The sequence below is a fragment of the Bradyrhizobium sp. genome (assembly GCF_027451485.1).
Classification (GTDB): Bacteria; Pseudomonadota; Alphaproteobacteria; order Rhizobiales; family Xanthobacteraceae; genus Bradyrhizobium.
This window is the reverse complement of sequence record NZ_DAIDJE010000139.1, coordinates 1-103003: the sequence shown is the minus strand read 5'-3', so window position 1 is coordinate 103003 and position 103003 is coordinate 1. Positions and strand designations below refer to the sequence as shown.

Genomic DNA, 103003 nt, shown 5'->3' with positions numbered 1-103003 from the left:
CGCCAGGCCCGAGGCCAGCATCAGCCCAACGGCAGCGGTGGATAGCATCAAATGTCTACGCATGTCGTCTCCTCCAATGTTCGAAATTGAATGAGCGAACGTGCAGGGGCCGCGGAAGTTCCGCAGGGGAAAACGCTTCATCTGCCGAGGGTGCCTGGAATCCGCTGCGAATGAGCGGCTGGTCGGCTCGCTAGTCTCGCGGGAGTTGCAGGCGCGGGTCTGCTCGCCGAACAACCCCCGCAGGAGGAGCCGAGGCTTCCGTCACCGGTCCGGAGGTTCATTGCGCGTTCATTGAAACTATATGCTTGACGCCCCAGCAGCGACTAGACAACCGCATCCCGCGCCCAACGTCCGTGATACGCCCCTCGTGAAAGGGCGCGAGACGGGCAAAGAGGTGCCAGTGATTTGCCCGAAGGCACAAGGGGATTCTTTCCCTTGAGGAGGGCGTAATCATAAGTGCCGGAGGTCTCGGTGCCGCAGGTGTACGCTTCGCTCGTGATGGCTTTGTACAGAGAAGACAAACGACGCGAAGGGCACAAGAGGCGAAACGGAGGTGCATCTGTTGGGCGCAAACCAGGACGCAGAAGGTGGAATCGCTCGCCGTGCAGTCTCAGATTGCGCAGCAATGATCGCCAAGCATCTTCAGCTAGAGCGTTCCTACTGCCCGTAGACAGTCGGCAAGCTTCTCGGCCGCAGGGGACAATCGGCGACCGACGAGCCAAGCCAGCACGAAAGCTCCAGGCGCGGGCAACTGCTCCACCATCAGGACGTGCAGCGCCCCCAGCTTAGCGAAATACGCCGCCACGTCGGACGACAGGACCCATATCAAGCGCGACGAATTGAGAAGCGCGACATTGGCCTGGATCGAGGATGATTCAACCGACGCCTTGGCCGGACGCCGCTTGGTCTTACGAAAGTGAGACTCGATGGCCGAGCGCATCGCGGTGCCGGCCTCGGGAAAAATCCATGGCTGCTCGTAGAGCTGATCCCAATCGAGCGATCGACGCGAGGCCAAAGGATGTTTGACCCCGCAAACGGCCACGACACTCGGCCGATAGAGATCCTCGGTCTTGACGTCGGATAAGTCCTGCTCGTGGCCAAACCGGCCGACCAGAAGATCGATCTGACCAGTGCGTAAGCGCCCCAGCAACTCGTCCATGGCGCCTTCCCGGATGTTGACAGCGATTTCCGAAGACTGCTCCATCAGAAGCTTGAGCGCGGTCGGGACGACGACATAGCAGGAGCTGACGCCGGCCCCGAGGCGAACCGTTCCGACCAGGCCGTCATGAATCGCCTCGATTTCATCCTGCGTACGGTCGAGCTCCGCCAGGAAGCCGACCGCCCGGCGGATCAGGGCGCGTCCCGCCGCGGTCGGCCGCAAGGTGCGTCCGACGCGTTCGAAGAGCACGACGCGGAGATCGGATGCGAGCTCCCGCAGCAAGCGCGACGCGGCGGGCTGGGTCAGATTGACCTCGCGAGCGGCCGCGCTGAGCGTGCCGGTTCGATCCATTGCCGCCAGCAACGCTAGCTGCGATAGGCGGAGGCGGTTGATCAGCGGCTCCCGCTGCACCGTCGAGAACGGCATCTCAAAACATACCAGTTAAATCATAAGATGTGACGAACACGGCATTTGTTTAATATACCATCCTGGTGATCATGCCAGCGAGTCCGAGGCTGCCCACCCGATCGATCAGAGGTCTCATGTCCAGCAGTTCCGGTTTCATCGACAAGCACGGCCTTTGGACCGAGGACCAGCGCGCACGATCGAAGGAGGTGACCGACCGGATCGCCAAGGACGGCGTCAAGCTGGTGCGCGTGGCCTGGAGCGATCCGCACGGGGTCTCGCGCGCGAAAACCGTTACCTCCGAGGTCTTTCGCGGCGCCATGACGAACGGCTACAACATCAATGTTGCGACGGCGACGCTCGACGCGTCCGGGGCCCGGGTCTTCTCATCATTCACCCGCGGCGGCGGCCTGGGACTAGAGGAGATGACCGGGTCGCCCAACCTGATCATCGTCCCGGACCCCTTCACCTTTCGGGTATTGCCGTGGGAACCGACCGTCGGCTGGGTGCTGTGCGACGATTACTTCACATCGGGACGGCCATTCCATTTCTCACCGCGACACGTGTTGAGGAAGCAGGTCGAGCGTCTCAACGGCCGTGGTCTTCGCAGCGTCGTCGGTCTGGAGGTGGAGTGGTACTTGCTTCGCCTTGCCGACGATCGACTGACCGAGCAAAATCTCGGCGCACCGGGAATCAAGGGGCGTGCGTTACGCGCCTATCCTGTCGAGCCCGGCTACTCGTTCCATTCGGAAACCAGCTTCGATCTCATGCACGAGCCGATCGCGAGATTGGCAAGCGCTTACGAAGCTCTGGATCTACCTGTCCGATCCTTCGAGAACGAATGGGGACCCGGCCAGGTGGAGTGCACCTTCGGGCCGGCAGATGCCCTCCGCGCAGCCGACAACTTGCTGCTCTTCCGTACCGCCACGCGGCAGATCATGCGACGGATGGGCTATCTCGCAAGCTTCATGTGCCGCCCGAAAGTGAAGGGCCTCTATTCGAGCGGATGGCACCTGCACCAATCTCTCGTCGATTCGGCCGGGGCCAACGCGTTCACGCCGAGCGAAAGCGGCATTCCGCTTTCCAGCCTGGGCATGTCTTATTTAGGCGGCTTGCTAGCTCACGGCATTCCCGCCACGGTATTCGCCAATCCCACCGTCAATGCCTACCGTCGTTTCCGCGCCAATTCGCTCGCGCCGGACCGGCTGGCCTGGGGCAATGACCATCGCGGCGTGATGCTGAGGATATTGGGAGAGCCTGGCGATCCTGCCTCCCGGATCGAGAACCGTTTGGGAGAGCCATCGGCCAATCCTTATCTCTACGTTGCCTCGCAGATCATCACTGGCCTCGATGGTATCGACAACTCACTTGATCCGGGTGCGCCGGACACCGATCCCTACAGCACGGATCGCACCAGGTTGCCGAAGAGTTTGCCATTGGCGCTCGACAGCCTCTCGCAATCTGCGCTGTTTCGCCGGGAGATGGGCGACCTGTTCGTAAACTACTATCTCGCGCTGAAGCGCAAGGAGGCGGACCGCTTCGCTGAGTTCGTCGCCGCCAACAGCCTGGATCCGTCGAGCGATGAGATCACGGACTGGGAGCAGAACGAGTATTTTGATTTTTTCTAGCCCACTTCTGCGGGGTGCTGACCCATGACCCACATCGAACGCCGCACGCAAGCCTATGATTGGGATGACCTGGTCCAGGAGGACCGCGTCCATGAGTCGCTTTATACGGATCCCGCCATCTTCGAAGCCGAGATGCGGTCCGTGTTCGGCGGCACCTGGGTCTATCTCGCTCACGAGAGCCAGATTCCGGAACGCAATGATTACATCACGGCGAGGCTCGGTCTGCGTCCGCTCATCGTCACGCGTGACAACGAGGGCGTGATCCGCGCCCTGTTCAATCGATGCACCCACCGGGGGACGACGCTCTGCCGTTTCGAGAAAGGCAACAAGCGCGCGTTCCAGTGTCCCTATCACGGCTGGAATTTCCAGAACGACGGCAAGCTGCGCGGCGTGCCGTGGCCCGACGGTTACGCGGAAAATCCTGCACATGATGCCAAATTCAACCTGGCGCAGGTGCCGCGGGTGGAATCTTATCGCGGGTTCATCTTCGCCACGCTAAACGAAGCGATGCCGTCGCTGAGCGACCATCTCGGGCCAATCAAGCGTCCGCTGGACGAGTGGATCGATCGCAACCCGGGTGGAAAGATCATCGTCTGCGAAGCCAATCGCATCAAGTACAAGGGGAATTGGAAGCTCGCCTACGACAATTCCGGCGACGGTTACCATGTGCTGTATTCGCACCGCTCGCTGCTCGAAACGGAAAACCGCTTTCAGGACGAGGCGACCGAGAAGGGCATGTCCTACTACAAGAACTCGCCCGACGAGCAGCCGATGTATATCCAGTACATGGGCAACGGACATCACTTCAAGGACAAGCGGCCGAACTTGCAGCCGCGGACGGGCGGCCTTTGGGCGATCGAATCGCTGCACCCCGGCATGGAGCACGTCGCCGAGAAGCTGCGAAGCCGGTTTGGCGCAAAGGCCGAGTCGTTTCTGGACTTGGCGGGATCGGAGCCGGTCAACATAAACATCTTTCCCAACCTGTCGCTGCTCGGCAACCACATCCAGGTGTTTCAGCCGATCTCGTACGACGAGACCGACACCATCTGGTACGGCACCAAGATCGAGGATGTTGACGGCACGATGGGCCCTGACGTGCTGAACGATATCAACACCCTTCGGATGCGGACGCAGGAAGGTTTTCCGAACTTCGGCGAAGTCGACGACGTCACCAACTTCGAACAGATTCAGCGTGGTCTGCGCTGCCGGGAAGACGAATGGATCTACATGAACCGGGGCCTCGACATCCCCGGCCGCATCAAGACGCTCGAAGATGGCACGCTGAAGGGGCCGGCGACGGACGAAGTCTTCATGCGCGAATACATCAAAGAATGGAAACGTCTAATGAAAACGCAGCCGAAGCTGACCATTCGTCGGGAGCCCTAGATGAGCACGACTTCCCTCAGCCGTGATCCGGCACGCTATTCCTACTATGTCGATGATGCGGCCTATCGGGAATTGATTGCGGACTTTCACCGCATCAGAACCGAAGAGCCTACGGTCGAGGATCCTGCCGAGCGTGATTTTTTCCGGCGACTGGTTGAACGCGAGGCACGCCTTCTCGACAGGCTTGATTTCACCGGCTGGATGGCGAGCTATGCGGATGAATGCTTCTATTGGGTGCCGAGCACTCCAAATGGAGGCGATCCGCGCAGCGAAATCGCCGTGATGTTCGATGACCGCCGCAGGCTTGGAGACCGCGTCTATCGCCTGTCGACGGGCTTTGCCTGGTCGCAGGCACCCTCATCGAGGACTGTTCGGGTGGTGTCGAATGTCGAGGTATTCGATTGCTTGAATGCGGACCAGAAGCTCGTGCGATCGAACTTCATGATCAATGAGTTCTGGGACGACGAAACCCGGGTACTCGCCGGTTGGGCCGGGCACCGCTTCCGAAGGTACGACGGGAAATGGAAGATTTCTGCCAAGCAGGTGAATCTGCTTCAGTGTGATCAATGTATCCGCAATCCCAGCATCATCTTGTGAATAGTCTTCCTGTTGCGGGTTTCTCTGCTCGTCTCTTGGACGCAAAGCGGAAACGCCGTCGGAAGAGCATGTCTCAGAAGGGTCATCTTCAACCGGTCCGGCCGAAGCTGGCAGCCGATTGATCTCTGCTCGACCCCGAAAGCGCAGAAACGCAGTCCGGTGCGGTGCAATAGGTTCGGGTTCATTGCGGGCCATCGGAAGGAAGTTCTGCCGCCCGCAGCTTTCGCTGGCGAACTTATCTGCGAAGGTGATGGCACCCGACCCCGACAACCGGCGCCGACGGGATCGGGCGCCGATCCAGCGCGCCAGCCCACCAGAATCGCGCATATTGCCACCCAACAGCCGCAAACCGGTGTTTTCCTCACAGGGCATCACGGCGCAAACAGGGAGGCATCTGATGACAATGAGGCCGGATCCCACGTTTCATGCATCGCCGAGGCTGGCGATGGAAGCTCCCGCGGAAAACTTCGCCTATATGCTGCTGCTCTGTCCGGATTTTTCGAAGCCGGACGCGCTCGCGGTCGTTGACGTCAACCCGTCGTCGCAGACCTATAGTCAGATCGTCCACACGGTCGTGATGCCGAACAAGGGCGACGAGTTTCATCACTTCGGCTGGAACGCCTGCTCGTCGGCGCTGTCGCCGCTCGCAGGCCACGCCTTCGTCGAGCGACGCTATCTCGTCATTCCCGGAATCCGCTCCTCGCGGATCTATATCGTGGACACCAAGCCCGATCCCACCAAGGCACGGATTCACAAGATCATCGAGCCCGAAGAGGTGTTCAAGAAGACCGGCTACTCGCGGCCGCATACGATCCATTGCGGGCCTGAAGGCATCTATGTCAGCACGCTCGGCGGCGGCGGAAAGGATGGCACCGAGGGACCTCCCGGTGTGTTCATCATGGATTGCGAGACATTCGAGGTGCTCGGGCGTTGGGAGATCGATCGAGGCCCGCAAAAGCTGCATTATGACTTCTGGTGGAACCTGCCACGCGACTACATGGTGACAAGCGAATGGGCGCTGCCGCCGCAGTTCGAGAACGGCATCGTTGCCGAAGATCTGCTTGCCAACAAATATGGTCACCGGCTCCACTTCTGGGACTTGCGGGAGCGGCGTCACACGCAAACCATCGATCTCGGCGCCAACCATCAGATGGCGCTGGAGGTGCGGCCCGCCCACGATCCGGTTCGTGAATACGGCTTTGTCGGCGTCGTCGTCGACACCACGAACCTCGAGGCCTCGATCTTCACCTGGTGGCGCGAGGACGGAAAATTCCACGCAGAAAAGACCGCGACCATCCCGCCCGAGCCGGCCGCGAAGGAGAAGCTGCCGCCGCTGCTGCAGGGTTTTGGCGCGGTGCCTCCGCTCGTGACCGACATCGACCTGTCGATGGACGACCGCTTTCTGTACGTTTCCTGCTGGGGCACCGGCGAGATGCGGCAATACGACGTCCGCGATCCCAGAAAGCCGAAGCTTGCTGGCTCCGTGCACATCGGCGGCATCGCACGCCGCACGCCGCACCCGAGCGGCAAGGCTTACGCGGGCGGTCCGCAAATGGTCGAAATCAGCCGTGACGGCAAACGCGTCTACTGGACGAACTCGCTCTACTCGACATGGGACAAGCAGTTCTATCCCGACGGAATGCCTGGGGCGGCCGTGATGGCCAACGCGGGCCCCAGCGGTGGGCTCGAACTCGCCAGCGACTATTGGGTGAATTGTCCCGACGGATATCGGCCTCATCAGATCCGGCTCGAGGGCGGGGACTGCTCGACCGACTCTTTCTGTTATCCGTCGGCTTAAATTGAGCCAAGGCGATTGGACAGGCGCCTGGCTTTGGCTGGCCGTCATTGCGAGCGGCCTCTTTCACGGCGCCAACCCGGGAATGGGGTGGCCGCTCGCAGTCTCTGCGGGACTGATGGAAAAAAGTCCGCGCGCGCTGTTTCTGACGCTTTTGCCTTTGTCAGTCGGGCATTTGCTGGCAGTCCTCGTGATACTGTTGCCGTTCGGGCTGCTGCTCGCGCTTGCCGAATGGCGGCACGACATCCAGATTGCTGCGGCCCTTGTCGTTATCGGGTTTGGCATCTTCCGCCTGCTTGATCGCCGCCATCCGAGGTCGCTGGCAAGGATACCGCCAACGCAACTCGGACTCTGGTCATTTGCGATCGCGATCGCGCACGGAGCGGGACTCATGCTCGTGCCGATCTATCTCGGACTTTGCCGCTCCGATGCGTCCGGCCACGCCGCCGCCGCCCCGCTTGTCGAAGGCAATCTCGCCGTCGCGGTTCTCGTCGCCATTGTCCATGTCATCGCAATGATCGGCGCCGGCGGATGCCTGGCCTGGCTCGTCTACCGCTACTTGGGCCTGAGATTCGTCTCGCGGGGCTGGTTCAATCTGGATGCGGTCTGGGCGATCAGCCTCATCCTGGTCGGTACGATCGCGCTGGGGTTTAATCTTGGCGCGGCCTAATCGCTACTTGCGCAAAGGCACGCCCTTGGTGGTGAAGCGTTGCATCCGCGCGCCGCCGCGCACCGGCCGCCGGGTGCCCGCGGCCTTGCCGGTGCCGGGCGGCTGATAGGACGGCACGAGCTGGTCGGGGCGCGAGCCGATCAGGTCGCTGCGCCCCATCTGCCGCAGCGCCTCGCGCAGCACCGGCCAGTTGTCAGGGTCGTGATAGCGCAGGAACGCCTTGTGCAGCCGTCGCTGCTTCAGTCCCTTGATCGCCTCGACCCTGTCGCTGCCGCCGCGCCGCACGCCGCGCAACGGATTGACGCCGGTGTGGTACATCGCCGTCGCCGTCGCCATCGGCGAGGGCAGGAACGTCTGCACCTGGTCGGCGCGGTAGCGGTTCTTCTTGAGCCAGAGCGCGAGGTTCATCATGTCCTCGTCGGTCGTGCCGGGATGCGCGGCGATGAAATAGGGGATCAGATAATATTTCTTGCCGGCCTGTTTCGCCGCGGCATCGAACATCTGCTTGAAACGATGATAGGCGCCGATTCCCGGCTTCATCATCTTGTCGAGCGGCCCGCGCTCGGTGTGCTCGGGCGCAATCTTCAGGTAACCGCCGACGTGATGGCTAACGAGCTCCTTGACGTATTCGGGGCTCTTCACCGCAAGATCATAGCGGACGCCGGACGCGACCATCACCCTCTTGACGCCCTTCACCTCGCGCACCTTGCGATAGAGGCGGATCAGATCGTCGTGCGAGGTGTTGAGGTTCTCGCAAATGTCCGGAAAGACGCAGGACGGCCGCCGGCACAGCGCCTCGACCTTCGGATCCTTGCACGCCATGCGGTACATGTTGGCGGTCGGGCCGCCAATGTCGGAGATGACGCCGGTGAAGCCGGGCGTGCGGTCCCGAATCCGCTCGATCTCGCGCAGGACCGAGGCTTCCGAGCGGTTCTGGATGATGCGGCCCTCGTGCTCGGTGATCGAACAGAACGTGCAGCCGCCGAAGCAGCCGCGCATGATGGTCACCGAGAACTTGATCATTTCCCAGGCGGGAATTTTTGCGTCACCATAGGAGGGATGCGGCGCGCGGGCATAGGGCAAATCGTAGACCGCATCCATCTCGGCGGTCGTGAGCGGGATCGGCGGTGGATTCAGCCAGAGATCGCGATCGCCATGGCGCTGGACGAGCGGCCGCGCATTGCCGGGATTGCTCTCCCGGTGCAGCACGCGCGACGCCCGCGCATAGGCCTCGCGGTCCTGTTCGACCTGCTCGCAGGACGGCAGGCGGATCACGGTGTCGCCGCGCCGGCGGCTCGCGCCTTCATCCGCCGAGTCGAGGTCGAAGGCCGGCAGCTCGGCGTAATTCTCAGGCACGCGGCGGAACAGCGCGATGCCGCGGATGGAGTCGAGATTGCGCGGAGCCTCGCCGGCGGCGAGCCGGTGCGCGACCTCGACGACGGCGCGCTCTGCGTTGCCATAGATCAGCAGGTCCGCCTTGGCGTCAGCCAATATGGAGCGGCGCACCTTGTCGGACCAATAGTCATAATGCGCGATGCGGCGCAGCGACGCTTCAATGCCGCCGAGCACGATCGGCACTTCCCTGAAGGCTTCACGGCAGCGTTGTGCGTAGACGATGGTGCAACGGTCCGGCCGCCGGCCGCCTTCGCCACCCGGCGTGTAGGCGTCATCGTGGCGCAGACGACGATCGGCCGTGTAGCGGTTGACCATCGAATCCATGTTGCCGCCGGTGATGCCGAAGAACAGCCGTGGTTTTCCCAACGCCTTGAACGGCTCGGCGGACTGCCAGTCGGGCTGCGAGATGATGCCGACCCTGAACCCTTGCGATTCGAGAAGCCTGCCGATGATCGCCATGCCGAAACTCGGATGGTCGACATAGGCATCACCCGTCACCAGCACGATGTCGCAGGCGTCCCAGCCGAGCGCGGTCATTTCGGCGCGGCTCATCGGCAGGAACGGCGCCGGCTTATCCGCGTGTCTCCGGTGGTCAGACCAGGACATCAGGGGTTTCTCGGCGACGGCAAGCGTGTTCATGGCGCTGACAGGTAAGCCCCTGCGAGCGCGAATTCAACCCGTTCCACGCGCCGCCCGATCGACAAGGCCGGCGGTAGGCCCAATAGCACCGCAGAATCACAGGAACTTCGGCAGCACCTTGGTCCACAACGCCTCGGTCGACCTCATCAGCTTGGCGTGCGGCACCAGCGCGTTGTAGGTGTAACAGAACAGCCAATCGACCGGCTGTCGTTTCATGTTGGCCTCCAGCGCGCGCGTCACGGTATCGACGGTGCCGACCAGCGCGTAGCCGAGGTCGATCGATTCTTTCGCGGTCGCAAACTGCTTGGTCTGCGGATCCATCAGGCCACGGCGGAAGCCGAACGGCTCGAACCACGCCTTGCCGGAGAAACGGCCGGAGTCCTCCCATAACGCCATCGCTTCCTCGTCGGTATCCGCAATGATGACATCGCGGAGCAGGCCGGTGCCTTGTCCGCGCGGTTTTCCCGACACCTCGGCATAGAGGTCATAGAGCGGCCCTGCGTAGGCGTCATGCATCGGCGGCAGGATCGCGGTGACGCCCTCGCGCGCTGCCCAGCGAATCGAACCCGGTGAGGAGGCGAATGGCAGAAACACGGGCGGATAGGGCTTTTGGAGCGGCTTCGGCACCACCCCGACCGAGGTCAGCATGCCGTTGTCGACGCCCTTGCCGTATCTCACGGTGGTCTCGAGATCCCACGGCGTCGCGCCGGCCGGCACCTTCCAGTACTTGCCCTGGAAGGTCAGCATCTCTTCGGTCCAGCATTTCTTGATGATCTGCCAGTTCTCCTCGAACGCCTCGCGGTTGGCCTGATCGATCGCATCATGCTGATGCGGCAAGGTGCCGGAGACGCCATGCGTCTGCTGCGCCATGATGTCGACCCAGCGACGCTGGTAGCCGCGGGCAAAGCCGGCGCAGGCGCGCCCGCCGGTCATGTGATCGAGCATCGCGATGTCCTCGGCGACACGGATCGGGTTGGCGGCGGGCAGCACGATGCCAAGCTGGCCGACGCGGATGCGCTTGGTCTGCATCGCGAAGTAGAGGTCGAGCAGCACGGGGTTGTTGGAAACCTCGAAACCCTCGATGTGAAAGTGATGCTCGGTGAAGCTCACCGAATCGTAGCCGAGGTCGTCGGCGAGTTTGACGAGCTCGGTCAGCTCTTTCAGCATACGCTGGTAGAGCTCGGGTTTCGTCGCAGCCATTCCCGCTTCGATCTCGGCGCGCGAGCCGACGCTCGGCAGACAAAATATCGATGCCTTCATTTTCCTCTCCCGTCCGTCTTGTTGCTGTTGATCGCCGATCGGATCAGGACATCTTAGGAGAGCCAATGGCGATCACCAAGACGGCACGCAGGAGCATGTGAGCAGCCCACGACTTTCCGAAGCTCGTGAAGGCGGGTGCTGCGGAGGAGCAGGAACTTCCGCAAGCGGGCTCCAGCCCAGTTCTGACGGGACGGCTGGCCGTACCCAGCGATGAAGGCGACTTCAATCACCTGTCGTGGGACGATCGCAGCGGTGCCCGAAGCTGTGCCGAAAGACCGGGCTGCAATTTGGCGTAGGACAACCGGCCGCCCAGCTGCTGGGTGAGCAGCATCACGATACGCGACCCGAGGCCCGACGGGCCTTCGTCGCCGTTGTGGCCGACGCCATTGTCCGCGACTGTCAGCTCGATATCCTTTTTCAGAGACAGCTCGACCGTAACCTGGCCGGGCCTGCTGTCCGGAAAAGCGTACTTCAGCGCGTTTGTAACGAGTTCGTTGGTGATGATGCCGATCGCCAAAGCCTGATTATGAGGCAGATCGACATCGTCGCTAACCACCTCGAACGCGATCGGTCCCTCAGGCGCCAGAGACTGGAAGATTTTCTCCACCACGCCACTCAGGAAGTAACGCATGCCGACGAGCCGCGAATCCTGCTTGTGCGAGAGGTGGTCGTAGACCTGCGCAGTGACATGAAGCCGGCGCGCTGTTGCCTCGAGAGCAGAGGCGACAGCGGGCTCCGAGCTTCTGGCCTGCAGGCGGATCATCGCGCTGAGGACTGCCAGGTTGTTCTTGGTGCGATGCGCCATTTCCTGAAGCAGCACGGACTTGGTCTTGTCTGCCTGCATCACTCGCTTCATCTCGGCGCGCAGGAATTCGGCGACCAGCGCGGTGCCGACGGCTGTCATGATAAAGAGACTGTTTTCGGCAAGAGGCGAGCCTATTTCGCTTCGATAACTGATATAGATGCTGACGCCGGCGCCGAACGCCGCCGCGGCGAGACCGGTGCCCCGGTTGAAAATCAGGCCTGACAGAAAAATGCCCGGCAGCAGCAGGAAATAGTTCGGAAATCCGGTCAGCGTCTGCAGCGCCATCTGCAGGATCGCACAGACCATCATGATTGCGGCGGCGATGCAGTACCGCAGAGGAACAGGCAGTCGATGCTCGAGCAGCAACGGATAAAGCTTGTTCATTCGCAGTCAACCGCGTGCCGCCGCCTGGCGTTCCGGCGGCGAACGCCGCATTTTGTCGTGCCGGCAGGGAACGAAATCGACGGACGGGGATGTGGCCGCTGAGCTCGCGTGCGGTCAACGGCTGTTATCGACGAAGTTCACGGGCGTGCCTTTCTCGACGCTGGCTGCCACGCGTTCGGCGTCCCAATTCGTCAGTCGGACGCAGCCGTGCGATTGCGCTCTCGAGATCTTGGCGGGCGAGGGCGTGCCGTGTATGCCATAGCCGTCGCCCGAAAGATTGATCCAGACTGTGCCGACCGGATTGTTGGGTCCGGGCTTGATGGTGAAGGGCTTTCGGGAATGCACGCCCTTGAAGTGATAACGCGGATTGTAATGATAGGTCGGGTTCTGGTCGACTTCGGTGACCCTCAACGTTCCCGAAGGTGAGGGCTTTTCCTCGCTTCCAACCGTTGCCGGGAAAAATCCGATCAGTGCGTTCGACTTGTCGAACAGCTTCACCGTCTGCCGGCTCTTGTCGACCTCGATGTGGTCCGCTTCGGGAGGGGCGGCCTGATCGTCAATCGTGTTCAGGACGACGATGCTTTCGCCGGCGCGATCGAAATCCTTCCCGGGGTTGAGCATCGCGAGCAGTTGCTCACTCATGTGGAATTTCTCGGCGAGTTCTTCTCTCGCGCTGGTATAGCTGAGGCTGGGAAGGCGCTTCATCGCCTCCATCTTCGCCGGGAGCTTGCGCAGAAACGGGCCCGCGACGTCCTTTTGCGTCACGGTGTAGTTCGCGAGCACCGGCTGGTTATCGCTCCGAAGCTTCTTCCAGATGTCCTCGGTGACCTCGTCTGAAGCCGGCAGGTGCTGAGCCTCCGCGTAGGCGCGAAGCGCCTTTCTGGCGTTTGTTCCGAACCTTCCGTCGATCTCGCCGGGCGAGAAGCGCGCGCGATCGAGCAGAACTTCCAGCCGGACGCCGAACGGCGTCGGCTTGTCGCTCGAAAGCCTCTTTGCCGGAGGCCCGGCATTGTTGATGGCGGCCGGATCCATGGTTGCGCCGAACGCTGCGCCAGTCGTGACGGCGACGACCAGCGCCAGGTAGAAGTGCTTCGCGCTCCCAGCCACCACCTTCGCGAACCCTTCTGCTTGCCTCATCGTGACAACGAAAACGGGGGCTACCGCGATCTGTTCCGCGAGCCCGATGATTGGATACGCCGCAGCGCGACCGCTCGCGCCTTCCGACTAGACGATCGGCGTATTCCAGGAACTTCGCGGATCGTTCGTGAGTTAGTGGCCGAACAGAGGCAAGAGGCTGGGTGTCATGAACGAGACGTCCCAATTGGCCAGCGCGATGCTGACGCTGATCTTTGCGGCAGGAATGCTGATCGCAGGGCAATTGTATATGGAAAGCCGCTCTGCAAGGACATCCATCATTCCTGCGGCCCGGGCATCCTCACTGCGGAATCCGAGCCGTGAAGATCTTGTTTTCTCCGCCAAGCCGCATTCTCTTCACTCTCCCCAATTTCATTATCGTCGCCAGTAATGAGACTGATAAAAAGGTTCGCTCCGCTTGCACCAGAACGGCGGCCGCAGGATCCAGAAATGGACGGCAGCGGTCTGTGCTTTGAAACCTTGGATCATGGCGGCGAATATCCCGACCAGATGCCGCAAGCCATCAGGCTGATCGACGCCGAGGGCCGCTCGTGCGTCTATGTCCCGGTCGTGCAGAACGGCAGGGTGGTGGACTGTCTGGGGCGTATGGAAGATACAGAGGACGACTGAAACGTCCGTCCCGCCCTGATGCCGCGGCCGTGTGGCCGCGGCGCCGCCATCAGGCAGCCTTCACGTCTTCGACGAAGCCGATGACCGCCTGCCAGAGCCGGTCGGCCTGGCCGGTCAATTCGTTGGAGTTGTCCAGCGCAATGCGGGCATGCTGATCGGTTTCCGCCGCGGCCTCGAGCACGCCGGCGATATTGCTGGAAACCTCATCGGTACCCGCCGCTGCCTGCTGGACGTTGCGGGCGATCTCGGCGGTCGCTGCACCCTGTTCTTCGACCGCGCTTGCCGTCGTCGTCGCGATCTGGTTGATCTCCATGATGACGGTTTCGATGCCCTTGATGGCGCTCGCGGCTTCCTTGGTCTCGCCCTGGATGGACGAAATCTGCGCCGCGATGTCTTCCGTCGCCCGCGCGGTCTGGGCTGCGAGGTTTTTGACCTCGGAGGCGACGACGGCAAAGCCTCTGCCGGCCTCGCCCGCGCGTGCCGCCTCGATCGTGGCGTTGAGCGCCAGCAGATTGGTTTGCGAGGCGATGCTGTTGATCAGGTTGATCACCTCGCCGATCCGGTCGGCAGCCTGGGACAACCCCTCCATCGTCACCATGGTCCGGCTCGCCTGCTCGGCGGCGCGGCGCGCGACGTTGGCCGAGCTTTGCGCCTGCTGGCCGATCTCGCGGATCGAGGCCGACAGCTCCTCGGCCGCAGAGGCAACCGTCTGAACATTGGCCGAGGCCTGCCCGGACGCAGTGGCGACGGCGCCCGACTGGGATTTGGTGCGTTCGGCAGCTCCGCTCATGGTCATGGCGCCATCGTGCATCCGCTGCGCCGATTCCTTCACCGCGTCGGCAATGTCCTTGACGGCATGCTCGAGCCGCGCGGCAAGTTCTCTCAAGCCCGCTTTGCGGTCCTGCTCGGTCTGCGCCGCGAGGCGGCTCTTCTCCGACTCGACCTCGGCAATTCGAACGGCGTTGTCTTTGAAGATGCTGACGGCGCGCGCCATGTTGCCGATCTGGTCACCTCGCCCGGCGCCCTCGATTTCGACCGTCAGATCGCCGCCGGCGAGCTGCGACATCGTCCGCGTCATCCGCTTGATCAGCGTCGAGATCGAGATCGTAATGAGGCCGGCCAGGATAATGGCAAGCATGCCGCCGGTTATCGCGGCAATTGAGCCGGCGGTCGAGGCATCCTCGGCGATTCTGGCGGCGGTCGAAACGGCCTCGCTGCGATTGGTTTGATATTCGTTGCGGAGCGCTTCGGCGTCCTGGCCGAGTTTGATGCCGGTCTTGACCTGTGCCGCATGGGTCTGCTCGGTCGACGCCACCGAGGCGACCAGCTGAGCGGAGGAGGTCAGCATCTTCTCGACCTGCGCCGGCAATAGAGCGACGACCTTGGCCAAGGCGGGATCGGCCGGCGGCAAAGCCTTTACCGGAGCCAGCTCCCTGCCGACCCGTTCCCGTTCGGCGGTCATGATGTCCAGATCGCCGGCAGACGAGGTGCCGACATAACGGTAGGCGATGGCGCGAAGCGCCTGGACCGCCTGCTCGAGTCGCTGGGCTGCTGGAAGCGCCGCTTCGCCCGCCGCCCCGAGTTCGAGCGTCACGGTCGTCAACGTATTCGTCAGCCGTATGCTGCTGGCGTTCATGGCCTGCAGCGCAGCCTGACGTTTCCTGATTTCCTCGTCCAGCTTGTTGAATACGGCATGGTATTCGGAAAGGCCGCTGCGCAGCCCATCGCCGCGCGGACCGACGGCTTCGCGCAGGGCATCAATCGATTTGTCGAGCGGCTCGAAGGCGGCGAGCGTTTTGCTGCGGTCCGTGGCCGAGCCGGACCGGAAATAGTCGACGCTGACGCGCCGCAGCAGCAGAAGCTGACGGGCAAAGTTGCTGACCGTGTCGGTCGCCACCGATGCTTGCTCGATGTGAGCAACATTGTCCCGCACATCGCGGATCCGAGCGTTGTAGAAGATCGAGGTGCCGGCACTCAACACCATCAGGAGCCCGAAACCGCCGATCAGGCGACCGTTGAGACTGATCCGGTTGGCGACAGACAGCAATGACATCGATGTTGCCTCATTTGCCGTAAGCACGGATGGCGTCGATCTTGTCTTTGCCAAACTGCTTCTGGAATTGGCTTTCAAGGCCGGCGAGTGAGGCCACGAAAGCCGGGCGGTCGATATCTTCGACCACTTTCATGCCGCGGCGGCGCAGCTCCTCGAGGCCGCTTTTTTCGGCCCGGTCGAGATAGGCACGACTGGCCTTGCTTCCGGCGACACCGGCGGCACGCAGCGCTGATCGATCCTCAGGCGAAATGCGTTCGAAAACCTGCTTGGAGATCAGGAAAGCTGCCGGCGAGTAGACATGCCCGGTCAGACACAGATAGTGCTGAACGCGGTCGAAGTTCGTCGCTACGATGGTCGCGATCGGGTTTTCCTCCGCCTGGAATGATCCCGAAGACAGCGCCGCGTAAAGGTCGGGGAATGGCAGGGAGTGTACGTCGGCGCCGATCGCCTTGAAGCTCGCCACCATCACCTCGGATTGCGGTACGCGCAGCTTGAGATTTTTGAGGTCTTCCGGCCGGCGAACGGCGCGGTCAAAGGTGGTGAGATGGCGCAGGCCGTTTTCGCCCCAGGCGAGGCCGACGATGCCCTTCGGTTCCAGACGCGCCAGGGCCGCCTTGCCGATCTCGCCGTCCATCACGGCGCGGGCGTGACCGAGGTCGCGAAACAGGAACGGGATATCGAAGATGCTGAGTTCGGGCGCGATCGCCGTAAAGACTGCAGAGGAAGTAAAGGTCATGTCGAGCGTGCCGGCAGCGACGTCCTGGCACATCTCCAGCTCACCGCCGGTTTCGCCGGCAGGATAGAGTTCGACCCTCAGCCGGCCGCCGCAATTGTGCTCAACGTAAGTGGCGAACTCCAGCGCACCGGCGCCGAATTGAGAGTCCCTCGGATTGATGAAACCCATCCGCAATACCTGCGGCTGGATCGCCGAATAGGCGCGCCGGCTCGAAAGGCTCGAGGTGATGGCGGCCGCGGCAGCGCCCGCAAGGAAGCGCCGTCTTCCGATCTTGTCACGCATGTCTTTGCCCCGCGGGCAATGAAAATTGCCGCCCAGCGCAATAGACGGCGTTAGGGTAAATAAACCGATAACGCGCCAAAAACGCGAGGCAACAGAACAGGAAGCGAGGCCGGGCAAGGCGAGGGCGGGTATTTCCGATCTGAAATCGTTCAGGGTTCAGATCGATAAGCGGTCCCAAGTTTGCCAGGGCACATGACTTTCAAGGATGGTGGGCGACCGCGTCCCGAAAGGCCAAGCGGGTTACGCCACCATGTCCGCGGGGGACGGGGCTGCGGTCAGGTCGAGCTGCGAAAGCGGCACCGGCCGGCCGAACAGATAGCCTTGCACCAGGTCAACGCCGGCTACGCGCAGGTACTCCAGCTGTTCCTCGGTCTCGACCCCCTCGGCGGTCGTCACCGTTCCAAGGCCTTGCGCGAGCGCGAGCGTCGAGGCGACGACCGCCTTGCAGTCACGGCGATTGAGCACGCCTTGCGTGAAAGACTTGTCGATCTTGATCTTGTCGAACGGAAAATTTGCCAGATAGTTCACCGAAGAATATCCGGTACCGAAGTCGTCGAGTGCCATCGAGATTCCGAGATTCTTGACCTGACGGATAGTGGTCAGATGGGCTTCCTGGTTCTCGAGAAGCGACGTCTCGGTGATCTCAAGCTCCAGCCGCTCGGGCGGAAGGCCGGTCTCCATCAGCGTCCGCAGGATGACCTCGAAGAGATTGCCCTTCTTGAACTGAATGGCGGAGATATTCACGGCGAGCCTGACATGCGCCGGCCATGACGCGGCATCCGCGCAGGCGCGCTGCAGGATCCATTCGCCGAGAGGGCCGATGAGACCGGTCGCTTCCGCGAGCGGAACGAACTTGTCGGGTGAAATCAGACCCTTCGTCGGATGCCGCCACCGCACCAGCGCCTCGACGCCGCACAACGCGCGCGTCTTCGCATCCACCACCGGCTGATAGAACAGTTGGAAATCCTGCCGCTCGATCGCCTCTCGCAGTTCGCTCTCGGCGCTGCGCTGTGTGCGGGCGACCTCGAGAAGCTCGCTGCGGAAGAACCGGTAGTCGTTCCGGCCGTTGGATTTGGCGTCGTACAGCGCAAGATCGGCACGCTTGAGGAGCTCTTCTGGATCGCTCTCGTGTTCCGGAGCCAGCACGATGCCGATGCTGGTGCCGAGGCTCGTCCGGTTGCCGTTCAGATCGAACGGTCTGGAAATGGCGCTGATGATTCGAAGCGCAAGCGCAATCGCGCCCTCATGCTGGTCGGAGCCGCCTTCCTGGATTACGGCAAATTCGTCGCCGCCCAATCGCGCCACCACGTCGGTTTCGCGGACGGTGGATTTCAGCCGTCTTCCCACCTCGATCAGCAGCTGGTCGCCGGCCGGATGCCCGAACGTGTCGTTGACGACCTTGAACCTGTCGAGATCGACCATCATCACCGTGACGGTGCTTCCGCTGCGCTTCAGCCGCTTGCACGCGTGTTCGAGCCTCGCATTGAACTCAGCGCGGTTCGCGAGCCCGGTCAGCACGTCGTGGCGAGCCAGGTGGACGATCTCGGCCTCGGCACGCCGCCGCTCGGTAATGTCTTCGTGCGTCGCCAGCCACCCGCCGTCATCCATCGGCTGCCGGCTGATAAGGATGAAGCGTCCATCGGAAAGTTCATCGACGCGGCTCGATACTGCATCCTTCGGCAACTGATCGAGCGAGGCGATCTTCTGCCTGGCGCTCATCCCTGCCTTGAGAACCCCGCGAGAGATTCGATCGGCAATGATCGCGTCATGGTGCGTTCCGACCTTCAGGAGCTCCGGCGGCAGCTGATAGAGCTTCGCATAGCGTTCGTTCCAGACCACGAGGCGCTTCTCGCCGTCGAACATGCAGAGCCCGTGCGCCATGTTGCTCAACGCCGCATCGAACTGCTTGTTGATCCGCGACAGTTCGCTCGACTGCTCCAGAATTGCCCTCTCCTGGCGCATGCGTTCGGTGATGTCTTCGTGGGTGGCGACCCAGCCGCCGTCGGGCAACGGGCGGTGGGTGATCTGAATTGAACGTCCTTCGACGGATTGCAGCGTGACCTGCTCTCCGCGCGCGACGTGTTCGATGATTCGGGCGCAGTAGTCATCGACCTCGACCTGTATCGATCCGATGTCGTTGCGATGGGTAATCAGGTCCCGAAGCTCGCAGCCCGGTTTCACAACGTCGGCCGACAGCCCGTACATCTCGATATATCGCCGGTTGCAGACGACGAGCCGCTTGTCCTGATCGAACAATGTCAAGCCCTGCGACATGTTCTCGACCGCAGTGTCGAGGCGCTGCTTCTCTAGTCTCACCAGCCGCTGTGCGGATTGATGCTGCCATGTCAGTCGGCGCACGATCAGCATGATCGTGATCGCAACAATGATCGCCGAGAGCATCGCCGCGACCACGAGGAACCTGGTCTGTGCCCGCCAGTCGGCAAGAGATGATGCAACTGTGGTTGTAGCCACGATCGAAAGCGGAAATCGCGACAGGCTCTGAATGGCGACCAGCCGCTCGGCGCCATCAACCGGGCTGAATAACCGCGTCGCCCCGTGATTCAGGCCGAGCAGGGCGGCTGCCTGCGGCGTCGAACCAGCCTTGAAATCCTTGCCCATAATGGCGTCGACGTGCGGGTAGCGCGCCAGCAAGGTCCCGTCATGATGATGCATCGATATCGTGGCTTGCTTTCCGAGCGCGACGGTTGAAAAGAAATCCTCGAATTTTGCGGGCGCAATGGCCCGTGAAACCACACCCAGGAAGGTGCCGTCTGGCGCAGCCACCTTGCGGGTAACGAGAATCTTCCACACGCCCGTAAAGCGGCTGAGCACAAGTTCGATCTGCGGATGCTCGGCGTCCGCGCTGGACTTGAGGGCCTTGAAATAGTCGCGATCGTCGATCCTGACGCCCGGAACAGTCGTGGTTTCCGACGAATTGATCAGCAGGCCGTCCGCATCATAGATATTGAGGCCCGCGACCTTGGAGACGCGGCTGACCTTTTCCGCCAGCTCCCGCTGCATTTCCGGCGTGGACATCCGGCGCCTGAAATCGTCCGGGGAATTGATGCCGGCCTGATGAATCTGTTCAATGAGGTCGACGAGGGGAATCTCGGCGTCGCTCAACTGCTGGTCGAAATGACGGGCGAGCAGAATGACGGTGTTTTCCAGTTCGCGTTTGCTGCTCTCAAGCGCATGATCGCGAAAATTGAAGACCGTCATCGCGGTCCCGACGGCAATGGCTGCAATCAGCAGGATCCCGCAGGCGACGAGCCACAGGATTGGATCGCGGCGGCCGGACGACTCGCCGTCGGCAAAAGCGCCGGCGCCGACTGCGTCCGCTTCATCGGAAGGTTTGCGTCCAATCCGCATTTTTCTTCGCTCCCCGTCGGAAAAGGATACAGTTCGAGCGTGGAGCGGCCGTTAGTAATATAGGTTATCGAAGCGTTAATATCGGACGCCGGCTCAATACGGTCCACGCCGCACACCACTTTCAATCGCCGGCGCAAGGCGTATGAGGTGCACCGCAGCTGGGCGTGCAATCATAAATCCATCACGGTTCGCTCGGTCCATGGCGGACCAAGATTGGTCATGACCGGGATGCTCACTCGTGACCCGGAAGAGACACCCGGTTTCTCTAAGTCTATATGACGGCCGAAGACAACCGGAGGCAGCCTCATGTCTTGTATTCTCAGGCCGCCAAAAGTCGGGGAGCCTCCAGCGCTCTCTGCATTGTGCTTCCGTTCGAAAGCGGTGTGGGGCTATGACGACGACTTCATGGAAGCGTGTCGCCGAGAACTCACCATTGAGCCATCTGAGTTGCAATCAACCTCGATTGCGGTTGCAGAAAACAACGGCGGAGTTGTTGGCGTGGTGCAGATCAAGGTGGTCGGCAACGAAGCGGACTTGCTCAAGCTGTTTGTCGAACCGACGACACTGCGCCGTGGGATTGGAAAAACCTTGTTTGTTTGGGCGGCCGACCGAGCGGCTAGAAGAGGAGCCGATCGCTTTATGATCGAGGCTGACCCGGATGCTGCGTCCTTCTATAGGCGAATGGGTGCGGAGGATTGCGGCTTCGCTCCGTCCGGCTCAATAGCCGGAAGGATGCTGCCAAGGCTGGTCAAAGAGCTGCGATCGATTTGAGCGGAATGTTGCTCAATGGCCCTTTGCTGTCCTCGCTCTCAAAGCGATTTTGCCGCTTCCAGCGGGAGGAGCGGGCATCGTTACACTGAACGCCTGGCGGATTTATGAGCACGCGCCGCTAATAGCCTGACGCCAGCCCGGTGCCGCGCCGCGGATCGTTTGCGCCATAATACCTGTTTCGTGCGACCGGCTTTCCTTCAAGGCTTGGCGCGCCGATGATGATGGCGGCGAGGTGATTGGCCGGCAGCGAGTCGCTGAAGCGATATCCCATGTCCTCCAGGATGTGGCGGGTGTCGGGCGACAGCGCGTAGGGTTCGACGCTGGTCACGTCGGGCAGCCATTGGTGATGGATGCGGGGCGCGTCGACGGCTTCCTGAATGTTCATGCCGAAATCGACGACATTGAGGATGGTTTGCAGCACCGCCGTGATGATGCGCCTTCCGCCAGGTGTGCCGAGAACGAGCACGGGCTTGCCATCTTTGGTGATGATCGTCGGGCTCATCGAACTCAAGGGAATCTTGCCCGGCGCGATGGCATTCGCCTCGCCCGGCACGACCCCGTATGCGTTGAGGCGGCCGGGATCCGGCGTGAAATCGTCCATTTCGTCGTTCATCAGCACGCCGGTGCCGGCGGCGACCACCTTTGCGCCAAACCAGTCGTTCAGCGTGTAGGTCAGCGAGACAGCATTTCCGGCTCGATCGATGATCGAGAAGTGCGTGGTGTTGGAGCCTTCGTGAGAGCCGAGGTCCTTGCCCAGTTCGCTGGAGATCCCGGCCTTGTCGGCCGCAATGGAATCGCGGATCTTCGCCGCATAGTTCTTGTCGATCAGCCGCCCGACCGGATTCTTGACAAAGGCGGGGTCGCCGAGCAGCGTGTTGCGGTCGGCGTAGGCGTGACGCATCGCCTCGATCTCGTCATGGATCGCCTGCGCCGAACCCCAGCCGAGCTGGCGCAGCGGGTATCCCTCCAGGATGTTCAGCATCTCGCATAGTGCCGTGCCGCCGGAGCTCGGCGGCGGCGCCGAGATCACATGATAGCCGCGATAGTCGCACTCGATCGGAGCAAGCTCGCGCGTCCGGTAGGTTGCGAGATCCTCTTCGCTGATGATCCCGCCGCCCGCGCGGCTCGCCCTCACGATGGCCGCAGCAGTCTTGCCGCGATAAAAGCCGTCAGGGCCGTGCGCTCTGATCAGGCGAAGCGTGTTGGCGAGTTCGGGCTGCACCAGTCTTTGGCCGGCCACAAAAGGCCGATCCTTGCTGAGGAAGATCCTGGCAGTCGACGGAAATTTCCTGAAATCGTCAGTCGCCGTCGCCAGCATGTCGACGTCACCCTGGTCGAGCGTGAAGCCGTCGTCGGCCAGTTCGATCGCAGGTCCGATCAACGCCGCCCGCGACATCGTTCCGTATTTCCTGCGCGCGAATTCCAGGCCCGACACGGTGCCGGGAATGCCGACGGCGAGCCAGCCGGTCGTGCTCAGGCCTTTGACTGTCTTTCCGTCGCTGTCGAGATACATGTCGCGCGTCGCGGCGCGCGGCGCCTTTTCGCGAAAATCGAGGAACGTCTTTCGTCCGTCGGCAAAGCGGAGGGTCATGAAGCCGCCGCCGCCCAGATTTCCGGCGGCGGGATAGACGACCGCGAGCGCATATCCGACCGCGACCGCAGCATCGACCGCGTTGCCGCCGCGCTTGAGAACGTTGACCCCGACCTCGGTTGCAAGGTGCTGCGCCGTGACCACCATGCCCCTTTCGGCCGCCACCGGGCGCATCGAGGCGGCATTGATGGCGGGAACCAGCGCCATCAGCCAAAGGCACGTCAGCAGCAGGCAACCCGCCGTCAACCTGCCAAAGGCGAGGTCAAATCGGTCTGATCGGATCTTTAACTTAAGCCTCGAAGCGCGCAATGACTTGTCCTATCTTGTAATCCTGCGACGAGTGCCGCGGATCTGAAGTGCCTGCACCACAGGGACTTCAGATCGATAAAGCGGTACTAGAAACAACAAGATTGCGAGTAGCCCATGACTTTCCGAAGTTCGTGAAGCTGGGTGCTGCGATGGAGCACGAAGTTCGGAAAGTGGCACTAGCAGGGTCGCATGCAGGTTCCAAATCACTTCTCTAGCAGGGTTTCTCTTCGAATGCTCCCAGGGCGCCGCTTTGCCGCTGCCGCGTTGTTCTCGCTGGTCACAGTCGGACTTTTCCAGATTTCGCCGGCGGCCGCAGCCGGCGCCTGCGCGGAAGTGACGGTGCTGCCGGCGCCGTTTTCGCCCTGGAGCGGCGCACCGCTGCGGGTCATGGTGATCGCCGAGAAGCCGCTTACGGGCACCGTGTCGCTGATCGCGCCCGATGGCAGTGTCGCGGCGAAGTCGGCTGACCGGCATGAGGGGCCGCCTTATTCCTGGTTCGCCGAAGTCGCACACCCCGCTGCAGGGACCTGGCGCGCCACGCTGCAATCTGCGTCGGCCGATTGCGCACCCGTGACGCGCGATATCACGGTGGCGGCGCGCAAGCCTGAGCCGTTCCATATTCCGGCTGGCATGATCTGGCCAGCGCGTAACAACTGGAATAGCACGACGGAAGCGCTGTTCTCGGCCTGGATCGAAAAACTGTTCGACGCGCCGGCCGATCAGGATCTGAACTGGAAGGTCTGGTACGAAGTGCTGCGCGATCCCTCGCGCAATTTTCTCTACAACTATCTCGGCCGCAACGAGGACGTCACGCAAACCGGGCTTCGCCCGGACTGTGCCGACTTCGTCTATTTCCTGCGCGCTTATTTCGCGTTCAAGATGGGGCTGCCATTCGGCTATTCGAGTTGCTCGCGCGGTGCCGGCGGAAGGCCTCCCAGGTGCGGCCAGTGGTTCGATGTCGAGCATCCCGAAGTGACGCGTCCGCCTCCGCCGCCGGGCCAGGAAGCTGCGACGGTGGCAGATGCAGCACCACCGCCGCCACCGCCGCAAACGCCGAGCTTCCTGCGGCTGTTCGGCCAATCGGATGCGCCGGCGGAGCAGCCTCTCGCAACTTCGCCCGCGAAGCCGGCCCCGCCAAAGCCGCAGCGCCCGACCAGCTTCGCCGAATACCTGCGGGACGTCGGCGACGTCGTTCACACCGGGGCGGTGCGCGCGGGCGACGACCGGGCCGACTTCTATATCATACCGCTGACGAGGGAGGCGCTGCGTCCCGGCACGGTCTATGCCGATCCCTATGGCCATGTGCTGATGCTGGTGCGCCGCGTGCCGGAAGTGAACGGCACGCCCGGTGTGTTCCTCGCCGTCGACGCCGAACCCGACGGCTCGATCACGCGCAAGCGCTTCTGGCGCGGCAATTTCCTTTTCGTGCACGAGCCTGCGCTCGGCACGCCCGGATTCAAGCATTTCCGCCCGATCGTGCGCGAAAAGAATGGATCGCTGCATCGGTTGACCAACGCCGAAATCAACAGGAATCCGCAGTTTGCCGATTTTTCGATCGAACAATCGCAGATGTCGGCGGAAGATTTCTATGACCGGATGGACGATGTGATGTCGCCCGAACCGCTCGACCCGATGCGTGCGATGGAGGATGCCATCGCAAGCCTCAGCGAGCAGATCAGGACGCGCGTCACGGCAGTGGAAAACGGACGGAAATACCAGATCAAGCAACCTGGCGAGACGTCGATGCCGGATGGCGCCTCGATCTTCCAGGCGAGCGGCGCCTGGGAGGACTTCTCGACGCCGGCGCGCGATCTTCGCCTGTTGATCGCGATCGACGTTGTGCGGAATTTCCCGGCTCGCTTTGCGCGGCGCGCGGATCGTTACGCAATACCGCCAGGCAAGAGCGTCACCGATGTGAAGAACGAATTGCAGGCGGCACTGGCCTCGGAACTCGCCTCGCGCAAGGTGACGTATACGCGCAGCGACGGCTCGCCCTGGACGCTGACGGTCAAGGACGTGGTCGACCGCGCAACCGACCTCGAGATGGCGTATAATCCAAACGATTGCGTCGAGCTTCGCTGGGGCGCGCCCGAGAACAGCGAAGAAGCGTCGACATGCAGGCGCCATGCGCCGCAGGCCCAGCGCGCCAGGATGTCGAACTATCGCGCCTGGTTCCGCGACCGGCACTGGCCGTCGCATACATAGCAATCCGAGCCGCACCAGACGGCAAATCCCCTGCGATCTGCGGATGCGCCTTGCTCGGAAGCCCCGGCGGCGCGGCCGATCATGACGGCACCAGCGCCTTGAAACGCGCGAGAAAGCGCTTCTCGGCCTTCGCCGCGCTCCAGGGTGTCAGATAATCCCCGCGCACAGCCGGTGACAATCCGGGATCGCGGCCGAACAGCCGCCTGGCTTCGTCCGCCGCAAAACCCGCCAGTTCGGTGGCTTCGAGATAGGCCGCTCCCTTGTCGGCCGTCTTGATCGCCTCGGTAATCTTGTCGGCCAGGATCGCCGGCAGGCCGAAGCGGATGTGGATCGCGGACAACAGCCGCTTTTCGACCGACTTATAGCCTTCGCCGAGCACGGCCTTGAACGGCGAGATCATGTCGCCGATGACATATTCGGGGGCATCGTGCAGCAGCGCAGCGAGGCGCCAGCTGCCATCGATACGCGGCAGCTGCTCGCGCATGACAGCTTCAACCAGCAAGGTGTGCTGCGCCACCGAAAAAATATGCGGCCCGCTGGTCTGTCCGTTCCAGCGCGCGACGCGCGCGAGCCCGTGGGCAATGTCGGCGATTTCGATGTCGAGCGGCGAGGGGTCGATCAGGTTGAGTCGCCGGCCCGAAAGCATCCGCTGCCAGACCCTGAGGCCCTCTTTCGGCGGCGTCATCTGGCGGGTAGGCGGGGGCTGCGGCGTTTGCCGGCGCACCCTTCGTGGCAGAAGCAGGTGACGAGATGGTCGTTGACCATGCCGGTCGCCTGCATGAAGGCATAGACGATGGTGGGGCCGACGAATTTGAAGCCGCGCGACGAAAGCTCTTTCGACATCTTGATCGACAGCGGCGTCGATGCGGGAACACTCGCGGTGGTCTTGAACTGGTTGACCTTGGGCTTGCCGTCGAGGAAATCCCACAAGAACTTCGAAAAGCCCGGGCCTTCCTCCATGATCTTCAGGTACGACTTGGCGCTCGAGATCGCTCCTTCGATCTTGGCGCGGTTGCGGACGATGCCGGCATCGTTCATCAGCGCGTGAATCTTCTTGGGGGTGTAGCGGGCGATCTTGTCCGGTTGAAAATCGTCGAAGGCTTTGCGGAAACGATCGCGCTTGCGCAGGATGGTGATCCAGGACAGCCCGGCCTGGAAGCCGTCGAGGATCAGCTTTTCATAGAGCGCGCGGTCGTCGAATTCCGGCACACCCCATTCGGTGTCATGATAAGCGACGTAAAGCGGATCTTCGCCCGGCCACGGGCAGCGCGTCAGGCCATCGGCATGCAGGCGCGCTTTTGTCATGCGACGGTCTGCTTGGGCGGCAGGCGCAGCTCGTCAGGCTCCGCGATCCGGATTGCCAGGCCTCCCGCCGTCAGTGGCGTGCCGGCTTGCAGCGCCTCACCGGCCCGATCAACCCGGATCAGAGCAAGCCCGCGGCCGTCAGCCGCCGATCCCATGGTACCGACCGCTTTGTCGCCGGCCAGGATTGTCGAGCCCGGCTCGGGCGCTGGCCCGTCCAGCAACAGCCGCACCGTGCGTGTGCGCGCGGTGCCGCGATGCTGCATCCGCGACACCACCTCCTGGCCGACATAGCAGCCCTTGTCGAAGTCGACGCCATGAAGGCGGTCCATGTTGGTTTCATGCGGGAAGGCGTCGCCATACGTGAAGTCGAGGCCCCCGCGGGGTGCGCCGACCGCAAGCCTGTGCGCCTCATAGGCGGAAGCATCGACGAGCTCCGCCCCGATCAAACCGGCCGCTTTTGGCGCGAGCTCGGCCGGAACCAGAATCCGCAAGCCCAGCTCAGGGTTGCGCGGATCCGCAAAGGCGAGATCTGGCTTCAACGCCGCGTCGCCGTCCCAGGCGGCGAGCACGCCAAGGCTGTCGGAGAGATTTTCCACCGCGACCTTGGCGCGCAGCCGGTAGAAGGTGAGCTTGTCGGTCAGCGCCTGCGCGAGCGCCTTCGGACAATCGATCAGGAACCCGCCGCCATGCCCTGAGGGTGCCTCGGTGATCAGGAAATCCACCGTAATTTTGCCCTGCGGTGTCAGCAGCGCGCCGAAACGGCCCTGTCCGGGCTCAAGCCGCGCGGTGTCCGTCGTGATGAGGCCGTTGAGGAAGTCGCGGGCGCTGTCGCCCGAGACCTTGACCACGCCGCGGTCGGGCAGAAACGCAGCTTTCATTTCCTTGCGAGTCTCACGTGATATCTCATGTGAGAAAAGTAAGCCGCAGAGCTGCAAACAACAAGGGCGCTTATTGCCTCGCCGTGGCCGTGGAAAACTCGCCATTCCGCACGCGGACGACAAGGCCCTCGACGAATTTGGCTACCGCGTCTTCGCCATAGGTGCGGACGAGTTCGGCAAAGGCCGCAAACAGGCTCGCCTGGGCGAGGCAATCGCCATCGACGCCGTCATGCCTCGCTTCAGCCCAGGCTTCACTGAGATAGCTGAGCGCGGCCTGCTTCTGTTCCTGATCGGGCAAGAGGTCGCGGGCGATGAAAGGCGCAGGATGGCTCATGAACTTGAAAGCAGCTTGGAGGCGAGGCGGGAGCTTGGTGTAGCACGCCATGCGGAACGGGCTAGTGCAGTTCTTTAGGAAAGGTTAACGGAGGTCAAGAAACTTCTCCGCATGTGGAACGACGCGCCCGCGCTGCTCGGGCCGACTGGCTGCGGCGAGGCATCTTCAGTTGAGGGGCTTGAATATCGTGGCGCGGGTGCAAAACCTCGCCGACGGCGACGAGATCTGCATCACCGAAGAAGTTTACGGCGCGCCTGACGTGGCGGAAATCGTCGCGCCATATCCGCTGACAAAGAGCGAGGTGCAGCTCAAGGGCGTCAGCAATGCCATGTCGATCTATCGCCTGACCCAAATGGATATGACTTAATTCGCGTAGCGCGCGGTCAGGTCGCGGGAGATTTTCAAGCCTTCGTCAATGTAGCGGCGGATGGCGAGCGTCGCTGCGGGCGTGCAGGTGCGGTAGGTCTGCTGGAAACCGTTATAGCCTCGGTTGAAGCCGGCGATCATGCGCGCGCGCCGCTCTCCGGTCGGGGTTTCGGCATCGAGCAGCGCTTGCATCTCGTTGCGCCATTTGCCGCCTTCGTTGCTGCCGCAGATGCCCCGCAGATAGTGCAGGGTTCCGAGAATCTCCGCGAACCGCTGCAAATCATTGTCGAATGGCGCGGCTGCCTCTTCGGCGCGCGCGGCGCCCAGGAGGCAGCACAAAGCGAGGAGGGCGATGGAAAGCAGTTTCGGCATCAACGGATCCGGGGAAACCTCATTGATATGCGCTCTCGGAGGGCGCGACGCAAGCTGCCGATTCTCCTGTTGCCGCCGTGGCTTACAGGCCCAGTATGGCCTTCGCCGACTGGATCACGCCCGGCAGACCATCGGTGACCTTGAGGTCATCAAGCGCATCGCTCGCAAGCCACCGGTAGTCGTCGAGTTCCTCGTTCAGACGAGGCTCCCCGCCGCTCCAGCGCGCCGCAAAGGAGAGGATGACGTAATGCCCGCCGCCTTCGGCGGTCGGCACCACCTCGCGCCAGCCGGCCAGGCCCACGATCTCGATTTTCAGCGTGGTTTCCTCCATCACTTCGCGATTCAGCGCAGCATGGAGCGTTTCGCCGAATTCCACTCGGCCACCAGGCAGCGAATAGAAGCCTTTTCCGGGCGAGCGTGCGCGCCGTACCAACAGGACCTTGTTGTCGCGGAAGATCGCTGCGCTCACCGCGAGCTGGGGACGGGAGGGAGGAGAGGATGTCAAGGCAGGTTCCGGGACGAGAAAGTTCGCGCGAAGCCTAGAACAGCATCGCGCCTCATCGCAATCAATGGGTCATGATATATTCGACGTCGGCAGCGCCATCGCCGTTGATGACCCCGCCAGCCTGCATCACCAGCGGCTTGACCCAGCCGGTGGCCTGCTCGGCGAGTTTGGCGCGGGTTGTGTCCTGCTGAGCGTTTCGCATGGCATCGCTCACGGCGATGAGGATCGCGGTGATAGCATTCGTGATGTTGTCGAATTCGGCACGGATGCGCTTGTCGGCGGCATTGTAGGCCTCGATCGCAAGGTCCCTGGCCTTGAAATTGGAGGCTGTAAAATGCTCTGCGTAGGAAAGCGGCCGCCAGGAAAGAAAATCATCGGCGCATTCCGGCATGTCCGGAACCATCTCGAGCAGCATCACGGCTTCGTTGAAGTGATTCAGATAGTCGGTGGCAAGACCAGTGCGGGGATTGATGTTGGCCGCGCGCAATTCTTCCGCCAGCGCCGCAAGGTCGGCGACGGTCTCGGAAGCAACTGGTCGCACCGGATTGGCAGCGGGTGAGGTCATCTGCCGCAGTGTTGGGGTTTGGAGTTAAAAGGTGCTGAATTTCATCTATCCGGGTACCACAAATGTGCGGACGCTTCGTTATCACCTCGCCACCGGAGGCACTTCGGCAATTTTTCGGTTATTTTGAACAGCCGAACTTCCCGCCGCGGTTTAATGTTGCTCCGACGCAACCAATACCTGTCGTTATCAGCCACGAAGGACGGCATTTTCGCCTGATGCGCTGGGGGTTTTGGCCGGCCTGGGTGAAGGACCCCCGTAAATTTACGCTCCTGATCAACGCGCGCGCGGAGACCGTGAAGGAGAAGCCGGCGTTCAAGAATGCAATCCGGCGGCGGCGCTGCCTCATCCCGGCGGACGGCTATTACGAGTGGCAATCGACCGAGAGCGGCAAGCGGCCGTATTTTATCCAACGGCGCGACGGCGCGCCGCTCGGATTTGCCGGCGTGGCCGAGACCTGGATCGGCCCCAATGGCGAGGAAGTGGATACGGTTGCCATCGTCACGGCGCCGGCGAGCGCCGACCTCGCCGCTCTGCATCCGCGCGTGCCGGTTGCGATCAGCCCGCGTGATTTCGAATTCTGGCTGGATTGCCGCTCCGACGAGGCGGACAGCGTGACGCCCTTGATGCGTGGGCCGGAAGTCGGCGAATTCGTCTGGCACGAGATTTCGTCGCGCGTCAATCACGTCGCCAATGATGATGCGCAACTGATCCTGCCGATCACCGATGAGCAGCGTGAGGCCGAACGGCCCAAACCGAAGAAGGCTAGCGCCCGCAAAACCGCATCCGCCGATTTCGACGAGGGGCAGGGAAGTCTGTTTTGAATACGGTCGAGATATAATCCGCCGCCGTCACGCCCGGACGTAGCCGTTCTTCGAACGCTATTGTCGGCACGAGTTTACGGTCTTTCGTCACGAACCTCAGCCTTGAGCAGTTGCTTCAGCTTGGTCACGGCGCTGTCGGGCGTCGTCAGCACGGGCAGCTTGGTCGCCTCGGCCACCATGTCGGCGGCGGGCGCCATGCTGTACTGCGCGAGTGCGATCAGGTCGCAGTCGCGCAGGTCACGCGAGGCCTGCACGACCAGGCGGTCATGCTCGGCGCGGTCGCCGCGATCAAGCGCGGCCAGCGCGCCTTCCGCCAGCTTCGGCACCAGCTGGATGGTGCCGGGGAATTCCGGCGGCATCGACCGCAGGGTCGGCGGAAAGGTCGAGAGCAGGCCAATGCGGTGGCCGCGTTCGACCGCCTGCTCGATCATCGCCTGGTTTGGCTTCAGCACGGGCATCGGCGAAAGGTCGCGCGCCACAGCGTCGATACAGGGACCGAATGCCGAGCAGGTAAAGAGGATCGCGTGGGCGCCGGTCGAGGCAGCATATTGTCCGAGCGCGAGGAAGCGGTCGGTCATCTCAGGCGTCAGCCGGCCATCGCGCGCCACATCCGCCGAAAGGCTGTCGTCGAGCAGGTTCATCAGCGTGGCCTCCGGCCAAAGCCGCGCGAATGAGGCTTCGATGGGAGCAAGCGAGTGCTTCAAGGCGTGAATGAGGGCGATGCGCATCTTTCGATTCTTTCGGCGGAGCCGTGGGGTGTCAATATCGGCTGTGTTCATGTGAAGATGTTCAGCGCCGCATATTGCAGCAGCATGATCGTCTTGGCGTCGACGATGCCCCCGTCATCGATCATGGCGAGCGCTTGGTCGAACGGCAATTCCAGCACCTCGATTTCCTCGCCCTCGTCAGCGAGACCGCCGCCGGGACCGATGCACATCCCGGGGTCGTATTCGGCGACGAAGAAATGGATCTTCTCAGTCACCACTCCCGGACTCATGAAGGCTTCGAATACCTTCTGGACGTGCCGGAGGCGATAACCGATCTCTTCTTCCGCCTCGGCGCGGATCCGATCCTCAGGCGACGCATCGTCGAGCAGGCCCGCGGCGGCCTCGATCAGCAGATCGTCATAACCGTTGACATAGGTCGGCAGACGAAATTGGCGAGCCAGCACCACTGTCCGCCGCGCGCGGTTGTAGGGAAGGATGGCCGCGGCATTGCCGCGATCGAACACGTCGCGCGTCATGCGCTGCCAAGCGCCGTCGTTGCGACGCCACTCGAAGGTCGTGCTTTTCAGCGTGCCGTAATGGTCGGATAGCACGCGTTCGCCCTTGATGCGGATACGGTCGGCGACGGTCATGTCATTCCTTCTGCAGTTCGATCGATCAAGGCGTGGGCGCGCGGCCGTCGAGCCATTTGGCGAAGATGACGCGCTCGGGCTCGGAATAGCCCAGGGCTTGATAGAAGCCTCTTACCTGGCTGTTGTCGGCGCGGACCAGAAGCTGCAATTTCTCGATGCCGCGCCGGCGCAGCCAATCTTCAGCCGCAGCCATCATGACGCCACCATATCCTCTGTGGCGGCGAACCGGATCGACCGCGAGGTAATAGACCCAGCCGCGGTGACCGTCATGCCCGACCAGAACGGTGGCGGCGATCGCGTCCTCATCGCGCCCGATCAGCACCGTAGCGTTGGATTCCTTGCGGGCGAGCGCGATGTCGGCGGCGGGATCGTTCCACGGCCGCGTCAGGCCGCAGGCCTGCCACAGCGCCACGACATCGGCGACGTCAGCGTCATCGATCGGCGCAATCGCAAGTGTCGGCAGCTCGTCGGTCACAGAACCTTGCCGGGGTTCATGATCCCGAGCGGGTCGAGCAGGGTCTTGATCGAGCGCATCAATTCGATCGCGACCTTGTCCTTTACCTCGGGCAGTTCGTCCCGTTTGAGGACGCCGATGCCGTGTTCGGCCGAGATCGATCCGCCCATTCGCAGCACGATCTCGAATACCACCGCATTGACGTCGTGCCAGCGCGCGAGGAAGTCGGCTGGGTCGGCGCCGACCGGCTGGCTGACGTTGTAATGGATATTGCCGTCGCCAAGATGGCCGAACGGTACCGGCCGCGATCCCGGAATGAGCTTCACGACAGCCGCGTTCGCCTCTGCAATGAAGGCGGGGACGGCCGCGACCGGTACCGAGATGTCGTGCTTGATCGAGCCGCCTTCGGGCTTCTGCGCCGCCGACATTTCGTCGCGCAATTTCCAGAACGCCGCGCGCTGGCTCAAATTCGCCGCGATCACCGCGTCGTCGACGATGCCTTGTTCCATACCTTGCGCCAGGATCGATTCCAGCGTGGCGCGGGCATCCTCGCGCGGTGAGGAGAGCTCCATCAGCACGAACCAGGGATGCGTGCTCGCGAGCGGCGCGCGGATGTCGATGCCGTGGCGGACGCTGAAATCGACCGCGATGTCGGCGAGCAGCTCGAAACTGGTGAGACTGCCGGCCGCTTCGGCTTGCGAGATCGACAGCAGCTTGAGCGCATCCGCCGGCGATTTCAGGCCGACAAAGGCGGTCTCGATGCTGCGCGGTTTCGGAAACAGCTTCAATGTCGCCGCGGTGATGATGCCGAGCGTGCCTTCCGCGCCGATAAAAAGGTTCTTCAGGTCGTAACCTGTATTGTCCTTCTTCAATTTCGACAGCGCGTTGAGAATGCGCCCGTCCGCCAGCACGACCTCGAGCCCGAGCGCCATCTCGCGCGCCACGCCGAAGGCAAGCGCGCCGGTGCCGCCGGCATTGGTGGAGAGATTGCCGCCGATGGTGCAGCTTCCTTCGGCACCCAGCGACAGCGGGAAATAGCGGTCGACGTCGGCCGCTTTTTGCTGTGCGACCTGCAGCACCACGCCGGACTCGCAGGTCATGGTGTTGGAGGACGGATCGATATCGCGAATCTTGTCGAGCCGCCGCGTCGACACGACCACCTCGCCCTGAGGCGTCTGGCCGCCGACCAGACCCGTATTGCCGCCCTGCGGCACAAGCGCGATTCTCTCGCTGGTCGCGAGTTTGCAGATGTCGGAGATCTCGGCGGTCGAGCCCGGACGCAACACCAGTGGAGACCGTCCGTGATAGAGCCCGCGTTCTTCCGTCACGTAGGGCGCGACATCGGCCGGCTCCGTCATCGCATATTTGTCGCCGACGATGGCGCGAAACCGCGCGATCAGTTCGGGCGAAAGCGGCGGCATCGGCGTCTGGGCGATGTTCATGGGCGGGCCTTTTCTTGTCTGCTTTTGTTGTCTGTCGTTATCTGCCGATCGCAGCGCGGCGCAGCCGGTCGTTGATCGCTTCACCCAGGCCATGTTGCGGCACCCGCATCACGGCGATGGCGCGCGCACCTCTCGCATCGAGCGTCCGAAGATAGCCAAACAGGTTGGCGGCGGCCTCGGCAAGATCGCCCGTTGCCGACAGGTTCATGACCGCTTTTGCTGCATGGCCGCCATTCACCGCGGCAGGACCAAATGCGAGAAGCGCCTCATCGGGCGCGACGTCGACGGCGTTGAGCCGAACCGGCGTATGCGGCGCGTAATGCGAGGCCAGCATGCCCGGTGCGAGCGGCTTGTCGTCATCGTTCGCCGCGTCTTCCGGCAGCCGCTTGAGGGGACGGCCAAGCACGCGCTCGATGTCTTCGCGCGGCAGCCCGCCCGGTCTCAGCAGCATCGGCTCTTCAAGGCACGCAACAATGGTGGATTCGACGCCGACCTGGACCGCGCCGCCATCGAGAATCAGATCCACGCGTCCGGAAAGGTCGCTTGCCACGTGCGCTGCCGTGGTTGGCGAGACATGGCCCGAAAGGTTGGCGGACGGCGCGACCACCGCCCCGCCGAAGGCGCGCAGCAGCGCTGTCGCGACCGGATGGGCGGGAATGCGGAGCGCGACCGTATCGAGACCGGCAGTGGCGAGTTCCGCGACCGGGCAATGGGCGGTTTTGGGCAGGACCAACGTCAGCGGGCCCGGCCAGAACGCCGCCGTAAGCTTCAAGGCGGTCGCATCGAAGCGGGCGATCGCCTGGGCCGAGGCGAGGTCGGCGACGTGGGCGATCAGGGGATTGAAGGAGGGCCGGCCCTTGGCTTCATAGACCCTGGCCACGGCAGGGCCCTGGGCGGCATCGGCGCCCAGCCCATAGACCGTCTCGGTGGGGAAGGCGACCAAGCCGCCTGACGCAAGGCAGCGAGCGGCCTCCGCCACGGCAGCGGCATCGGCCGGCAAGATCTGTGTTTTCAGGCCCAGCTTCACTAGTGCCCACTTTCCGAAGTTCGTGCTCCATTGCAGCACCCGCCTTCACGAACTTCGGAAAGCCATGGGCACTTGCAGATTTATTAATTCTAGTACCGCTTTGTCGATCTGAAGTCCCGGGTCGAATTCGCCGCTTGCGGGGCAGGGACCTCAGATCGGCGGTTACTGGGCGTCAAAATCCTCAAATCCGGCTCCTTGCAGTGCGCGAAAGCGGACGCTATAAGCCGCCATCTTGTCGGAGCGTGGCTCAGCCCGGTAGAGCACTGCGTTCGGGACGCAGGGGTCGCAGGTTCGAATCCTGCCGCTCCGACCATTCTTCCAACTCCTTTTAGATATTGCTGTTTTCCAGCGCAACGACTGGAGCTCCGATTCCGAAGTTCGCAAGCTATTGGGGCGATCTCCGATGCGAGCTTCGGACTCAAGGCAGCTTCAGCAAAATATGGTTTCCAGTGCGGCTTGGACTTGAAGTTCCTATGACGAACTTGCCGCGAAACTGACAGGAATTTCAAAATCGCAGCCCTGGCTGCCATGATTAATCCGTGGCCCGCCAAAGCTGGTTTTCGCCTCTCTATTTGTTCGCGGCGGCTTGAAGGATCGGAATCAGCCGCGCGGCCTCGCTTTTCACGAGCTCGGCAAGCGGCCTGGGGCCGCGGCGGGCGGGCTCGATGCTGTTGGCGCCGAGCTCGGCGAGCCGCTTCCTGATCGCGTCTTCCTCGAGGCCTGCGTCGAGGGCGGCGGCAAGCTTGTCGATAACAGGTTTTGGCGTGCCGGCCGGCGCGAATACCGCGTACTTCACGGCAATGTCGAATTCCCCGAGCCCCTGTTCGTGGGAGGTCGGCACCTCCGGCAGCATCGGGCTGCGGTGCCTGGCGGCAATCGCCAGGGCCCTGACTGCGCCGGTCTGGACCTGCGACAGCGTCCCGAGCACCGGATCGCATTCATAGTCGATTTCGCCCGCGAGCATGGCGTTCAATACCGGCGCCGTTCCGGTGAACGGGACGAGGGTCGGCTTGATCCCGATCGCCGAATTGAGGAGCAGGCATCCGATATAGGAGATCGAGCCGACCCCGGCATGACCGACGTTGAGCTTGTCGGCATTGGCCTTGGCGTAGGCGACAAATTCGCGCAAATTCTTGGCAGGAAAATCTTTGCGGACAACGAGCAGTTCGGGATATTCGGCCGCCAGTCCAACCGGCTCAAAATCCTTTTGCGGGTCGTACCCCAGTTTCGGATAGAACGCGGGCGCCAGCGCATTGGTCGACATGTGGCCGAACAGGATCGTGTAGCCGTCAGGCGTAGCGCGCGCGACGCGCTGTGCCCCGATGGTGCCGCCGGCGCCGTTGACGTTTTCCACCACGACGCTGCGGCCGAGACGGCGGGAGAAAATATCGGCAACGATCCGCCCCGTGATGTCGGCGGGGCCTCCGACCGCAAAGGGGACGATCATGGTGATCGTTCTGGTGGGATAATCCTCGGCCAACGCCTGCGCGCCGCCCAGTCCACTCACGATCAGAAAGATCGCCGCCCAGTATCTCGTCACGATCGCCCCCAGCTTGCGCTTCAAACCTCGAGCTTGTCGCCGCCCTTCAGATGGAGGATCTCGCGCGCTTCGTCGGAACTCGCGATCTCCAGGCCAAGGCCCTCGATGATCTTGCGTGCGAGCCGCACCTGCTCGGCGTTCGAGGCCGCCATCCGCCCGGGCGCAGCCCACAGCGAGTCCTCCAACCCGACGCGGACGTTGCCGCCCATGGCGGCTGCCATCGCCGCGATCGGCAATTGGTTGCGTCCGGCGCCCAGCACCGACCAGATCATCTTGTCGCCGAACAGCCGGTCGGCGGTGCGCTTCATGTGCAGCACGTCGTCGGGATGCGCGCCGATGCCGCCTTGCAGGCCGAATACGGTCTGGATGAACAAGGGCGGCTTCACCAGACCCTGATCGAGGAAATATTTGAGGTTGTAGAGGTGGGCGGTGTCATAACACTCGAACTCGAAGCGCGAGCCGCTTTCCGCAAGCGTCGTAAGGACATATTCGATATCCTGAAACGTGTTGCGGAACACGATGTCCTTGTTCTCGACGTGCTTGCGCTCCCATTCGAGCTCGAACTTCTTGAAGCGGTTGAGCATGCCGAAGAAGCCGAAGTTCATCGACCCCATGTTCAAGGAAGCGACTTCCGGCTTGTAGGTCGCGGCCGGGCGCACCCGCTCGTCCACCGTCATGGTCGGTGCGCCGCCGGTGGTGAGGTTGATCACGCAGTTGGAGCGCTGCTTGATGACCTTCAGAAACGGCGCGAAGGCTTCCGGACTCTGGTCGGGTTGGCCGGTCCTGGGATTGCGGGCATGCAGATGCACGATCGCTGCGCCCGCTTCCGCCGCCTCGACCGCGGCATCGGCGATTTCCTGCGGCGTCACCGGAAGCGCCTTCGACATCGAGGGCGTGTGGATCGCGCCGGTCACGGCGCAGGTGATGATGACTTTGCGAGGGGCCATTGGTTTTTGCCTTTTTGTTGAGAGAGATAGGGTCAGGACTTGCCGGCTTGCTTGATCTTGTGAGCGGCGAGCGCAGCCAGGCGTTCGTTGCGCCGCGCGGTCAGCGTCCCGATGCGCTCGGCGTCCGGCGGGTAGGACCAGCCTGCGATCACCCGATCGACATTCGGACTCTCATAGACCGCTGGACCGGCCGCGGTGGCGGCGAGTTCCTTGTAGAAACCAGTGTAGCGGGCGCAATAATCTGGAATGCCGCCGGGCGCATTGAGTTCGATGGTCTCGAACGGGCCGAGGAACGACCAGCGCAGGCCGAGCCCGTCCTTCACGGTGTGGTCGAGGTCTTCGGCCGAAATATAGCCTTCGCCCACCAGGCGGAACGCTTCGGCAAGGAGCGCCCCTTGCAGGCGGTTGAGCACGAAGCCGTTGATCTCTTTATTGATCGTGACCGGCACCTGGCCGATTTCGCGATAGATCGCACGCGCCCGGTCGATCGCCTCGGGCGAGGTCCACGGCGCGCCGCACAATTCGACCAGCGGCACCAGATGCGGCGGGTTGACGGGATGGCCGACCAGACAGCGCGTGCGGCCCGGCAGATCCTCGGTGAAGCGCGAGGCTGTGATCGCCGAGGTCGAGGAGACGAGCAGCGCATCCTTTTGCGTCAGCCGATCGAGCTGGGCGAAAATGACCCGCTTGTCATCGAGCTTTTCTGGTCCGTTCTCCTGGACGAACTCGACGTTGCGCACTGCTTCCTCGAAACTGCCCGCCACCGAGACGCGCGCGACGGCGCCATCGGGATCATCCGCGAGCCCATGGCGCGCCAGCATATGCAACTCGTCGCGAATGAGGCGCGGAGCCGCCTTGAGCGTCGCCACATGCGGATCGGTCAGCCGCACGTTCCATCCGGCGCGCGCGAAGATCGCGGCCCAGGCCCGTCCAATCAATCCAGCGCCGACGATGGCGACGTTGCGTTCAGCGTTGGCCATGCCTGCCCTTCTTTATGCCTTATGTGCGCGCTTGCCGTGATCTGTGATCACAGTTAGAGTTGCAGAAGACGGCAGACTTGTCGAGCCCCTCGCAAACACGCCGTCGGCGGAAGCCGGGGCGGTGGGAGATGACGCGTTGAATTTTCCGGCCGCACTCAACCTGGTTGAGCCGCTCGATCGTCAGACCCTGGGCGAGCGCGCCTACGCGCGGTTGGCCGACCTGCTGATGTCCGGCCGGCTGGCGCCCGGTGAAAAATTGTCGCTGCGGGCGGCTGCCGATGTGCTCGGTGTCTCCATCATGCCGGTGCGTGAAGCGGTGTCGCGGCTCGTCGCCGACCGCGCGCTGGAAGTGGCGCCGAACCGCGCGGTGCGCGTGCCGCTGATGACGGCGCCGCAGTTTCGCGACTTGACCAAGGTACGGATTGCAATCGAGGGGCACGCGGCGGCTGAAGCCGCATTGCACCGCAACGATGTGGATCTAGCCGCGATCGCGTCGGCCGAAGCGGCGATGCGGGCGGAGAGCAGGAAAGCGAAGCCCGATCTGCCGCGGGCCGTCGAACTCAACAAGGCCTTTCACTTCGCGGTCTACGAAGCGTCGCATTCTCCGGTTCTCGTCGAAATCATTCGTGCGTTGTGGCTCAAGGCCGGCCCCGTGATCAACCTCGATCTGAGGGCCAACCCGGAGCGGCTCGCCAAGGGCGATGCGATCCGCTTCCATGCCGAGTTGCGCCGCGCAATCGCCGCTCAAGAACCGACCCGGGCGCGCGCCTGCGTTGACGCCGACATCAGCGGCGCGGCGAAGGTCATTTTGTCGCGCGGCGGACTCGCTGACTGACTTTCTCGACAACGTTTCTGGAGTGACCATGAATCTCGACATCAACGGCTTGCGTGTGCTGGTGACGGCAGGCGCCAACGGCATTGGGCTGGCGATCGCGCGCGCATTCGTGCGTGAGGGGGCGAAAGTGCACACCTGCGACGTCGATGACGCGGCGCTCGCGGCCCTTGGGAGGTCCGATCCCGCGATCACCCAGACCAAGTGCGACGTCTCCGACCGCAAGGCCGTGAAGCATTTGTTCGACGAGGCGATCGGCAACCTGCGGGGGCTCGACGTTTTGGTGAACAATGCCGGCGTTGCCGGCCCGACCTCGAAGGTCGAGGAGATGAACCCGGAAGACTGGGACCGCTGCGTCGACATCTGCCTCACCGGGCAATTCAACTGCACGCGGCTGGCCGTGCCGGAACTGCGCAAAAGCAAGAATGCCTCGATCGTGAATATTTCGTCGGCGGCCGGACGCCTCGGCTTTGCGATGCGAACGCCATATGCAGCGGCGAAATGGGGCGTGATCGGCTTCACCAAGTCGCTGTCGATCGAGCTTGGACCGGACAATATCCGCGTCAATGCGATCCTTCCCGGGCTCGTCGCCGGCGACCGGCAGCGCCGCGTGCTGGAAGCAAAAGCGCAGCAGCGCGGCATCTCCTATGCCGAGATGGAGCGCACCGCATTCTCCTATACCTCGATCAAGGAATATGTGACGCCCGACCAGCTTGCCGATCAGATCCTCTTCATGTGCAGCCCGCGCGGGAGAACCATTTCGGGACAGGCGATCTCGATCTGCGGTGACACGCAAATGCTGGGATAGGCCGGTGCCGCCTGTTTGACGTTCCTGCCCCAGACGCAGCAATTCGATCCAGCAACGTCAAATAGAAAAGCGGTCCTTGGCTGAGTCGGAGCGCGAACTTCGGAAAGTCGGCACCAGGCGCCTTCGCGTTTGCGAGAGCTCCGCTTCCGGTTGCTGCAAAAAACGCAGAGGTGGCGTCGCCTTACCGGCCGATGACAGCAGCCCGACGATTTGCTCAATTCGAACATGCCTGAGATTTGCAGCTCCCGGAGCGCCAAATGCCCTTTATCGAACTGGACGGTGTTGCGCTTCGCTACGAGCTGAGCGGCGCGGGCGATCGCATACTGGTGCTCGTGCACGAAATGGGCGGCTCGCTCGAAAGCTGGGACGAGGTCGCGCCGCATCTTGCGACATCGCGCCGTGTTCTGCGCTACGATACTCGCGGGGCCGGAATGTCGCAGAAGGTGCGCGGCGAACTCACCTTTGACACCATGGCCGCCGATATCGCCGCGCTGCTCGACACACTCCAGATAACCGGCAAGGTGGCACTTGCAGGCATAGCCGTCGGCGGCGCGATCGCGCTTCAATTCGCGGCTCAATATCCGGGCCGCGCAAGCGCGGTCATCGCCGGCAGCCCCGCTACCGGCATCGAGGCGGCGCGCCGTCCGGCCGCCCTTGAACGCGTTGCCAGGATCGAGGCCCTCGGCATGGCGTCGGCCGTCGAGGATTCGATGTTGAACGGCTACCCACCGGAGCTGCGCGGGGACGGCAAACGCTTTGCGCAATTCCGCGCGCGCTGGCTCGGCAACGATCCCTTCAGCTACGCGACGATCTGGCGAATGCTGGTGAACGCCGACATGCCGGAGACGTTGAGCAAGATCAGGTGCCCGGCGCTCGTGATCGGCGGGAGCCTCGATCGCGTCCGTCAGCCGGCCATTGCGCAGGATGTGAGCGAGACGATACCGGGCGCGCGTTATGTCGAAGTTCGCACCGGGCACTATATGGCGGTGCAGACCCCTGATCTGATCGCCAGCTGCATCAATGAATTCCTGCGGTCCGTCGATGCCTGACGGGCCTTCGCTTCCTCACTGTCGCAAGGTCGCCCCATGACTTCACAGCCCGCCCAGCAGATCCCCGGCATCTATCACCGCAAGATCGGGGATATCATCGTCACCGCCGTCAGCGACGGTTATCTTGACGGCAATCTCGAGGTGATGCGCAATGTCGACCTCGACAAGGCGCATGCGATCCTGCGTGATGCATTCCGCCCCGCGCGGCGCACGAGCGTCAACACGTTTCTGATCCATTCGAAAGGCCGCACGGCGATCGTCGACACCGGATCTGGCAACTATCTGATGCCGACCGCGGGCTTCGTGCAAACCCATCTCGCGGCGGGCGGCATCGATCCGAAATCGATCGACACCGTGCTGCTGACCCATATGCACCCGGACCATTCCGCCGGCCTGACCGACATGTCGAACGGCGCATTGCTGTTTCCGAATGCGGAACTCGTCATGCACGAAAACGAACTGCCGCATTGGTTCGACGATGGCGCCATGGCGAAGGCCGACGAGCGATCGAAAAAACTGTTTTTCCTTGCCGGCCGCGAGCAGGTCGCGCCCTACAAGAACCGCACACGCCTGTTCAGGCAGGGCGAAGTGTTTCCAGGCGTGACCGCGGTTCCGAGCCAAGGGCATACGCCGGGTCACACGGCCTATCTCATTTCATCGGGCGATCATCAACTGATGATCTGGGGCGACACGGTTCACGTGCCGGAGGTGCAGACCGCGTTTCCGGAAGCCGGCATGGGCTTCGATACCGATCTTGCCATGGCTGCTGCGTCGCGAAAGCGCATGTTCGATCGGGTCAGTGCCGACCGCATTCTTGTTGCGGGGATGCATACGCATTTCCCGGGCTTCGGTCGGTTGGCGCGGCGCGGCGACGCTTACGCGCTGTATCCTGAGGCATGGGTTCACAGCTTCGAGCAGACCTGACAATCGCCATCCCTGTGGTCGTGGTGTGGAAAAATGCGGCGGTGTGACGCTTCGTCAGGCGTGACACTCGATCCCGTATTTGCTCAATTATTCCGCGCGACAAACATCCTCCGTCGCGTTCTTTGACCTTCACCTGGAGATCATGATGCCTTTCGACCTGGTCTTGCGCGGCGGCCGCGTGGTTGATCCCTCCCAAAAGCTCGATGCCGTCATCGACGTCGCCTTTGCCGGAGGCAAGGTTGCCGCGGTTGGAAGCGCGCTCAAGACCGATCCCGGCACGGAGGTGCGCGACGTGTCGGGTACGATCGTCACGCCCGGCCTGATTGACCTGCATACCCATGTCTATTGGGGAGGCACTTCGCTCGGTATCGACGCCGAGGAGTTCTGCCGGACGTCAGGCGTCACCACCGCGATCGACACCGGCAGCGCTGGTCCCGGCAATTTCGCGGGCTTCCGCAAGCACGTGATTGAACCGAGCCAGGTCCGCATCCTGGCCTATTTGCATATTTCTCATGCCGGCATTTTCGGTTTCTCCAACCGCGTCATGGTCGGCGAAAGCGAGGAGATGCGGCTGATGAATCCGATCGATGCCGTTCAGGTCGCGGACGCCAACCGCGACCTTATCGTCGGCATCAAGGTCCGGGTCGGACTGCACGCCTCCGGCACGTCCGGCATCGTGCCGCTTCGGATGGCCCTGGAAGTCGCCAATGAAGTCGGCATGCCGCTGATGGCGCATATCGACCACCCACCACCCAGCTATGAAGAGGTGGTCAGCCTGTTGCGCCCCGGCGACGTTCTGACGCATGCCTTCCGGCCGTTCCCCAATTCGGCGGTCTCTGCGCAGGGCACGGTGAAACAGGTCGTGCTGGAAGCGCGCGAGCGCGGTGTGCTGTTCGATATCGGTCACGGCAAAGGTTCCTTCGCCTTCAAGGTCGCGCGCGCGATGCTCGCCAACGGCTTCTATCCTGATACGATTTCCTCCGACGTTCATCTGCTCTGCATCAATGGTCCGGCCTACGACCAGGTGACGACGATGTCGAAATTCCTGTGCATGGGCATGCCCTTTGCGGACGTGATCGCGGCATCGACCGTCAATGCAGCGATGGCGCTGCGGCGTCCCGAACTCGGCAGTCTCAAGGTCGGAAGCGTCGGCGACGCGACCCTGCTTACGATAAGGGAAGGCAAGTTCGACTACGAAGACGTCATCGGCGAGCATCTGATGGGCGACCGCAAGATCGTATCCGAAGGCGTCGTCATCGGCGGGCGCTGGTGGCATCCGCAGGAGTCACCGAAATTCAAAAGGCTAGCTGGCTAACTCCCGCCGAAAATGCTCTGATCTCTCTAAAGCCGCCCATCCAGACCGGGCTAACCGGCAGGGCGTTGGCATACCGTTTGCAAGCAAACGAACCGCATTGCGCGTCGGGCTTCTTTAGAGCCTAATCGCGGTGGCCATTCGGAACTGGGAGGTCGGAAAATGGATCGCAGAACGGTATTGAAGGGCTTGGCGGGAGCGGGCACGCTTGCAGCGACGGGCGGAATGCCGATGCCGGCGATTTCCCAGGGCGCCGCGGCGCGCACGCTACGCCTCGTGCCGCAAGCGGATCTTGCGAATTTCGACCCGGTCTGGACCACGCAATATGTCGTGCGCAACGCGGCCGTGCTGGTGTGGGAGACGCTCTACGGCGTCGACGAAAAGTTGCAGCCACAGCGCCAGATGGTGGAGTCCGAGGAGGTTTCCAGTGATGGATTGACCTGGACCTTCAAGCTGCGGCCCGGACTGAAATTCCATGACGGCGAGCCGGTGCGTGCCAAGGACGTGGTGGCGAGCCTGACCCGCTGGTCGAACCGCGATTCCATGGGACTTATGCTCAAGGCGATTCAAAACGAGCTGACCGCTGTCGATGACAAGACTTTCAAATGGGTGCTGAAGAAGCCTTATCCGAAAATGCTGCTGGCGCTCGGCAAGAACAGCACGCCTTGCGCATTCATCATGCCGGAGCGCATCGCCCAGACCGATCCGTTCAAGCAGATCAACGAATATATCGGCTCCGGCCCGATGAAGTTCGTACGGAGCGAATGGGTGCCGGGCGCCAAATCGGCGTTTGAAAAATTCGCCGATTACGTGCCGCGACAGGAAAAGAACTCATGGTTTGCCGGCGGCAAGCAGATGCTGGTCGATCGGATCGAATGGGTCGTGATCCCTGATCCGGCGACGGCGGCAGCCGCGCTGCAGAGCGGTGAGGTCGACTGGTGGGAAAATCCGCTTCCCGATCTCGTCCCCGTCTTGCGGAAAAACCGCAACATCAATGTCGATATCGCCGATCCGCTCGGCAACATTGGCTCATTCCGGATGAATCATCTTCACCCGCCCTTCGACAAGGTGAAGGCGCGGCGCGCTGTGCTGACAGCGATGAACCAGGAAGATTACATGCGCGCGCTGGTTGGGGACGACACCTCGCTCTGGAAGCCGCTGCCGGGCTACTTCACGCCCAATACGCCGCTTTACACGGAAGAGGGCGGCGAGATCCTCAAGATGCGCAATATGGATGCGGCCAAGAAGCTTCTCGCCGAGAGCGGCTACGCCAACGAGCCGGTTTCCTGCATCGTGGCGCAGGACCAGGTGATAACCAAGGCCCAGGGCGATGTTACGGCCGATCTCTTGAAGCGCATGGGCATGAATGTCGATTTCGTCGCCACTGATTGGGGCACGGTCGGTACGCGGCGCGCTCAAAAGGCGCCTCACAGCCAGGGTGGCTGGGAAATGTTCCACACCTGGCACGCTGGCGCGGATTGTATCAATCCCGCCGTCTACATCGCCATTCGGGCCAGCGGCGACAAGGCATGGTACGGCTGGCCGAATAGTCCGGCCGTGGAAAATGAAGTCACAGCCTGGTTCGATGCCAAGACACTCGATGAGGAAAAGGCCGCGGTCCGCCGTCTCAACAAGGCCGCGCTGGAGGACGTCGTCTATGCGCCGACCGGCTTCTTCCTGAATTACACGGCCTGGCGCAAGAACGTGTCAGGGATCGTCAAGGGGCCGGTACCGTTCTTCTGGGGCGTATCGAAAACCGCCTGACGCGGGCGGTAAGGCGACCATGGCCTCCTATATCCTTCGGCGCGTTCTGGTCACCATCCCCGTGATGGCGATCGTCGCTTTGTTTGTCTTCAGCCTGCTTTACATCGCGCCGGGCGACCCGGCGGCGGTTATTGCCGGCGATCAGGCAAGCCCGGCCGACGTCGAGCGAATTCGGCAGAGCCTTGGTCTCGATCAGCCGTTCCTGGTCCAGTTCGGCGGTTGGTGCTGGCGGATCCTGCACCTCGATCTCGGCACCTCGATCTTCACCAATCTTCCGGTCACTTCCATGATCGCGCAGCGGATCGAGCCGACGCTCTCGCTGATGATGCTGACGCTGGCGCTCACCCTCGTGATCGCCGTGCCGCTTGGCGTGATCGCTGCCTGGAAAGCCGGCAGCTGGATCGATCGCTCGATCATGGCGTTTGCCGTTTCCGCATTTTCGCTGCCGGTGTTCGTGCTCGGATACGTTCTGGCCTATGTCTTTGCGCTCGAGCTCGATTGGCTTCCGGTCCAGGGCTATACGCCGCTTTCCCAAGGGTTCTGGCCGTGGCTGCAGAGTCTCATTCTTCCATCTGTCGCACTTGGCAGCGTCTATATCGCGCTGATCGCGCGCATCACGCGGGCCTCGATGCTGGAAGTGTTACAACAGGACTATGTCCGTACGGCCCGCGCCAAAGGTCTCGGGCAGCGTGATGTTCTGTTCGTTCACGCGTTGAAAAACGCTGCCGTGCCGATCGTCACCGTAATCGGCATCGGTATCGCACTGCTGATCGGCGGTGCGGTGGTGACCGAGAGTGTGTTCGCCATTCCGGGTTTGGGACGCCTGACGGTCGATGCGATCCTGCGCCGCGACTACCCGGTAATCCAGGGTATCGTCCTGATGTTCTCCTTCCTCTACACGCTCGTCAATCTGATGGTCGACGTCACTTATACGCTGCTTGATCCGAGGATCCGCTATTGACCGTCTCGACCACCAGTTCAGCGGTGCTGCCGCCCGGGCTCGTCGTCGCCCCGCAAGCGCCCGACTTGCTTGTTCCGGTGCAAGTCAGGCGCGGCGTGTTTGGCTTCCTGAGGAACAACCCGACCGTCGCGATTGGCGGGGCAATACTGCTGATCCTGGTTTTGATCGGGATTTTTGCGCCGGTTCTCTGGACCGTGGATCCTACGGCATTGGCGCCCGCGAAGCGCATGCGGCCACCGTCGGAACTGTCCTGGTTCGGTACGGACGCGCTCGGCCGCGACGTTTATTCGCGCGTGATGTTCGGGGCGCGCGTTTCGCTCACCGTCGGCCTTTCGGTGGCACTGCTCGCCACGCTCGCCGGTCTTGCCATCGGGCTCGTCTCGGGTTTCGTGCGATGGGCCGACGCCATCATCATGCGCATCATGGACGGGCTGATGTCGATCCCGCCGATCCTGCTCGCTATTGCGCTGATGGCCCTGACGCGCGGCAGCGTCGGCAACGTCATCATGGCGATCACGATCGCAGAAATCCCGCGCGTCTCGCGGCTGGTTCGCGGTGTCGTTCTCTCGCTCCGGGAGCAGCCCTATGTGGATGCAGCGGTCGCCTGCGGGACGCGAACGCCTATGATCATCCTCCGCCATATCCTGCCGAATACGCTGGCGCCGCTCCTGGTACAGGCCACGTATGTCTGCGCCAGCGCCATGATCGTAGAAGCGATCCTTTCCTTCATCGGCGCCGGCACGCCGCCGACGATTCCCTCCTGGGGCAACATCATGGCGGAGGGCAGGGCGCTTTGGCAGGTGAAGCCCTTCCTCGTGTTCTTCCCGGCCGCGTTTCTCTCGATCACAGTGCTTGCGGTGAATTTGGTCGGCGACGGCCTGCGCGACGCGCTCGATCCTCGCATGGCCAAAAATCTGTAGGTTCGATCCGATGGCGTTGCTTGAAGTCGAAAATCTCCAGACTCACTTCCGCACCCCGGACGGCATCAACCGCGCCGTCGACGGCGTCTCGTTTCATGTCAACGAAGGCGAGACGCTGGCGATCGTCGGCGAGTCCGGCTGCGGCAAGTCGGTGACATCGATGTCGCTGATGCGGCTCATTCCCGAGCCGCCCGGCAAGATCGCGGGTTCGATCCGCTTTCGTGGAAAGGATCTTCTGAAGCTGAGCGATCGCGAGATGCGCGATATCCGGGGCAACGAGATTTCGATGATCTTTCAGGAGCCGATGACGAGCCTCAATCCGGTGCTGACGGTCGGCCGCCAGATCGGCGAGACGCTGCGCCTGCACGAGGGGCTCGGCAAGGAGGCGGCCGAAAAGCGCGCCGTCGAGTTGCTGGCCCTGGTGGGCATACCCGAACCGGCGCGGCGGGTCAGGGAATATCCGCACCAACTATCGGGCGGAATGCGCCAGCGCGTGATGATCGCGATTTCCCTCGCCTGCAATCCGAAGCTTCTGATCGCCGACGAGCCCACCACGGCGCTCGATGTCACGATCCAAGCCCAGATCCTGCAACTGATGCTGGATTTGAAACGCCGGGTCGGTGCCGCTGTGATCCTGATCACGCATGATCTCGGGGTAGTCGCCGAGGTCGCCGAGCGCGTCATGGTGATGTATGCCGGCCGCAAGGTGGAGGAGGCGTCGGTCGCGGACCTGTTTCGCACGCCACGCCATCCTTACACCCAAGGTTTGCTCGGCGCGGTGCCCAGGCTCGGCTCGTCGCTCTCCGGCGATGCCGGCCGGCTCGCCGAGATTCCCGGACAGGTGCCGAGCCTGAAACAGCGTATCATGGGCTGCGCTTTCGCCGGGCGCTGCGCGCTCGCCACCGATCTCTGCCGCCAGGTCGCGCCGGGATTGGAGGAAAAGTCGTCGCATCACTACGCCGCCTGCCATTTTGCCAAAAAGGAGGCGGCCGCGGCATGAACGCTCCTTTATTGCAGGTCAACGACCTGAAGAAACACTTTCCCATCCGCGGCAAACTTTTCCGCCGCAGCACCAGTCGTGTTTATGCCGTCGATGGCGTGTCTTTCGAAATCGCGCGCGGCGAGACGCTGTCGCTGGTCGGTGAATCCGGCTGCGGCAAATCGACGGTCGGACGCGCCATTCTCCGCCTGTTCGATGTCACCGCTGGCCAGGTCGTGCTCGACGGTCAGCGCATCGACGATCTCTCGGCCGATCGTTTGCGCCGGATCCGCCGCCGCGTGCAGGTGGTGTTCCAGGACCCGTTTTCCAGCCTCAATCCGCGATTGAGCGTGCGCGACATTCTGGCGGAGCCGATTCGCAATTTTGACCTCGCCAAATCCTCCGCGGAACTTGAAGAGAAAATCGCCGCATTGATGGACACGGTGCGGCTGCCGCGCGACGCGCTGGATCGCCGGCCTCACGAATTTTCCGGCGGGCAGCGCCAGCGCATCTGCATCGCCCGGGCGCTTGCCGCCGAACCGGACCTGATCGTCTGTGACGAGGCCGTCTCGGCGCTCGATGTTTCGGTCAAGGCGCAGATCGTCAACCTTTTGCAGGACCTGCAGCGGGAATTCGGTCTGGCCCTGCTCTTCATCAGCCATGATTTGGCGATCGTCGAGCACATGACGCATCGCGTCGCGGTGATGTATCTTGGCAAGATCGTCGAGATGGCGCCGCGCAACCGGATTTTTGCGGAACCGAAGCATCCCTATACCAGGGCGCTGCTTTCGGCGGTGCCGGTGCCCGATCCGACCGTGCGCCGCAAGCCGATGATCCTGAAGGGCGACGTGCCGAGCCCGATCAATCCGCCGAGCGGCTGCCGCTTTCACACGCGCTGTCCCTATGTGTTCGACCGCTGCCGTACCGAGGAGCCGGAGCTTCGTCAGACCGCGGAAGGGCAGTGGGCGGCATGCCATCTCGAAAGCTTGCCGTAAAATGCCCGACCGTCGATTTTCCAGGTGAAATCCGGCCGCCGGGTCTGCGGCCATACGGTAACCTTGCCTGCCGAATCCACTGGAATTGGCCGCCACGCGCCATAGATAGATTGCTGCGGAAGGTACCCTTTTAGGAGTCCCTGGTGGTCATAAAGCGCGGCATATTGTTGGCGGCCATTGGCGCGGCCCTGCTCTGGAGCGGGCTTACGGCTGCCCAGTCATACCGTCCTGAAGAATTCCTCAATCTCGACCTCTCGAAGGCGGTGCTGTCGCCAGCGCCGCTCGGCCCAGCCACCAGCTTCACCCCCGGTCCGCTGGATGTGACGGTCGACCGCGGCAACAAGGCCACGCAAGCGGACGCCGAACTGGTGGTCGATCCCAAAGCGGTGCCTGCGGAGACGGTCCATGCCGAAAGCAAGTCGGCGGCCAACGTCGAGCCCGCGCACAGGGTCGCCCCCCGCATGCATCTCGCCCATGGGCGTGCTGAACGAGCGGCGGCACCACGCAAGCCACGGGCGCTGGTTGCGCTTCATGGACGAAATCCGGTGGAAGCTCAGGCCCGCGATACCCGTATCCAGGTCTGGCCGTGCAGGTCGGGTGGCATCTGCAACTGGAAGCGATAGTCTCGGACGGCCGCCCGCTGACGCCATCTTGATTTGAATGCCGCCGGCCCCGCACATTATGAGCGGCGGGACGCTCATTTCGTCCTAAATCCTGCCGCTCTCGTGTTTCTAAGGCGCCCTTGCTGCGGCCAGGGCTGCCGGTCTTTGGAGTTCATCAATGGAAAAACTGCAAACCCAGGGCATCAGCCTGCCGCGCTTGGGCCTCGGTACCTTCCGCATGCAAGGCGACGCCTGCCGCGCTGCGGTGGAAAGTGCGCTCGCGCTCGGCTATCGCCACATCGATACGGCCGAAATGTACGGTAATGAAGAGGCGATCGGCGCAGCGCTGGCCGCGTCAAAGATCGCGCGCAACGAGTTGCATGTCACGACAAAGGTCTGGAATGACAATCTGGCGCCGGACGCGATCCGCCGCGCCTTCGATGCGAGCCTGAAGAAGCTCAGGCTGGACCAGATCGATCTTTATCTCGTGCATTGGCCGGCGCCGAACATGAACCTGCCGGCGATGTTCGAAACCCTGATGAAGCTCAAGCAGGAAGGCCGGACGCGCGCGATCGGCGTTGCCAATTTCAACGTCGCGCTGCTCCGGAAAGTGGTCGAAGAAATCAAGGCGCCGATCGCCTGCAATCAGGTCGAGTATCACGTGATGCTCGATCAGACCCGTTTGCTCAACTATCTTGCCGCCAAGTCGATTCCGCTGGTGGCCTACTGCCCGCTGGTGCAGGGAAGGGCGGCTTCCAACGAAACGCTCATTGCGATCGGCAGGAAGCATGGCGCAAGCGCCACCCAGGTCGCCCTGAAATGGCTGCTCGATCAAGACGGTGTGGCCGCGATCCCGAAGGCCTCGCGCGCCGAGAGCCAGCGCGCCAATCTCGAGGCTCTGAACATCGGGCTCGACGATGAGGACCGTCAGGCGATCGCGAACCTGCCCAAGGATCGGCGGTGCGTATCGCCGGGCTTCGCGCCGGTCTGGGATTAGCCGGCGATTGCCTGACCAGGCCGGCGCGGTAGGCCTGCGACTTCGTGTCGATGAGGGCGCGGCCTACGGCTTGCGCCAAAACACAACCCGTCGCATCATCGAACCATAAGAAACGATCGATCTTTTGGGGAGAACGCCAGCATGTCCGCACTGTCACGCCGTCATTTTCTCGCCGGCACGGCCGCCGCCGCCCTGTCGGGCCCGACCATGGCCGCGATGGGTCCGGCCGACAAATTCGACTTGGTGATCAAGGGCGGCGATGTGCTCGATCCCAGCCAGTCCTTGCGCGGCAAACGCGACATCGGCATCCGCTGGGGCGTGGTCGAGGCGGTCGAACCGGAAATTCCACCCGCGCGGGCGCTCAAGACCATTGATGCTTCTGGCAAGCTCGTGACGCCCGGCCTCGTCGACCTGCACTGTCACGTCTACCCTTACGGCTCGGCGATCGGCATTCCCGCCGACGAGCTCGTGCAATTCCAGGGCACCACGACCGTGGTGTCGGCCGGCGACGCCGGCGTCAACAATCTCGCCGCGCTGCGCCGCTTCATCGTCGCGCAAACGCGGGCGAGGATGTACGCCTTCCTGCACATTGCCAATAATGGTCTGTCGGCTTTTCCGGTGGCCGAATTGTACAATATCGACAATGCCCAGGTGGAGGCTTGCGCGATGGGGCTGGCCGAAAATCCGGACTTCCTCATCGGCGTCAAGGTGCGGATGTCCGAGAACGTGATCTTCAAGCACGGCATCGAACCGCTCAAGCGGGGTATCCAGGCCTGCGAGATGTGCGGCTGGCCGGCCCGGATGATGGTGCATATCGGTGGCGTCGAGACTGCGCAGCTGATGACCGATATTCTCAACCTGCTGCGGCCGGGCGACGTTCTGACCCATTGCTATTCCGGCGCGCCGAACATGGCCGGTGCCTTCACCAATATCGTGCAGGACGGCAAGCTGTTGCCGGCCGCGCTCGCCGCCAAGCAGCGCGGCGTGATCTTTGACGTCGGCCATGGCGGCGGCAGCTTCGACTTCACGGTGGCGGAAGTGGCAATTCCCGCCGGCTGCCCACCGGATACGCTCTCATCCGATATCCATGTTTTTTCCGGCAATTCGCCGGGTCTGCCTTACCTGCCCAACGTCATGAGCAAGTTCATGGCCATGGGTTTCTCACTCGAGCAGGTGGTGGCGATGGCGACCATTGCTCCGGCCAGGATCATCAATCGCGCGCCCAAGATCGGTACCCTTCAGATCGGCGCACCGGGCGACGTCACCATCATGGATGTGGTGGAGGGACCCGTCACCTTCGTCGATACCCGCAACAACAAGCGCGAAGGCAAGGTGCAGTTGAAGCCGGTGCAGACCGTCATCAACGGCGTGCCGTTCGGCCGGCCATATCAGGCGCCATTTGCGGTGAGATAGGTCTCATCGCGGAGCTGCTTCTGCGCGCAGCTCCTTGTTCGAACTGCGCGCCGGCACACCGAACTCATTTCGGCAGACCTCGGCGAGCGTCGCGATGCCTTCACGTATCTGCTGCTGCGTCGGGCTTGCAAAACACAGCCGCAAACGGCTGCCCGCATAGGCCTTGTCGGTCGACCATTCCGGGCCGGGATTGATCGAGACGCCAGCGGCGAGCGCGGCTTGGTAGAGCTTCATCGTATCGACATGGTCGGGTAGCTTGACCCAGAGGAAAATGCCGCCCTTCGGTTCTTCGAATTCCGCCGCCGTGCCGAAGTGCTCGTTGAGCGCTTCCATCAGCGTGTCGAGCTTGGCGCGCAGGCCGCGCCGCAGCGCCGGCACATGCGTCTCGAAATGTGACACGCAATACTCGGCAAGCACCATCTGCTCCAGCGCGCCGCTGCCCGCATCGGTCTTCATCGGCAGGATGCGCGACAGCGCGGCCCACGGCGCGACAATGAATCCGACGCGCAGTGCCGGTGCGATCGATTTCGAGAATGAGCCGATATGGATGACGTTGGCAGTCTTGCTCATGGCGTAAATCGCTGGCGGGCGCTTGCCGTCCCAGGCCAGGTCAGCATAGCAATCGTCCTCAAAGACCGGCACGCCATATTGCTCGGCAAGCCTGAGCAGTTCGAGCCGCCGCGTCTCCGGCATGATGGTGCCGGTCGGGTTCTGCACGGTCGGGATGGTGTAGATGTATTTCGGCGTGATGCCTCGGCGTTTGAGATCGGCAAGCGCGTCGGCGAGGGCATCCATCCGCATGCCGTCCCGGTCGAGCGGAATGCCGACCGTGTTGATCCCAAGCCGCGCCAGGCGGTTCAAAGCGCCCTGGTAAGTGTCTCGCTCGATGATGACGGTATCGCCGCGGGCCAGCAGCGTGGCGTTCACCAGATCGAGTGCCTGGAGCGAGCCGGAAACGATCAGGATGTCTTCGGCAGAGCAGGAGATGTCGGCGTCGCGTTTCAGTTTCGCAGTGAGGAACTTGCGCAGAGCCAGATACCCCTGCGGGCCGCTTTGGAGGCCATAGGTTGCAAGCGTCCGCCCCTCGCGCCGCATCACGGCGTTGACCGCATCGATCAGCCCGGTGAGCGGGAGCTGCTCCGGATCGTTGTTGCCGCCGACAAAGCTGTATTTTGCCAGCCCCGTCCACCTTGCCGCAGCGGGTGGCAGGCCCGAGGGAAGCAACGGGGCAAAATCAAAGGTGGTTGCCGTCATGGGCGCGGTCTCTCTCTTTTTGTTTTAAACGATCATAGAGGATGTGAGCTCTTGCTCAAGCTGCCGCATCCAGTTGGGCATTGACGTATTTCCTCCCGGGATGCAGCATGCAGCCGTTCTCAGGGCAGGGTGAAAATCCCTACCGGCGGTATGCAGCCCCCGTGCTGCGAGCCCGCGAGCGCCTTCCTGCAAGGAAGGGTCGAGCAGATCAGGTGAGATGCCTGGGCCGACGGTGAAAGTCCGGATGAAAGAGAACGCGCGAGCCTGCCTCTGCGGAAAAGCAGGGCTGGCACGCCCGTGATCGCCTTGGGTGACGTGTCTGTTACCGGAAAGGAGATCGCTGTGACACACACCCGATATCTATATGTCGAAGCCAATCGGGAGGGCGAATTCGCGAGCCCATCTGCCGCTGGTGTCCTGCCCTTGGCTACCGGGCGGGGGATCGCCGTCTTTGAGGTACGGGGCAGGTCCGCCCTGCGTCATGGCGCTGGCAGGTGCCTTGCCGCCGGGCTAAATGCTCGATCCCTCCAGCAAGAATCTCAAGAGACCTGACATGGCCGACCCAATTCAGGAAGTTCTGTTTGCCTTTGCTCAAGGAGAGCTTGTCGTTGTCACCGACGATGACGACCGTGAAGGCGAGGGCGACCTGATCGTCGCCGCCTCGCTCTGTACAGCGGAGAAGATGGCGTTCATCATTCGCCACACCTCCGGCATCGTCTGTGCACCGATTACGCCGGAAGACGCGCGCCGCCTGCGGCTCGATCCCATGGTGGCGCACAACGACTCCAGCCACACCACCGCATTTACGGTCTCAATCGACTATAAGCCGGACGGCGGCACCGGCATTTCGGCGGAAGAGCGCGCCTCCTGCTGCCGGGCGCTGGCCAATCCGAATGTGGGCGCCAACGATTTTGCCCGACCCGGCCATGTGTTTCCGCTGATCGCGCGGGATGGCGGTGTGCTGCTCCGCTCGGGCCATACCGAAGCCGCGGTCGACCTCTGCAGGCTGAGCGGCCTGCCGCCCGTCGGTGTCATCAGCGAATTGATGAACGACGACGGCTCGGTGATGAAGGGCGAGCAGGTGGCGCGGTTCGCCAAGGCCCACAAGCTCAAACGTCTCACCATTGCCGAACTGATCGCCTACCGGCAGGCACGCGAGAAGCTGATCGAACGGGTCTCGACATTTACCGCCGATAGCCCGATCGGGCCGATGCAGGGCTTTGCCTACCGTTCGCCGTTCGATTCCATCGCCCATGTCGCCTTCGTCTACAACGGTATCGGCGACGGCAAGAACGTACTGACGCGCTTTCACAAGCCGAACATCGTGCGGGACATCTTCACCGGACCGAAACTCATGACCTCGGTGCTGGAACAGTTCAGGAAAAACGGCAGCGGCGTTCTGGTCTATTTGCGCGACGGCGCGGCCGGCGTTCCGGTGGCGCCCTTGCCGGAAGAGCAGACGGCGGAGGCCGACCGCAACAGGCAATGGCGCGAAGTCGGCGTCGGCGCACAGATCCTGCGCGATCTTGGCGTCACATCGATCCGGAACCTGAGCTCGTCGCTTCACGACTACAAAGGCCTTTCCGGCTTCGGCATCGAGATCGTGTCGAACGAGCCGCTTGAGGCTTGAGACGAAAAAGCGATTGCGATGTGCGATACGCCTCCGCCTGTTTGATCGGGCGGCTCGCACCATTCCCGGTCTTGGAACGAGAAAGCAGGCGCAATTGCGCTTCGCTGCCGATCGCTTTAAAATAAAGGCATCTTTGTGAAAGGATTTTCCATGAGCGTTCGCCCTCAGGCCAAGGACAAACCGTCTCCCGTGAGTTTTCAGTGGGACGATCCGTTTTTACTCGATGATCAGTTGACCGAAGACGAGCGGATGATCCGCGATACCGCGCGTGCCTACGCGCAGGACAAGCTGCTGCCGCGCGTCACCAAGGCGTATCTCGAAGAGAAGGTCGATCGCGATATCTTTCACGAGATGGGTGAGCTCGGCCTGATCGGCATCACGCTGCCGGAGGAATATGGCTGCGCCAACGCCAGCTATGTCGCCTACGGTCTGGTAGCGCGAGAGATCGAACGCGTCGATTCCGGCTATCGCTCGATGAATTCGGTGCAGTCCTCGCTGGTGATGCATCCGATTTACGCCTATGGCGACGAAAACCAACGCAAGAAATATCTGCCGAAGCTCGCGACGGGCGAATGGGTCGGTTGCTTCGGTCTGACCGAGCCCGATGCCGGTTCCGACCCCGGCGGCATGAAGACCCGCGCCGAGAAAACGCCAGATGGTTACCGGCTCACCGGCTCCAAGATGTGGATCTCCAACGCGCCGATCGCCGACGTGTTCGTGATCTGGGCGAAGTCCGCCGAGCACAACAACCAGATCCGCGGTTTCATCCTCGAAAAGGGCATGAAGGGTCTTTCGGCGCCGAAGATCGGCGGCAAGCTTTCGCTGCGCGCCTCCGTCACCGGCGAAGTCGTGATGGACGGCGTCGAAGTGCCTGAAAGCGCGCTGCTGCCCAATGTTTCCGGTCTGAAGGGACCATTCGGCTGTCTCAATCGAGCGCGCTACGGCATTTCCTGGGGCGCGATGGGCGCTGCCGAAGATTGCATGCACCGCGCGCGGCAATACACGCTGGACCGCAAGCAGTTCAACAAGCCGCTGGCAGCGACGCAACTGGTCCAGAAGAAGCTCGCCGACATGCAGTCGGAGATTGCACTGGGCCTGCAGGCCTCGTTGCGGGTCGGACGACTGATGGACGAGGGAAAAATGGCGCCCGAGATGATATCGATCGTCAAGCGCAACAACTGCGGCAAGGCGCTCGATATCGCCCGCACCGCGCGTGACATGCATGGCGGCAACGGAATTCAGATCGAATACCATGTGATGCGGCACACCGCGAACCTCGAGACCGTCAACACCTACGAGGGCACCCACGACGTTCATGCCCTCATTCTGGGGCGCGCCATCACCGGCATCCAGGCGTTTTCGTAGGGCTTCCCGTCACGCCGACAGAGCCCGCCATTCAGAGGCTGTCATGGCCGGGCTCGTCCCGGCCGTCCACGTCTTGGCTCGCCGAAAAGGAAGACATCGACGCCCGGCGCGCGGGCGAGCGCAAGCGACGCCGTTCTTCGAACGGTTGGGGCTGGCCATGACGAAGCAGCAACTCAAACCGTGAGCACTCTTGATGCCCGACAATGACGACGTCCCGTTCAACCGCAACTTTCCGCTTGCACCCGGCGTGGTCGAGGAGGTGCGGCCGGGGGTGCGGCGTATTCTCTGCAACAATCCGAGCCCTTTCACTTTCACCGGCACGGTGAGTTACATCGTCGGCCGCGGCAAAGTCGCCATCATCGATCCGGGACCGGACGATGCGGCGCACGCGGCAGCACTCCTCGATGCGGTGCGGGGTGAAACCGTGACGCACATTCTGGTCACCCATACCCATCGCGACCACTCCGTGAATACGCCGCGCATCAAGTCGGCAACGGGCGCGCCGGTCTATGCCGAAGGTCCGCATCGGGCTTCGCGGCCGCGCTTTGAAAGCGAAAAGCACAATCCGGAATCGGGCGCCGACCGCGACTTCCGGCCTGATGTGCAGGTCAGGGAGGGAGACGTCGTCGAAGGCGACGGGTGGAGGCTCGAGGCGGTCGCGACGCCCGGCCACACCGCCAACCATCTTGCTTTCGCCTGGCCGGAGCGGAAGTTCCTCTTCGTCGGCGATCATGTGATGGGGTGGTCGACCTCGATCGTGGCGCCGCCGGACGGCTCGATGGTCGACTATATGGCATCGCTGGAAAAGCTGACGAAGCGGTCCGAGGAGCTATATTTTTCCGGACATGGCCCGGAAATTCCGGAAGCCGTGCGCTATGTGCGTTTCCTGCTCCGCCATCGCCAGGCACGCGAAGCGTCGATCCTGCATCGCCTCGGCAAGGGTGAGGCGGACATTCCGACCATCGTCCGCGCGATCTATATCGGCATCGACCCGCGCCTGATGAATGCGGCTGGTTATTCCGTGCTCGCGCATCTGGAGGATCTCGTCGGACGCGGCGTCGTCGCAACCGATGGCGATCCCGTGATCGGCGGGAGTTATCGTCTGACGGCTTCCTGAAGGTCATTCCGGGATGGCGACGTCGCGCCAGACCCGGGAGTTTCTCTGGTGTGCTGCGCGCGCATTATAGCTCGATGCTTACGCATCGCGGTGGAATGACTGCCGTCACTTCTTCACTGTTTTGGCCGGCGGCTTCTTGGCAGGTTGCGCCGGCTTCTTGGCCGGCTTGAGGCTCTCGGCGTCGGCGGCCGTGTTGAGGTCATCGATCAGCTTGCGCACGCGCGCGGCGTTGCTGCCAAGATCGCTCTCGAAATAGCGCGAGGCGGAGCGGATATCGACGCGGGAATCCTCATCGTCGGGGCTCACGCGGATCGACACGTCTTCGCGAAATCCCATGATCGGCGTGCGGGCGACGGCTTCGATCCGGCCGATCCGGCGCGGCGGCTGGGGAGGGCGCTCATCGATGATCAGCCATTTGCGCCGGGTGACGAGCCGCAAGGTGATCTCATAGGCCCGCTCCACCGGAAGTTCGAGTTCCACTGGCTCGATGTCCGGATAGGCAATACGCTGCTGCTCAGCCGAATAGAGGCCGGCATAGACGGCGGGGTTGGCGCCGTCACCGCTGCGAAGGCGGGCCAGCGCCTCGAAGCGCGGCGGATCGATCGGATCGGTGGTTATGTCGTGGATCGCGGGCAGCTGACGGTATTGCAGGCCGAGATAGGCCGGATAGGCGAGCAACAGCGCGTCGATCAGGAATGCCAGCAGGATTCGGCTCATGCCGCGCGCGCCGCTCTGCCAGATCGCGGCAGCCCCGATCAGTCCGACCAGGATGGAGAGGCCGGCGCAGGCCAGCGCGCCGAAAAAGGTTGCGAGTGCCGGTTTGATTTCAAGAAAGCCGAAGCGGAAGATGATGATCGACATCACCACCGCCACCACGGCAAATACCGCCAGGTTGCGCGACCACGAGGCCAGCCGCGAGACGGGCTCCGACAAATAGGGAGCGGAAAACCTGCGGCCCATGGGCGGGATTCTTGGCCTTGATTTCTACAGGGTTGGTGACGGCCGGCCGGAACCCGGCCGACCCCAAATTAGCCCGTTGAGACCACGAAGCGGCTTCGAATTCAAGGCGCACGTGAAAATGGCCGTGGTCCCCAAGGACACGTTTTCTGCTTTCGCCGCTGCCAGCCGGCCAGCGCTAGGTGCCCGGGAAACTATACTCCTTGAACTGGTCGCGTAGCGCGGTCTTCAGGATCTTGCCGGTCGCCGTATGGGGAATGCCATCGACGAACACGACGTCATCGGGCATCCACCATTTGGCGATCTTGCCGTCCATGAACTTCAGGATGTCCTCGCGTGTTGCGCTTGCGCCCTGCTTGAGCTGGACGATGAGCAGAGGCCGCTCGTCCCATTTGGGGTGATGTAAACCGATCACGGCGGCTTCCGCCACCGCCGGATGGGCGACGGCGAGATTTTCCAGATCGATCGAGGAAATCCATTCGCCGCCCGACTTGATCACGTCCTTGGAGCGATCGGTGATCCGCATGTAGGCGTCCTGATCGATCGTGGCGACGTCACCGGTATCGAAAAATCCGTTCTCATCGAGAATATTGCTGTCGACGCGGTAATAGGCTTTGGCGACCGCGGGCCCCGCAACCTTGAGGCGGCCGAAGGTCTTGCCGTCCCACGGCAGTTCCTTGCCGGCATCGTCGGTGATTTTCATTTCCACGCCGAAGGGCGGATAACCCTGGGTCTGGAGGATGTCGAGTGCCGCCTCGCCGGTCAGCTGGTCGTACGGCGGCTTGAGTGCTGCGAGCGTGCCGATTGGGCTCATCTCAGTCATGCCCCAGGCATGCCGTGCCATAATCCCCATATCGTTGAAGGCCTTGATCATCGAGCGTGGCATCGCCGAGCCGCCGCACACTACAAAGCGGAGATGTGGCAGCTTCAGCTTGTTCGTCGCCATGTGGTTGAGCAGCATCAGCCACACCGTGGGCACACCGGCAGTATGGGTGACTTTTTCGGTGTCCATGAGCTCGAACACGGAAGCGCCGTCCAGCTTGGCGCCGGGCAGCACCAGCTTGGTCCCCATCGATGGCGCCGAGAAGGCAATGCCCCAGCTATTGGCATGGAACAGCGGAACTACCGGCAGCATTGTATCGCTCGCGCAGGCGCCGAGCGAGTCGCCGGTATTGGCCATCAGCGCATGGAGCACGTTGGAACGGTGCGAATACAACACGCCCTTGGGATCGCCGGTGGTGCCGGACGTGTAGCACATCGCGGCCGCGGTATTCTCGTCGAAGGTCTTCCATTTGAAATCGCCGTCGACTTCAGCGATCCAGTCCTCGTAGGCGACCGCGTTTTTCAGCGATGTCTCGGGCATATGAGCCTTGTCGGTGAGCACGATGTAGCGCTCGACGCTCGAAAGCTTGCCGGCGATCTTTTCAAGGATCGGCACGAAGGTGATGTCGGTCATCACCACGCGGTCCTGGGCGTGGTTGATGATCCAGGCGATTTGCTCGGGAAACAGCCGCGGATTGACGGTATGGCAGATCGCGCCGATACCCATGATGCCGTACCAGGCTTCGAGATGACGCCAGGTATTCCAGGCGATGGTGGCCACACGGTCGCCGAGCCTGATGCCGTCACGGTCCAGGCGCTGCGAGATCTTCAGCGCGCGCTTGTGGATTTCGGCATAGTTGGTGCGATGGATGGGGCCTTCGATCGAGCGCGTGACAATTTCCTGCTTGCCGTGGATTGTCGCTGCGTGCTCGAGAATTCGATGACAGAGCAAAGGCCAGTCTTGCATCAAACCAAGCATGCGTTAGTCCCTCCTGAAAGTGCTGTCGGTTTTCGCGGTTCTTTTGCGCGAGTTGGCGCAAAGTCTAGCGCGGGGAAGAGATGCCGCAAGTGGGCTTCTGGTAGGGGATGTGGCGGCCGGGTTGCCATGGTTACCGCTGCGGCGTTGCTGCTTGCCTTTTTCAACGATTCACATCCCGCCGTCGCTGCCAGAATACCTTTGCCCAGGCCCCGGCCCGTCGATGCCCCGTCCGCAAAGGCTGAGCCGTCCACCGGGCCGGCACAGAAAAGTGCTGAACCGGAGGCCGCAACCCCACCTCCGCCTTCTGCCTGCCGGCTCGCTTTGACAGAGGCGATTGCGATTGCGCCGAGCATTCCCGACATTCACGGCCCGGGCGGGTGTGGCGGTGAGGATCTGGTGCGGCTGGAGGCCGTAATGCTCCCCGACGAACATCGGGTCACGCTCAAGCCGGCTGCGATCCTGCGCTGCAAGATGGCCACGGCGGTTGCCGACTGGGTTCGCTCCGACATCGAGCCCGTTGCCAAAGGGCTCGGCAGCGAGGTCGCGGAGCTCGACAATTTCGATTCCTACGAATGCCGGGGCCGCAATCGCGTTGCCGGCGCGCAGTTGTCCGAGCACGGCCGCGCCAACGCGCTCGACGTTCGCTCCTTCAGATTTGCCGACGGCCGGACCATCTCCCTGACCGATCGCAACGTGCCGCGTGACGTGCGCGAGACGGTGCTGCATTCGGCTTGCGCGCGATTCTCGACGGTGCTGGGGCCGGGCTCCGACGGTTACCACGAGGACCATATCCATCTTGATCTGATGGAACGGCACAATGATTACCGGATTTGCGAGTGGGACGTTTGGGACCCACTCCCGGCGATTGCGCCGATGCTGCCGATGCCGCGGCCCCTCGATGCGCCGCCGCGCGAGATGGCCGATGAGCCGGCCGCTGCGAAAGCCGGCGGCGAGGCCAAGCCTGCCTCCCAGCAGGCGGCGGAAAAGCCTGCCGCCGAGAAACGACCAAAGAAAAAGCGCCGGTAGACCAGCGCTTTTCTATTGAGATGAGGTGGCTGGCTTATTGCCAGGAGCCAAACATCGTGTTGCCGCCTTGCGCCACCTGCGACGAGCCGCTGAACGGCGAGTCGCCGTGATGAGGCGCGAGCACGACCACGATGGTGCCGACCTTGGCGCGGTTGTAGAGGTCGATCACGTCCTCGTTCGTCATGCGAATGCAGCCGGACGAGATCGACTGGCCGATATATTCCGGCTGGTTGGTGCCGTGAATGCGGAACAGCGTATCCTTGCCGCCGGAATACAGATACATCGCGCGTGAACCCATCGGATTATCCGGGCCAGGCGGCACGAAAGTGGGGACGCCGAGGCGTTCGATCTCGCCTGGGGTCGGATGCCAAGCCGGCCACTCAGTCATCGCGCCGATTTTGGCGACGCCCGACCACGCCATGGCCTCTTCGCCAACAGTGATGCCATAGCGGATCGCCTTGCCACCATCCAACACGTAGTAAAGGTAGTGGTTGTCGGAATCCACTACGATCGATCCGGGGGCTTCCTTGCGCTGATAATTGACGATGGCGCGGCGAAACTGTTCCGGCGGCTGCACGTTTTCGTAGCGGATCTTCGCCAGCAGGTCCTTGTCGTGCTGTTTGAAAGCAGCGGTGTTGGTCGCTTCATAGGTTGCCGTTTCCATGCAGCCGGAGAGCAGGAGCCCGGCGGCCGTCACAGCCATTGCCAATTTCAACGACGTCAATTTCAACGGCATTTTGGATTCCAATCGAAGGCCACGCGGTCGAGGCGAAAGCGCTTGTCCGCCACGATTCCATCTTCAGCTCTCACATTATCGCCGAAATTGCCGACAATTCCAGCGCGCAGATGGCCCTTCGGCACTGCGGCGCCCGGCCTGTGTCTTTTTTGCCGCAAGTGCTTCAGCGGGCCAGAACTGTTAGGAATTCGCCGGACGGGCTGCGGATTCCGCCGCTCTTCCGGCCCTTATGCCCCCCGCAAATCATCGGGAGGCACCGGCATTCACGAAAAGTTTGCCGAATCGAGCCGCGTCCTCTTGGCTACAAGTCCTTTGGTTAACCTGACTTTGCCAGTCCGGAGTTGTGCATGTTCTCGGCGTTCGTGCCCAGTGAATCCTCCCTGAGAAGGGTGGCCGTTATCGACCTGGACAGGCTGCCGGACAACGCGGTCTGGATCGACCTCGTGAAGCCGACGGCGGCCGAGGACAGGGCGGTGGAGCGGATCGCCGGGATCGCGGTACCAACCCGGGAAGACATGCAGGAAATCGAGATCTCGAGCCGACTCTATATCGAAAACGGCGCGCGGTACATGACGGCGACGCTGATGTGCCAGTCCGACACCGAGGCGCCGAAGACGACGGCGGTGACTTTCATCCTCGCCGGCCATCGCCTGGTAACGGTGCGCTACGACGATCCGAAACCGTTTGTGCTGGTCGAGAACAAGCTCGGCCGCAGTTGCTCCGCCAGCGTTACCGGCGAAATGGTGTTGATGGAGCTTCTCGACGCGGTGATCGATCGCTGCGCCGATATCCTTGAACGGATCGGTGCGGACGTCGATCAGGTGTCCCACGAGATTTTCGAACCGGAAAGCGAGCGCCATGGCCATGCCAAGCGCTATTCGCAGATCCTGATCGCCATCGGCCGCAAGGGCGATTTGACCTCCAAGGTTCGCGAAAGCCTTGTTTCGATCGGTCGCTTGGTGACGTTCCTCTCCGCCGTCATCGAGGGCGTGAAATGGACCAAGGACATGCGCGAGCAACTCAAGACCATGCAGCGCGACGTCGCATCGCTGACCGACCACGCCTCCTATCTGTCCAACAAGATCACATTCGTGCTCGACGCGATGCTCGGCGTCGTCAATCTCGAGCAGAACAACATCATCAAGCTGTTTTCGGTGATGGCGGTGGTGTTGATGCCGCCGACCCTGATCGCCTCGATCTACGGCATGAATTTCAAGGTGATGCCGGAACTGGAATGGCAGCACGGTTACCCCTTGGCGGTGCTCATGATGGTGCTCGCGGCGGTCGCCCCGTACATGTATTTCCGCTGGAAGAAGTGGCTGTAAACCGCCGTCTCGCGCGAGGTTAAAAAACTGCGCTCCCATTGCCGGACTCCTCGCCCTGTCGCTCCGCTAAAATTTGAGCGGTGGACTGAACGTTTGCGCGACGGCTTTCTGCCATAACACTCGCGAACGACGCGCGAGAACTCCCATGGTTGAGAAAGTCATAAGGCCAATGCAGAACGTCATCGATTTCGCAAGCTACCAGCAGGGACGCAGCATTGTGGCCAGAGCACAGGCGATCTCGGCGCGTACCTGCAGGCATTGCGGGGCAGCGCTGGGTGACGGCGAATTCGAAGACGAGTGCTCCAGCGTCGTCAATACGCAGGAAGCGCTACGCTGGCAGGCCGCTCAGATTTTGCGCGGGTTGATCTGAAGCCGGGCTCTCGCGTCGCGCCCGGCCGGCCCTCGCGCCTCGCGAACCGCTCTCAAACGTGCTGGCCGCCGTTGATGTGGATTTCGGCGCCATTCACATAAGAGCTGGTCTCGGTGCACAGCACGTAGATGATCTTGGCGACTTCGTCCGGCGTGCCCAGCCGGCGCATCGGGATTTGCTGTTCGACGATCTTTTCGGTGCCCGGCGACAGGATCGAGGTGTCGATCTCGCCCGGCGCGATCGAATTAACCCGCACGCCAAGCCTGCCGAAATCGGAGGCCATTTCACGCGTCAGCGCAGCGAGCGCCGCCTTCGAGGTTGCATAGGCCGCGCCCGCGAACGGATGCACGCGCGAGCCCGCGATCGAGGTGACATTGACGACCGAACCCTTGGCGACCTTCAACTCCTCGATCAGGCCGCGCGCCATCATGATGGGGGCGAAGAAATTGACCCGGAAGACATGCTTCCAGGTTTCCAGTTCGGTATCGATCGAGCCGAGCCTTTTGCCGCCTTCGGCCTTGGGCGAGATGGCCGCGTTGTTGACGAGCGCGTGCAGCATGCCGCCCTCCAGCCGCTGGCGGATCTCAGCGATCGCGCGCGCGGTGTCGTCGTGGTCGGCAAGGTCGACCTGGATATGGTCCTCGGGCCCGGCATCCCAGGGACAGTCTTCGGGAAACGGATGCCGCGAACAGGTGATCACCCGCCAGCCCGCCGAGGAAAAGCGGATCACGGTCGCATGGCCGATGCCGCGGCTGGCCCCGGTGAGAAGCAGCGTTCGTCGCGGTCCATTGTGGAAAGGAGTGGCCATGGGGTCCTTCAGGGCTATTGATCAGGGGTAAAGCCGCGTCTTCGACCAAGTCCGGTCGGAGGCTTCGCGGCGGAATTCGATGCGGTCGTGGAGGCGGAACGGCCGGTCGTGCCAGAACTCGAACCGCAAGGGGGTGATGCGCCAGCCGCTCCAGCCGGGCGGGCGTGGTACCGCGCCAATGATGTATTGCGCGGCAACCTTGGCGATCGCTTGTTCAAAGGCGAACCGGCTTTCCAGCGGCTGCGACTGTTTGGACGCCCAAGCGCCGATCTGGGCCTGCTTGGGGCGGGTCGCGAAATAGGCATCCGCTTCGGCATCGCTGACCGGGGACACCGGTCCGCGGATACGAACCTGCCGCCGCAGCGATTTCCAGTGAAATAGTAAAGCCGCTTTAGGATTTGCGGCCAATTCGCGGCCTTTTTGGCTGGCGATGTGGCTGTAGAATACGAAGCCCGCGCCATCGTAGCCCTTCATCAGCACCATCCGTACATCGGGCAGGCCGTCGGTATCGACAGTCGCCAGAGCCATCGCGTTCGGATCGCTTGGCTCGGCCTTGACGGCTTCGGAGAACCACTCTCCGAACAGCGCGAAGGGTTCCTCGGCGGCGGTGAAATCACCGGATGTTAAGGGTGGCGGGTGTTTGATGGAGGTCGTGTCCGTCATTGACTCGGAGTCCCAGGTTGCGCCCGCCCGCGGCCAGATGCACGTTAACGCCTCGCGCGACTTCAGCCCTATATAGGGCACGGGGACGCTTTGGCCTATCGCCGATCAGGCCAGCCGCCGTGGCGGCCATGATTTTCATTGGCGTCGGTGCCGGCGGGTGCAGCATTTCCCGGCTGGACGGCATGTTCGCCAAGGATGGTGACGTGACCGCCTCGATCCCGGCGGCCAAGACGAGCCCGGCGGTACCGACCGACTCCGATCTTGCCTTTGCTCGCAACGCCGCCTCCGATGTGCTGACGCGCGGCGACAAGGACGCCAGCCAGCCATGGGAAAATCCGGAGACCGGCGCGAGAGGCTCGGTGACGCCGCTGGCGCAGGCCTATTCCTCGGAAGGGCGGACCTGCCGGGATTTCCTCGCCAGCTATGTCAAAGGCGAGTCGCAAAGCTGGCTGCAGGGCGCGGCTTGCCAGACCGGCCACGGGCGCTGGGAAATTCATACGCTTAAGCCCTGGCATCAGGGGTGAGGTCCGCACTTGAGAATCAACTTTTGCTTTGGCTTGTTTACGCAAATGGTTGACAATCCATGCGATCTTGCATGATCCCGAGGTCGCCGCTCAAGGTCCGGAAAGCCGTTGCAAAAATGACACGAAATCCCCAAATGAAACTTCGAGCGGTTTTCCCGCCGGTACGTTAAACTGACGACTTCCCTTGAAGGAGAACTGACGGATGCGCGACCCCTATGAGGTCTTGGGGGTGCCGCGGAGCGCCAACGCCGCGGCGATCAAGAGCGCTTTTCGCAAGCTCGCCAAGAAATATCACCCCGACGCCAACAAGAACGATCCGAAGGCCGCCGCGCGTTTTGCCGAGCTGAATACGGCCAACGAGATCATTGGCGATGCGGAGAAGCGCAAGCAGTTCGACCGCGGTGAGATCGACGCCGAAGGCAAGCCCCGCTTTCAGGGTTTTCCCGGCGGCGACCCACGGGCGCGGGCCGGCGGGTTCGAGACCCATACCTTTCGCACCGGCGGCGCGGGCCCGGGCGGCTTTGGCGGCGGCGGTTTCGAGGATATCCTCAACAGCATGTTCGGAGCGGCGGCAGCGCGCGGCGGCGGTCGACCCGGCGGCGGTGGGGCGCGATTCGAGTTCGACCCCGGCACCATGGCGATGGACCTCGATCTGTCCGTCTCCATGACCGTGTCGCTGGAAGAGGCGGTGAAGGGCGCCGAGAAGCGCGTCCGCCTGCCGACCGGCAAGGAGCTCAACGTCAAGATTCCACCCGGCGTGGTCGCCGGTCAGCAGATCCGGCTGAAGGGGCAGGGCGAGACCGCGCCGGGCCATCCGCCCGGCGATCTCCTGATCTCGGTCAGCATTGCACCGCACCCGCTGTTCAAGATCGACGGCAGCGATCTGCGCCTCGACCTGCCGATCACGCTCTATGAGGCGGTGCTGGGCGGCAAGGTTCGCGTGCCGACGCTCGGCAGCGCGGTCGAGCTTTCAATTCCGAAGAATACCTCAAGCGGTCGGACGTTTCGCCTCAAAGGCAAAGGATTGCCGAAAGGGGGCGGAAACGGCGATCTGCTGGTGACCACCCGAATCATGCTGCCCGACGGGAACAATTCCGAGCTGGAGGCGTTAATGCAGAAATGGCGTGACGCCCATCCCTACAACCCGCGCAGCGATTTTTCCTAAGTCGCCACGGCGGTTAGGGGTGCAGCCTCGACTTGGGGGACCAGCGCGGTACAAACCCCAGTCGAGGCCGCTTGCGCCGATCGGCGGATCGAACGCGCCACAATTTTTCGTGAGCACATGGTGCGATATTGAGACGCGTCCATGTTCCAATTCCAGATTCTTGATGTCGGAATTTGGATGTGGCTAACGGGTCACTCTGCTAACCCGGTTCAGCCGCCCCTCTCGCTCTGGTCATAGACCTGCCGCGCCACGCGATGAAGCTTTTCCTTGTCCATCGGGCCGCTGAGCACGTAACCGACGTTATCTTCGGACCAATACATCGCGCCCGAATTCTCAGCGGCGGTGTAGCGCATCTGGGCCGATCCTGCCTTCGAGCGGGAGGCGTAAAGCGTATAGCGCTCCCCGGAGGCGTTCTCGTACATGAAGAATGAGGCCGGCCCGGTCGGACCAGGCAGCAGCCGTCCGCCGACCAGCTTCAGCCCGCTCGCGTCCAGCCTGGGGGCCCGAACGTCCCAGCCACATCGCCTGGTCAGCCAAGTCTGCAAGTGATCGCGTTCGCTGCCCGGTACCTCGACGGGATGGCGGACTTCGACCACATAAAGCCGATGCGCGTCGAGGGCGTCCGTGGTCAGGCTTTCGAGCGCGGTAGGCTTCGCCGAAATGCCACGCGCCACCCAGCCGGCGCCGCCGCCGGCAATGAAGGCCGCGAACACCGCGGCCGCCGCGCCATACAGCCATTGCCGTGGCCGGCCTACCAGCCGTTCCAACTCGAGCCGTTTCGGCACCGCCTCATCGGCAACATGATCGTAGCGCGCATGCAGCGCATCCGCCATCTCCCGCCACCCCTGTACCCGTTCCGCACAATCGGGATGGGACGCGAGCCACGCTTCGACATCGCCGCGCCGTTCCGCGGGGAGTTCGTTGTCGACATAGGCGTGCAGTTCGTCTTCGGTGACGGGGATTTTGGGTTCGTTCATGATCGTGGTCTCTTCTTCTCAGAAATGCTCTCCGCCGCCTTCCGTTCTCTCGAACGGACATGCGGCCCTGTCCGCACTGCGGCTTCCCCAAAAAACTCCGTCATGGTGCGCCCGCCCATCAATCTCGCCATTATTTCACCCGTCGCAGCGCCGGGCGCTCGCCTTCGAGGACCGCCCTCACATGGGCTCGCGCCCTCGCCAGGCGTGACATCACCGTGCCGATCGGAACGCCCTGAATGTCGGCGACTTCGCGATAGCTCAACCCTTCGAGCATCACGAGCAGCAGCACCGCGCGCTGATCGTCCACCAGCGTCGCCAAGGCCTTTGCGATATCGCGGCCTTCGGCTTCGGTGCCGCTGGCGTCCGGATTGTTGTCCAGGAGCGGCATGAATTGTGGCCGCCGGGCCAGCGATCGCCGCCTGTTCTTGTTCAGATTGGTCAGGATCGTGTAGAGCCAGCTCCGCACGTCACCACCAAGGAAAAGCCGCTCCGAACGCAACGCCCGCACCAGCGTATCCTGCACGAGGTCGTCCGCAGTGTCCGCGTCCCGCGTCAGTGCACGCGCATAGCGGCGCAGCGCGGGAATCATGGCTTCGACGCTTTCGCGAAAAACTGTCATCGCATGCGATCTCAAACCGGCTCGGCGGCCGGTGCAGATCGCCGCCGGGGCGACAGCCGGCACCCGGCTCTCGCTTCTCTAACACCAGATTGATGGAGCTATTCCGCTCGCCGAAGTTGTACCCCCGGTACCTCGATTCAGGGTATCACGTCGTCGATATGAAGCGGCCGGACGCGCCGGAAACTTCACTTTTGCAGGATTAAGTGCCGACCATCTACTACATCCGCCACGGCGAGACGGAATGGAATGCACTGGGCCGTCTGCAAGGCGTGCAGGACATTCCGCTCAACGACCTCGGCCGCAGGCAGTCGGTTCACGCCGGCGAGACCCTCGCTGACTTGCTCAGGCGTAATCACCGCAGCGCGTCGGCGACCGGCTTTGTTTGTAGTCCGCTCGGCCGCGCCCGCCAGACCATGGATCTGGCTCGCGGCGTCCTGGACCTTCCGCTTTCCGGCTACGCAATCGACGATCGGCTGCGTGAAATCGGTTACGGCGCGTGGGAAGGATCGACGCTGGTCGAAGCGCAGGCCAAAGACCCCGATCTGTTCGCGCGGCGTCAGGCCGAAAAGTGGACGGTGGCCGCGCCGGGCGGCGAGACCTACGTGGCGGTGCAGGCGCGGATGGCCGATTGGTACCGGGGGCTGACGGCTGATGTGGTCGCGGTCGCCCATGGCGGCACGGCGCGGGCGCTGATGGTCGCGCTTGGCCTCGAAACGCCGCAAAGTGCGGCTGATCTTCCGATCGAGCAGGGCGCCGTTTACGTGTTCAGCGACGATGGGCTGAAGAAGTATAGTTAAAGACGCACGCTGCTGCCGACCTCCTCCGACGGGACTCTCAAGCATTTGACCGGGCTGAGTCAGCGCGTTACGAAAGATCATGTCCCACAACACGTTCGGCCATCTGTTTCGTGTGACGACCTTTGGCGAGAGTCACGGGGTGGCGATCGGCTGTGTCGTCGACGGCTGCCCGCCGCTGCTGCCGTTGACGGCCGATGACATCCAGCGCGATCTCGACCGCCGCCGTCCCGGCCAATCGCGTTTCACCACCCAACGGCAGGAGCCGGACGCGGTGAAAATCCTCTCGGGCGTGATGGCGCATCCGGAGAGCGGGACGCAGGTCACGACAGGCACGCCAATCGGGCTTCTGATCGAGAATACCGATCAGCGTTCGAAGGACTATTCCGACATCAAGGACAAGTTTCGCCCCGGCCACGCCGACTTCACCTATGATGCCAAATACGGCGTGCGCGATTACCGCGGCGGCGGGCGCTCGTCGGCGCGCGAAACCGCAATGCGGGTCGCCGCCGGCGCTATCGCGCGGAAGGTCCTGTCCGGCGTCACCGTGCGTGGCGCGCTGGTGCAGATGGGACCGCACAAGATCGATCGCGACAAATGGGATTGGGATGAGGTCGCGAAAAATCCGTTCTTCTGTCCCGACAAGGACAAGGCGGCTTTCTTTGAGAATTATCTCGACGGGATCCGCAAGAGCGGCTCGTCGGTCGGCGCGGTGATCGAAGTGGTCGCCGAAGGCGTGCCGGCGGGGTGGGGCGCTCCGATCTACGCCAAGCTGGATGCGGATCTTGCGGCTGCCATGATGAGCATCAACGCGGTGAAGGGCGTCGAGATCGGCGACGGCTTTGCTGCGGCCGAATTGTCCGGCGAGGGGAACGCCGACGAAATGCGCAGGGGCAATCAGGGTGTCACCTTCCTGTCCAACCATGCCGGTGGCATTCTCGGCGGTATCTCGACCGGCCAGCCGGTGGTGGTGCGCTTTGCGGTAAAACCGACGTCGTCGATCCTGTCGCCACGCCGCACCGTCGATCGCAGGGGTGAAGAGACTGAAATCCTGACCAAGGGCCGTCATGATCCATGCGTCGGCATTCGCGCCGTTCCGGTCGGAGAGGCCATGATGGCCTGCGTGCTGGCAGATCATTTCCTGCGCCACCGGGCCCAGGTTGGCAGCTAGTGGTCTGATTCTACCGGCTTTGCGCTCGCCTGGATTGATGGGGCTCTATGGACGCGCTCGCTTTGCAGAAACTGACCGAGTGGCTCATTGACGGCGCCAGGTCTGCTCCGAGGCCGCCGCAGATGATGGCGGAGACCTGCGAGAGGATGGTGGCCGCCGGATTGCCGCTAACGCGGGTCGGCGTTTTCGTTCGAACGCTGCACCCTGATGTCGTCGGCCGCAACTTCGTCTGGCGGCCGGGCGCCGAAATCGTTGCCGGCACTGCCAATTACGAGATGCTGGAATCGGAGGAGTTCCGCAACAGCCCGTTGGCCATCGTCTTTGCTGAAAAGCGGGAGGTCCGGGCACGGATGGATGGGCCGGATGCGAAACGCTTTCCGCTATTCGATGATCTGCGTGCCGAAGGCATCACCGATTACATCGCGCTGCCGCTGCTGAACGTTGATGGATCTGCGCATGCGTCGAGTTGGACCACGAAGCAACCGGGCGGCTTTACCGAGGCGCAGCTCAAGGCCCTTCATGACCTGATTCCGGCGCTTGCGCGGCTCATTGAAGTCACACGATGGCGTTTTACCGCCTCGGTCCTGCTTGACACTTACGTCGGAAACCGTGCTGGAGGACGAATTCTCGATGGCCAGATCCGGCGCGGCCATGCCGAGACAATGGATGCGGCGATCTGGCTGTCGGATTTGCGCGGCTTTACCGCGCTTTCGGATCGCCTGCCGCCTGCAACCGTGATCGACATTCTCAACTTGTATTTCGACTGTCAGGTTTCTGCAATTGCGGCCCATGGCGGGGAGGTTTTGAAGTTCATGGGCGACGGGCTGCTCGCGGTGTTTCCGATCGACGAATATGTCGGCGATGTCGGCAATGCCTGCGCGCAGGTGCTGGAGGCGGCCTGCGAGGCGCGCGCCAATGTCGAGGCCATGCGGTTTCCGGTCGGCGAGACGATCGAGCGTTTTCGGTTCGGCGTCGCCTTGCATGTCGGAAGGGTGCTCTACGGCAATATCGGCGGTGGCAACCGCCTCGATTTCACCTGCATCGGACCGGCGGTTAATCTCGCGGCAAGACTCGAAAAGATCGCAGGCCGACTGCACCGCACGGTCCTTGCGTCATCAGCCTTTGCGGAGACGTGCCCCGATCGTTGGCAGGATCTCGGCGAATATCCGATCGGTGGATTTTCCGGCGCCGCCAGGGTCTACGGCCTGAAGGATGAGACGGCCGGCGCGTATCCGCCTTAACTCGCCAATCACTCTTCCGGTTCGGTCGTGAACAGCAGCGGATAACCCCTGGCGCGGCCGGCGTCGGTGGCCCGGGTTGCCTTGGTTTCGGCAACGTCCTTCGTGAAGACGGCGACGACGCAGGCGCCGCGTTGATGCGCCGTGATCATGACTTTGTGCGCCTGGCCCTCGGTCATGCGGAATTCCGCCTTGAGGACCGTGATTACGAATTCGCGGGGCGTGTAATCATCATTGAGCAGAATGACTTTGTGCAGCCGCGGCCGCTCGACCTTGGTTTTGACCTTGGTCCTGGGTTTGGTGTCGGTATCGGCCATTCGCTTCCCATCACCTTCGTAAACCGGATCGAAGGCCAAGCTATCAAAATGGGTAGCGTTTGTTGACCGGCAACCCCGGCGACGGTTGATCGATGGCGCGCGGAACGTCCGCGTCGCGAGATCATCTCCTCACGTTATCGGACAGGAGCGGTAGCTTTGCCGCTAACCTGATTGTGAATGCTGAAGGTTGTTCCGCCTTTGCGCCGGCCACATTGCATGTCAACATTGTTGGAGAGCCCCGTTTTGGGAAGTTCGTGCGGCCTTGCGGCACGTTCTGAAACGAACGTCGGAAACATTGGGGCGCTGGCAGAGTGCAGGTTTCAAGTGCCGCTTTCGGTTTGAAATTCCTTTGCGAACTTGCAGCGACCCGTGAGGAATTTCAGATCGGCGGCACTTGCCGACGGGAGGGCCGCATATGCGCAGGTATATCTCGATCGGAGCGGTGTTGGTTGCAGGCATGCTCACCGCCAGCGACGTTGCCGGAGTTGCTGCGCCGGATCTGCGCGATCGGCCGTTGACGCGGGCGGCGGACAAGGCCGGCGCGCAGGTCGATGTCGAACTCATTCTGGCCGTGGACGTCTCTTACTCAATGGATATGGACGAACTCGCGGTGCAGCGCGAAGGCTACGCCCAGGCGCTCGTCTCGAAGGAATTCCTGCAGGCGCTGAAGGCACTTCCCAACGGCAGGGTCTCGGTGACCTATTTCGAATGGGCGGCCTCGAACGATCAGAAGATCATCATTCCCTGGCGCCTCATCGACGGACCGGAGACCGCCGATGCCGTGGCTGCCGAAATTCTCAAAGCACCGATTCGCCGCGCCTCGCGTACATCGATTTCAGGTGCAATCTATTTCGCCATGCCGCTGTTCGAAAGCAACCCGTATCCAGGCTTGAGGCGCGTCATCGACATCTCCGGCGACGGCGCAAACAACAACGGCGCGCCGGTTACGCCGGCTCGCGACGAGGCACTCTCGAAGGGAATTGTCATCAACGGCCTGCCTATCATGGTGAAGGACCCATCCTACTCGACCATGGATATCGAGAATCTCGACTGGTACTACGAGGACTGCGTGACCGGCGGCCCCGGTTCCTTCGTGGTGGCGATCAAGGATCGCGACAGGTTCAAGGAAGCCATCCGAAGCAAGCTGCTGCTCGAGGTCGCCGGCCGCACGCCGCAACTTCCTCTGGTGCCGGCGGCGGAAAAAGAGCCGCGGGTGCCCTGCCTGATCGGCGAGAAGATGTGGCAGGACAGATGGGGACGCTGAGCGGCGCCCGCCTCACCGCGCAAACCTGGCGACGAGTTCGACATGCGGCGTGTGGCGGAATTGATCGACCGGCGTAACGCCGGCGATCCTGTAACCGCCGTCGACGAGGATGCGCGCATCGCGAGCGAACGTCGCGGGGTTGCAGGACACGGCGATCACGACGGGCACTCTGCTTGCCGCAAGGCGTTCGGCCTGGGCTAGCGCCCCCTGCCGCGGCGGGTCGAAGACGACCGTATCGAACTCGCGCAGCTCTTCCGCCACCAGCGGGCGGCGAAACAGATCGCGGGCCTCGGCCTTGATCGGCTTCAATCCCGGCGTCGAGGCGGCCGCCTTTTGCAGGCTGGCGACCGCACCGGCATCGCTGTCATAAGCCGACACCCGCGATTTTTCGGCGAGCCGGAGTGCAAACGGGCCGACGCCGCAGAAGAGGTCCGCGACGTTTTTGGCGCGCGCGCCAAGTTCCATGACCAGCGAGGCGAGCGTCTCTTCGCCGGCGACGGTGGCCTGGAGGAAACAGCCGGGCGGCAATATCACCCGCGCCTTGCCCATTCTCACGCCGGGGCTCTCGCGCATCAGCACGAGTTCGCCATGCCGAGTCAGTCGCGCGAGACGGTGTTTCGCCGCGATCTGCGACAGCGCCGCGATCGCAGCGGCCGGCATCGGGCCGGAGCCTCTGATATCAACATCGAGCCCGCCGTCGGTCGCAGTGAGCTGGATATCGAGCGGCTTGCCAATCCCGATCAGGGGTTCGGCCAGCGCCCAGGCTGCCTCGATCGCACCGTTCAGGCCGGGATCGAGAATCGGACAGCGATCGATCGCGATGACATCGTGTGAGTGCGCCGCGGCGAAGCCGACCTTGAGCACATCATGCGTGCCCTTGCGCGCGTGCAGGGTCATCCGTCGGCGGCCATTGCCGTGGGCATCGATCAAGGATGCGACATCGCAGTCGATCTTTGCCAGCGTCAGGGCGGCGACGACGAGCTTGCGCTTCCAGTCCCGATAGCGCTCCGCGTCCCAGTGCTGGATGGCGCAGCCGCCGCAGACGCCGAAATGCTGGCAGAACGGTTCGATGCGTTCCGGGCTTGCGCGTTCGATCCGCACCAATTGCCGCCGGTCCGGGTGATGACCCGTCACGGGGGCGACGTCAACGGTCTCGCCGCCGAGCGCATAAGGGACAAAAATGCTTTGCCCGTCGACGAGCGCGACCCCGTCGCCAAGATGGCCGACATGATCGATGGCAAGCCGCTCAACCACGGCGCGCGCCGATGAAGAATTCGATGTTGCCGTCGCCGCCTGATATCGGCGAAGGGAAGATCCGGATATCCGTGCATCCGAGCGACGCGGCGAAGGCGGAAATATCGTCGCAGATCTCCTGGTGCACGGCGGCATCGCGGACGATGCCCCGTTTGGAATGCTTTCGCGCGGCTTCGAATTGCGGCTTGATCAATGCCAGAATATGCATCGGCGCGGCCGCCAGCGACAGGGCGACCGGCAGCACCAGTTTCAGTGAAATGAAGCTGACGTCGATCACGACTACGTCGGGCCGGGCAGGCAGCCGCTTGCCCTCAAACCGGCGGATATCCGTCCCCTCCATGGAAACGATCTTGGGATGGTCGCGCAGGGAAGGGTGCAACTGATCGTGTCCGACATCGATCGAAAAAACCACGCTGGCGCCGTTGGCGAGCAGGACTTCCGTGAACCCGCCGGTCGAGGCGCCGACGTCGAGACAGACGTGATCCTCGATTTCAATAGGATATTGCTCCAGCGCACCTGAAAGCTTGATGCCGCCGCGCGAAACGAAGGGATGGGCGAGTTGGGCCTGCAAGACGGCGTCGGCCGCGACGGTCTCGGACGCCTTGAGAACCGGCTTGTCATTCGCGGAAACCAGCCCGGCATCAATCGCGGCGCGCGCACGAGCCCGGCTTTCGAACAGCCCGCGTTCGACCAGAAGGAGATCGATCCGTTTCCGGGGTGATGCCATGTACTCACCTGAGTTTAAGCTCGACCGGTGCGAAGCCGTTCGGCTGCGAGCCGCACGCATGTCTCGAACGCGGTCAGGTCGTGCCAGACGTCGTCAGGCCGGGCCCTCGGCGCGACCAGTGCGCAGCCATGGCGGTCGAGCGCGTGCACCATCATCAGATTGTCGCTGAGGCCGAAGTCTTCAACTGCCAATCCGTCGATATCGACCGACAGCCCATCGGGTCCGGCGACTTCCGAGGACCGTCGTACACGTTCGGCGTAATTCGAGGGATCGTTGGAATAGCCGAGCAGGAGTTTGCCGCGCGCGGCCATGTAGCCGAGTTCATAGGAGGTCCCGGGGTCGGCACCCGCACCGCGAAACGGCGTGAGATTGGCGATAATGGCATCGGCCGCATCCATCATGGCCTCGTTTCCTGCAAAGATCGCGAGCGAGGCACCGATAGCCGCCAGATCGACGGTGTTGTCGAGCGGATAAAGGCCGTGGAGGCCGTGACGGCGGCAGATGTCAATTTTGTGCTGACCGACTTCCAGTGCGTCCGGCAGGAACACATCGGGCCCTGCCAGATACACTTTCTCCATCATAGTGCTTCCGAGCGACGTGGAATCTGGTTCGCGCGAGTAAACGCGTCAAAACCAAAACAGGTCGCTCTCAGGCGAGCTTGACCGTCTCGGTCTTGACGTCCTTGCCCAGCGCCTCGAACACCTTGGCGACGATGCCCTTGGCGTCGAGCCCGGCGCGGGCATACATTGCGCTCGGCGTATCGTGGTCGAGGAATTCGTCCGGTAGCACCATCGAGCGAATCCTCACGCCGCCGTCCAGCGCGCCGGCGTCCGACAGGAACTGCATCACGTGCGAGCCGAAGCCGCCGACCGAGCCTTCCTCGATCGTGATGAGGATCTCGTGGTCGCGCGCCAGTTTCAGGATCAACTCCTCGTCGAGCGGCTTCATGAAGCGCGCATCGGCAATGGTAGTCGACAGCCCGTGGGCGGCGAGTTCTTCGGCCGCCTTCTCGCATTCACCAAGGCGCGTGCCGAATGACAACAGCGCGATCTTGCTGCCTTGGCGGATGATACGGCCTTTGCCGATTTCCAGGGGAATGCCGACATCGGGCATCTCCACGCCGCGGCCTTCGCCGCGCGGGTAACGCACCGCGCTCGGTCGGTCGTTGATTGCCACCTGCGTGGCCACCATGTGGACGAGTTCGGCTTCGTCGGCGGCAGCCATGATCACGAAATTCGGCAGACAGCCGAGATAGGCATTATCGAATGACCCTGCATGGGTGGCGCCATCGGCGCCGACCAGCCCGGCCCGGTCGATCGCAAATCGCACCGGCAGGCTCTGGATCGCGACGTCGTGCACGACCTGATCGTAGCCGCGTTGAAGGAACGTCGAATAGATCGCGCAGAAGGGCTTATAGCCTTCCGAAGCAAGGCCGGCGGCGAAGGTCACGGCGTGCTGCTCGGCGATGCCGACGTCGAAGGTGCGTTTGGGAAATGACTTGGCGAAGATGTCGATGCCGGTGCCGGACGGCATCGCGGCGGTGATGCCGACGATCTTCTCGTCCTTCTGCGCTTCCTTGACGAGGCTCTGGCCGAACACGTTCTGATAGGCCGGTGCATTCGGCTTGGCCTTGGCTTGCGCGCCCGTCGCGACGTCAAACTTGACGACCGCGTGATACTTGTCGGCGGAGGCTTCCGCCGGCGCATAACCCTTGCCCTTCTGCGTCACCACGTGAACGAGAATCGGTCCGTCCTCCATGTCGCGGACGTTGCGCAGCACCGGCAGCAGGTGATCGAGGTTATGGCCATCGATCGGGCCGACGTAGTAGAAGCCGAGTTCCTCGAACAGCGTGCCGCCGTCCATCATGAATCCGCGTGAATATTCCTCGACGCGGTTCGCGCGGTTGGCGATGATTTTCGGCAGCCGTTTGTTGATCTGCTTGGCGGCCTCGCGCAGCGTGCGGTAGGTCTTGCCGGAGTACAGACGCGAAAGATAGGCCGACATCGCCCCCACCGGCGGCGCAATGGACATATCGTTGTCGTTGAGGATGACGATCAGGCGGGAATTCATGGCGCCCGCGTTGTTCATGGCCTCATAGGCCATGCCCGCCGACATTGCGCCGTCGCCGATCACGGCGATGACATTGTTCTTGCCGCCCGACAGGTCACGCGCCACCGCCATGCCGAGGCCAGCGGAGATCGAGGTTGAGGAATGCGCGGCGCCGAACGGATCGTAATCGCTCTCCGTGCGTTTAGTGAAGCCTGACAGCCCGCCGCCGGTTCGCAAGGTGCGGATGCGGTCGCGGCGGCCGGTGAGGATCTTGTGGGGGTAGGCCTGATGGCCGACGTCCCAGATCAGACGGTCGCGCGGCGTGTCGAAGATATAGTGGATCGCGGTGGTCAGTTCGACCACGCCGAGTCCTGCGCCGAAATGACCGCCGGTCACGGAAACCGCGTCGATGGTTTCCTCGCGCAGCTCGTCAGCGACTTGCCGGAGTTGTTCGACCTTCAGCCGGCGCAAGTCGTCCGGGGTGCGGATCGTGTCGAGAAGCGGCGTCTTACTAAATGCGGTCACAGCGATATTCCAATTTTGCAAAGTCGGGATCAACGGCCCGACGAGAAATGGGTTGCCCAAGAACTATGCGCAAGCGACCCAGACCCGGATGCAACGCGACGAGCCGACGGCCCGATCCATAGTCTTAGGTATGCTTCGGATCGTTCAATGTGATTTACATCACCCAGACGCCCCGACCCATCGATCACTTTGTTGAGCTATTCTAAGCACTTGACGTTGCAGGAACGTGTCCGGCGAGTGCTCTCCTCGGCCCATAGAACCGGAAGCTTTACACTAAAGTGCTCCCCAAAGCCAACCGCTTGGGAACAGGCGGGAACCTGAGATCGATTCTGGAACCTGCGATTTCGGCCTTTGAAGCGCCTTTCAGCGTCCAAAAACGCCCTATTTTGGCCCAATTGCGGAATCAGGCGCGGCGAACTTAACCATTTCGGCAAAGCGCCAATGCAATTCGGGAGCGGGGGCTCCGGGAGGGTCGGGAACGCTACTGGACGTCGAGCGGCTCCGTCCCGGTCGGCTGGCCATCTGCGTCGGTCGTGATCTTGTCGACCCGCGCTTCCGCCTGGCGCAACAATTCCTCACAGCGGCGCTTCAAGGCTTCGCCGCGCTCATAGATGGCGACCGACTCTTCCAGCGGCACCTTGCCGTCCTCGAGTCGCTTGACGATGGTTTCGAGTTCCTCCATCGCACGCTCAAAACTCAGTTTCTTGACGTCCGCCTGGGCGTTCTCAGCCATTTGAGATTATTCCTGGATGCTGTTGCGTCAGCGGTTGAATTAGGAACTCGGCGGGGCTCTAGGCAGCCGAGCCCATCAAGGCGTCGACATGGGCCGCGACTGATTCTTTCAGGCCCTGAAGATCATAGCCGCCCTCGAGCACCGAAACAATTCGGCCGCCAGCTGTGCGATCGGCGAGGTCCATCAGCTTGCGGGTCACCCATCCGAAGTCGTCGGCCTTGAGATTGATCGAAGCCAGCGGATCGCGATGATGGGCATCAAATCCAGCCGAGATGATGATCAGTTCGGGGCTGAACTTGCCTAAAGCGGGCAGGATCGTGTTCTCGAACGCCGCTCGGAACTTGGCACTGCCGTCCTCCGGCGCCAGCGGCGCGTTGACGATGTTGTCGTGCTCTCCGCGCTCGCCGCGTGCGCCGGTGCCCGGGAAAAGCGGCATCTGGTGCGTCGAGCAGTACATCACGCTTTTGTCCGCCCAGAAGATGTCCTGGGTGCCGTTGCCGTGATGCACGTCGAAATCGACGACGGCTGCGCGGGCGATGCCGTATTGCTTCTGGGCATGACGCGCCGCGATCGCGGCGTGATCGAACAGGCAGAACCCCATCGGGCGGTTGGTCTCGGCGTGATGGCCGGGAGGGCGCATCGCCACGAAGGCGTTGCTGTGCTTTCCCGCCATGATCGCATCCGTGGCCGCGACCGCGCCGCCGACGCCGCGCATCACCGCTTCCCAGGTGCCGGGCGACATCGAGGTGTCGCCGTCGAGATAGACGACGCCGCTGGTCGGCGCCACGCGGCGCAATTCGCTGACATAGTGCTCGTCATGGCACAGCGTGACGAGGTCGAGCGAACCCTCCGGCGCGAGCTCGCGCACCAGCGGATCGAACCGACTTTCGCTTAGGATTTCGTCGACCGCGCGAATCCGGTCCGGCCGCTCGGGATGTCCGGGCGGGGTCTGGTGATTCAAAGTCGACGGGTGGGAAACGAGAAGCGTCGTCATGCAACGGCCTTTGTGCGCGGGTTACGCGCGCTTTGAGGAATTATCAATGTAAGGGCTGATCGAGGCCGGGGAAAGGCCGATCATTTCGTTTGAGCGAGACGTTTGATGCGGTCGGCTGCGGCGGGGCTGATCGGGCTGTTGGCCTGGAAATAAGCGTAGAGCGCGTCCGCGTCATAGACGCCGAATTGCTGCGCGGTCCCTTGTGCCAGCGCCGTGAAGCCGTCACCGCCCGTAGCGAGATAGTTGTTCACGGTGATGCGATAGCTCTTGGCCGGGTCAACGCGCTCGCCATTCAGCGACATCGAATCCGCGATCACGCGCTCGCCGAACGGCTTGGCATCGTCCCAGCTGTAGCTGAAGCCTCTGGAGACCTGCAGGATCCGCGGCCGTTTCGGGTCCAGCCATTGCTGCTCCAGCATCGACTTGATCTGGCGGCCCGTGATCGTGAGCGTGACGAGCTGGTTGCGGAACGGCTGGCTTGCAAACAGATCGGCATAGGTCACCGCGCCGTCCTGCCTTCCTGCGAGGTCGGCACGCAAGCCGCCGGGATTGGTGAATGCGGCTGCCGCGCCGCCGCTCGCGGCGCTCGCCGTTGCCGCCAATTGCGCATCGGCGACGATGTCGCCAAGCGTGCTCTCGCCCGCCTCGTTGGGCGCGCGCGACAGCGTGGCGGTGACCGAGCCGGCGCGGCGGTTCGCGATCGGGGCGGCGAGCTTGTCGTAAGAGGCGATCAGCGCCGTCTGCTCTGGGGCTTCGGCCAGTGTGGTGCGGACAATGACATTGTCGGCCCTTGCACTGACGACGTCGCGCGTGCTGGTGTCGAGCCTGACGTCGATCGCGGTGACAAGGGTGCCGTATTTGTCGGCCGAGGTGACGAGCCGTCCGTCGATGTTGCAGACATAGGCCTGATGGGTGTGGCCGCTGATCACGAGGTCGACGGCGTTGTCCAACTTCTTGACGATGTCGACGATGGCCCCCGAGATCGCCGGGCATTCGTTGTAGTCGCCGGTCGGGTAGCCGCCTTCATGAATCAGCACCACGATGGCCTCGACGCCGCGCGCTTTCAACTCCTGTACCAGCGCATTCACGGTCTCCGCCTCATCACGAAATTCGAGGCCGGCGGCACTTGCCGGCGAAATGATGCCGGCGGTGCCTTTCAAGGTCAGGCCGATGAAGGCGACCGGAATGCCGTCGAATGTACGGATTTCGTAAGGCGGAAAGATCGTCTTGCCGGTCGCGGTCTCGACCGTCGAGGCGGCGAGGTAGTGGAACTTGGCGCCGGTGAACGGGTGCGGTCCCTGGCATTTGTCGAGCGGATGGCAGCCGCCATTCTGCATCCGCTTCAATTCCTCCTCGCCCTCGTCAAATTCGTGATTGCCGACGGCGGCGAGCGCCAGCCCCATCGTCGAAAGCGATTCGATCGTCGGCTCGTCGTGGAACATGGCCGATAAAAGCGGGCTTGCGCCGATCAGGTCCCCGGCAGCCACGAAGATCGTGTTCTTGTGGCCTTCGCTGAGTTGCTTGACGAGGGTCGCCATGTGTTCGGCGCCGCCCGCGGGCACGGTGATCTTTTTGATCTTGTCCTCGGGATCGTCGATCCTGATCCCGCCGGACGGAGCGCGAAGGTAGCCGTGGAAATCGTTGATGGCGAGGATGCGCAAATCAACCGTTGCCGGTTGCGCCGCCGCGGAAGGCGATACCGCCAGCGTCAGCGCGGCAAGGGCGAGTGCAAGCGAATATCTCATGGATTGAGCATGGGCGTGGGTAACGAGGCTTTCACGACGCAGCATGATTCGGAAAAGTGGGACCGTTTTTCAGGCCTTCTTTCGCGCAAAGAACGCCTTGAACGCGGCGACGGCCTCAGTCGAGCGCATCCGCTCGCCGAACAGACGGCTCTCGTGGTCGATGCGGCGGATCAGGTCTTCCGGCGCGGGCTTGAGCAATTTCCGCGACGCCGCAACGGCTTCCACGGGCAGGGCGGCGATTTCGCGCGCCACTTTCTGTGCCTCGGCATCGAGGGCTTCAGGCGCAACCACCGTATTGACGAAGCCCGCGGCGCGGGCCTCGTCGGCACTCAGCGCACGGCCCATCACCAGCATCGAAAAGGCACGCTGATGCCCCATCATCCAGGGCGCCAGCAGGCTGGAGGCGCCTTCCGGCACGAGGCCGAGATGGATGAAGGGCGTCGCGAAACTCGCCCGAGTTGAGGCGATCACCTGATCGCAGTGAAACAGCATGGTGGTGCCGATGCCGATCGCGATGCCGTCAACGGCCGCGACGATCGGCTTGGCATTATGGGCGAGCGAATGCAGGAAGAGAACCGCATTGGAGGCGCGCGGCGTGCCGCTGGTCGATGTGCCGTCTTTCAGAAAATCTTCCAGGTCGTTGCCGGCGGTGAAGACGCCCGGCGCGCCGGAAATGACCAGGCAGCGGATCGCCGCGTTGTGCTGCGCGCTATCGATCGCCGAGGTCATGTCGCGGTACATGTCCTGCGTGATCGCGTTCTTCTTTTCCGGGCGGCTGAGCCGGATCACGCGAATGGCATCCTCGTCGGTAACGGTCACATGTCGGGTCATGATTTCGGGCTTTCAGACTATGGCAATCAGGAGGGGCGACTTATCCTACATTCGGGCCGGCGCGATCCACAACTGGCCCCAGCTTCATCACGGGATTGCCTTGCTTTGGTCATACCGGGGTGAAGGCTGGGAAGATCGCAGGGGAGGGGGATTTCATAAGCCATTTGCCGGCAGCGATGAGCCGGTGACGTTGGACCGAAGGTGGAGGGCCAATGCAGACCGTTGTGAAGCCAACAGCCAACGACGACCGTCGAGACTTCGTTGTGGTTCCGTCCGATCTTGTGATCCCGTCCGATCAGGTGCGGGTCGCGCCATCCGACGCGGAGATCACAGACCTCTTGCGCGCGGCCGCGCGGCAGCATGCCGAGGCCGGTGCCCGCGCCGCTCCCGACGCGGATGCAACGGCGCCGACACCGAGCGTTGATACGACCTTTCGCGCCACGGCCGTCAGCGACGATTTGCCGGTACGCGGATCGAGCTTCGGCCGCAAATTGATGCGTGGTCTCGCCGCGGTTCTGGTGGCGGCGGGTATCACGGGTGCTGCGCTCGGCTGGCAGTTCTTCGGCTACGCGACCAAGAAAGCATTCGGAAAGTGGCTGCCTCAGCTGGCGGTGACCTCGTCGCTGTCCCTGGATAGGCTGGAGGACAAGCTGGGGCTTGGCTCTGAATCCAAGCCGGCGGACAAGCCGGCCGATGCCCAGGCCGACGCGGCACCGGCGCAGGCTGCCGCGCCGGTGCAAAACGCGGCCGACAACCCCGCGCCTGAGAGCGCCACGGCTGCTCCAGCCGCCGCGGCCGATTCTTCGCCCGACACCACGGCGCAGCAATTGCAATCGATGGCGCACGACTTGGCCAGCGCCAATCAGGAGATCGAAGCGCTGAAGGCTTCAATCGCCGAACTGAAATCCAGCCAGCAGCAGATGGCGCGCGACCTCGCCAAGGCGACCGAGAAGCTTGCCGAGCAGTCTGCCAGGGCGAAGGTCGCCGCCACGACGCCGCGCCCGGCGCATAGACAGCCATCCTCTTATGCGCCGGCATCTTCCTATTCGCCGTCGCCTGCGGCCGCGCCGTCAGCGTACCGTCCAGCGCCGTCGTCCTATTCGGCACAAGCCGCAGCGGCTCCGCCTGCAGCCGCCCAGCCCTATAATCCGCCGCCAATTCCGTTGCAGCCCGAGCCTGGATCGGCATCGGTGCCGCGGCCGCCGATGCCGGTGCAATAGCGGCTTGGATCGAGTCGCGGCTATCCAGCCGGCGAGGAGCGTCTTGGGAACCGGCGGGGCCGGAACCAATTTGCCGCAGGTGATTTATCGCGCGTGTCTTCCGAAAACAGGGGAGAATGCCATGGAATTCGTGAGAATCGTTTCGGTTGGCGCGGTTGTGTTTCTGACCGTCAGTCCGGCTGCTTTCGCGGAGCAGGCGCACACGGGCACCATCACGGAGATTAACCGACTGAACAACACCATCGCGATCCGTCCGACGCAAGATGGTACGGTCGGGGCGAATGCAAATGGCCCGTCGGACCAGTTCAAGGCCGGAAGCGGGGTGTCGATGGACGCCTGGCATGCAGGCGACCGCGTCAGCTATTCGGCGTCGGGAAACGAGGGCGCCAAAACCATCACCAAGATCGAACGCGTTCGTCCGGGCGTGCAGCAGTGATGCTGAGATGAGGGCTCGCTAGCCCAGCAGCACCGCGTCCGCGCCGTTGACGGCCGCCGCGCTGTCCATCACCGTCCGTTCCAACGCGCCTGCCTGCACCGAGACGTTTTCGGCGAAGAACCGCGCCAGCGTGACATAGCGCTGCGGGTCGGTTTCGCCGGCGCCGCGTGCGGCCAACGCTTCGTTCGCCAGCATGCATCCGCCGAGCGTCGCGCCGAACAGCCGCAAGTAGGGCGTGGCACCGGCGAGCGCTTCGTTGGGGGCGGAGGTGACGTGCTCGAGCAGCCACCGGCTGGTGCGCTCGAGCGAACCCAACGCGTCGCGGAGCTTTGCGGGCGCGGTTCCGAAGCCCGGATCGTTTGAAGCTTCGACGCTGCTGACGATGCCTTTGAGTTCGTCGAGCAGGGCCCAGACCGACTCCCCGCCCTTGGCGGCGAGCTTGCGCGTGACCAGGTCGATCGACTGGATGCCGTTGGTGCCTTCGTAAATCGGGGTGATGCGCGCATCGCGATAATGCTGGGCCGCGCCGGTTTCCTCGATGAAGCCCATGCCGCCATGGATCTGCACGCCGAGCGACGTGACCTCGTTGCCGATATCGGTGGCGAAGGCTTTGGCGATCGGCGTCAGCAGTGCGCCGCGGGCTGCGGCTGCCGCGCGCACCTTGGCGTCCCTCGCACGTACCGAAATATCGAGCGCGACTGCGGTCGCATAGCAGATGGTGCGGGCGGCGGCCGTCAGGCTGCGCATCTGCATCAGCATCCGCTTGACGTCGGGATGGACGATGATCGGATCGGGATCGCTGCCCGGCTTGCCGACGGCGCGGCCCTGGCGCCGTTCCTGCGCGAAGGCCAGCGCCTGCTGATAGGCGCGATCGGCAATGCCGACGCCTTCCAGCCCGACGCCGAGCCGCGCCTGGTTCATCATCGTGAACATGCATTGCATGCCGCGATTTTCCTCGCCGATCAGGTAGCCGATCGCGCCGCCCTTGTCGCCCATCGTCATGGTGCATGTGGGGGCGGCATGCATGCCGAGCTTGTGTTCGATGCCGCTGACATGAATGTCGTTGCGGGCGCCGAGCGTGCCGTCGGCATTGACCAGGAATTTTGGAATCAGGAACAGCGAAATGCCCTTGGTGCCGGGAGGCGCATCAGGCAGGCGGGCAAGCACGAAATGAACGATGTTGTCGCTCATGTCATGGTCGCCATAGGTGATGAATATCTTGGTGCCCTTGATGCGGTAGGTGCCGTCGCCGGCGCGTTCCGCACGGGTGCGCAGCGCGCCGACGTCGGAGCCGGCCTGCGGTTCGGTGAGTTGCATGGTGCCGGGCCAGTCGCCCGAGATCAGCTTTTCGAGATAGACCTTCTTCAACTCTTCGCTGCCGTGGGCATCGAGCGCTTCGATCGCGCTCAGCGTGAGCAGCGGGCAAAGGCCGAAGGCGATATTGGAGGCACTCCAGATTTCGGTGCAGACTGCGTTGACGGCAAGCGGCAATCCCTGGCCGCCGAACGCTTCCGGCCCCGAGACTGCGTTCCAGCCCGCGGCGGTCCAGCGCTTGTAGGCGTCGGGCCAGCCGGGCGCGGTGATGACGCTCGATCCCTCGAGCCTGATGCCATGCTCGTCGCCGACGCGGTTGAGTGGCGCCAGTACGTCGGAGGCAAACCGACCCGCTTCTTCCAGAACGGCTGCGGCAATGTCGGCGTCGAAATCGCCGTAATGTCCGGCGTTCACGGCGGCCTGCAGGCCGGCGCCATGGTTGAGGGCGAGCAGCATGTCGTTGATCGGCGCGCGGTAGGTCATGGCGTTCAGGCCTCGTGCAGGAACAGATCAGGGCTCGTCTTCCCACGAAACGGGGCATCCCTCAACTCTCCGCCAAGCGGCAGGGGCGTAAAGAGTGCGGGTCAAGGGGATATCGCCGGAATCGGCCGGTCGGCCGATCGCTTGCTGGCTGCAAGTTTCAACGGGATTTTCGGCGTCGACCCGGTTGAAATAGCTCGATGGCCTCTATAGACCGACGTGGCCGATTTGAGGTCCGGGGAGGCGCCTGCCGTCCCGTCTTCGGCTGTTGGGGCGTCGCCAAGTGGTAAGGCAGTGGATTTTGATTCCACCATGCGGAGGTTCGAATCCTCCCGCCCCAGCCAGCGGTATTATCAAGCCTCCTCAATCCTCCTCCCATCTCCTTCCCGCGCATCGCGCGCATGACGGCAAGATTTTGTTAATTCAGGGCTTTTCTCCTCAATCCATGTCTTGCGTCCGCATCTCTCATCACCCGCCTCGGGCCGCCTTGAATTAAAAACGGAATCAAACTAGATAATCCCTCGAAGGGTGACTGGGCATTACGCCCAATCGAACTTAAGAAGTTCCGAAATTATGACCAAGTTTTTCAACGCCAAGAATCTTCACTCCCTGCCGGACGGCGGGCCGGACGAGAAAGGCAAGCGCAAGCAGAAGCTCTATACTGATGAACACCATCGGAGCTTCAAACTGCTCGTGACCGGCAACTCGCGTCTGTTCTATTCGCAGTGGGAGAAGCCCAAGCACATGCTGAAGGAGAGCCAGAAGCGCCAGCCCAAGCTCACGCCACTCGGCAGCGTCGAGGATTTCTCTTACAGCGCCGCGCTCGCCGCGCATCTCAAACTGCACGACGACATCAAGCAGGGCATCTATCCTGAGGCCACCAAAGGCGTGGGGCGCCGCAAGACCGGCCCGACCTTCGAAACCTATGGCACGAAAGTCGTCGCAGGATGGGCTGATAAGCGCAAGAACGCCAAGGATGCCGCAGGCATGAAGCGGATCATTCCGATCTATTGCACGGCGATCAACAACCTGCCGATTGAGAAAATCGGCACGCCCGAGGTGCTCGACGTCATGCGTCCGATCTGGGACGCCAAGCCGGCGATGGCCGAGGAAGTGCGTGCGCTGGTTGCCCGCGTCCTGAAGGCGGCGGCGAGGGAAGAACTGCGTCCCATGGGCGATCCGGCAAGCGTTGAGGCTATCGTCGCGGTGCTCGGCAAGCCCGTCAAAAAGCGCGGGCGGATTCGCGGACCCATGAAAGCGCTCAACGCAGAGAAGATGCCTGAGTTCATGGTCGAGCTGCGCGCCATCAAGAGCCAGTCGGCACGCGCGCTTGAAGCGCTGATCCTCTCTAACCTGCGCACCAATGCGGTGCGCTATCTGCACATCGACCATCTCGATCTGGAAGGCGGTGCTGACGATCCGTTGCGGCCGGGACCGAAATGGACGGTGCCGAACGACCTGATGAAGGTCGATGACGACGGCCATCCGTTCATCCTGCCGATGGTGCCGCGTCTCGTCGCCGTGCTCAAGCAGCAGATTGCGTACCTGCAAGAAACCTTCCCCGGCCAGCCGGTCGGGCTGTTGTGGCCCGGCGATGCCAGTCAGCTCAAAAATCCGTTCGAGCAGCCGATCTCGGAAAACACCATGCGCGATCTGCTCGTGGATACGCTGAAGAAGAACGCGACGCCGCACGGCATGCGCGCCACCTTCCAGACGTGGGCGGAAAATGAGCTGCAGGACGACGGCGAAACCATGAAGTTCAATCCCGATGCCATCGGCTACTGCATGGCACACAATCCGGGCGACAAGGTCAAACGCGCCTACCGGCGCAATCGGCTCTGGAAGCCCCGCATAGGCATCATGAATGCATGGGAGCGCCACCTTGCGCGGCCGAGGCCGCAGCTCAAGGCGGTCGCCTGAATATGCGGCGTTAGAGACGCAACGTAAGGCTCGTAGCTGAAAATTAGTCTTCACCGCGCACCACGAACGGCGCGCGGTTGTACGTCGGGCCATTGTTCGATATAGCGCGTGATCTCGCTTGCCATCACCACCACCGAGTGTCCGTGCTTCTTGGCCTTCAGTTCGCCGCGCGCGATCACGCGGTCCAGTTTTGCCAGCGACATCCGCAATTCGATGGCAGCCTCCCGGCGTGTCAGGAACAGCCGCTGCGTTGGCGCTGGCACCTCTCGTTGCGCCTTGTGCATTCCCGTCATATCCCGTCTCCTCGTTATCGGCGCTCCAGCTATCATCAGTAGCTCCAGCTATCATCAGTCGCGGGCTTCGATCTCCCGGATGTAGCGGATGATGATGTTCTCGCTGAACCCGTCGATGTGGGTCCATCGACCACAACCAACGCCGTTCCTGTTGGAGGCGAAAATCTCTCTCACGGCTAATCTAGGAATGAGCTCGGGCGACCCATCACGGTCGCAGAGGGCTGACCCGAGGTAAACAAGTTAATGCTGAGGTCGTTGAATCGGCGGCTAAGTCGTGCAGATAGGTGGGTTGTTCTGAATATCGTTGAGCTCAACTCCGCCTGCGCGAGCCGCCGACTGACTACGAACCTGAAGATCATAGGTTCAAACCCTGACCCCGCAACCACCGATGCGATAGCAAGCCACCAATCCTTCGAAATCATAATGTACCCGCCCCCGCAGCATCCGCACTTCACCAGACCGGCGAAGAGATGCTTGGGCCGTCGACGTTCGTTGAGCTTGTTCTCGCCAGGTACCGAAGGCTCGTAGGCGAGCTTCTGCTGGCGAGCTTTCACCGCGTCTCAGACGTCTTGATGAATGATGCGCAGTTCAGAAACGTCCTGGATCACTCGTGCAAGTACAGCTCTATTGCCGTGTCGAGTTGACGCTGAGCAGCTTCAATCTTTGAAATAACCATTTGGCCTCCCGGAGGAGAGCTACACTATCACACCGACGTTCTGGGTGCCCTCGACTTCGAGGGCGGCTATGTCGGTGAAGCCCAAAGCGCGACGGCGCAGTTCTACGCTGACGTCGAGCAGACCCTTGCGTTCGCCAAACATGCGGAGACGTGGGAATGGAAAGAAGTCGCACCCGGACTAAAACCAAGCGAGGAAACGTTCGGGTCTACCACTTCGTCGGACCAGACTTCGGACTCGATGACATCAGGCGGCGGCGACTGAAAATCGCCACCATTGCCGACCTCAACGACCCCTTCGAGCTTCTCCCGTCATCGACCGACCAGACGGTACGCGCCCGGTTCAACATCTGGCGGCAGCAGTTCGATCTTCGCTTCGGCATGCTATGCTTCAGCCGTAAATGGACGAACCCGGTCCAGTGGAGTCACTATGCGGCAAAACACACAGGTCTTTGCCTCGGCTTCGACATACCGGCCAATTTGCTGGCGAAGGTCAGCTACACCAAGAAGCGACTGACGCCACGCGTGCATGTAATTGAGGGCAAGGCGCCAGAAAATCAAAAGGAAATGTACCGGGTCCTCACGACCAAGTATCTGCACTGGCGATACGAAAGTGAAATGCGGCTCTTTCTCGGGCTTAACGATAGAGACCCTGATAACGGTCTCTACTTTGCCGACTTCGCCGACAGGCTGGTGCTGAAGCAAGTCATTGTCGGGCATTTGTCCGCGGTCACGCGCGCCGACGTGCAGGAAGCGTTGGGCAACCTCGCCAATGGCGTTGAGGTGTTCAAGGCGCGTCTCGCCTTCAAGACCTACACGGTCGCGAAGCAGCGCAAAGAGGCGATGTGGAGGTAGCTACACCGCCTCCTCTTGCATTTCTTCCCAGACTTGCCGGAACGTACCGGTCGTTGGCACGCGAAACTCGAACCACCTGGTGCGCAGCGCATCGCGCTGGTCGTCGCGCCACGTGCGGCCAGGACGGCTGATGACGCCGGGGCCGGGAGTATCCGTTTCCTGCGAGACCACGATGCAGCCGATCGCCGGTAGGTCGTTCTGGATACAATACGTCCCGACGATGCCGAGTTCGCGGTGTAGGCCAATGCCAGCACGCCGGTCCATGCCCATTTCCGCAGCCAGGTCACCGTAGGTGAGAGTACCGCCGCCGTGTTCGATGCGGCAGGCGAGGGTGAGCCAGACGCGCTGCGCCCGGACATACGTCCGGTCGCCTGGCTGGAAACGCTTGATGGGTGGGGCCACGATCGCTCCTTTTCGCGCTTGTTGTGCAGTTTTGCACTAATTGAGCTAATATGAACGAATTGAGCGGTTCTGGCAATGGCAATTTTTCTTCGTTAAATCAATGTATTACAATGCGCCAATGCGGATCCTGCCGCCGGATGAGGAGTAAATGAGGTGGGGGCGATACGAGACGTCCGCGCCGCAGAACCGCTCATCAGCATTCCGGCCTGCAGAAGGTGCTTGAGAAGCGCTTCAATCGCGGTCTCTCTCGCCACGTTCGCGAGCAAGGTTCGCCGACAAGCGCTCGCTGGGGCCGATCACAGTGGCCTCGATGAACGCCTCAACGTGAGCCGCGCGTCCGACCGCCTTGTCGAGGTGCGTCAGAAGGTCCAAGGACGAAGACGTGATCAAGACAAGCCAAAAACGTCGCCATGCTCGACATTGCGCTGCTGCGCGCCGAGATCGATTGCGAGTTGTATAAAAAGCCGATCGAAGTCCCTACGCGCCGCAACTCGTTATTTCCAGAACGGCACCGCGAAATTTCCACACGCCGGCAGCGAGCATTTTGCTCACGCAACTCCTCGAATTCGGCAGTGAGAAGCATAATGACGCGGTAGGCGCGCGGGTGTATCTCATGCTTGTGTTGGCCGGCTGTGGGATCGAAGAGCCGAAGGTTCACTACGTCTAGCGGGATGCCAAGATGCGGATATGGAGGTATCTCGACCTCGCAAAGTTGGTGAGCATGTTGTCAACCAAGGCTTTATTTCGCTCCACCGAGCGAATTGAATGACCCCTTCGAGGGCTACATGCCTCGCAGCCACGTGAAGGCCCATGAGGAAATCGCCGCCAACTATGTGGATCAGTTAAAAAATGCCCGAGATCAGATAGTGGCGCGTTTTCCTGGCCGTGACCCGAGCATGCTTGACGCTGCGGTGGTGGAGGCTGAGCAAAAACTGAATGCACCGGCAATGCTCAAGGATGTCGCTATCCGTTTCGGGGTGAATTGTTGGCATAAGAACGAGCACGAGTCCGCAGCGATGTGGCAACTCTATGGGAATTGCGCCGCGATCGAGTCCACCGAGGAACGACTAAAGAGCGCGTTTGGCCGGGAAGACATCAACCTTGACGACGTGCGCTATATGGATTTCGACAACGATCCCATAGAAAAGGGCCACCGACACTACGCGTCGTTCATCAAGCGCATGGAGTTTCAGCACGAGCGCGAGCTTCGAGCGAACGTCCTGCTCAAAAACTTCGGCAAAGGCGAGTTGATCGAGTGTGACATCGAGAAGCTGGTCGTTGCGATCTACGTCGCGCCGTCAGCCGCATCCTACTACGTTGAAGCGGTCCGCGCGGTCGTCGAGCAGATGGGTCCGAAACCGACCGTCCCTGTGATCCGGTCAAAGATGCTGTCTCCACCGGATTACTAGGTCGTTAGACATCAGCGTGCTCAATTGACCTTGTCATGGTCCTATTCCAGGGTGCGATTGCCGTCCCATTCCTCGATCGCGGCGAATAGTTCGGTTTTTGCGGTCGCTTTCAGGCCGCGCATTCCGCTCCAGCACGTAAAAGTCGTTGCTGAAAACGGCCAACAGATCCTTGCTGTCGAATACGCCGTCGAACACGAATTTCTTGTCGTGGTGGAACGCTCCTGGGGGTGAACTCTAAGGCAGGAAGGCTGGCACAGGGGCCACAGTACCGCGGCTCTTTCGACAGTTTGGGGACGGATTCGATCAACATATTGATATTGTTTGAGTTTTGAAAGAACAAAAATAGAACGAAATTGTTGACCTCGGGCGTCCATGCCCGTAAGGTTTTATTTGGGGGTTTACCCCATGATTCCTTGGGGTAGCAAACGGTGCAGTTCACGGCTGGTCAGTTACGGGAGACCGTTGGGATTTCGGTGGAGACGTATCGCCACTGGAAGCGCGTGCTGCCGCCGTTCTCGGATCGCCAAGGCTATGTCCCGGCGTTCAGTGTCGGGGATCTCGTTGCCGCACGCGTGCTTCGGTGCCTTACCGAGACCTTCGGCATTCGGACCGGGCATTTAAGCAGCTTGTCGGTGGATCTCGTCCGTCTCTGCAATGGCGTTCCGTGGGCCAAGCTTGCCGATCGCGATGTCGTGATCGATCCAGTGGGCCAGACATGCCACCTGGCGCGGCACGGCGGGGAAAGCGCACGTGCCAAGCCGATCATCATCTGCCCGATGTCGCCGCTGATGATCGAGCTCGGAAGCGAACTGCACCGGCTTCTTCCTGTTTCCGATCAGCGTCAGTTTCAGTTTCCGCCGATTGAATTCCGGGAAGCGCCCCGTGCCGCGAGGCGTTCGTCGTGACGCGCGCTCAAGTCATTTCCGACCCGTGGAAGGCGCGGCTTGGCTTAGCCACGCGGCAATCGCCGGAGTTCTACGAGACGTCGGGTGCCGTCCTCGATACACCGCACGCAGTGGCGATCCGATCGGCGCTCGATGACCTTGGCCTCTCGGGGGTGCTCTGCGTTCAGGGCGTTCCGACGATCGCCATGCTTCAAGTCGAGGAATACGACGCAACGCGCGTGGTCGATATTCATGGCGCGCTCTGGAATCAGGGGCTCGCCAGCCTGCTGCTTGTGATAACGCAGGATACGCTGCGGGCCTTCTCATTGGCACGTTTGCCGCAACGCGAGTGGGGACAGGATTTTGACCGGCGCTGCCTCGTGGTGGCGCTTGATGCCACCACGGACGCGTTGGAGATAAGCAACCTCATCTACGGGGCCGAGTCCGGCCGCCTGTGGCGAGAGCATGCAGAGTTCTTTGATTCCAAAGAACGCATCGATGAGGTGCTGCTGGGCAATCTCAATGCCTCGCATCAGGAGCTTTGCAAGGCAAACCTCAACACCGACGCGGCGCAGGCGCTTCTGATTCAGGCGATGTTTATCGCGTATCTCGAAGATCGCGAGATCATCACGTCGGAATACTTCGAAGGTGCAACGCGAAAGAAGGCCAGCAGCTTTTCTGCTTTGCTCGAAGCCCGCGACGTCAAGCTGCTCAAGACGTTGTTTTCCACGCTGCGCGATGACTTCAATGGCGATCTTTTCGTCGCGCCGTGCTCGTTCGAGTCAGCGGCGAAGGCCCCGACCGTCACAGAGGCGCATCTTGACGTGCTTGCGCGTTTCCGCAGCGGACGCGAAGAAATGGCCAAGGGAGGCCAGTTCCGTTTCTGGGGATACGATTTCCGCTACATTCCGATTGAACTCGTGAGCGCTGTCTATGATCGCTTCTTGGGTGAGCGGGAAGATGAGCGGAAAGCGCAAGGCGCCTACTACACGCCCATGTTTCTCGCTGACACCGTTGTCTCGCAACTGTGGGACGTTCTGCCTGCGGTGACCCGGGAGAAAGGGCACTTCCTCGATCCTGCGTGCGGCTCCGGCGTTTTTCTCGTTCGATCATTCCAGCGCCTGTGCGAGCACTGGCGAACGGGGCGGCAATCACGCACCATTCGCTGGGATAGCTTGCTTTCGATCCTCAAACGCATGCATGGCTGGGACCTGAACGGCAGTGCCGTGCGTGTGGCGGTCTTCTCGCTCTACGTGGCTCTCTTGGAGGAAGTATCACCGCCGGATATTCGCGCGATGATCAAGCGCGGAAAGCTGTTGCCTGAACTCTGGGGCAAAACGCTCGTCCGCCGTGACTTCTTCGTCGATCCTGACAAGGAGCTTGCGACCTTCGAGGTTTTAATCGGCAACCCTCCGTGGACAAGCCGGCGCGGGCCGGAACGCGCTTCACTTCGTTGGTCCGAGAAAAACGATGCCCCGATGCCAAGCCGCGAGGACGCGTGGGCCTTCGTCTGGAAGTCGCTCAAGCATCTCCGTCCTGGAGGGCTCGTAGCGTTTCTTCTCCCGGCGATGGGATTCTTGCACAACCATGCCGCCAACTCTTTGGAGGCGCGCCGACGGCTTGTCACGGGAAGCAAAATTGTTCGCGTGATAAACTTCGCGGACCTGCGATTTCAGTTGTTCGATGGGGCTATCCGGCCCGCAGCCCTGATCATTTTTGGGGCCAACGACCGCCCGCAGGTGCCTTATAAGTTCGACTATTGGGCTCCGAAGGCAGATTTGAACCTGCAATTGAAGCGCATGATTACGCTGAGCAGCACCGACAAGCTAACGCTGAATTCGGCGACGGTGGAGCGTGACGGTTTAGCTTTCAAACATCGGCTGTGGATGCGGGAGCCGGATGCGAAGCTCTTCAGTTACATGTCTCGTCTTCCGAACCTTGCGGCATTGATCAAGGATTTCGGTGGCCTAAAACGGCGTGGTATGGATTTGGACGGCCAATGGGTGATTGGCCAAGGCTATCAACCCTTTCACGGATCGGAGTCGGGCGCTTCCTCATCGTTCCATATGAGCAAGTTCGTCGGGCAGTTGCCGGACCTTCCCATCGAAGCATTCTGCCGATTGGCGCAGCCTGTAACGGAGTTAAAGCCGGCGCGCTCACGGCGGGTTCGACGCATGGGCTTCGAACGCGGTTTCTCGGGAACGCGGGTGCTTATCCCGCGCGGCGTGGAAACGACGCAGTGGCGCCTGCGTGCGGCCTACACCGAAGAGGCCATGACGTTTCAGCATATCATTCAGGCCATTTCCGTTCCCGCAGGGCAGGAAGATCGCGCCAAGGTACTGACGGCGATCCTCAATAGCCGGGTTGCGCTTTGGTTCGCATTCCACGGCACGGCATCTTTTGGTGCCGAGCGCCCCGAAGTTCAGCAAGCAGAACTTCTGAATCTGCCGTTCCCTGATGTTGACGATTTGCCCGAACCTGAGAAGGCGAAGCTGGCAAGCGCCGAGCTCGTGAAATTGATTGACCGCGAAGTCGAGCGCGCGCGCAGGCCCTTTGAACTGACCGGTGGCTCTGACACTACACTGGCCGCGATCGATCGTCTCACCTATGACTACTTCTGTCTTTCGGACGGCGAGATCACGCTGATCGAGGATACGGTCACGCAGATTATCCCGGCCACGCAGCCGCATCAGGGTAGCTATCCGCAGCTGTGGAAAGCCCCGACACAGCATGATCGGGAAAGCTATGCGCGCACGCTGATCGGTCGCTTCGATGGCTGGCTGAAGGAAGGCGTTGAGGTGAACGCCACTCTTGAGGCGGCGAATGCCGATCTCGCCGTGCTCCGCCTGAGCCTGGATTCTTCCAAAAGGAATTATGTCGAAGAAAAAGCCGAGTCCTTGCAGAGTTCGATCGCGCGCCTTGCGGCACACATTCATCGCCCGCTCGACGGCAACTTCCAACTGTTGCCGGACTTGCGCGTGTTCGTCGAAAACAATCTCTATTTGATCAAGCCGATGCAAAAGCGCTTTTGGCTGGAGTCAACGGCTCTTGCGGATGCGGACGCGGTCGCCAGCGATCTCGAAACGGTGGCCTATATCGGGCCGGGCCGGAGCCGTGCTGTATGATGCTCGGCGATCCGCAAAGCTGGAAGCGTCAGTTCATAAGCCTCGATGAACGTATTCTCCAGCGCGTATTGCACGTCTGGAACAGCTGTGTGGCCCGCTTGCCTGGGCAGCCTGAAGAAGACGACATCACGACCAATCTCATCGACTTGCTTTTGAAAGATCCCGTGGTTCGCACCCTTTGCCATTGGATTGAATATCAGTTCGAGCCTTTTGGGACAAATGATCAGGGCGCCAAGTACAGCAAAGGCATTGTTGACTTGGCGGTTTTGCTGGATTTTGACCGGGAGACCTATCTTCCCTATGAGTGCAAGCGCTTAAATACCATCCACCAGGGCAGGCGCTCTTCGCTCGCGACGCCTTATGTAAACGATGGCCTCATGCGTTTTGTAACGGAGCAATACGCCGAGGGCCTGCCGGTTGGCTGTATGTTAGGCTACGTCATGGATGGAGACTTGGCCTTTGCGTTGCAGCAGGTTCAGGCGGCTATCATAGCACAGGCCACTCCTTTGAAGTCCCGCGGTGGAATCACAAACGGCGAGGCCACGCCCTCGATCGAACGCTTTCGCACCGATCACGAACGCGATGTCTCCGCACAGATTGAAGTTCGGCACGTCTTGCTGCCGTTTGCCGCGATGGCAGGTGTCAATGGACCTACCTGAAATAAGTGGATATCAGCGTGCGACGTGCTAGCCCGTCCCATCATGCGCAGCAGCTTCAGCACCGAGGTTAGATCAAGACCGGCCGGTGGGAACGGACCAGGCACCGAATCCGAGACAGGTCCAGTTCCACAACGAGCTTCGAAGCTGATCTGCCGTTACTTTGCTTGGGACAAGCCGCTCTTCAGTAACAAAACAGCTTGAGATATCAATGGCCTGTCGGCACAATCGCTTCTGCTTGCAGCTGCTGTCCGACGGTACCGCAAACGTCGCGTAACTCGGCCTCCTGACACACCGAAGGGCTTTCACTTGATTTCTGGCAATCTTTTCACCCGCGACTATTTACTCGAGGGCATAACGCGTAGCTCCGCGTGGCAAGATTTGTCCGAGACAAGTGTTCTAGAGCTCAAGCACAAGCTGGCAGAGCGCGTCCAAAGCTTGCTCGCTGTCAACAAGCCGAATGAAGCGCAAACTGAGAAGACACTCATCTACCCGGTGCTGGAAATCCTCGGGTGGAGCGAAGTCGAAGTTCAACAGACCCTTTCATCGAAGGGCCGCAAACAAATACCGGACGCGGTTCTATTTAAAGACACCGCCGCGCGGAACCGTGCCGTGGCCGAAAAGGACCACTGGAAGCGCTACCAGCATGGTCTTGCGATTCTCGAAGCCAAGCGCTGGGGTCGAACGCTTGATCGTTCCGATCGGAGCGAGGCAGAAGAAGGCGTTCCCTCAAACCAGATGCTCCAATACCTCAGCCGGGTGGATGTCCAGACATCCGGCAAAGTCCGCCTTGGCATCCTGACGAATGGCGTCAAATGGCGGCTTTATTTTCAGGGCGCGTTGTCGGTCTCTGAGGACTTTTTTGAGATCGATTTAGGGAAAGCGCTTGAGCTCCCTGGCCACGAGCTTGATCTCGTCGAACGGGCGAACCCACTTCTGACGCCGCTGCATTCTCTGAAGCTGTTCGCACTGATGTTTGGCAGGCAGGCATTTCTGCCGGTCGACGGGCCGCGCACGTTCCATGATCTGGCTCGCGATGAAGGAAAAAATTGGGAAGCCCGCGTTACACGCGACCTGTCCCACCTCGTCTTTCACGATCTCTATCCGGGCGTGGTCGCTGCGATCCACAAGCATGATACCGCGCGTCCAGCTTCCATCGATGCGGGCTACCTCGAAAGTGTGCGCCAGAGCGCGCTCATTCTGCTGTATCGCCTGCTTTTCGTTGTCTATGCCGAGGACCGCGAGCTTCTTCCGGATAGCCAGGAGCCCTACAAATCGTATTCGCTTACGACCATGCGCGGAGAGATTGCCGATCGTTTCAGCAAAGGGCAGGTTTTCTCTTCAACCATCGCAACGTTTTGGCCGAAGTTGACGGCGGTGTTCAAGGCGATCTCGGAGGGCGACGATGCGCTCGGCATCCCGCCTTATAATGGAGGGCTGTTCGCGCAGGATGGTGCACCCTTGCTTGGCCGCGTTCAACTTCCTGACGCCGTCATTGCTCACCTAATTTTCAAGCTGTCACATCGGGAAGAGACGCCTGGTACCTTTCGCTACATCAACTACCGTGACCTTGGCGTGCAACAGCTTGGCACGATTTACGAGCGGACCTTGGAATACGGGCTTCGATACGACGCGAAAGCCGGCGCAATCGTGGTCGATGCCGACGATACCGCGCGTCATGAATCGGGGAGCTACTACACTCCAGACAGCCTTGTTTCGCTCATCATCGAAAAGTCAGTAGGTCCATTCGTCGAGGAGAGGCTAGCAACGTTCAAGGCGGAGGCAGCCAAGCTCGCGAAGGATAAGCGCCCGGTGGAAAGCAGGCTCGCGCTTCTTCAAGGATTTGACCCCGCACTTCATATCCTTGAGCTGCGCGTTTGCGATCCGGCCATGGGCTCTGGGCATTTCCTCGTCAATCTCGTCGACTGGCTTGCCGATAAGGCCTTGGCCGCCATCGCCGAGGCGGAACAGGTTGTGGACTGGAGCGACAAGCCGTACCGGTCGCCCGTTGTCGCCAGCATAGAGCAAACGCGTGTTGACATCATAAGACAAGCAACGCTGCACCAGTGGCCGTTTGTCGTCGAGCACCTGGACGACCGCCACATCGTTCGCAGGACAGTCCTCAAGCGCTGCATCTACGGTGTCGATAAAAACCCGATGGCCGTTGAGTTGGCAAAGGTGGCGCTGTGGCTGCATACCTTCACCGTTGGAGCGCCACTCTCCTTCCTTGATCATCACCTCCGCTGTGGCAATTCGCTGTTTGGTTTTTGGATAAGGGAGGCGATGGATCGGCTGACGGACCGCGGTGGTCAGCTCTTGATCAACGAGCCTATCCAGAAAGCGATGGCGCAAGCTGCGGCGATGCAGAAGCTGGAGCGGGTCAACGATATCGATATCGCCGAGGTTCATCAGTCGAAGACGCTCTTCGATGGCATTGAAAATGAGACGCGACCCTTCAACAGCTTCTTGAAGCTGCTATACGCGCTCGACTGGCTCAAGCTTGATAAGGCTGACGAGACGGCGACAAAGAGCTGGCTCGATGGCCAATTTGGCGATCCTTTCGATCTTGCGCGAGGACGGCTCACGCTTGGTCCGGCGCTCGAAAACGGCGGGACGGCGCAGTCGCGGGACGTCCTTGACCAGATTCCAAGCCCGGGCAGGGCGAACGCGCTCCGGTTTGCGGGCATTCTCCGGAGAGCCCGGGAACTCATTGCCAACGAAGGCTTCCACAACTGGCAGGTCGCTTTTCCCGGTGTATGGACGCAATGGGAGAGCGAGCAACTCCACGGCGGCTTTCATGCGGTGATTGGTAACCCGCCCTATGTCCGTCAAGAGTTGATCCGTTCCTATAAGACCGCGCTGGAAGAACACTATGAAACGTTCGCCGGCCAAGCCGATCTCTACGTTTATTTTTATGAGCAGGGATTGAAACTGCTCCGCCCGGGCGGGCGATTGTCATACGTCGTCACAAACAAATGGATGCGCGCCGACTATGCCGAGCGCCTGCGCGGGCTGTTCGAGACGAAGGCCTGGGTTGAATTCGTCGCTGATTTTGGTCACGCGAAGCGGTTCTTCCCCGATGCCGACGTATTTCCCTCCGTGCTGGTCTTGCAAAGGCCCGGTCCCGGTGCGCCGCCAGAAAACACGGTCGTTTGCGCGATGCCGCGGGATGACGTCCCCGACAAAAATCTCGATCAGGCGGTTGCCAACCCGGCCTATAATTTCGTCTTGCCACGCCGTCATTTTGCGCGAGACGGTTGGGTTCTAGATCGGCCCGAGGGAATTAATCTTCTCAACAAGATCCGGGAGCGTGGCGCGCCACTACGTGCGGTGCTTGGTGCCGATCCCCTCTACGGCATCAAGACTGGTCTCAATGAGGCCTACATCGTTGATGCTGCGACGCGTGAACGCTTGATCGCCGAAGACCCGGCGTCGGCTGCGTTATTCCGGCCCTACCTGCGCGGACAGGATATTTCCCGCTGGTCGTGTCCTGATACCGGCCTCTTCATGATCGTGATGAAGTCGAGTTCCGATCATCCGTGGCCTTGGGCCGGTGCGCCCGACGAGGAGGCCGCCGAACGACTATTCGAGCAAACCTATCCGGCAATCTATCGTCACTTGAAATCCTTTGAAGTCATTCCAGATCCCCGCGGTGGGCGTCCGAAGGGACTTCGCCACAGGGAAGATCAAGGCCGCTATTGGTGGGAGCTCCGGCCGTGCGGCTACTACGCCGCCTTCGATGCTCCGAAAACGCTTTACGTCGATATTGCTTGGACGCCGTCGTTCCTGGTTGATCGCCGCCAGCGATTTACGAACAATACCTGCTACTTCCTTCCGTCCGCCGCGCCGGATGTCGCGGCCTCCTTGAATGCCCCCATTGGATGGTGGTTCGCATGGAGAAGGGCGCAGCATGGGAAGGACGAAGCGCTGCGGTTCTTCACCTCATTCATGGAGACCTATCCGGTAGCGCCGCTCGGGGAAGTCGCGCGTACCGAAGTCGGCGAACTGGTCGAGCAAGCTTCTTCACTGGCCGAGCAGATACAGGTTGCCGACCAAAACATAGCCGAATGGCTCAAAGTCGCGTTTGAGTTCAAGGCTCTCAAGCCAAGCCTTGCGTCCGCTTCCTTGCTTGCTGGCGATCAGTTCCTTGCAGCGGTTCGTGATGCCTTGCCAAAGAAGCGAAAGCTCTCTGCGGCGGAAGTTGCCGAACTCAAGCGGGAGTTTGGCGCAACGGTTGATCCTGCAAAAAGGCTCCGCGCGGAGGTGTTCGCGGCCGAACGCCGGCTATCGGACCTTGTGAATCAGGCCTATGGTCTCACGCACGAGGAGGTCGAACTTATGTGGCGGACGGCGCCACCTCGCATGCCGTTTATGCCACAGGGTGACACGGCCTCCGCAACCGCGAACGCACGTCGCTCCAAAAAGGCGGCTGAAGGCTGAGCTTCTCATTGATAAGCAGATAAGGGACGATCGTCGATTAGCCAGCAGCAGTAAGCGTCATGAAACGTGTAAAGATGTCGAGCCTGGTGCGGGGCGATATCGTCCTTACAACGACCACCGCAGCCGTAAGCAAGGCTATTCGATGGGGAACGAAGAGCGACATTTCGCATGCGTTGGTTTGCGTCCAGCACGGATCGGTCATTGATGCGACGTCGGAGGGGGTGCACGCGAGGAATGTGCAACGCTTGTTTTTTGAAGACGAGTGCGCATTGCATGTGTTCCGGCTCAAAGCAGGTCTTAGGCCGGACCAAGCCGAACAAATTTGCCAATTTGTCCGGCAGCGCATTGGGTGTGAGTATTCGACACGGGAAGCCGTGAGGGCTGCCGTCGGCGGCTCTAACCAATGGACTCGCAAGCAATTCTGCTCGCGGCTCGTCGCGCAAGCTTACGCCTCGGCGGGGATAAAACTCGTTGCTAATCCCAATTATTGCGCTCCTGCCGATCTAGCCGAAAGCAATCTCCTTGCCGCTGTTTCAGGTGCTGTTGAATCTGTGAGTGATGAGGAAGCTGATCGCTGGGCTGCCCATATGGATTTGACGGAGGCGATGAGGAGCGCAATCAACGCCGTCTTGGAAGGCGCACGAAAGAAAGACAAAGGCATTCAAACCTTTGAGGATATCGTTCCTTATCTTATCCAGCATCCCGCAGATGATGCCTATTTCGTCGATTTGCTGACACGGTCAGGGTATCTCACGGTTTGGCAGCTCAATACGGAGAGGAATCGTTGGCAATACGAAGATGCGCTGTTGGCGGAACTGCCTAAGGAGGAGTGCGAGAATTATTGCAGGGGCACTTTGAAAGATGAGGAAGCGGGCCCTCATCGCTATGTGATCAATCGGAGCGCCTTTCGCGGTCTGTCCCATCAGTACAACTTGGATTCCTTTAGCTTGCTCTTCGACCTGTACGATTTGCTCGCAGGTGAGCATCGCCATCGGGTGATGGTAGCTAGGCGATGGCTTGAAGCGAATGGTTTGGTCGAGCCTGCAATTGACATCGTCTTTCGGCCCCATTCGCCAGAATGGTTCTCGGCGATGGACCAATGGGACCCGGTGAAAGCAGCAATGACCCGATTTATTGTCAACGATGCTGGCCGTGACGATGTTTGTTCGGTCTGTGGGGACGAACCGGCAGCGGACTATCGGCTGGAGAAGGCTTTGCGGCCCGCAGGCGGACCCGACACGCTCAGGCTTTGCGACGAATGCGTCGAGATACGAAAGAACATGGGAGAGCCCTTCGAGATAATCTAGGATCGGCGACGCCAACACCCTGTATTAGGCGGCCATCGTGGGAGCTGCGGCAGTGACTTCATCATTGACGTCGGGCCGGGAGCGGGTGAGGAGCGGCATTCAATGCACGAACGGCCGCTCGCGTGCCGCCTTCGCAAGCGGCGATTGCCTAGTCGACCGCGGCCTCCAGCCCGTCGTCAGGTTCTTTCGGCTCGGGGACCGAAGACATCGCGTTGTTCCAGGTTGACCGTCGGTAGCTTATGTTCTTATTTTGTTCTCATGGAGTCAAGCCGCCGTTTCAAGCCGCCCTGGACGTTGGTCCGGGAGAATTCCGAGTGCTACGTGGTCAAGGACGCCAACGGCGTGACCTTGGCATGGCTCTATTGCCGTGATGATACGCAGCGCTACAGCTTCGGCGTGAGCAAGCTATCCTCGGATGAGGCGCGCCGGATCGGCCAGGCGATCGCACGCATTCCCGAATTCATGATGCCGCGCCAAGGCTTCTATCCGCGTGGTGGCGGGCCGCGCTGGCGCGCCGACCGGCCGTACCATGTCGCGCTCGAAGACCGCTATATCCGCGAGCACTGGGATGAAATTGACGCACTCTGTCGGTTGAACAACCTGCCGTTCAATGCGACCGGTGAAGTGATACAGAACGACGGCGTTTGGAGGGTCTACGAGTTCACCTGGCAGATGGATGCAATCCTGTTCTGGGAGCGGTTCGAGGGTCGCTGGCTGCGGGGCACCGAGTTTCACTACCCCGAGCGGCCCGAGAACCTGCCGTCGCTAAAGCCGCTCGAGAACTGGCCGAAATTCAATCCGCGCAATTTGCGATAACCACTGATGCCAAGGTTCATGAGCATGCATCGAGCCCCCGTCATGTTGATGCTTCTGTTGCTGTCGAGCACGGCCTTCGCGAATGATTTCGTTGGCCAAGCCAGCGTTATCGACGGTGACACGTTGGAAATTCATGGGACGCGCATCCGGCTCTGGGGCGTCGATGCCCCTGAGAGCAGCCAGCTATGCCGAGGTGCGGATAGCAATCTGTATCGTTGTGGCGCGGCCGCAGCCAATGATCTCGCCACCTTCATCGCGCGGCGGCCGATCAATTGTACACCCGTATCCGAGGATCAATACGGACGGAGTGTAGCGACCTGTTCGGCCGGCGGCACCGATCTCGGGGAATGGCTTGTTCGCAATGGTCTCGCGCTGGATTGGCCGCAATATTCGAAAGGGAGGTATGCCGCTGCCGAGCGCGATGCCGATCGTTCGGGCCGCGGCATGTGGGCAGGCAGCTACGTGGAGCCATGGTTGTTCCGCAAGTGCATCAGGGCGGGTGGCACCCCGACCAACTGTTCGGATGATGCGAACGCACATCCTTGAACGCGCCTTCATGCAGCGAATCGGAGCTTCAACAGTTAAGTGCGCTAAATCAACATCGGAGTGAACTGGCGCGATTTGCGCGACTCGCGCTAAGCAGTTGCCATTGCCTCCTCGCTGCGCAAAGGGAATGAGATGGTTGCTGCTGCCCGTGATTTGCCGGCTTCAGGTTATGCGCTGGAAGTCGATGGTCGGCTCAAGGCCGAATTTGCGACCAGGGACGGAGCCAAGACGGGCGCGGAAGAACTGAAGAAGCGTTTTCCCATGCTCAGAATCAGAATCTATGACGCGCAGACACAGACGCGCGAAGACGTCGAGCTAACGTGAGTCTCGCATCGGCTTGGAGGGGGCAACCGATGCGACGACACTCGTTGCTGAAGTCCACATGCGGATGCTCGTCGGCACGCAGAATCGTATGGGCTTCGGAAAAGCGCAATAGGTTCATCGACAGACTTTGCTGATCGGCAGCCCAGTGGTTTGCCGTCTCCCTGTGGGACCGGGCTGTCGGCTCCGCTGAAGCCCCGGCTTGCGCCGGGTCTTCACCCTTCGGGCTCCATCCCTGACGCGGTGTCTGCGGCTCGCTTGGGGGCTTCGCATCC

The 103003-nt window shown here is 61.9% G+C and carries 93 protein-coding genes, 2 tRNA genes and 1 riboswitch; of the genes, 51 read left to right on the top strand and 44 right to left on the bottom strand.

From position 1 onward, the window contains the following. Positions 1–646: 646 nt before the first annotated feature. Positions 647–1585: a LysR substrate-binding domain-containing protein gene (locus tag NEZ08_RS18070; protein ID WP_298109725.1), complete on the bottom strand. Its 939-nt coding sequence runs from the start codon at positions 1583–1585 to the stop codon at positions 647–649. A gap of 116 nt (positions 1586–1701) precedes the next feature. Between NEZ08_RS18070 and NEZ08_RS18065 the strand changes: the two genes are divergently transcribed. The 5 genes from NEZ08_RS18065 (at position 1702) to NEZ08_RS18045 (ending at position 7640) form a co-directional block, all read left to right on the top strand. Further along, positions 1702–3192 (top strand): glutamine synthetase family protein, encoded by a 1491-nt coding sequence (locus NEZ08_RS18065; protein WP_298109720.1) that lies wholly within the window; start codon positions 1702–1704, stop codon positions 3190–3192. A gap of 24 nt (positions 3193–3216) precedes the next feature. Continuing rightward, on the top strand, positions 3217–4578 hold the full coding sequence (locus NEZ08_RS18060; protein WP_298109717.1) for a Rieske 2Fe-2S domain-containing protein: 1362 nt from the start codon (positions 3217–3219) through the stop codon (positions 4576–4578). Beyond that, positions 4579–5175 carry an aromatic-ring-hydroxylating dioxygenase subunit beta gene (locus tag NEZ08_RS18055; RefSeq protein ID WP_298109714.1) on the top strand — a complete coding sequence of 199 codons (597 nt, stop codon included), beginning with the start codon at positions 4579–4581 and terminating at the stop codon, positions 5173–5175. It abuts the gene before it with no gap. Between the two features lie 397 nt (positions 5176–5572). After that, positions 5573–6973 carry a selenium-binding protein SBP56-related protein gene (locus tag NEZ08_RS18050; protein WP_298109710.1) on the top strand — a complete coding sequence of 467 codons (1401 nt, stop codon included), beginning with the start codon at positions 5573–5575 and terminating at the stop codon, positions 6971–6973. A 1-nt stretch (position 6974) separates the two neighbouring features. Next, on the top strand, positions 6975–7640 hold the full coding sequence (locus tag NEZ08_RS18045) for a hypothetical protein (protein WP_298109707.1): 666 nt from the start codon (positions 6975–6977) through the stop codon (positions 7638–7640). A 3-nt stretch (positions 7641–7643) separates the two neighbouring features. Here the strand turns inward: NEZ08_RS18045 and NEZ08_RS18040 are convergent, their stop codons facing one another. The 4 genes from NEZ08_RS18040 to NEZ08_RS18025 form a co-directional block, all read right to left on the bottom strand. After that, positions 7644–9674, bottom strand: a complete 2031-nt coding sequence (locus tag NEZ08_RS18040) for a YgiQ family radical SAM protein (protein WP_298109704.1) — start codon at positions 9672–9674, stop codon at positions 7644–7646. A gap of 96 nt (positions 9675–9770) precedes the next feature. Further along, a complete protein-coding gene (locus NEZ08_RS18035) occupies positions 9771–10934 on the bottom strand; it encodes an LLM class flavin-dependent oxidoreductase (protein ID WP_298109702.1) in 1164 nt (387 codons plus the stop codon). Positions 10935–11160: 226 nt separating this feature from the next. Next, complete coding sequence (locus tag NEZ08_RS18030) at positions 11161–12123, bottom strand: sensor histidine kinase (protein ID WP_298109699.1); 963 nt, start codon at positions 12121–12123, stop codon at positions 11161–11163. A 114-nt stretch (positions 12124–12237) separates the two neighbouring features. After that, complete coding sequence (locus NEZ08_RS18025; protein WP_367278430.1) at positions 12238–13260, bottom strand: L,D-transpeptidase family protein; 1023 nt, start codon at positions 13258–13260, stop codon at positions 12238–12240. Between the two features lie 166 nt (positions 13261–13426). Here NEZ08_RS18025 and NEZ08_RS18020 point away from each other — a divergent pair, with 166 nt between their 5' ends. Both NEZ08_RS18020 and NEZ08_RS18015 read left to right on the top strand, forming a co-directional pair. Next, positions 13427–13648 (top strand): hypothetical protein, encoded by a 222-nt coding sequence (locus tag NEZ08_RS18020; protein ID WP_298109697.1) that lies wholly within the window; start codon positions 13427–13429, stop codon positions 13646–13648. Between the two features lie 59 nt (positions 13649–13707). Next, complete coding sequence (locus NEZ08_RS18015; RefSeq protein ID WP_298109693.1) at positions 13708–13887, top strand: hypothetical protein; 180 nt, start codon at positions 13708–13710, stop codon at positions 13885–13887. 49 nt (positions 13888–13936) lie between these two features. Here the strand turns inward: NEZ08_RS18015 and NEZ08_RS18010 are convergent, their stop codons facing one another. The 3 genes from NEZ08_RS18010 to NEZ08_RS18000 all read right to left on the bottom strand — a co-directional run bounded on the left by NEZ08_RS18010 (position 13937) and on the right by NEZ08_RS18000 (position 20327). Further along, positions 13937–15940, bottom strand: a complete 2004-nt coding sequence (locus tag NEZ08_RS18010) for a methyl-accepting chemotaxis protein (protein WP_298109690.1) — start codon at positions 15938–15940, stop codon at positions 13937–13939. A 10-nt stretch (positions 15941–15950) separates the two neighbouring features. Next, complete coding sequence (dctP, locus tag NEZ08_RS18005) at positions 15951–16958, bottom strand: TRAP transporter substrate-binding protein DctP (RefSeq protein ID WP_298109688.1); 1008 nt, start codon at positions 16956–16958, stop codon at positions 15951–15953. 240 nt (positions 16959–17198) lie between these two features. Beyond that, positions 17199–20327 (bottom strand): EAL domain-containing protein, encoded by a 3129-nt coding sequence (locus NEZ08_RS18000; RefSeq protein ID WP_298109685.1) that lies wholly within the window; start codon positions 20325–20327, stop codon positions 17199–17201. 306 nt (positions 20328–20633) lie between these two features. On the opposite strand from NEZ08_RS18000, the gene NEZ08_RS17995 reads away from it, so the two are divergent. Continuing rightward, positions 20634–21098, top strand: coding sequence for a GNAT family N-acetyltransferase (locus tag NEZ08_RS17995; RefSeq protein ID WP_298109682.1), 465 nt, complete (start codon positions 20634–20636; stop codon positions 21096–21098). 118 nt (positions 21099–21216) lie between these two features. Here the strand turns inward: NEZ08_RS17995 and ggt are convergent, their stop codons facing one another. Beyond that, positions 21217–22896, bottom strand: a complete 1680-nt coding sequence (ggt, locus tag NEZ08_RS17990; protein ID WP_298109679.1) for a gamma-glutamyltransferase — start codon at positions 22894–22896, stop codon at positions 21217–21219. 333 nt (positions 22897–23229) lie between these two features. On the opposite strand from ggt, the gene NEZ08_RS17985 reads away from it, so the two are divergent. Continuing rightward, positions 23230–25203 carry a hypothetical protein gene (locus tag NEZ08_RS17985; RefSeq protein WP_298109676.1) on the top strand — a complete coding sequence of 658 codons (1974 nt, stop codon included), beginning with the start codon at positions 23230–23232 and terminating at the stop codon, positions 25201–25203. 79 nt (positions 25204–25282) lie between these two features. Here the strand turns inward: NEZ08_RS17985 and NEZ08_RS17980 are convergent, their stop codons facing one another. The 4 genes from NEZ08_RS17980 to NEZ08_RS17965 all read right to left on the bottom strand — a co-directional run bounded on the left by NEZ08_RS17980 (position 25283) and on the right by NEZ08_RS17965 (position 27720). Beyond that, positions 25283–25888, bottom strand: a complete 606-nt coding sequence (locus tag NEZ08_RS17980) for an HD family hydrolase (protein WP_298109673.1) — start codon at positions 25886–25888, stop codon at positions 25283–25285. Further along, positions 25885–26508: a DNA-3-methyladenine glycosylase I gene (locus NEZ08_RS17975; protein ID WP_298109670.1), complete on the bottom strand. Its 624-nt coding sequence runs from the start codon at positions 26506–26508 to the stop codon at positions 25885–25887. Before NEZ08_RS17975 ends, NEZ08_RS17980 begins: the two co-directional genes overlap by 4 nt. Then, positions 26505–27386, bottom strand: a complete 882-nt coding sequence (locus NEZ08_RS17970; RefSeq protein WP_298109667.1) for a folate-binding protein — start codon at positions 27384–27386, stop codon at positions 26505–26507. Before NEZ08_RS17970 ends, NEZ08_RS17975 begins: the two co-directional genes overlap by 4 nt. Before the next feature lie 70 nt (positions 27387–27456). Then, the gene (locus tag NEZ08_RS17965; protein ID WP_298109664.1) at positions 27457–27720 is read right to left on the bottom strand and encodes a hypothetical protein; all 264 of its coding nucleotides are present in this window, start codon (positions 27718–27720) and stop codon (positions 27457–27459) included. A 169-nt stretch (positions 27721–27889) separates the two neighbouring features. Between NEZ08_RS17965 and NEZ08_RS17960 the strand changes: the two genes are divergently transcribed. After that, positions 27890–28087 (top strand): hypothetical protein, encoded by a 198-nt coding sequence (locus NEZ08_RS17960; RefSeq protein ID WP_298109662.1) that lies wholly within the window; start codon positions 27890–27892, stop codon positions 28085–28087. Here NEZ08_RS17960 and NEZ08_RS17955 read toward each other — a convergent pair. The 3 genes from NEZ08_RS17955 to NEZ08_RS17945 form a co-directional block, all read right to left on the bottom strand. Beyond that, positions 28084–28458, bottom strand: a complete 375-nt coding sequence (locus NEZ08_RS17955) for a TIGR02301 family protein (RefSeq protein ID WP_298109659.1) — start codon at positions 28456–28458, stop codon at positions 28084–28086. The two genes, NEZ08_RS17960 and NEZ08_RS17955, sit on opposite strands and share 4 nt — an antisense overlap. Positions 28459–28540: 82 nt before the next feature. Next, positions 28541–28963: an NUDIX hydrolase gene (locus tag NEZ08_RS17950; protein WP_298109656.1), complete on the bottom strand. Its 423-nt coding sequence runs from the start codon at positions 28961–28963 to the stop codon at positions 28541–28543. Positions 28964–29024: 61 nt separating this feature from the next. Continuing rightward, the gene (locus NEZ08_RS17945; RefSeq protein WP_298109653.1) at positions 29025–29528 is read right to left on the bottom strand and encodes a hypothetical protein; all 504 of its coding nucleotides are present in this window, start codon (positions 29526–29528) and stop codon (positions 29025–29027) included. Positions 29529–29590: 62 nt separating this feature from the next. On the opposite strand from NEZ08_RS17945, the gene NEZ08_RS17940 reads away from it, so the two are divergent. Continuing rightward, complete coding sequence (locus NEZ08_RS17940; RefSeq protein ID WP_298109652.1) at positions 29591–30349, top strand: SOS response-associated peptidase; 759 nt, start codon at positions 29591–29593, stop codon at positions 30347–30349. A 74-nt stretch (positions 30350–30423) separates the two neighbouring features. Here the strand turns inward: NEZ08_RS17940 and NEZ08_RS17935 are convergent, their stop codons facing one another. Genes NEZ08_RS17935 through NEZ08_RS17915 form a run of 5 tightly spaced genes read right to left on the bottom strand, consistent with a single transcriptional unit; the run spans position 30424 to position 34629 of the window. Further along, positions 30424–31077, bottom strand: coding sequence for an arylsulfatase (locus tag NEZ08_RS17935; RefSeq protein ID WP_298109650.1), 654 nt, complete (start codon positions 31075–31077; stop codon positions 30424–30426). 47 nt (positions 31078–31124) lie between these two features. Next, a complete protein-coding gene (locus NEZ08_RS17930; RefSeq protein WP_298109648.1) occupies positions 31125–31706 on the bottom strand; it encodes an NUDIX domain-containing protein in 582 nt (193 codons plus the stop codon). Positions 31707–31731: 25 nt separating this feature from the next. Next, the gene (locus tag NEZ08_RS17925) at positions 31732–32169 is read right to left on the bottom strand and encodes a GNAT family acetyltransferase (RefSeq protein WP_298109733.1); all 438 of its coding nucleotides are present in this window, start codon (positions 32167–32169) and stop codon (positions 31732–31734) included. Between the two features lie 8 nt (positions 32170–32177). Beyond that, positions 32178–33602 (bottom strand): FAD-binding oxidoreductase, encoded by a 1425-nt coding sequence (locus NEZ08_RS17920; protein ID WP_298109646.1) that lies wholly within the window; start codon positions 33600–33602, stop codon positions 32178–32180. Positions 33603–33639: 37 nt separating this feature from the next. Then, complete coding sequence (locus NEZ08_RS17915) at positions 33640–34629, bottom strand: L-threonylcarbamoyladenylate synthase (protein WP_298109644.1); 990 nt, start codon at positions 34627–34629, stop codon at positions 33640–33642. A 236-nt stretch (positions 34630–34865) separates the two neighbouring features. On the opposite strand from NEZ08_RS17915, the gene NEZ08_RS17910 reads away from it, so the two are divergent. Continuing rightward, positions 34866–34942, top strand: a tRNA-Pro gene (locus NEZ08_RS17910). Between the two features lie 255 nt (positions 34943–35197). On the opposite strand, the gene NEZ08_RS17905 is transcribed toward NEZ08_RS17910, so the two are convergent. Genes NEZ08_RS17905 through NEZ08_RS17895 form a run of 3 tightly spaced genes read right to left on the bottom strand, consistent with a single transcriptional unit; the run spans position 35198 to position 38096 of the window. After that, positions 35198–36169, bottom strand: a complete 972-nt coding sequence (locus NEZ08_RS17905) for a tripartite tricarboxylate transporter substrate binding protein (protein WP_298109642.1) — start codon at positions 36167–36169, stop codon at positions 35198–35200. Between the two features lie 20 nt (positions 36170–36189). Next, positions 36190–37116, bottom strand: a complete 927-nt coding sequence (locus tag NEZ08_RS17900) for a 3-keto-5-aminohexanoate cleavage protein (RefSeq protein ID WP_298109639.1) — start codon at positions 37114–37116, stop codon at positions 36190–36192. Positions 37117–37148: 32 nt separating this feature from the next. After that, positions 37149–38096, bottom strand: coding sequence for a 3-hydroxyacyl-CoA dehydrogenase (locus NEZ08_RS17895; protein ID WP_298109637.1), 948 nt, complete (start codon positions 38094–38096; stop codon positions 37149–37151). 136 nt (positions 38097–38232) lie between these two features. Between NEZ08_RS17895 and NEZ08_RS17890 the strand changes: the two genes are divergently transcribed. From NEZ08_RS17890 to NEZ08_RS17830, 13 genes are all read left to right on the top strand, one after another. Further along, positions 38233–38931 carry a GntR family transcriptional regulator gene (locus tag NEZ08_RS17890; protein WP_298109634.1) on the top strand — a complete coding sequence of 233 codons (699 nt, stop codon included), beginning with the start codon at positions 38233–38235 and terminating at the stop codon, positions 38929–38931. A gap of 28 nt (positions 38932–38959) precedes the next feature. After that, positions 38960–39736 (top strand): SDR family oxidoreductase, encoded by a 777-nt coding sequence (locus NEZ08_RS17885; RefSeq protein WP_298109631.1) that lies wholly within the window; start codon positions 38960–38962, stop codon positions 39734–39736. Between the two features lie 257 nt (positions 39737–39993). After that, a complete protein-coding gene (locus tag NEZ08_RS17880) occupies positions 39994–40785 on the top strand; it encodes an alpha/beta hydrolase (RefSeq protein WP_298109628.1) in 792 nt (263 codons plus the stop codon). A 36-nt stretch (positions 40786–40821) separates the two neighbouring features. Continuing rightward, positions 40822–41709 (top strand): MBL fold metallo-hydrolase, encoded by an 888-nt coding sequence (locus tag NEZ08_RS17875; protein ID WP_298109627.1) that lies wholly within the window; start codon positions 40822–40824, stop codon positions 41707–41709. 145 nt (positions 41710–41854) lie between these two features. Further along, positions 41855–43024: an amidohydrolase/deacetylase family metallohydrolase gene (locus tag NEZ08_RS17870; RefSeq protein ID WP_298109732.1), complete on the top strand. Its 1170-nt coding sequence runs from the start codon at positions 41855–41857 to the stop codon at positions 43022–43024. A gap of 159 nt (positions 43025–43183) precedes the next feature. Further along, positions 43184–44785: an ABC transporter substrate-binding protein gene (locus NEZ08_RS17865; RefSeq protein WP_298109623.1), complete on the top strand. Its 1602-nt coding sequence runs from the start codon at positions 43184–43186 to the stop codon at positions 44783–44785. A gap of 19 nt (positions 44786–44804) precedes the next feature. Beyond that, positions 44805–45746, top strand: coding sequence for an ABC transporter permease (locus NEZ08_RS17860; protein WP_298109620.1), 942 nt, complete (start codon positions 44805–44807; stop codon positions 45744–45746). After that, complete coding sequence (locus NEZ08_RS17855) at positions 45743–46666, top strand: ABC transporter permease (RefSeq protein WP_298109617.1); 924 nt, start codon at positions 45743–45745, stop codon at positions 46664–46666. Before NEZ08_RS17860 ends, NEZ08_RS17855 begins: the two co-directional genes overlap by 4 nt. Before the next feature lie 10 nt (positions 46667–46676). Continuing rightward, a complete protein-coding gene (locus NEZ08_RS17850) occupies positions 46677–47666 on the top strand; it encodes an ABC transporter ATP-binding protein (RefSeq protein ID WP_298109614.1) in 990 nt (329 codons plus the stop codon). Then, positions 47663–48640 (top strand): ABC transporter ATP-binding protein, encoded by a 978-nt coding sequence (locus tag NEZ08_RS17845; RefSeq protein WP_298109611.1) that lies wholly within the window; start codon positions 47663–47665, stop codon positions 48638–48640. The genes NEZ08_RS17850 and NEZ08_RS17845 overlap by 4 nt, the downstream gene beginning before the upstream one ends. A 143-nt stretch (positions 48641–48783) precedes the next feature. After that, on the top strand, positions 48784–49263 hold the full coding sequence (locus NEZ08_RS17840; protein WP_298109608.1) for a hypothetical protein: 480 nt from the start codon (positions 48784–48786) through the stop codon (positions 49261–49263). Between the two features lie 157 nt (positions 49264–49420). Further along, positions 49421–50239 (top strand): aldo/keto reductase, encoded by an 819-nt coding sequence (locus tag NEZ08_RS17835; RefSeq protein ID WP_298109605.1) that lies wholly within the window; start codon positions 49421–49423, stop codon positions 50237–50239. A 141-nt stretch (positions 50240–50380) separates the two neighbouring features. Further along, positions 50381–51652, top strand: coding sequence for an amidohydrolase/deacetylase family metallohydrolase (locus NEZ08_RS17830; protein WP_298109604.1), 1272 nt, complete (start codon positions 50381–50383; stop codon positions 51650–51652). A gap of 3 nt (positions 51653–51655) precedes the next feature. Here NEZ08_RS17830 and NEZ08_RS17825 read toward each other — a convergent pair whose 3' ends face one another. Beyond that, positions 51656–52906 (bottom strand): PLP-dependent aminotransferase family protein, encoded by a 1251-nt coding sequence (locus NEZ08_RS17825; protein WP_298109601.1) that lies wholly within the window; start codon positions 52904–52906, stop codon positions 51656–51658. 111 nt (positions 52907–53017) lie between these two features. Continuing rightward, positions 53018–53166: riboswitch (FMN riboswitch) on the top strand. Positions 53167–53459: 293 nt separating this feature from the next. On the opposite strand from NEZ08_RS17825, the gene ribB reads away from it, so the two are divergent. From ribB to NEZ08_RS17810, 3 genes are all read left to right on the top strand, one after another. Continuing rightward, entirely contained in the window at positions 53460–54536 is a 1077-nt protein-coding gene (ribB, locus tag NEZ08_RS17820; RefSeq protein WP_298109599.1) for a 3,4-dihydroxy-2-butanone-4-phosphate synthase, read from the top strand. 150 nt (positions 54537–54686) lie between these two features. Then, the gene (locus tag NEZ08_RS17815) at positions 54687–55901 is read left to right on the top strand and encodes an acyl-CoA dehydrogenase (RefSeq protein WP_298109597.1); all 1215 of its coding nucleotides are present in this window, start codon (positions 54687–54689) and stop codon (positions 55899–55901) included. A 193-nt stretch (positions 55902–56094) separates the two neighbouring features. Further along, positions 56095–57018 carry an MBL fold metallo-hydrolase gene (locus NEZ08_RS17810; RefSeq protein WP_298109595.1) on the top strand — a complete coding sequence of 308 codons (924 nt, stop codon included), beginning with the start codon at positions 56095–56097 and terminating at the stop codon, positions 57016–57018. A gap of 105 nt (positions 57019–57123) precedes the next feature. On the opposite strand, the gene NEZ08_RS17805 is transcribed toward NEZ08_RS17810, so the two are convergent. Together NEZ08_RS17805 and NEZ08_RS17800 are read right to left on the bottom strand one after the other, a co-directional pair. Continuing rightward, the gene (locus NEZ08_RS17805; protein WP_298109593.1) at positions 57124–57978 is read right to left on the bottom strand and encodes a DUF1499 domain-containing protein; all 855 of its coding nucleotides are present in this window, start codon (positions 57976–57978) and stop codon (positions 57124–57126) included. A gap of 175 nt (positions 57979–58153) precedes the next feature. After that, positions 58154–59776 (bottom strand): fatty-acid--CoA ligase, encoded by a 1623-nt coding sequence (locus NEZ08_RS17800; protein WP_298109591.1) that lies wholly within the window; start codon positions 59774–59776, stop codon positions 58154–58156. A gap of 126 nt (positions 59777–59902) precedes the next feature. On the opposite strand from NEZ08_RS17800, the gene NEZ08_RS17795 reads away from it, so the two are divergent. Then, positions 59903–60802: an extensin family protein gene (locus NEZ08_RS17795; protein ID WP_298109589.1), complete on the top strand. Its 900-nt coding sequence runs from the start codon at positions 59903–59905 to the stop codon at positions 60800–60802. Between the two features lie 34 nt (positions 60803–60836). On the opposite strand, the gene NEZ08_RS17790 is transcribed toward NEZ08_RS17795, so the two are convergent. Further along, entirely contained in the window at positions 60837–61526 is a 690-nt protein-coding gene (locus NEZ08_RS17790; RefSeq protein WP_298109730.1) for a L,D-transpeptidase, read from the bottom strand. Between the two features lie 359 nt (positions 61527–61885). On the opposite strand from NEZ08_RS17790, the gene NEZ08_RS17785 reads away from it, so the two are divergent. Beyond that, complete coding sequence (locus NEZ08_RS17785) at positions 61886–62863, top strand: magnesium transporter CorA family protein (protein ID WP_298109587.1); 978 nt, start codon at positions 61886–61888, stop codon at positions 62861–62863. Positions 62864–63008: 145 nt separating this feature from the next. Further along, positions 63009–63233 carry a hypothetical protein gene (locus NEZ08_RS17780; protein WP_298109584.1) on the top strand — a complete coding sequence of 75 codons (225 nt, stop codon included), beginning with the start codon at positions 63009–63011 and terminating at the stop codon, positions 63231–63233. A 52-nt stretch (positions 63234–63285) separates the two neighbouring features. Here the strand turns inward: NEZ08_RS17780 and NEZ08_RS17775 are convergent, their stop codons facing one another. Next, a complete protein-coding gene (locus tag NEZ08_RS17775) occupies positions 63286–64041 on the bottom strand; it encodes an SDR family NAD(P)-dependent oxidoreductase (protein WP_298109582.1) in 756 nt (251 codons plus the stop codon). Positions 64042–64062: 21 nt separating this feature from the next. Next, complete coding sequence (gene pdxH, locus NEZ08_RS17770; protein WP_298109579.1) at positions 64063–64704, bottom strand: pyridoxamine 5'-phosphate oxidase; 642 nt, start codon at positions 64702–64704, stop codon at positions 64063–64065. A 128-nt stretch (positions 64705–64832) separates the two neighbouring features. Here pdxH and NEZ08_RS17765 point away from each other — a divergent pair, with 128 nt between their 5' ends. Continuing rightward, positions 64833–65228: an RT0821/Lpp0805 family surface protein gene (locus NEZ08_RS17765; RefSeq protein ID WP_298109727.1), complete on the top strand. Its 396-nt coding sequence runs from the start codon at positions 64833–64835 to the stop codon at positions 65226–65228. 202 nt (positions 65229–65430) lie between these two features. Next, complete coding sequence (locus NEZ08_RS17760; protein ID WP_298109577.1) at positions 65431–66393, top strand: DnaJ C-terminal domain-containing protein; 963 nt, start codon at positions 65431–65433, stop codon at positions 66391–66393. A 209-nt stretch (positions 66394–66602) separates the two neighbouring features. On the opposite strand, the gene NEZ08_RS17755 is transcribed toward NEZ08_RS17760, so the two are convergent. Together NEZ08_RS17755 and NEZ08_RS17750 are read right to left on the bottom strand one after the other, a co-directional pair. After that, a complete protein-coding gene (locus NEZ08_RS17755; RefSeq protein WP_298109575.1) occupies positions 66603–67370 on the bottom strand; it encodes an anti-sigma factor in 768 nt (255 codons plus the stop codon). Positions 67371–67500: 130 nt separating this feature from the next. After that, positions 67501–67989 carry a sigma-70 family RNA polymerase sigma factor gene (locus NEZ08_RS17750; protein ID WP_298109572.1) on the bottom strand — a complete coding sequence of 163 codons (489 nt, stop codon included), beginning with the start codon at positions 67987–67989 and terminating at the stop codon, positions 67501–67503. A 203-nt stretch (positions 67990–68192) separates the two neighbouring features. Here NEZ08_RS17750 and NEZ08_RS17745 point away from each other — a divergent pair, with 203 nt between their 5' ends. The 3 genes from NEZ08_RS17745 to NEZ08_RS17735 all read left to right on the top strand — a co-directional run bounded on the left by NEZ08_RS17745 (position 68193) and on the right by NEZ08_RS17735 (position 71195). After that, positions 68193–68786 (top strand): histidine phosphatase family protein, encoded by a 594-nt coding sequence (locus tag NEZ08_RS17745; protein WP_298109569.1) that lies wholly within the window; start codon positions 68193–68195, stop codon positions 68784–68786. Between the two features lie 79 nt (positions 68787–68865). Beyond that, positions 68866–69954, top strand: coding sequence for a chorismate synthase (aroC, locus tag NEZ08_RS17740; RefSeq protein WP_298109566.1), 1089 nt, complete (start codon positions 68866–68868; stop codon positions 69952–69954). Between the two features lie 47 nt (positions 69955–70001). Then, on the top strand, positions 70002–71195 hold the full coding sequence (locus tag NEZ08_RS17735; RefSeq protein ID WP_298109562.1) for an adenylate/guanylate cyclase domain-containing protein: 1194 nt from the start codon (positions 70002–70004) through the stop codon (positions 71193–71195). Positions 71196–71203: 8 nt separating this feature from the next. On the opposite strand, the gene clpS is transcribed toward NEZ08_RS17735, so the two are convergent. Further along, on the bottom strand, positions 71204–71509 hold the full coding sequence (gene clpS, locus NEZ08_RS17730) for an ATP-dependent Clp protease adapter ClpS (RefSeq protein ID WP_298109559.1): 306 nt from the start codon (positions 71507–71509) through the stop codon (positions 71204–71206). A 415-nt stretch (positions 71510–71924) separates the two neighbouring features. Between clpS and NEZ08_RS17725 the strand changes: the two genes are divergently transcribed. Then, the gene (locus NEZ08_RS17725; protein WP_298109556.1) at positions 71925–72773 is read left to right on the top strand and encodes a DUF1194 domain-containing protein; all 849 of its coding nucleotides are present in this window, start codon (positions 71925–71927) and stop codon (positions 72771–72773) included. A gap of 12 nt (positions 72774–72785) precedes the next feature. Here NEZ08_RS17725 and NEZ08_RS17720 read toward each other — a convergent pair whose 3' ends face one another. The 8 genes from NEZ08_RS17720 to NEZ08_RS17685 form a co-directional block, all read right to left on the bottom strand. Next, positions 72786–74027 (bottom strand): methyltransferase, encoded by a 1242-nt coding sequence (locus NEZ08_RS17720; protein ID WP_298109553.1) that lies wholly within the window; start codon positions 74025–74027, stop codon positions 72786–72788. Further along, entirely contained in the window at positions 74020–74754 is a 735-nt protein-coding gene (locus tag NEZ08_RS17715; protein ID WP_298109550.1) for a TlyA family RNA methyltransferase, read from the bottom strand. Before NEZ08_RS17715 ends, NEZ08_RS17720 begins: the two co-directional genes overlap by 8 nt. Before the next feature lie 14 nt (positions 74755–74768). Continuing rightward, positions 74769–75335: a nucleoside 2-deoxyribosyltransferase gene (locus NEZ08_RS17710; RefSeq protein ID WP_298109546.1), complete on the bottom strand. Its 567-nt coding sequence runs from the start codon at positions 75333–75335 to the stop codon at positions 74769–74771. 67 nt (positions 75336–75402) lie between these two features. Beyond that, positions 75403–77328, bottom strand: a complete 1926-nt coding sequence (gene dxs, locus NEZ08_RS17705; protein WP_298109543.1) for a 1-deoxy-D-xylulose-5-phosphate synthase — start codon at positions 77326–77328, stop codon at positions 75403–75405. A gap of 481 nt (positions 77329–77809) precedes the next feature. Then, entirely contained in the window at positions 77810–78061 is a 252-nt protein-coding gene (locus NEZ08_RS17700) for an exodeoxyribonuclease VII small subunit (protein ID WP_298109540.1), read from the bottom strand. Between the two features lie 58 nt (positions 78062–78119). After that, positions 78120–79055 (bottom strand): histone deacetylase family protein, encoded by a 936-nt coding sequence (locus NEZ08_RS17695; RefSeq protein ID WP_298109537.1) that lies wholly within the window; start codon positions 79053–79055, stop codon positions 78120–78122. Between the two features lie 80 nt (positions 79056–79135). Continuing rightward, positions 79136–80800, bottom strand: coding sequence for a bifunctional UDP-sugar hydrolase/5'-nucleotidase (locus NEZ08_RS17690; protein ID WP_298109535.1), 1665 nt, complete (start codon positions 80798–80800; stop codon positions 79136–79138). 69 nt (positions 80801–80869) lie between these two features. Continuing rightward, a complete protein-coding gene (locus NEZ08_RS17685; RefSeq protein WP_298109534.1) occupies positions 80870–81631 on the bottom strand; it encodes a crotonase/enoyl-CoA hydratase family protein in 762 nt (253 codons plus the stop codon). Between the two features lie 212 nt (positions 81632–81843). Here NEZ08_RS17685 and NEZ08_RS17680 point away from each other — a divergent pair, with 212 nt between their 5' ends. Continuing rightward, a complete protein-coding gene (locus NEZ08_RS17680; protein WP_298109533.1) occupies positions 81844–82851 on the top strand; it encodes a hypothetical protein in 1008 nt (335 codons plus the stop codon). 121 nt (positions 82852–82972) lie between these two features. After that, positions 82973–83287, top strand: a complete 315-nt coding sequence (locus tag NEZ08_RS17675) for a copper-binding protein (protein WP_298109530.1) — start codon at positions 82973–82975, stop codon at positions 83285–83287. Between the two features lie 18 nt (positions 83288–83305). On the opposite strand, the gene NEZ08_RS17670 is transcribed toward NEZ08_RS17675, so the two are convergent. Beyond that, complete coding sequence (locus NEZ08_RS17670) at positions 83306–85084, bottom strand: acyl-CoA dehydrogenase (protein WP_298109528.1); 1779 nt, start codon at positions 85082–85084, stop codon at positions 83306–83308. 266 nt (positions 85085–85350) lie between these two features. Between NEZ08_RS17670 and NEZ08_RS17665 the strand changes: the two genes are divergently transcribed. Both NEZ08_RS17665 and NEZ08_RS17660 read left to right on the top strand, forming a co-directional pair. Further along, positions 85351–85425, top strand: a tRNA-Gln gene (locus NEZ08_RS17665). A 229-nt stretch (positions 85426–85654) separates the two neighbouring features. Continuing rightward, a complete protein-coding gene (locus NEZ08_RS17660; RefSeq protein WP_298109526.1) occupies positions 85655–87001 on the top strand; it encodes a hypothetical protein in 1347 nt (448 codons plus the stop codon). A gap of 50 nt (positions 87002–87051) precedes the next feature. Here NEZ08_RS17660 and NEZ08_RS17655 read toward each other — a convergent pair whose 3' ends face one another. Beyond that, a complete protein-coding gene (locus tag NEZ08_RS17655) occupies positions 87052–87294 on the bottom strand; it encodes a hypothetical protein (RefSeq protein WP_298109524.1) in 243 nt (80 codons plus the stop codon). An 832-nt stretch (positions 87295–88126) separates the two neighbouring features. Here NEZ08_RS17655 and NEZ08_RS17650 point away from each other — a divergent pair. Next, positions 88127–88822, top strand: coding sequence for a DUF2971 domain-containing protein (locus tag NEZ08_RS17650; RefSeq protein WP_298109521.1), 696 nt, complete (start codon positions 88127–88129; stop codon positions 88820–88822). Here the strand turns inward: NEZ08_RS17650 and NEZ08_RS17645 are convergent, their stop codons facing one another. Next, positions 88823–89224, bottom strand: a complete 402-nt coding sequence (locus tag NEZ08_RS17645; protein ID WP_298109519.1) for a hypothetical protein — start codon at positions 89222–89224, stop codon at positions 88823–88825. A 785-nt stretch (positions 89225–90009) separates the two neighbouring features. Here NEZ08_RS17645 and NEZ08_RS17640 point away from each other — a divergent pair. The 9 genes from NEZ08_RS17640 to NEZ08_RS17600 all read left to right on the top strand — a co-directional run bounded on the left by NEZ08_RS17640 (position 90010) and on the right by NEZ08_RS17600 (position 102731). Then, on the top strand, positions 90010–90633 hold the full coding sequence (locus tag NEZ08_RS17640) for a hypothetical protein (RefSeq protein WP_298109517.1): 624 nt from the start codon (positions 90010–90012) through the stop codon (positions 90631–90633). 428 nt (positions 90634–91061) lie between these two features. Beyond that, the gene (locus NEZ08_RS17635) at positions 91062–91538 is read left to right on the top strand and encodes a hypothetical protein (protein WP_298109515.1); all 477 of its coding nucleotides are present in this window, start codon (positions 91062–91064) and stop codon (positions 91536–91538) included. Then, positions 91535–94642, top strand: a complete 3108-nt coding sequence (locus NEZ08_RS17630) for an N-6 DNA methylase (RefSeq protein WP_298109513.1) — start codon at positions 91535–91537, stop codon at positions 94640–94642. Before NEZ08_RS17635 ends, NEZ08_RS17630 begins: the two co-directional genes overlap by 4 nt. Further along, positions 94639–95301 carry a hypothetical protein gene (locus tag NEZ08_RS17625; protein ID WP_298109511.1) on the top strand — a complete coding sequence of 221 codons (663 nt, stop codon included), beginning with the start codon at positions 94639–94641 and terminating at the stop codon, positions 95299–95301. Before NEZ08_RS17630 ends, NEZ08_RS17625 begins: the two co-directional genes overlap by 4 nt. 306 nt (positions 95302–95607) lie before the next feature. Further along, on the top strand, positions 95608–99738 hold the full coding sequence (locus tag NEZ08_RS17620) for an Eco57I restriction-modification methylase domain-containing protein (RefSeq protein WP_298109509.1): 4131 nt from the start codon (positions 95608–95610) through the stop codon (positions 99736–99738). Positions 99739–99797: 59 nt separating this feature from the next. Next, entirely contained in the window at positions 99798–101045 is a 1248-nt protein-coding gene (locus NEZ08_RS17615) for a YiiX/YebB-like N1pC/P60 family cysteine hydrolase (protein WP_298109507.1), read from the top strand. A gap of 321 nt (positions 101046–101366) precedes the next feature. Further along, positions 101367–101861: a hypothetical protein gene (locus tag NEZ08_RS17610; RefSeq protein WP_298109505.1), complete on the top strand. Its 495-nt coding sequence runs from the start codon at positions 101367–101369 to the stop codon at positions 101859–101861. A gap of 42 nt (positions 101862–101903) precedes the next feature. Then, positions 101904–102407 (top strand): thermonuclease family protein, encoded by a 504-nt coding sequence (locus NEZ08_RS17605; RefSeq protein ID WP_298109503.1) that lies wholly within the window; start codon positions 101904–101906, stop codon positions 102405–102407. A gap of 132 nt (positions 102408–102539) precedes the next feature. Further along, positions 102540–102731, top strand: a complete 192-nt coding sequence (locus NEZ08_RS17600) for a hypothetical protein (protein ID WP_298109501.1) — start codon at positions 102540–102542, stop codon at positions 102729–102731. Positions 102732–103003: the final 272 nt, after the last annotated feature.

What these genes read in the sequence shown, in the direction of transcription:
- NEZ08_RS17760 (WP_298109577.1), top strand. Translation starts at nt 65,431, where the DNA reads ATGCGCGACCCCTATGAGGTCTTGGGGGTGCCGCGGAGCGCCAACGCC.
- NEZ08_RS17995 (WP_298109682.1), top strand. Translation starts at nt 20,634, where the DNA reads ATGTCTTGTATTCTCAGGCCGCCAAAAGTCGGGGAGCCTCCAGCGCTC.
- NEZ08_RS18030 (WP_298109699.1), bottom strand. Translation starts at nt 12,123, where the DNA reads ATGAACAAGCTTTATCCGTTGCTGCTCGAGCATCGACTGCCTGTTCCT.
- NEZ08_RS17965 (WP_298109664.1), bottom strand. Translation starts at nt 27,720, where the DNA reads ATGAGCCATCCTGCGCCTTTCATCGCCCGCGACCTCTTGCCCGATCAG.
- NEZ08_RS17710 (WP_298109546.1), bottom strand. Translation starts at nt 75,335, where the DNA reads ATGATGGAGAAAGTGTATCTGGCAGGGCCCGATGTGTTCCTGCCGGAC.
- NEZ08_RS17660 (WP_298109526.1), top strand. Translation starts at nt 85,655, where the DNA reads ATGACCAAGTTTTTCAACGCCAAGAATCTTCACTCCCTGCCGGACGGC.
- NEZ08_RS17930 (WP_298109648.1), bottom strand. Translation starts at nt 31,706, where the DNA reads ATGACCGTCGCCGACCGTATCCGCATCAAGGGCGAACGCGTGCTATCC.
- NEZ08_RS17775 (WP_298109582.1), bottom strand. Translation starts at nt 64,041, where the DNA reads ATGGCCACTCCTTTCCACAATGGACCGCGACGAACGCTGCTTCTCACC.
- NEZ08_RS17715 (WP_298109550.1), bottom strand. Translation starts at nt 74,754, where the DNA reads ATGGCATCACCCCGGAAACGGATCGATCTCCTTCTGGTCGAACGCGGG.
- NEZ08_RS17810 (WP_298109595.1), top strand. Translation starts at nt 56,095, where the DNA reads ATGCCCGACAATGACGACGTCCCGTTCAACCGCAACTTTCCGCTTGCA.
- NEZ08_RS17750 (WP_298109572.1), bottom strand. Translation starts at nt 67,989, where the DNA reads ATGACAGTTTTTCGCGAAAGCGTCGAAGCCATGATTCCCGCGCTGCGC.
- NEZ08_RS17970 (WP_298109667.1), bottom strand. Translation starts at nt 27,386, where the DNA reads ATGAAAGCTGCGTTTCTGCCCGACCGCGGCGTGGTCAAGGTCTCGGGC.
- NEZ08_RS17900 (WP_298109639.1), bottom strand. Translation starts at nt 37,116, where the DNA reads ATGGCCCCTCGCAAAGTCATCATCACCTGCGCCGTGACCGGCGCGATC.
- NEZ08_RS17875 (WP_298109627.1), top strand. Translation starts at nt 40,822, where the DNA reads ATGACTTCACAGCCCGCCCAGCAGATCCCCGGCATCTATCACCGCAAG.
- NEZ08_RS18065 (WP_298109720.1), top strand. Translation starts at nt 1,702, where the DNA reads ATGTCCAGCAGTTCCGGTTTCATCGACAAGCACGGCCTTTGGACCGAG.
- clpS (WP_298109559.1), bottom strand. Translation starts at nt 71,509, where the DNA reads ATGGCCGATACCGACACCAAACCCAGGACCAAGGTCAAAACCAAGGTC.
- NEZ08_RS17800 (WP_298109591.1), bottom strand. Translation starts at nt 59,776, where the DNA reads ATGCTTGGTTTGATGCAAGACTGGCCTTTGCTCTGTCATCGAATTCTC.
- NEZ08_RS18070 (WP_298109725.1), bottom strand. Translation starts at nt 1,585, where the DNA reads ATGCCGTTCTCGACGGTGCAGCGGGAGCCGCTGATCAACCGCCTCCGC.
- NEZ08_RS17625 (WP_298109511.1), top strand. Translation starts at nt 94,639, where the DNA reads ATGATGCTCGGCGATCCGCAAAGCTGGAAGCGTCAGTTCATAAGCCTC.
- NEZ08_RS17860 (WP_298109620.1), top strand. Translation starts at nt 44,805, where the DNA reads ATGGCCTCCTATATCCTTCGGCGCGTTCTGGTCACCATCCCCGTGATG.
- NEZ08_RS17695 (WP_298109537.1), bottom strand. Translation starts at nt 79,055, where the DNA reads ATGACGACGCTTCTCGTTTCCCACCCGTCGACTTTGAATCACCAGACC.
- NEZ08_RS17865 (WP_298109623.1), top strand. Translation starts at nt 43,184, where the DNA reads ATGGATCGCAGAACGGTATTGAAGGGCTTGGCGGGAGCGGGCACGCTT.
- NEZ08_RS17670 (WP_298109528.1), bottom strand. Translation starts at nt 85,084, where the DNA reads ATGACCTACCGCGCGCCGATCAACGACATGCTGCTCGCCCTCAACCAT.
- NEZ08_RS17795 (WP_298109589.1), top strand. Translation starts at nt 59,903, where the DNA reads ATGGTTACCGCTGCGGCGTTGCTGCTTGCCTTTTTCAACGATTCACAT.
- NEZ08_RS17945 (WP_298109653.1), bottom strand. Translation starts at nt 29,528, where the DNA reads ATGACCTCACCCGCTGCCAATCCGGTGCGACCAGTTGCTTCCGAGACC.
- NEZ08_RS17935 (WP_298109650.1), bottom strand. Translation starts at nt 31,077, where the DNA reads ATGCGCATCGCCCTCATTCACGCCTTGAAGCACTCGCTTGCTCCCATC.
- NEZ08_RS17825 (WP_298109601.1), bottom strand. Translation starts at nt 52,906, where the DNA reads ATGACGGCAACCACCTTTGATTTTGCCCCGTTGCTTCCCTCGGGCCTG.
- NEZ08_RS17980 (WP_298109673.1), bottom strand. Translation starts at nt 25,888, where the DNA reads ATGACGCCGCCGAAAGAGGGCCTCAGGGTCTGGCAGCGGATGCTTTCG.
- NEZ08_RS17755 (WP_298109575.1), bottom strand. Translation starts at nt 67,370, where the DNA reads ATGAACGAACCCAAAATCCCCGTCACCGAAGACGAACTGCACGCCTAT.
- NEZ08_RS17985 (WP_298109676.1), top strand. Translation starts at nt 23,230, where the DNA reads ATGCTCCCAGGGCGCCGCTTTGCCGCTGCCGCGTTGTTCTCGCTGGTC.
- NEZ08_RS17735 (WP_298109562.1), top strand. Translation starts at nt 70,002, where the DNA reads ATGGACGCGCTCGCTTTGCAGAAACTGACCGAGTGGCTCATTGACGGC.
- NEZ08_RS17805 (WP_298109593.1), bottom strand. Translation starts at nt 57,978, where the DNA reads ATGGGCCGCAGGTTTTCCGCTCCCTATTTGTCGGAGCCCGTCTCGCGG.
- NEZ08_RS17605 (WP_298109503.1), top strand. Translation starts at nt 101,904, where the DNA reads ATGTTGATGCTTCTGTTGCTGTCGAGCACGGCCTTCGCGAATGATTTC.
- NEZ08_RS17675 (WP_298109530.1), top strand. Translation starts at nt 82,973, where the DNA reads ATGGAATTCGTGAGAATCGTTTCGGTTGGCGCGGTTGTGTTTCTGACC.
- NEZ08_RS17830 (WP_298109604.1), top strand. Translation starts at nt 50,381, where the DNA reads ATGTCCGCACTGTCACGCCGTCATTTTCTCGCCGGCACGGCCGCCGCC.
- NEZ08_RS17700 (WP_298109540.1), bottom strand. Translation starts at nt 78,061, where the DNA reads ATGGCTGAGAACGCCCAGGCGGACGTCAAGAAACTGAGTTTTGAGCGT.
- NEZ08_RS18040 (WP_298109704.1), bottom strand. Translation starts at nt 9,674, where the DNA reads ATGAACACGCTTGCCGTCGCCGAGAAACCCCTGATGTCCTGGTCTGAC.
- NEZ08_RS17895 (WP_298109637.1), bottom strand. Translation starts at nt 38,096, where the DNA reads ATGGCCAACGCTGAACGCAACGTCGCCATCGTCGGCGCTGGATTGATT.
- NEZ08_RS17975 (WP_298109670.1), bottom strand. Translation starts at nt 26,508, where the DNA reads ATGACAAAAGCGCGCCTGCATGCCGATGGCCTGACGCGCTGCCCGTGG.
- NEZ08_RS17690 (WP_298109535.1), bottom strand. Translation starts at nt 80,800, where the DNA reads ATGAGATATTCGCTTGCACTCGCCCTTGCCGCGCTGACGCTGGCGGTA.
- NEZ08_RS18020 (WP_298109697.1), top strand. Translation starts at nt 13,427, where the DNA reads ATGAACGAGACGTCCCAATTGGCCAGCGCGATGCTGACGCTGATCTTT.
- NEZ08_RS17850 (WP_298109614.1), top strand. Translation starts at nt 46,677, where the DNA reads ATGGCGTTGCTTGAAGTCGAAAATCTCCAGACTCACTTCCGCACCCCG.
- NEZ08_RS18025 (WP_367278430.1), bottom strand. Translation starts at nt 13,260, where the DNA reads ATGAGGCAAGCAGAAGGGTTCGCGAAGGTGGTGGCTGGGAGCGCGAAG.
- NEZ08_RS17870 (WP_298109732.1), top strand. Translation starts at nt 41,855, where the DNA reads ATGCCTTTCGACCTGGTCTTGCGCGGCGGCCGCGTGGTTGATCCCTCC.
- NEZ08_RS17765 (WP_298109727.1), top strand. Translation starts at nt 64,833, where the DNA reads ATGATTTTCATTGGCGTCGGTGCCGGCGGGTGCAGCATTTCCCGGCTG.
- ribB (WP_298109599.1), top strand. Translation starts at nt 53,460, where the DNA reads ATGGCCGACCCAATTCAGGAAGTTCTGTTTGCCTTTGCTCAAGGAGAG.
- NEZ08_RS17835 (WP_298109605.1), top strand. Translation starts at nt 49,421, where the DNA reads ATGGAAAAACTGCAAACCCAGGGCATCAGCCTGCCGCGCTTGGGCCTC.
- NEZ08_RS17615 (WP_298109507.1), top strand. Translation starts at nt 99,798, where the DNA reads ATGAAACGTGTAAAGATGTCGAGCCTGGTGCGGGGCGATATCGTCCTT.
- NEZ08_RS17955 (WP_298109659.1), bottom strand. Translation starts at nt 28,458, where the DNA reads ATGCCGAAACTGCTTTCCATCGCCCTCCTCGCTTTGTGCTGCCTCCTG.
- NEZ08_RS17650 (WP_298109521.1), top strand. Translation starts at nt 88,127, where the DNA reads ATGGAAAGAAGTCGCACCCGGACTAAAACCAAGCGAGGAAACGTTCGG.
- NEZ08_RS18015 (WP_298109693.1), top strand. Translation starts at nt 13,708, where the DNA reads ATGGACGGCAGCGGTCTGTGCTTTGAAACCTTGGATCATGGCGGCGAA.
- aroC (WP_298109566.1), top strand. Translation starts at nt 68,866, where the DNA reads ATGTCCCACAACACGTTCGGCCATCTGTTTCGTGTGACGACCTTTGGC.
- NEZ08_RS17940 (WP_298109652.1), top strand. Translation starts at nt 29,591, where the DNA reads ATGTGCGGACGCTTCGTTATCACCTCGCCACCGGAGGCACTTCGGCAA.
- NEZ08_RS17845 (WP_298109611.1), top strand. Translation starts at nt 47,663, where the DNA reads ATGAACGCTCCTTTATTGCAGGTCAACGACCTGAAGAAACACTTTCCC.
- NEZ08_RS17880 (WP_298109628.1), top strand. Translation starts at nt 39,994, where the DNA reads ATGCCCTTTATCGAACTGGACGGTGTTGCGCTTCGCTACGAGCTGAGC.
- NEZ08_RS17685 (WP_298109534.1), bottom strand. Translation starts at nt 81,631, where the DNA reads ATGACCCGACATGTGACCGTTACCGACGAGGATGCCATTCGCGTGATC.
- NEZ08_RS17780 (WP_298109584.1), top strand. Translation starts at nt 63,009, where the DNA reads ATGGTTGAGAAAGTCATAAGGCCAATGCAGAACGTCATCGATTTCGCA.
- NEZ08_RS18010 (WP_298109690.1), bottom strand. Translation starts at nt 15,940, where the DNA reads ATGTCATTGCTGTCTGTCGCCAACCGGATCAGTCTCAACGGTCGCCTG.
- NEZ08_RS18000 (WP_298109685.1), bottom strand. Translation starts at nt 20,327, where the DNA reads ATGCGGATTGGACGCAAACCTTCCGATGAAGCGGACGCAGTCGGCGCC.
- NEZ08_RS18035 (WP_298109702.1), bottom strand. Translation starts at nt 10,934, where the DNA reads ATGAAGGCATCGATATTTTGTCTGCCGAGCGTCGGCTCGCGCGCCGAG.
- NEZ08_RS17600 (WP_298109501.1), top strand. Translation starts at nt 102,540, where the DNA reads ATGGTTGCTGCTGCCCGTGATTTGCCGGCTTCAGGTTATGCGCTGGAA.
- pdxH (WP_298109579.1), bottom strand. Translation starts at nt 64,704, where the DNA reads ATGACGGACACGACCTCCATCAAACACCCGCCACCCTTAACATCCGGT.
- NEZ08_RS17725 (WP_298109556.1), top strand. Translation starts at nt 71,925, where the DNA reads ATGCGCAGGTATATCTCGATCGGAGCGGTGTTGGTTGCAGGCATGCTC.
- NEZ08_RS17640 (WP_298109517.1), top strand. Translation starts at nt 90,010, where the DNA reads ATGCCTCGCAGCCACGTGAAGGCCCATGAGGAAATCGCCGCCAACTAT.
- NEZ08_RS17785 (WP_298109587.1), top strand. Translation starts at nt 61,886, where the DNA reads ATGTTCTCGGCGTTCGTGCCCAGTGAATCCTCCCTGAGAAGGGTGGCC.
- NEZ08_RS17885 (WP_298109631.1), top strand. Translation starts at nt 38,960, where the DNA reads ATGAATCTCGACATCAACGGCTTGCGTGTGCTGGTGACGGCAGGCGCC.
- dctP (WP_298109688.1), bottom strand. Translation starts at nt 16,958, where the DNA reads ATGCGTGACAAGATCGGAAGACGGCGCTTCCTTGCGGGCGCTGCCGCG.
- NEZ08_RS17655 (WP_298109524.1), bottom strand. Translation starts at nt 87,294, where the DNA reads ATGACGGGAATGCACAAGGCGCAACGAGAGGTGCCAGCGCCAACGCAG.
- NEZ08_RS18055 (WP_298109714.1), top strand. Translation starts at nt 4,579, where the DNA reads ATGAGCACGACTTCCCTCAGCCGTGATCCGGCACGCTATTCCTACTAT.
- ggt (WP_298109679.1), bottom strand. Translation starts at nt 22,896, where the DNA reads ATGGCGCTGGTTCCCGCCATCAATGCCGCCTCGATGCGCCCGGTGGCG.
- NEZ08_RS17680 (WP_298109533.1), top strand. Translation starts at nt 81,844, where the DNA reads ATGCAGACCGTTGTGAAGCCAACAGCCAACGACGACCGTCGAGACTTC.
- NEZ08_RS18060 (WP_298109717.1), top strand. Translation starts at nt 3,217, where the DNA reads ATGACCCACATCGAACGCCGCACGCAAGCCTATGATTGGGATGACCTG.
- NEZ08_RS17815 (WP_298109597.1), top strand. Translation starts at nt 54,687, where the DNA reads ATGAGCGTTCGCCCTCAGGCCAAGGACAAACCGTCTCCCGTGAGTTTT.
- NEZ08_RS18050 (WP_298109710.1), top strand. Translation starts at nt 5,573, where the DNA reads ATGACAATGAGGCCGGATCCCACGTTTCATGCATCGCCGAGGCTGGCG.
- NEZ08_RS17920 (WP_298109646.1), bottom strand. Translation starts at nt 33,602, where the DNA reads ATGAACATCGCCCAGACGCCGATGCCGCCGCTTTCGCCCGAACTGATC.